This window comes from Variovorax sp. NFACC27 (assembly GCF_048301545.1).
In the GTDB taxonomy this organism is placed as follows: domain Bacteria; phylum Pseudomonadota; class Gammaproteobacteria; order Burkholderiales; family Burkholderiaceae_C; genus Variovorax; species Variovorax gossypii.
This window is the reverse complement of sequence record NZ_CP157613.1, coordinates 5889652-6004994: the sequence shown is the minus strand read 5'-3', so window position 1 is coordinate 6004994 and position 115343 is coordinate 5889652. Positions and strand designations below refer to the sequence as shown.

Genomic DNA, 115343 nt, shown 5'->3' with positions numbered 1-115343 from the left:
CGTCGCCCCAGCTCAGCACGGCGCTGTCAGGCGCCAGTTGAATCTCGATGGGGCCCTGGGGAATGAGGATCAGGGGGCCGTCGCCAGCCCGATATTCGACATTTCCTGTGACTTTCGCATTGGCTGCCATGGCTTCGTTCCTCGGGATGTTGGGGAATGCGGGGGACGGAACCCAAGCGTATAGGAATCCGGTGTCCTGCGGGTGCTTTGGCGTGCGCTTATCCGTGCAGATCGAATGGCTGTCCGCCGGGCGATGGCGCGTCATACCGGCGTCACGTGCCGCGTGGCACGCTCGCGCCTCGAATGACGAAGCCGATCCGAAGATTTCTTGCGCTGTCGATTGCCTGCCTCGCGATCCTGGCGGCGGTCGTCGGATGGCATCTGGCCTGTGGCAGTGCCACCGAGGTCCGCGTGGCCGACGCAGCTCCGTCGCTCGAAATCCGATGGCACGGCGGAGGCATCGTTCTGCAGGGAACGGTGCAGGACGTCGCCACCCAGCGCTCCCTAGCGGAAGGCGCGGCCGCGCGCCTGGGCGGCGAGAGCGACCAGGTGACCGACTGGCTCGACATCACGCCCACCGCGCCGCCGGTGGCAGACGCGGCGGCGCTCGCCAAGGTCATCCTCCTCGGACAGGAGGGCTGGCACCTGCAGCGTCGGTCGACCGAAGGCTTGCTCGCGGTGCAGTCGCCGACCGACGAGCGCAGCATGCAGGCAAAAGCGCTCCTGCAGGCTGCATTCGGTCCCGGCATCGCGATCCGCCTCGTGCAGTTGCCCTGAGCGGCGACGACGCCTCTTTGGATCTTCTCGCCCCGTCATGGGGCCTTCATGGCCTCGTCATGAGTCGTGTCCAGCATCCGCTGCGGCATTTCCAAAAACCGAGGAGAGAGGTTCCCATGCACCCATCGTTGAAGCACTTCGCCCTCGCCGGCGTGGTGGTGGCTTCGCTGACTGCCTGCGGCGGCAGCGGCAATTCGAACAATTTCATTCCTTTCGTGCCGCCACCCACGGCCGGCAATCCTCCGGCGCCTGCGCCCGCCGTTCCCGGCAGCATGGACGTGAAGCTCATCGCCTTCAACGACCTGCACGGCAACCTCGAGCCGCCGAAGCTGTCGATCACCGCGCCCGCCAAGAGCGGTGGCACGGTGCCTGTGCCTGCCGGCGGCGCGGCCTACATGGCCTCGGCCATCGCTTCGCTGAAGGCGCAGAACCCCAACAACGCCGTTGTCTCGGCCGGCGACATGATCGGCGCGTCGCCGCTGGTCTCAGCGCTCTTCCTCGACGAATCGACCATCGAAGCCGTCAACGCGATGAAGATCGACTTCAACGCGGTCGGCAACCACGAGTTCGACAAGGGCCAGACCGAGTTGCTGCGCATGAAGAACGGCGGCTGCGCGAAGAACACCGCGCTCGAGCCCTGCCGCGTGAACAAGAGCTTCCCGGGCGCCAACTTCGGCTTCCTCGCGGCCAACACCGTGAAGGGCGACGGCAACACGCTGTTTCCCGCAACCGGCATGAAGACCTTCACGAAGGACGGCGCCACGGTGAAGGTGGCCTTCATCGGCATGACGCTGAAAGGCACGCCGAACATCGTGACGCCGGCCGGCGTTGCGGGCCTCACTTTCAAGGACGAAGCCGACACGGCCAACGCGCTGATTCCGCAGCTGAAGTCGCAGGGCGCGGACGCCATCGTCGTCGTCATCCACGAAGGCGGCACCACCACCGTGGGCTACAACGACAAGAGCTGCACGGGCCTGAGCGGCGACATCCTGCCGATCCTCAACAAGCTCGACTCCGCGGTCGACGTCGTGATCTCGGGCCACACGCACCGCTCCTACGTGTGCGACTACGGCAAAACGAACCCGGCCAAGCCTTTCCTGCTGACCAGCGCGGGCCAGTACGGCACGCTGCTGACCGACATCAACCTCACCATCGACACGAAGACGCGCAAGGTGACGGCCAAGACCGCCGACAACGTGATCGTGCAGGGCGAGGCCTACACCAGCGGCGCCACCACCGTAGCGCTGACCGACCAGTACCCCGTCTTCGGCAAGAACCAGGAAGTGGCTGCGCTCATCAGCCAGTACCTCGCGATTGCGGGGCCGCTGGTGCAGCGTGTGGTGGGCTCGCTCACTACGACGGCTACGCGCGCGCAGGACCCGCAGACCAAGGAAAGCGTGCTGGGAGACCTGATCGCCGATGCGCAACTGGCCGCAACCAGTCCGGCCGGCAAGGGAGCTGCGCAGATCGCCTTCATGAACCCGGGCGGCGTGCGCGCCGACCTCGCGCCCGCCGGCGACGGCAGCGTGACCTACGGTCAGATCTTCGCCGTGCAGCCCTTCGGCAACAGCCTCGTGGTGAAGACCATGACCGGCGCGCAGATCAAGGCAGTGCTGGAGCAGCAGTTCAACAGCGGCTCCAACACCACGACTTCGCCCAAGGTGCTGCTGCCTTCCGCAAGCTTCAAATACAGCTTCAACCTTTCGGCACCCGCTGGTTCACGCATCACCAACATGTCGCTCAACGGCACCGCGATGGCCGACGGCACCAGCTACCGCGTGACGATGAATAGCTTCCTGGCCACCGGCGGCGACAACTTCACCGCCTTCAACCAGGGCACCGACGCGCTCGGCGGCGACCAGGACGTGGATGCCCTGGAGGCCTACATCAAGGCGAACAGCCCGCTGGCGCCTCCGACGCCCAACCGCATCTCAGTCTTGCCCTGAGCAAGCGGTGAACGAGGGGGCAGGCTGTGTTCAGACAGCCTGCCCCTCAGGGTGTGCCCACCTCACGGACCTTGAGCGAGACCGCGCGAGCCATAGGCAGCTGAACACGGCCTGCAGCAAGGCAATCGCGACACAGGGCAAGGCAACCCCCAGCAGGAGCCCGAAGCGCGGCTCCAGCGCATGGAAAAGGCCAAGCAAGAACAGCACTTGCACGAGGTAGTTCGCCGATGCCATGCGTCCCATGGGGGCGAGCTTGCACAGCCGTCGGCGCAAGCGCGGCTGCTGGAACACCAGCACGAATGCCGCGATGCAGAACGCGAACAGGGCCGGCGCGATCGGTGCCATGCCTTGCGGCAGCGCGATCGCGACAAGGCTGACGGCAAGTGCAGCCTGCAGCAGGCGAGCCCACAGGTGCTGGTATGCAACCGACTCCTTCAGCATGCGTTGCGAGAGCAGGCGCACGGCCCCAGTCTTCTCGCCGGGCCGGCCGACCCGCGTCGCGAAGCTCACGCCGAAGAGCAGCGCGAGGAGGGCGGCAGACGTTGCGGCGAACTCGAGCGCCGAAGCACTGAACAGATTGAGCACAGGCGCGCACAGTAGCGCGAAGCCGCGCAGTGCGTCCGGCAGTGCGAGGCGGCGGGCGCTGCCGGAGCGAGAGTGGCGCGGAAACCTTGCGAGATCGAGTGTCATGGGAGTGCGCGAAGTCGGTTCGATGCCAGATCGCGGACGGCCTTGTGCAGCCGCCCGCACCAGAGCCGCGATGCTACGAACCCGCATTGCACGAACATTGCGCCTGATTCGGTAGGACGAGCGGCCATCGGTTCATCGACGCCGTGACCTTGCGTAGGCCGATGCCTTCAACCGGATTTGCCCGGTTTTCGCGGACTTAGCATGAGCCGATCTGCCATCGCAGGCAGAGTTCTCGTTCATTGCCGATCCATGTTCTCAACAAGGAAAGGATTCCGTCATGAAAGCCATGAACTTCCGAACGCTGGCGTTCTCGTCCATCGTGGCGGCGTGCAGCCTGGCATTCGTCGGGTGCACCACCACGCGGCCGCAGGACCAGGCCAGCAGCGCGTCTTCGCGCACTTCCATCGACGCTCAGGTCGATGCATCGCTCTCCAAGCTGTACGACTCCGTGAAGGGCTCGCGTGAGCTGGTAGCCAGGTCGAGCGGCGTGCTGGTGTTCCCCGCCGTGGTGGGGGCCAGCATGGGCGTGGGCGCCGAGTACGGGCGGGGCGCCCTGCGCGTGAACGGGCGCACGCAGTCCTACTACAGCACGACCGCCGGCTCCGTGGGATTCCAGGCCGGTGCGCAGTCGAAGGCGGTGATCTATGTCTTCACCACCCAGGCGGCGCTTGACCAGTTCCGTAACAGCAAGGGCTGGACGGCCGGTGCGGATGCCACCGTGGCACTCGCAACCATCGGGGCCAACGGCAGCATCGACACGAACACCCTTCGCCAGCCCGTGGTGGGATTCGTGATGACCAACGTGGGGCTTGAGGCCGGCGTTTCGCTGTCGGGTGCGAAGATCAGCGCGATCCAGCCCTAGTCAGTTCCGGTAGAAAAGAAACCCGCCGGTCCTGAGCGGACCGGCGGCGAGTTCAATGCCCGAGCTGCGCCTGCAGCTCGGCGACTTGCCTACGCAGCGATTCGTTCTCGGCAGTGAGGTCCGCCACGCGCTGCTGCAGCGCCTGAAGCGTGTCCGCGCTGCCTTCGTCCTCTGAAGACGCTTCGGCGGATTCCGCGCGCGGCTTCTTCTTCGACTCGCGCACGCGCTTGGCTGCCTGCTTGAGTTCGTCCTTGCCCGCGTTCGCGGCCGAGACCTGCTCTTCGGCCGGCAGCGTGGCCACGGCCGCCGCGGTGTTGATCGAGATCACACCCGATTTCACGGCCGCCACCAGTTCCGGCGCAGCCTGCTTCTGGATCTTCTCGATCATCACGACCTGACTGCTGCTCAGGCGCGCAGCCTTGGCGATGGCCTCGCGACTGTTGAGCGGCGCGGGCGGCGGCAGGGACGCCGCAGCCGCATCGTCTTCCGGCGTCGCGTCGGCGGGCGGATCGACGTCGAACGGCGCGTCCGACGAGAAGGGGGCCGACTCCGCCGGTGCCATTGCGGAACGGCTGCGCTGCTGGTCGACGATGTCCTTCTTCCTCAGCGCGAGGACGCCGCGCAGATAGTCCGAAATGCTGCGCCGGCCCAGGTGCTGGTCGATCATCCAGAGGTGCACGTCCTCGATGGTCTTGAAGCGCGGGTTCTGCACGGTCTTGAACGGCAGGCCATGTTTCTGGCAGATGCCGTAGCGGTTGTGGCCGTCCACCAGCACGTCGCCCCACAGTACGAGCGCGTCGCGGCAACCCTCGGCGAGGATGCTCCGCTCCAGCGCCTCGTGTTCCTCCGGTGTCATGGGGTCGATGTAAGCCTTGAGTTCTTCGTTGACGACGATGTTCATGAGGGGGCAGGAAACGGAGCGGGGCAAAGGGGCGGGATTTTAGATGGGCCCGGCTTTCGGCTTTTTGGTGCGCTGGTGGGATGTCTCTGTTTGGTGCGTCCAAACGTCTATAGGAGTAAGGACACATTCGCAAATTTGCGCTGTCATCCTTTTGTAAATATTAATGATTCTTATTTAAATGTGTGAGCTGGACGCCCGAACTGAGCGGGCTGCAGCCACGCCAAGGCGCCCGACGTGCGCTGTTTCGAGATTCGATGCCTGGCCCAATCTGGAGTTGTTCAAAAAATGCTGTCACTCTCGTCCGAGTCTTCTCTGGGGGATGTTTTTGTCGCCAACCGGGCCCAACTCCTCCACGTGGCCCGCAGGATCGTTCGTACCGCGGACCTTGCCGATGACGTCGTGCAGGACGCCTATCTCCGGATCGCCGACGGTGCCTGTGACCGCAAGGTCGACAAGCCCATGGGCTACTGCTGTCAGGTGGTGCGCAATCTGGCGCTCGACCACTGCCGCCGCCAGTCGCTCGAAGCCACCTACCGCACCTTCGATGTGGACGTGGAGACGCTGGATGTCCCGGGCCCGCCATCGCCCGACCGCGTGATGAGGGACAGGCAGGTGGTCGGCCTGATCGAGCAGGCGCTGTCGGCCTTGTCCCCGAGGACGCGCGTGGCCTTCCAGCTCTACCGGCTCGAAGGACTCACGCAGCGCGACATCGCAGTGCAGATGGGCTGCGCGCTCGGGCTCGTGAACCGCCTGATCGCCGAAGCGGACGAAGTCATCGGCGCAATGCGCCACCTGATCAAGGATTGACTTGCGCGAGCGAGCTCCGGTGCCGGCTGGTGTAAGGTAAAACCGTACACGCATGGCACAAGAGCAAGACGACCTCATCTGGCGCACCGCATGGGACTGGGTGCGGCGCGAGCATGATCGCGAGAATTTCGGCGAGGGCTCGCGTGTCGAACTGGTGGCATGGCTGCTCGCCGACCCCGCCCACCGCAAGGCCTACCACAAGGCCGCCCGGCTCTGGCTGCTCGCCGGCCTCGTGCCGCCCACCATCGACGTCGATGCGTGGAAGAAGAGCCAGGGCCGGGCCACCTCCGAAGACTCGGAACCCGACCGCGACGCCTGATCGCCGCCGGCCGGTCTCCCTCCCGCCACCCCCGGAGCCCGGGGTGAACAGATTCGGTCCCGAATCGTCATGTTGATCAGAAGCGCAGCAATCGACCGCCTGCCGGTCCGCTTGCCCGCGAGCTTCCTCCATCAACCGCACAAGGACCACCCATGTCTACCAGCTGCTTCGATCGCGAAGACGAAACCTTCATCGTTCTGATCAACGAGGAAGACCAATATTCCATCTGGCCCCACTGGAAGGCCGTCCCCAGCGGCTGGAAGGCTGTCGATGGCGTGAAGGGCGACAAGAAGGCTGCGCTCGAGTTCGTCGAGAAGAACTGGACCGACATGCGTCCCAGGTCGCTGCGCGACTGGATGGCTGCGCAGGATCGCGCGCCTTCCGTGGAAGCTGCCGCAAGCTGATGGCCGGGCCGGCGAGGGTTTCGCTGCTGTGCCTGCCCTGTGCGGGAGCCAGCGCAACGATGTATCTGCGCTGGCGGCAACTGCTGCCGCGCTGGATCGAGGTCGTGCCCGTCGAACTGCCGGGCCGGGGCATGCGCATGGGCGAGCGCTTCGTCGAGACCTACGACGCATTGGTCGAGGGGATCTGCACGGAGCAGGCGGCCGCGATGCAGGGCAGCTTCGCGATCTTCGGTCACAGCATGGGCGCGTTGCTGGCCTACGGTGTCGTGCAGCGACTGCGCTCGCTCGGTCGGCCGTTGCCGCTGGCGCTTTTTGCGTCGGGCAGTTCGGCGCCGTCGCAGCGCGATCCGGATCGCCTCCCTGACACGCATGACGAGGACGCGCTGATCGCCGATCTGCGCAAGCAGGGCGGCACGCCCGAGGAGGTCTTCGCCAGTGCCGAGCTGATGCGCATCACCCTCGACACGTTGGGCGCGGACTACCGCGTCTGTCAGAGCTTCGAATATGTGTCGGCGGACATGCCCCTGCCCATGCCCCTGCATGTCTTCGCGGGCCGGCAGGACGACATCGACGCTGCGCGCGTCGAGGCCTGGTCGGCGCACGCCGGTGGCGCGTTCTCGCTCGACTGGTTCGATGGTGGCCACTTCTTCATCCGCCAGCACGAGGCGGCAGTCCTGGCTGCACTGGCGCGTCGCCTGGGGCTGTCCGTGGCTGGAGGGCGGCATGCATCTCATGCGGTTGCGTGACGCATTGCCAGCAGGCATCGAGGCCTGTCGCCCGGATGCCGCCCCGTGGTGCGCCAGCACGCCGGCATGAGTGAACGCTGCCGGCCCGGCGCCGGCAGCGCCCTTTCTAATTTTCTGGAGTGAGCGAGATGGCACGCACGGCGGCAACGACGCTGAATCTGGGGCATCACCCGATGTCCGCGAATTTCGTGGAACACCTGCGGGCATTGGCGCAAGGCCGGCCGGACGATGTCTGGCTCACGGTGGCGGGCGAAGCGGATGGCGCCTACTTCGAGAAGCCGATCACCTACGCCGTCTTCGAGGCGCGCGTTCGTGCGCTGGCGGCCCGCCTGCAACGGCAGTTCGCCAAGGGCGAGCGTGCCCTGGTCATGCTCGACAACGACGACCACTACGCAGTGAGCATGCTGGCGTGCTTCTATGCCGGCGTGATCGCGGTGCCGGTGTTTCCGCCCGAATCCATGAGGCCGCAGCATCTCGCGCGGCTGACGGGCATTGCAGAGGATTCGCAGGCGCGCTGCGTGCTCACCTCGGCGGCGATGCGTGCCGCGATGACCGGCGCACCTGATGCGTTCGCGCAGGCCGAGATCGTCGCCGTCAGCGAGGTGGACCTCGCCCTTGCCGATGCGTGGACGCCGTTCTCGCCCGCGGCGGACGATGCCGCGTTCCTGCAATACACCTCCGGCTCGACCTCTGCCCCCAAGGGCGTGATCGTGACCCATGGCAACCTCATCGCCAACGAGCGCGCCATCCGCGACGGCATGGGCATCGGCCCGGACGACAAGTTCGTGTCGTGGGCGCCGCTCTATCACGACATGGGCCTGATCGGCGGCCTCATGCAGCCGCTCTACAGCGGCATTCCGCTGGTGCTGACCTCGCCGCGCTACTTTCTCGAAAGCCCGGTTCGCTGGCTCGAGCTGATCTCGCGTCATCGCGCCACCCTCAGCGGTGGCCCCGACTTCGCCTACCGCCTCTGTCTCGACCGCGTGAAAGGTTCGCGCCTGGCGGGGTTGGATCTTTCAACATGGCGTGTCGCCTACACGGGCGCCGAACCCGTACGCGCCGACACCGAAACCGAATTCATCGAGCGATTCGCGCCCGCGGGCTTCGGTCCCGATGCCGTATATGCCTGCTACGGACTCGCGGAAGCGACCCTGTTCGTCACCGGCGGCCGGCGCGGTGCCGGACTGGTCGCGCGCACTTTCTCCGCCGATGCACTGGCCAGGGGCGAAGGTGCTGAAAGCGCCCAGGGCACGATGCTGGTCGGCTGCGGTGCCGCGCCGGATCGCCATGAGGTGCGCATCACCGACCCCGATTCGCTCGCTGCGCTCGAAGCGGGCCGCGTCGGTGAAATCTGGGCCGGTGGCCCGAGCATCTGCGCAGGCTACTGGGGCAAGGAGCGCGAGGCCCGCGAGACCTTCGCCATGCACGAGGGGCGACGCTGGTTGCGCACGGGCGACCTCGGCTTCATGCACGACGGCCAGCTCTACGTCACGGGCCGCATCAAGGACCTGATCATCGTGCGCGGGCACAACATCTACCCGCAGGACATCGAGCGCACGGTCGAGGCCGAGATCGATGCCGTGCGCAAGGGGCGCGTCGCCGCCTTCGCGGTGTCGGGGCCCGATGGCGAAGGCATCGGGGTGGCCGCGGAGGTTTCGCGCAGCATGCAGAAGCTCGTGCCGCCGCACGTGCTGGTCGATGCGTTGGGTGCTGCCGTCAGCGAGGTGTTCGGCGAGGCGCCTGCCGCCGTGGTGCTGCTCAATCCGGGCGCGCTGCCCAAGACGTCGAGCGGCAAGCTGCAACGCCAGGCGTGCCGCGCGGGGCTTGCGGCGCGCAGCCTCGATGCCTATGCGATCCACGAACGCGGTGTCTTCACGCATGGCGGCAGCGGGCCTTCCACCCAGCCGGAGGCGCCGGTGCTCGATGAAATCGGGCTGGCGGTCTCGGCCATCTGGAAGGACGTGCTCAGGTGGCCCGAGGATCGCGAACTCGCGCACGACGCGCATTTCTTCACCTCGGGCGGCAATTCGCTTGCAGCGGTTCAAGCTTGCGCGCGTATTGCCCGGCATTGGGGCATCGGGTTCGAACTGCGCGATCTCTTCGAGCATCCCCGGCTGACCGCCTGCGCGGCCATCGTGCGCGACCGCAAGGACAGCCCGGGCCGCATGTCGGGCGTGGCGGCCGTCGAGCCGCTGTCCGCCGAGCGCCGGCTGCAGCCCTTGCCGCTGTCGCACGCGCAAGAGCGCCAGTGGTTCCTGTGGAAGCTCGCGCCGCAGAGCACTGCGTACCACATGAGCGGCGCCCTGCGCCTGTCGGGCGTGCTGGATGCCGTCGCGATGCATGCGGCATTCGAGGACATCGCCGCGCGCCACGAGTCGCTGCGCACGGTGTTCCTGGCAGGAGCAGACGGAACGGCCGAGCAACTGATCAGCCCGTCTTGGGCGCCGATCCTGAACCTGATCGACCTGCGCCACCTCGCGACCACCGCCGAGCGCGAAGCGCGTGCAGCAGAGGAGGTGCAGCGCCTGCACGCCACGCCGTTCGATCTGACGCAGGGACCATTGCTGCGCGTTGCGTTGATCCGCCTTTCAGACACGTCGCACTTTCTGGTGGTGGTGATGCATCACATCATTTCCGACAGTGCGTCGATGCAGGTGCTGCTCGATGAGCTGGCTGCCGGTTATGCCGAAAGGCTGAAGGGCGGCACGCCTTCGCGACGCGCTGCGGCACGCATCCAGTATGTCGATCATGCGGCGTGGCAGCGCGGCTGGCTGGCCGAGGGCGAGGCCGGGCGGCAGCTGGACTGGTGGCGCTCGCAGCTCGGCGAAGAGCATCCGGTGCTGGCGCTGCCGACCGACCATCCGCGCACGGCGCGGATCGGATACCGCGCGGCACGCCATGGCGTCGAAGTGCCTGGAGAGTTGCTGGCTGGCTTGCGCCGGGCGGCGGCAGGCGAAGGGGCCACGCTGTTCATGGTGCTGCTTGCCGGTTTCCAGGTGCTGCTGCACCGATACAGCGGGCAGGAAGACATTCGCGTCGGCGCGCCGGTGGCGAATCGGCGCGGGGTCGAGGCGGAGAACATCATCGGCTTCTTCGTCAACACCCTCGTGCTGCGCAACCGTATCGGCGCCCGCATGCGCCTGTCGGATGTCGTGGCACAGGCGAAAGAGGCGGTGCTGGGCGCGCAGACGCACCAGGACCTGCCGTTCGAGCAACTGGTCGAGGCACTGCAACCGCAGCGCAGCCTGAGCCAGAGCCCGCTGTTCCAGGTGATGTTCAACCACCTGATCGAAGACTACCGGGCGCTGGCACGGCTGCCGGGACTCGAGGTGGCGCACCACGCGCTGCCAGATGGAGAGGCGCAATTCGAGCTCGTGCTGGAAGCACGCGAGACGCCCGATGACCGGTTGACGCTGAGCCTGGTCTACGCCTCGGAGCTGTTCGATCGAGAGACGGTGGAGCGGATGGCAGGGCATTACCTGTCGGTGCTGCGGGCGCTGGTCGAGCAGCCGCAGCAGGCGGTGGGGGATGTGGTGCTGGTGGGCGAAGCCGAGCGCGCACAGCTTGCGGCGTGGAGCGAGAACCCGCGCTGCCACGAGGATGCCCAACCGGTGCACCGCCAGATCGAGTCTCATGCAAGGCTCAAGCCTTCGGCATCTGCTTTGGTCTTCGGCGACGAAGCCCTGAGCTACGGCGAACTCAATGCCCGCGCGAACCGCCTGGCGCATCGCCTGATCGCCTCGGGCGTGGGCCCGGACGTGCTGGTGGGCCTCTGCGTGGAACGCTCCGTCGAGATGATGGTGGGCATCCTGGCGGTGCTCAAGGCCGGCGGCGCCTACGTGCCCCTGGACCCCGAGTACCCCGCAGACCGCCTGTCCTACATGGTGCAAGACAGCGGCATCGAGCTGCTGCTGACCCAGAGCCACCTGCGCAGCCTGATCCCGGGTGCCGACTCCCTTCAAGTGCTGGAGCTCGACACCCTCGACACCTCTGCCGAGCCCGCGTCCGATCCCCAAGTCTCTTTGCACGGCGAACACCTGGCCTACGTGATCTACACGTCCGGCTCCACGGGTCGTCCCAAGGGAGCGGCCATCCGGCATGAGGCTCTCTTCAGCTGCATGGCGTGGATGCAGGAGTTCTACACCCTCGCTGGAGCGGACACGGTGCTGCACAAGGCGCCCTTCGGCTTCGACGTGTCGGTGTGGGAGATGTTCTGGCCGCTGACCTCGGGAGCGCGGCTGGTCATCGCCAATCCGGGAGACCACCGGGACCCGGTGCGGCTGGTCGAGTTGATCCAGAGACACCAGATCACGACGCTGAACTTCGTGCCCTCGATGCTGCAGGCGTTCCTGGCGTACGAGGGGATAGAGAAGACGACGAAGCTCAAGCACATCATCTGCGGGGGAGAGGCGATGCCCGCGGCCACGCAGAGGGAGGCGCTGCAGAGGCTGAGCGGAGCGACGCTGCAGAACCTGTACGGGCCGACGGAGACGACGATCCACGTGACGCAGTGGACGTGCCGGGATGATGGAAGCAGCCAGGTTCCGATCGGACGTCCGATCAGCCAGACGCAGGCGTACGTGCTGGACGGGAGCCTGAACGAGGTGCCTGCGGGTGTGGCGGGAGAGCTGTACCTGGGGGGCATCAATCTGGCGCGGGGGTACCTGAAGCGAGCAGGGCTCACAGCCGAGAGGTTCATTGCAACCGACAACGGAAGCAGGCTGTACCGCACGGGAGACCTTGTGCGGTGGAACAACGATGGCCAGCTGGAATACCTGGGGCGGATCGACCACCAGGTGAAGGTGCGGGGGTTCCGCATCGAGCTGGGGGAGATCGAGGCGGGGCTGCAGGCCCAGCCTGAAGTGCGTGAAGCGGTCGTCGTTGCGAACGAGGGCCCGGCCGGGACCCGGCTGGTGGCCTATGTCTCGGGCAACGCGGGCCAGGTGATCGACACGGCAGCCCTGAAGCAGAAGCTGGGCGAGGCGCTGCCGGACTACATGGTTCCGAGCGTGATCGTGGAGCTGGAGGCGTTGCCGCTGAACGCGAACGGGAAGGTCGATCGCAAGGCGCTCCCCATCCCCGCCATCACCAGCGACAAACCCTACGAGGCCCCGCAAGGCCCCATCGCCGAAACCATCGCCGCCATCTGGGCCGAAGTGCTGCAGATGGAGAAGGTCGGCATTCACGACAACTTCTTCGACCTCGGCGGGCACTCGCTGCTGCTGGTCCGCGTGCACCGCCTGCTCGAAGACAGGCTGCGCACTTCCGTCGCCCTGGTCCAGCTTTTCAAGTACCCCACGGTCGGTTCGCTGGCCCAGTGGATGGAGCGCGGCGCCGCCGCACCCACGGCGTCGTCGCCCACGGCCGGCGACGACCGTGCGCTGCGCCAGCGCGCCGCCTTGCTTCAACGTCGCAAATTCGCGGAAAGAGTCAACTGATGAACACCCCCAACGAACAGGCCGGGCAGCCCGATGCGGCCGCCACCACCGGCATCGAGATCGCCATCGTCGGCATGGCGGGGCGCTTTCCGGGCGCCGACGATGTCGACGTGTTCTGGCGCAACATCCGCGACGGCGTGGAGTCCGTCGCTGGCTTCACCGACGAGCAGCTGCGCGCCCGAGGCGTTTCGCAGGAGCTGCTCGACGATCCGGCCTATGTGAAGGCGGGCGTCCAGTTCAAGGGCTTCGACCAGTTCGATGCCGGCTTCTTCGGCTACTCGCCGCGCGAGGCCGAGTACCTCGATCCGCAGCAGCGCATCTTCCTGGAGTGCGCGTGGGCCGCGCTGGAGCACGCCGGCTGCGACGCGCACAGCTGGCCGGGCAAGATCGGCGTCTACGCGGGCGAAGGCCCCAACCTGTACCTCATGCGGCACCTGCTGCCAGCGTTCGGCCTGGGCGACGGACGCGGCATTGCCGACCTGCTGGGCCTCATGAGCGGCAACTCCGGCGGATCGCTGTGCACCCGCGTGGCCTACAAGCTCAACCTGCGTGGCCCGGCCGTCACGGTGCAGACGGCGTGCTCGACCTCGCTGGCCGCGGTGCACACAGCCTGCCAGTCGCTGCTGGGCTACGACTGCGACATGGCACTTGCCGGCGGCGTGTGGCTCAACCTGCTGCAGGACAACGGATACCTCTACCAGGCCGGAGCCATCCTGTCGCCCGATGGCCATTGCCGCGCCTTCGACGAGAAGGCCGCGGGCACGGTGATCGGCAGCGGCGCGGGCATCGTGGTGCTCAAGCGACTGGACGACGCGCTGCGCGACGGCGACACCATCCACGCCGTCATCAAGGGCTCCGCCGCCAACAACGACGGTGCCGACAAGGTCGGCTTCACCGCGCCCAGCGTCAACGGGCAGGCCGAGGCCATCCGCGCGGCCCAGCTGATCGCCGGTGTGCCCGCCGAATCCGTGGGCTACATCGAGGCGCACGGCACCGGCACGGTGCTCGGCGATCCCATCGAGCTGGCCGCACTGACGCAAGCCTTCCAGGCCCATTCGGGACGCACCGGCTATTGCGCCATCGGCTCCGTCAAGACCAACGTGGGCCACCTCGACGCGGCGGCCGGCGTCACCGGCCTCATCAAGACCGTGATGGCGCTGAAGCACAAGACGCTGCCGGCGAGCCTGCATTTCGAGCGGCCCAATCCGCAGATCGACTTCGCGGCGAGCCCGTTCTACGTCAATGCAGCGACCAAGGCATGGCCCACGGGCGCCACGCCGCGTCGGGCGGGGGTCAGCTCGTTCGGCATCGGCGGTACCAATGTGCATGTGGTGCTCGAAGAGGCGCCGGCCGTGAAATCGGCCGAAACATCGTCCAGCTGGCAGGTGCTGCCGCTGTCGGCCCAGAATGCCGCCGCGCTGCAGCAAGCCGGCCGGCAACTGGGCCGCCACCTCGAAGCGTCGAGCGACCAGTCGCTTGCCGACATCGCGCACACGCTGCAGAGCGGCCGTCGCGCGCAGCCGCTGCGCGCGGCCATCGTCGCCAACGGCAATGCCATGGCCGCGCAGACGCTGCTGTCGCCCGAGGGCGGTTTCGAGCAGGTGATGCGCGCGCCGGCCACCGCGCCCGAGGTCGCCTTCCTTTTCCCCGGCGGCGGCACGCAGCACGCCAACATGGGCGCGGCGCTGTACCGCGACGACCCGGTGTTCCGCGGCGAAGTCGACCGCTGCTGTGCCCTGTTGAATGACGCGATGGGCATGGACCTGCGCCAGCTGTTGTACCCGGCGGCCGGTGCCGAAGCCGCAGCCGACCACAAGCTGTCGTGCATCGAATACACGCAGCCGGTGCTGTTCATCGTCGAGTACGCGATGGCCCGCGCCTGGATGGCACGCGGCGTACAGCCCGCCGTGATGCTGGGCCACAGCCTCGGCGAATACGTGGCGGCCTGTCTGGCCGGCGTGTTCAGCCTGGAAGACGCGCTGCGCATCGTCACCGCGCGCGGCCGCCTGATGCAGTCGATGCCCGCTGGCGCGATGACGGCCATCGCGCTGACCGAGGCCGAACTCGCACCTTTCCTCCAGGCCGGCTGCGACATCGCGGCGATCAACGGCGAGCAGCTGTGCGTGCTCGCGGGGCCGTTGCAGGCCATCGAGGCGGCCGAGACGCAGCTGTCCGCCCGCAGCCTGCTGCCGCGCCGCCTGCATGTCGCCATTGCGTCGCACTCGGCCATGACCGAGTCCATCGTGGCGGAGCTGCAGCAGGTGGTCGCCTCGGTGCCGCGCCATGCGCCGCGCATCCCGTTCATCTCCAACGTCACCGGCAAGCCCATCACGCCCGAGCAGGCGGTGGATCCGGCCTACTGGGCAAGCCATCTGCGCAGTACCGTGCGCTTCGCCGACGGGTTGGCCGTGCTGCTCGGTGTGGCCGGGCGTGTCGTGCTCGAAGTGGGCCCGGGCGAAACGCTGGCCGGGCTCGCGCGGCAGCATCCGCTGGCCGCGTCGGCTGCAGGCATCTGGGCTAGCCAGGCACATCCGCAGCAGCAGGCCCGCAACGAGCGGCAACTGGCCAGCGTCACCGGCGCGCTCTGGTGCGCCGGCGTGCAGATCGACTGGGCCGCCTGCCGCGCAGGCCAGCCGCGTCGGCAAGTGCCGCTGCCGACCTATCCGTTCCAGCGCCAGTCGTACTGGGTCGAGGCGGGCAGTTTCGAGGGCGGCGCCAAGGCCGGCGCGACAGGCGCGGCGACCGACGTTTTCTACGTGCCCACCTGGAAGCGCACCGAACCGCTGTTGCCCGTGCAGACCCCTGCGCCGGCTGGCACGTGCACGCTGGTGTTCGGCGAGACACGCAGCCTCACGGACAGCCTGATCCGTCACCTGCACCATGATGCCGATACGCACCCCGTGGTCTGGGTGGAGCAGGGGCCTGCCTTCGTGGAGATCAGCCCGCGCCACTACGCGGTGCGTCCGGGCGAGCGGTCCGACCACGAGCAGGTGCTGCGCAAGGTGCAGGCCGAGCTGGGGCCGGTCTCGAAGATTCATCACTTGTGGAGCGTTGACGACGAACTCGCGGCGCCTTCGCAGTCGGACCAGATGCTGGAGCGCGGTTTCTTCAGCCTGCTGGCCCTCGCGCAGGCGCTGGACGCCGTATCGGCCGGCAGCGAACGCAAGCTGGCGATCCAGGTCGTCGCCAACCAGATGGAAGACGTCAGCGGGCTGGAGCCCCTGTGCCCCGAGAAGGCCACGTTGTTCAGCCTGGCCAAGGTGATCGGACAGGAATATCCGCACATCGACTGCCGCGTGACCGACGTTGTGTTGCCCGTGCCCGGCAGCGACGCGGAGGCATGGCTGGTGAAGCAGCTTGCGGCCGATGTGTCGGCGCGTCATGACGAGCCGGTGGTGGCATATCGCGGGCCGCATCGCTGGGTGAAGGCCTATGAGCCGCTGGCCCTGCCGGCACCGGGCGCCGGGCCGCAGCAGCGGCTGCGCACCCACGGCGTCTACCTGATCACCGGTGGTCTCGGCGGTGTCGGGCTTTCCGTGGCGCGGCACCTTGCCAGGTCGTGGCAGGCGAAGCTGGTGCTGTTCGGACGCACCCCGCTGCCCGAGCGCAGCAGATGGGAAGCGCTGGCCGCATCGCCCGAGCAGCCGGCAGCATTGCGCCAGAAGCTGCTGCAGCTGCTGGAACTCGAAGCGCTGGGCGGCGAAGTGCTCGTGCTGTCGGCGGATGTGGCCGATGCGGCGCAGATGCAGGCAGCCGCCGCACAGGCCCGGGCGCGTTTCGACGCCATCCACGGCGTGATCCACGCGGCAGGCCATGCCAACAGCGGGATGATCGGCCAGCGCAACCGTGCCATGGTCGACGCCGTGTTCGCGCCCAAGCTGCGCGGTACGCAGGCACTGCTCGAAGCGGTGCGCGAAGACGCACTCGATTTCGTGCTCTTCTGCTCGTCCATCTCCAGCATGGCCGGCGGCCTCGGCATGAGCGACTACGCCGCGGCCAACGCGTATCTCGATGCATTGGCCGCGCAGGTGCAGCGCAGCGCCCGCCACGCCGTCTTCTCGGTCAACTGGGACGCCTGGCGCGACCTCGGCATGGCCGCGGGCATGGTGCTGCCCGAAGGCGTCGGCATGGACGGCCCCGAAGGCGCGCTGGCGCTCGAGCGCATCGTCAACGGACCAGCCTTCTCGCAGGTCGTGATCTCCACGACCGATTTGGAGCAGCGCCTCGGTGAACTCGACAGCGGCATGCTCGAGCTGATCGAGTCCGGCCCCCTGGCCCATGCGGCACGCGCCGGCCGCCGCAACCATCCACGCCCTGCACTCGACACGCCCTACGTTGCGCCCGATGGCGACCTCGAAACCGGCCTCGCGGCGGTCTGGCAGGACATGCTGGGCATCACCGCCGTCGGCATCCACGACAACCTGTTCGAACTGGGCGGCGACTCGCTGCTCGCCATCCAGATCCTGGCGCGCGTGCGCAAGGCCTACGAGATCGAACTCCACCCGGCCGCCTTCTTCAAGGCGCCAACCATCGCCGACCTGGCCCTGCTGGTCGAGACCCGCCTGATCGAAGAGATCGAGAACGGCGAAAGCAGCGAGAACAAAGACCCGGCCGATGCCGCCACCGTCTGAAACAAGCACCGTCATGCCCGAAATCCAGGATATCTCCGCACGCCGCGCCAGCCTGAGCGCCGAACAACGCGCCAGGCTGAAAGAGCGGCTGCGCGGCGCGAACGTGGCCGGCACGCGCGAAACCGAAAGCGCCATTCCCCCGCGTCCGCAGAAAGACCGGGCACCGCTGTCCTTCGCCCAGCGCCGCCAGTGGTTCCTGTGGAAGCTGGACCCGGCCCGCACGGCCTATCACCTGAGCGGCGGTCTCGTGCTCTCGGGGCATCTGGATGTCGAAGCCCTGCGCGCGAGCGTGCAGGCGCTGGTCGACCGCCACGAGTCGCTGCGCACCGTCTTCCGCGAGGAAGGCGATGGCGAGGTGGAGCAAGTCATTCTGGAGACCCTGCCGGTCGCGCTGCCGTGCATCGACCTGAGCACGCTGGAAGCCGGGGCCCGCGAGGCCGCCATCGAGCATGAAGTGCGCGGCATTCGCACCGAGCCCTTCGACCTCACGCGCGGCCCGCTGATGCGCACCGTGCTGTTGAAGACCGATGCCCAGGCGCATCGGTTGCTGGTCGTGATGCACCACATCGTGTCCGACGGCTGGTCCGTGCAGCTCACGCTGGACGAACTGGCTGCGCAATACGCAGCACGTGTGCAGGGGCGTTCGATGGCGCAGCCCGCGCTGCCTGTGCAGTACGCCGACTACGCCGTCTGGCAGAACCGGTGGCTCGAAGGCGGAGAGGGCGAGCGCCAGCTCGCGTGGTGGCGCGATCACCTGGGCACCGAGCAGCCGGTGATCTCGCTGCACACCGACCGGCCGCGCAACGCCGATGGCCGCTACGGCTCGGCGCGCGTCACGGTCGCGTTGCCGGCCGATACCGTCGCACGCCTGCGCCAGCGGGCCCAGGGGCAGGGCGCGACGCTGTTCATGGCACTGCTTGCGGGCTTCAATGCGCTGCTGTTCCGGCACACGGGGCAGGCCGATGCGCGCGTCGGCGTGCCCATTGCCAACCGCAACCGGGCGGAGACGGCGGGCGTCGTGGGCTTCTTCGTCAATACGCAGGTGCTGCGTGCGCGTATCGATGCGCGGATGACGCTGGAGGAGCTGTTCGTGCAGACGCGCGACACGGCGATCGGAGCGCAGACCCACCAGGATCTGCCGTTCGAGCAATTGGTCGGCGCGCTGCGGCCCGAGCGCAGCCTCAGCGCGAATCCGTTGTTCCAGGTGATGTTCAACCATGTGCGGCGCGACCATCGCTCGCTGGCCGAATGGCCGGGCGTGTCTGTGCAGCGGCTTGACTTCGAGGAAGAGGACGCGCAGTTCGAGCTGACGCTGCAGACGCTGGAACTCGAGGACGGCAGCGTGGAGGCGACGCTTCTCTATGCATCGGAGCTGTTCGACCGGGAGACGGTGGAGCGGATGGCAGGTCACTACCTGTCGGTGCTGCAGGCGTTGGTCGAGCAGCCGCAGCAGGCGGTGGGGGATGTGGTGCTGGTGGGCGAAGCCGAGCGCGCGCAGCTTGCGGCGTGGAGCGAGAACCCGCGCTGCCACGAGGATGCCCAACCGGTGCACCGCCAGATCGAGTCTCATGCAAGGCTCAAGCCTTCGGCATCTGCTTTGGTCTTCGGCGACGAAGCCCTGAGCTACGGCGAACTCAATGCCCGCGCGAACCGCCTGGCGCATCGCCTGATCGCCTCGGGCGTGGGCCCGGACGTGCTGGTGGGCCTCTGCGTGGAACGCTCCGTCGAGATGATGGTGGGCATCCTGGCGGTGCTCAAGGCCGGCGGCGCCTACGTGCCCCTGGACCCCGAGTACCCCGCAGACCGCCTGTCCTACATGGTGCAAGACAGCGGCATCGAGCTGCTGCTGACCCAGAGCCACCTGCGCAGCCTGATCCCGGGTGCCGACTCCCTTCAAGTGCTGGAGCTCGACACCCTCGACACCTCTGCCGAGCCCGCGTCCGATCCCCAAGTCTCTTTGCACGGCGAACACCTGGCCTACGTGATCTACACGTCCGGCTCCACGGGTCGTCCCAAGGGAGCGGCCATCCGGCATGAGGCTCTCTTCAGCTGCATGGCGTGGATGCAGGAGTTCTACACCCTCGCTGGAGCGGACACGGTGCTGCACAAGGCGCCCTTCGGCTTCGACGTGTCGGTGTGGGAGATGTTCTGGCCGCTGACCTCGGGAGCGCGGCTGGTCATCGCCAATCCGGGAGACCACCGGGACCCGGTGCGGCTGGTCGAGTTGATCCAGAGACACCAGATCACGACGCTGAACTTCGTGCCCTCGATGCTGCAGGCGTTCCTGGCGTACGAGGGGATAGAGAAGACGACGAAGCTCAAGCACATCATCTGCGGGGGAGAGGCGATGCCCGCGGCCACGCAGAGGGAGGCGCTGCAGAGGCTGAGCGGAGCGACGCTGCAGAACCTGTACGGGCCGACGGAGACGACGATCCACGTGACGCAGTGGACGTGCCGGGATGATGGAAGCAGCCAGGTTCCGATCGGACGTCCGATCAGCCAGACGCAGGCGTACGTGCTGGACGGGAGCCTGAACGAGGTGCCTGCGGGTGTGGCGGGAGAGCTGTACCTGGGGGGCATCAATCTGGCGCGGGGGTACCTGAAGCGAGCAGGGCTCACAGCCGAGAGGTTCATTGCAACCGACAACGGAAGCAGGCTGTACCGCACGGGAGACCTTGTGCGGTGGAACAACGATGGCCAGCTGGAATACCTGGGGCGGATCGACCACCAGGTGAAGGTGCGGGGGTTCCGCATCGAGCTGGGGGAGATCGAGGCGGGGCTGCAGGCCCAGCCTGAAGTGCGTGAAGCGGTCGTCGTTGCGAACGAGGGCCCGGCCGGGACCCGGCTGGTGGCCTATGTCTCGGGCAACGCGGGCCAGGTGATCGACACGACAGCCCTGAAGCAGAAGCTGGGCGAGGCGCTGCCGGACTACATGGTTCCGAGCGTGATCGTGGAGCTGGAGGCGTTGCCGCTGAACGCGAACGGGAAGGTGGATCGCAAGGCGCTGCCTGCGCCGGAGTTCACGAGCGACAGGGCGTACGAGGCGCCGCAGGGCGAGGTCGAGCAGACCCTGGCATCGATCTGGGCAGAAGTGCTGGGCGTGACCCGTGTGGGCCGCAACGACAACTTCTTCGAACTCGGCGGCGACTCCATCCTCAGCCTCAAGGTCACGGCACGAGCCGCCAGGGCCGGCGTGCAGCTGAATCCCCGGCAGGTGTTCGAGCACCAGAGCCTGTCGCGCATCGCCCAGGCCATGGGCGCCGGCCAGTCTTCACCGACGCCGACCATTCCCGTGCTGACGGCTGAACAGCGTGCCGGCACCCTGGCGCTGTCCCACGCACAGATGCGCCAGTGGTTCCTGTGGCAGCTCGATCCGTCGAGCACCGCGTATCACATCAGCGGCGCGCTGAAGCTGGAAGGCAGGCTCGACGTGGAAGCCGTGCGCGCGAGCTTCAATGCACTGGTGCTGCGTCACGAATCGCTGCGCACCGTGTTCCGCACCGACGCACAAGGCCTGGCCCGGCAACTGATCCGCGAAGCCGGGCCGGTCGACATCGCCATGGTCGACCTCGTGGCACTGCGCACCCCGCAGGAGCGTGAAACGCGCAGCAGGGAAGAAGCCCTGCGCCTGAGCCACACTCCCTTCGATCTGGCCGAAGGCCCGCTGCTGCGGGTCGGCCTGATCCGCCTGGCGCCCGAGGAGCACATGCTCGTCGTGGTGATGCACCACATCGTGTCCGACGGCTGGTCGATGCAGGTCATCGTCGACGAATTCGTGGCGCACTACAGCGCGCGCGTGCAAGGCACGGAGGCAACGCTGTCGTCGCTGCCGATCCAGTACGCGGACTACGCCGCATGGCAGCGCGATTGGCTCGAAGCCGGCGAGCGCGAGCGCCAGCTGGCTTACTGGACGCAACACCTCGGCACCGACCAGCCGCCACTGCAACTGCCCACCGATCACGCCAGAAGAGCCGATGGCCGCTACAGCGCCGTGCGGCATGGCTTCGAACTGCCGGGGGACCTCGTGCAGCGGTTGCACCGGCGCCTGCAAGGCCATGGCGCGACGCTGTTCATGGGATTGCTCGCAGGTTTCCAGGTGCTGCTCAGCCGCTACACCGGCGAACTGGACATTCGCGTGGGCGTTCCGGTCGCCAACCGGCACCGCGCCGAGACCGAGAGCGTGATCGGCTTCTTCGTCAACACGCAAGTGCTGCGCAGCGTGCTGGACAGCCGCGAGAGCCTGACGCAGGTGCTGGCGCGCGCGAAGGAGGCCGCGCTGGGCGCGCAGGCCCACCAGGACCTGCCGTTCGAGCAACTGGTGGAGGCATTGCAGCCCGAGCGTAGCCTGAGCACCAGCCCGCTGTTCCAGGTCATGTTCAACCACCAACGTGGCGATCTGAAGGCGCTGCAGGACCTGCCGGAGCTCACGCTGACCGAGTGCGACCTGGGTGCGCAGGCCGCGCAGTTCGAGTTGACGCTGGAAACCAGCGAGAGTGCCGACGGCCGTGTGCGGGCGAGCTTCAGCTATGCCGAAGAACTGTTCGCGCCGCAGACCATCGAGCGCATGGCGGGGCATTACCTGGCTTTGCTGGAGGCACTGGCGGAACGGCCGCAACAGTCGATGGGCGATGTGGCGTTGCTCGGGGTGTCTGAGCGAGAGCAGCTGAGGGTGTGGAGCGAGAACAGTCATAGCTTCGAGGGTGTGGAGCCCGTTCACCCTCTGATCGAGCGCCAGGCGATGCAGCACCCTGAAGCACCCGCACTGGTGTTCGGCGAAGAGACCCTGAGCTACGGCGAACTCAACGCGAGGGCGAACCGCCTCGCCCATCACCTGATGGCGCAGGGCGTGGGCCCCGAGGTGCTGGTGGGCATCGCGGTGGAGCGCTCCGTGGAGATGGTGGTGGGGATCCTGGGGATCGTGAAGGCGGGAGGTGCGTATGTGCCGCTGGACCCGGAGTACCCGGCGGACCGGCTGGCGTACATGGTCGAGGACAGCGGCATCGGGATGCTCTTGACCCAGAGCCACCTTCAGGCACTGCCGGGGATCGAATCGATTCAGGTGCTGGAACTCGACACGCTCGATACCTCGTCCGAGCCCGACAGCAATCCGGAAGTCGACCTTCACGGCGAACACCTGGCCTACGTGATCTACACGTCCGGCTCGACGGGCCGTCCGAAGGGCGCGGCGAACCGCCACCGCTCGCTGCACAACCGGCTGGCGTGGATGCAGCAGGCCTATGAATTGGGTGCGACGGACACAGTCTTGCAGAAGACGCCGTTCAGCTTCGACGTGTCGGTGTGGGAGTTCTTCTGGCCGCTGATGTACGGGGCGAAGCTGGTGGTGGCCAACCCCGGGGATCACCGGGACCCGGCCCGATTGGTGGAGCTGATCGGGCAGCACCAGGTCAACACGCTGCACTTCGTTCCTTCGATGCTGCAGGCGTTCCTGGCGTACGAAGGGGCGAAGACGTGCACGAGCCTGAAGCGCATCGTGTGCAGCGGAGAGGCACTGCCGGCGGAAGCCAGGGACAAGGTGTTCGCAAGGCTGCCGCAGGCGAAGCTGTACAACCTGTACGGCCCGACGGAGGCGGCGATCGACGTGACGCACTGGACGTGCCGGGACGATGGAAGCAGCCAGGTTCCGATCGGACGTCCGATCAGCCAGACGCAGGCGTACGTGCTGGACGGGAGCCTGAACGAGGTTCCGGCGGGGGTGGCGGGGGAGCTGTACCTGGGGGGCATCAATCTGGCGCGGGGGTACCTGAAGCGAGCAGGGCTCACAGCCGAGAGGTTCATTGCAACCGACAACGGAAGCAGGCTGTACCGCACGGGAGACCTGGTGCGGTGGAACAACGAGGGCCAGCTGGAATACCTGGGGCGGGTCGACCATCAGGTGAAGGTGCGGGGCTTCCGCATCGAACTGGGGGAGATCGAGGCGGGGCTGCAGGGCCAGCCTGAAGTGCGTGAAGCGGTGGTCGTCGCGAACGAGGGTCCAGCGGGAACCCGGCTGGTGGCCTACGTCTCGGGCAACGCGGGCCAGGTGATCGACACGGCAGTGCTCAAGCAGAAGCTGGGCGAGGCGCTGCCGGACTACATGGTTCCGAGCGTGATCGTGGAGTTGGAGGCGTTGCCGCTGAACGCGAACGGGAAGGTGGACCGCAAGGCGCTCCCCGCACCGGAGTTCACGAGCGACAGGGCGTACGAGGCGCCCGAGGGCGAGGTCGAAGAGGCTCTCGCATCGATCTGGGCAGAAGTCCTCGGAGTGACCCGCGTGGGCCGCAGCGACAACTTCTTCGAACTGGGCGGCCATTCCCTCCTGGCGCTGAGGCTGCTGGAGAGCGTGCGCGAGCGTGGCTGGAGCGTGCAGGTGCGTACGCTGTTCCAGCACCCGCAGCTGGGCGCCTTCGCGCAGGCGCTGCAGCAGGAGCAGGGTCGGGTGGAGGTGGTGGTGCCAGAGAACGGTATTCCTGCCGACTGCGAGGCGATCCGCCCGGAGATGCTCACGCTGATCGAGCTCGACGAAGCACAGATCAGGCGCATCGAGGCGAAGGTCTCGGGGGGAGCCCTGAACATCCAGGACATCTACCCGCTGGCGCCGCTGCAGGAGGGGATGCTGTTCCACCACCTGCTGCAGACCGAGGGAGATGCGTACATCACCTCGCACGCGCTGGGGTTCGACAGCCGTCAGAGGCTGGAGCGGTTCGTGCAAAGCTTCAACCGAGTGATCGAGCGGCACGACATCCTGCGCACGGCGGTGCTGTGGGAGGGGTTGAAGGAGCCGGTGCAGGTGGTGCAGCGGCATGCCGAGCTCGAGCTGCAGTGGCTGGATGCCGACGCATCCGATGCCCCTGCCCAGCTCAAGGCCCACGTCGACCCCGCGCACTACCGCATCGACGTGCAGCGTGCCCCGATGATCCACGCGATCGCAGCCCACGACCCCGCCCAGGGCCGCTGGCTGCTGCAGCTGCCCAGCCACCACATGGTGCTGGACCACACGACGCTGGACTTCCTGGTGCAGGAGATCGCGCTGATTCAGCAGGACAGGCAGGCTGAGCTGCCGGCTCCTGTTCCCTTCCGGAACTACGTGGCGCAGGCAAGGCTGGGGGTGAGCCAGGACGAGCACGAGGCGTTCTTCCGGCAGATGCTGGCAGACGTGGACGAGCCGACGGCGCCGTTCAACCTGCTGGACGTGCAGGGGGACGGCACGCGTGTGGAGGAAGCCAGATTGAGGCTGGAGCCGGAGCTGGCCCAACAGATCCGGAGAGAAGCACAGCGCCACGGGGTGAGCGCGGCGACGCTGTTCCACCTGGCGTGGGCGCTGGTGCTGGGCAAGGCCACGGGCAAGGACGACGTGGTGTTCGGGACGGTGCTGTTCGGTCGGATGCAGGGCGGGGAGGGGGCGCAGAGGGCGCTGGGGTTGTTCATCAACACGCTGCCGCTGAGGGTGAGGCTGGGGGCGAAGGGTGTGCTGGCGTGCGTGAAGGAGACGCACGATGCGCTCACGCAGCTGCTGCACCACGAGCACGCGAACCTGTCGCTGGCACAGCGCTGCAGTGCGCTGCCGGGGGGCACGCCGTTGTTCTCGGCACTGCTGAACTACCGCCACGGCGCAGCCGTGGCAGCAGGGGAGCCCGTGCGCCCCTGGGAGGGCATGGAAGTGCTGTCCGCGGAGGAGCGCACGAACTACCCGTTCGTGATGTCGGTGGACGACCTCGGGGACGGCTTCGCGCTGGTGGCGCAGATCGTGGAGAGCGTGGATGCGCAGCGCATCTGCAACTTCATGCACATGGCCATCGGTGGACTGGTGCAGGTGCTGGGGCAGCAGCCTGCGCGGGCGATCCGCGAGCTGGAGGTGATGTCGCAGACCGAGCGAGAACAGCTGAAGGCGTGGAGCGAGAACGGTCATCGCTTCGAGGGAGTGGAACCCGTTCACCCTCTGATCGAGCGCCAGGCGATGCAGCACCCTGAAGCACCCGCACTGGTGTTCGGCGAAGAGACCCTGAGCTACGGCGAACTCAACGCGAGGGCGAACCGCCTCGCCCATCACCTGATGGCGCAGGGCGTGGGCCCCGAGGTGCTGGTGGGCATCGCGGTGGAGCGCTCCGTGGAGATGGTGGTGGGGATCCTGGGGATCGTGAAGGCGGGAGGTGCGTATGTGCCGCTGGACCCGGAGTACCCGGCGGACCGGCTGGCGTACATGGTCGAGGACAGCGGCATCGGGATGCTCTTGACCCAGAGCCACCTTCAGGCACTGCCGGGGATCGAATCGATTCAGGTGCTGGAACTCGACACGCTCGATACCTCGTCCGAGCCCGACAGCAATCCGGAAGTCGACCTTCACGGCGAACACCTGGCCTACGTGATCTACACGTCCGGCTCGACGGGCCGTCCGAAGGGCGCGGCGAACCGCCACCGCTCGCTGCACAACCGGCTGGCGTGGATGCAGCAGGCCTATGAATTGGGTGCGACGGACACAGTCTTGCAGAAGACGCCGTTCAGCTTCGACGTGTCGGTGTGGGAGTTCTTCTGGCCGCTGATGTACGGGGCGAAGCTGGTGGTGGCCAACCCCGGGGATCACCGGGACCCGGCCCGATTGGTGGAGCTGATCGGGCAGCACCAGGTCAACACGCTGCACTTCGTTCCTTCGATGCTGCAGGCGTTCCTGGCGTACGAAGGGGCGAAGACGTGCACGAGCCTGAAGCGCATCGTGTGCAGCGGAGAGGCACTGCCGGCGGAAGCCAGGGACAAGGTGTTCGCAAGGCTGCCGCAGGCGAAGCTGTACAACCTGTACGGCCCGACGGAGGCGGCGATCGACGTGACGCACTGGACGTGCCGGGACGATGGAAGCAGCCAGGTTCCGATCGGACGTCCGATCAGCCAGACGCAGGCGTACGTGCTGGACGGGAGCCTGAACGAGGTTCCGGCGGGGGTGGCGGGGGAGCTGTACCTGGGGGGCATCAATCTGGCGCGGGGGTACCTGAAGCGAGCAGGGCTCACAGCCGAGAGGTTCATTGCAACCGACAACGGAAGCAGGCTGTACCGCACGGGAGACCTGGTGCGGTGGAACAACGAGGGCCAGCTGGAATACCTGGGGCGGGTCGACCATCAGGTGAAGGTGCGGGGCTTCCGCATCGAACTGGGGGAGATCGAGGCGGGGCTGCAGGGCCAGCCTGAAGTGCGTGAAGCGGTGGTCGTCGCGAACGAGGGTCCAGCGGGAACCCGGCTGGTGGCCTACGTCTCGGGCAACGCGGGCCAGGTGATCGACACGGCAGTGCTCAAGCAGAAGCTGGGCGAGGCGCTGCCGGACTACATGGTTCCGAGCGTGATCGTGGAGTTGGAGGCGTTGCCGCTGAACGCGAACGGGAAGGTGGACCGCAAGGCGCTCCCCGCACCGGAGTTCACGAGCGACAGGGCGTACGAGGCGCCCGAGGGCGAGGTCGAAGAGGCTCTCGCATCGATCTGGGCAGAAGTCCTCGGAGTGACCCGCGTGGGCCGCAGCGACAACTTCTTCGAACTGGGCGGCCATTCCCTCCTGGCGCTGAGGCTGCTGGAGAGCGTGCGCGAGCGTGGCTGGAGCGTGCAGGTGCGTACGCTGTTCCAGCACCCGCAGCTGGGCGCCTTCGCGCAGGCGCTGCAGCAGGAGCAGGGTCGGGTGGAGGTGGTGGTGCCAGAGAACGGTATTCCTGCCGACTGCGAGGCGATCCGCCCGGAGATGCTCACGCTGATCGAGCTCGACGAAGCACAGATCAGGCGCATCGAGGCGAAGGTCTCGGGGGGAGCCCTGAACATCCAGGACATCTACCCGCTGGCGCCGCTGCAGGAGGGGATGCTGTTCCACCACCTGCTGCAGACCGAGGGAGATGCGTACATCACCTCGCACGCGCTGGGGTTCGACAGCCGTCAGAGGCTGGAGCGGTTCGTGCAAAGCTTCAACCGAGTGATCGAGCGGCACGACATCCTGCGCACGGCGGTGCTGTGGGAGGGGCTGAAGGAGCCGGTGCAGGTGGTGCAGCGGCATGCCGAGCTCGAGCTGCAGTGGCTGGATGCCGACGCATCCGATGCCCCTGCCCAGCTCAAGGCCCACGTCGACCCCGCGCACTACCGCATCGACGTGCAGCGTGCCCCGATGATCCACGCGATCGCAGCCCACGACCCCGCCCAGGGCCGCTGGCTGCTGCAGCTGCCCAGCCACCACATGGTGCTGGACCACACGACGCTGGACTTCCTGGTGCAGGAGATCGCGCTGATTCAGCAGGACAGGCAGGCTGAGCTGCCGGCTCCTGTTCCCTTCCGGAACTACGTGGCGCAGGCAAGGCTGGGGGTGAGCCAGGACGAGCACGAGGCGTTCTTCCGGCAGATGCTGGCAGACGTGGACGAGCCGACGGCGCCGTTCAACCTGCTGGACGTGCAGGGGGACGGCACGCGTGTGGAGGAAGCCAGATTGAGGCTGGAGCCGGAGCTGGCCCAACAGATCCGGAGAGAAGCACAGCGCCACGGGGTGAGCGCGGCGACGCTGTTCCACCTGGCGTGGGCGCTGGTGCTGGGCAAGGCCACGGGCAAGGACGACGTGGTGTTCGGGACGGTGCTGTTCGGTCGGATGCAGGGCGGGGAGGGGGCGCAGAGGGCGCTGGGGTTGTTCATCAACACGCTGCCGCTGAGGGTGAGGCTGGGGGCGAAGGGTGTGCTGGCGTGCGTGAAGGAGACGCACGATGCGCTCACGCAGCTGCTGCACCACGAGCACGCGAACCTGTCGCTGGCGCAGCGCTGCAGTGCGCTGCCGGGGGGAACGCCGTTGTTCTCGGCGCTGCTGAACTACCGGTACAGCCCCGAGCCGGAGACCGGCGAAGACAAGGAGGCAGCCGTCGCCTGGGAAGGCATGGAGGTGCTGGGAGGGGAAGAGCGGACCAACTATCCCTTCGGCATGTCGGTGGATGACTTGGGCAAGGACTTCGAACTGGTGGCGCAGGTGCACGAGGCTGTCGATGCGCAGCGTGTGTGTGGGTTCATGCACTTGGCTCTGAAGGGCGTCGTCGAGGCCTTGACGACGCGTTCGGAGCAACCAGCGGTTGACATCGAAGTAATTTCCGGACGGGAACTCTCACAACTGCAGGCGTGGAGCGAGAACCCGCAGCGTCATGAAGGCGTGGAGCCTGTTTATCGCCTGATCGAGCGCTATGCGAAGCAGTACCCCGGAGCAACTGCACTGGTGTTCGGCGAAGAGACCCTGAGCTACGGCGAACTCAACGCGAGGGCGAACCGCCTCGCCCATCACCTGATGGCGCAGGGCGTGGGCCCCGAGGTGCTGGTGGGCATCGCGGTGGAGCGCTCCGTGGAGATGGTGGTGGGGATCCTGGGGATCGTGAAGGCGGGAGGTGCGTATGTGCCGCTGGACCCGGAGTACCCGGCGGACCGGCTGGCGTACATGGTCGAGGACAGCGGCATCGGGATGCTCTTGACCCAGAGCCACCTTCAGGCACTGCCGGGGATCGAATCGATCCAGGTGCTGGAACTCGACACGCTCGATACCTCGTCCGAGCCTGACGGCAATCCGCAAGTCGACCTGCACGGCGAACACCTTGCCTACGTGATCTACACGTCAGGTTCGACAGGTCGTCCCAAGGGCGCAGCGAACCGCCACCGCTCGCTGCACAACCGGCTGGCCTGGATGCAGCAGGCCTATGAACTGGGTGCGACGGACACGGTGCTGCAGAAGACCCCGTTCAGCTTCGACGTGTCGGTGTGGGAGTTCTTCTGGCCGCTGATGTACGGGGCGAAGCTGGTGGTGGCCAACCCCGGGGACCATCGGGATCCGCAGCGGCTGGTGGAGCTGATCGGTGAGCACCAGGTCAACACGCTGCACTTCGTGCCCTCGATGCTGCAGGCGTTCCTGGCGTACGAGGGGGCGAAGACGTGCACGAGCCTGAAGCGCATCGTGTGCAGCGGAGAGGCACTGCCGGCGGAAGCCCGGGACAAGGTGTTCGCAAGGCTGCCGCAGGCGAAGCTGTACAACCTGTACGGGCCGACGGAAGCGGCGATCGACGTGACGCACTGGACGTGCCGGGATGACGGCAGCAGCCAGGTTCCGATCGGACGTCCGATCAGCCAGACGCAGGCGTACGTGCTGGACGGGAGCCTGAACGAGGTTCCGGCGGGTGTGGCGGGGGAGCTGTACCTGGGCGGGGTCAACCTCGCTCGGGGGTACCTGAAGCGAGCCGCATTGACGGCCGAACGCTTCATCGCAGCGGCCAACGGAAGCAGGCTGTACCGCACGGGAGACCTTGTGCGGTGGAACAACGAGGGTCAGCTGGAGTACCTGGGTCGGATCGACCATCAGGTGAAGGTGCGGGGCTTCCGCATCGAGCTGGGGGAGATCGAGGCGGGGCTACAGGGGCAGCCGGAGGTCAGAGAAGCAGTCGTGGTGGCGAACGAAGGTCCAGCGGGTACGAGGCTGGTGGCCTACGTCTCGGGCAACGCGGGCCAGGTGATCGACACGACAGCCCTGAAGCAGAAGCTGGGCGAGGCGCTGCCGGACTACATGGTTCCGAGCGTGATCGTGGAGCTGGAGGCGTTGCCGCTGAACGCGAACGGGAAGGTGGATCGCAAGGCGCTGCCTGCGCCGGAGTTCACGAGCGACAGGGCGTACGAGGCGCCGCAGGGCGAGGTCGAGCAGACCCTTGCAGCGATCTGGGCCGAGGTCCTCGGAGTGACCCGTGTGGGCCGCAACGACAACTTCTTCGAACTCGGCGGTCACTCGTTGCTCGCCGCCCAGACAGTCGCCCGAGTCCAGAGCGCCATGCAGATGGACCTCGCGATCAGGGATGTCTTCCTGCACCCCGTACTCACGGAAATGGCGACTCTCATCGCCGACAAGAACCTGATGAAACCGGCCACCCAGGCCCTTTCGGAAATCGATTCACTGCTTGACAGCATGGAGGCTGTTTGATGGAAACCCTTGCAACCCGTCGCATCGCGGAGCGCTTCTCGCGACTGACGCCTGAACAGCGGCGCACGGTCTACCAGAAGATTCGCGCCGAGGGTCTCACGCTCGGGCAGTTCCCGATCCTGGCGCGCGACACGTCGTCGCCGGATCATTGCCATCTTTCCTACGCACAGTTGCGCCAGTGGTTCCTGTGGCAGCTCGATCCCCGAAGCACGGCGTACCACATCAGCGGTGCGCTCAGGCTCGCCGGTGCGCTGGATGTCGCGGCCGTGCGCGCGAGCTTCGATGCGCTGGTACAGCGCCACGAGTCGCTGCGCACCACGTTCCGGGCCCAGGCTGGCGGCCTTGCCGAACAGGTGATTCACGAGAGTGTCGAGTTCGACATCGCCGTCGTCGACCTTGGCGCCATTGCCGCGAGCGACGCGCGAGAAATCCGCCTGCGGGAAGAAGCGCACCGCCTGAGCGACACCCCCTTCGACCTGACCACCGGCCCGTTGCTGCGGGTCGGCCTGATCCGCCTTGCGCCCGAGGAGCACATGCTCGTCGTGGTGATGCATCACATCGTGTCCGACGGCTGGTCGATGCAGATCATCGTGGACGAGTTCGTCGCGCAATATCGCGCGCGCGTGCAGGGCGCTGCGGAAGACGCGGACCTGCAGCCGCTGCCTGTCCAGTACGCGGACTACGCCGTGTGGCAGCGCAACTGGCTCGAGGCCGGCGAGCGCGAACGCCAGCTCGGCTATTGGACATCGCACGTCGGTACCGACCAGCCTGTGCTGCAGTTGCCGGCCGATCACGCCAGGCGCGCAGACGGACGCTACAACGCCGCGCGCCACGCCTTCGAATTGCCGGAGGCACTGGTCAAGGGGCTGCAGAAGCGCGCGCAGGGCCAGGGTGCGACCCTGTTCATGACCTTGCTCGCGGGCTTCCAGGTGCTCTTGAACCGTTACACCGGCCAGTCCGACATTCGCGTGGGCGTACCGATCGCCAACCGTCACCGGGTGGAGACGGAAGGCGTCGTCGGCTTCTTCGTCAACACGCAGCTGTTGCGCAGCGTGCTGGACAGCCGCGAGAGCCTCACGCAGGTGCTGGCGCGCGCGAAGGAGGCCGCGCTGGGCGCGCAGGCCCACCAGGACCTGCCGTTCGAGCAACTGGTGGAGGCATTGCAGCCAGAACGCAGCCTGAGCACCAGCCCGCTGTTCCAGGTCATGTTCAATCACCAGCGTGGGGATTTCAAGGCACTCGACAGCCTGTCGGGTCTCACGATGACCGAGTACGACCTGGGCACGCAGGCCGCGCAGTTCGAACTGACGCTGGACACCAGCGAAGACGCCGACGGTCGCGTGCGGGCGAGCTTCAAATATGCGGCGGAGCTGTTCGAGCCGCAGACCGTCGAGCGCATGGCGGGGCATTACCTGGCTTTGCTGGAGGCATTGGCCGAGCGACCCGAGCAGACTGTGGGTGACGTGAAGCTGTTGGACGAGGCGGAACTGCTGCAGCTGCAGCAGTGGGGATCCCAACACCAGCAAGGCGAAGTCTCAGTCGGCGACCCGATCCACAGTCGGATAGAGCGCGAGGTGGCGCAGCATCCGGATGCCACTGCACTGGTCTTCGGCGATGAGTCCCTGAGCTACGGCGAACTCAACGCAAGGGCGAATCGCCTGGCCCACCGCCTGATCGCCCTGGGCGTGAAGCCCGAGAGCCGGGTGGGCATCGCGGTGGAGCGCTCGGTGGAGATGGTGGTGGGCATCCTGGCGGTGCTCAAGGCCGGCGGTGCCTACGTGCCCCTGGACCCCGAGTACCCGGCGGACCGGCTGTCCTACATGGTGCAAGACAGCGGCATCGAGCTGCTGCTGACCCAGAGCCACCTGGGCGCACTGCCGGGCGCGGAATCACTCCAGGTGCTGGTGCTCGACACGCTCGATACCGCGTCCGAGCCCGACAGCAACCCGCAGGTCGCGCTGCACGGCGAGAACCTGGCCTACGTCATCTACACATCGGGCTCCACCGGCCGCCCCAAGGGCGCGCAGCTGTGCCACCGCAACGTGACGCGACTGCTGGACGCCACGCAGCCCTGGTTCGGCTTCTCGCCGCAGGATGTCTGGACGATGTTCCACTCCTACGCCTTCGACTTCTCGGTGTGGGAGATCTTCGGAGCGCTGTGCACCGGGGGCAAGCTGGTGGTCGTGCCGTTCTGGGTGAGCCGCTCGCCGGAGGACTTCCTGCAGCTGCTGCGCGAGCAGCGCGTGAGCATCCTGAACCAGACGCCGTCGGCCTTCGGGCAGCTGGTGGCCCTGCCGCAGGCGCTGGAGGGAGGATTGGCGCTGCGCGCGGTGATCTTCGGAGGCGAGGCGCTGGACCCGCAGCGGCTGAGGCCCTGGATCGAGCGCTACGGGGACGGCGGCCCGCAGCTGATCAACATGTACGGCATCACCGAGACGACGGTGCACGTGACCTACCGGCGCATCACGCGGGCGGACCTGGGTCAGCAGCGCAGCCCGGTGGGTGTGGCGATCCCGGACCTGGGGATGCAGGTGCTGGACGGACAGCTGGGGCCTGTGCCGCAGGGGGTGGCGGGGGAGCTGTATGTCAGTGGGGAGGGGTTGGCTCGGGGGTACCTGAAGCGATCAGGGCTGACGGCCGAGAGGTTCATCGCGACAGAGAAGGGACAGCGCCTGTACCGCACGGGAGACCTGGTGCGGTGGAACAACGAGGGCCAGCTGGAATACCTGGGGCGGATCGACCATCAGGTGAAGGTGCGGGGCTTCCGCATCGAGCTGGGGGAGATCGAGGCGGGGCTACAGGGGCAGCCTGAAGTGCGTGAGGCGGTGGTCGTCGCGAACGAGGGTCCAGCGGGAACCCGGCTGGTGGCCTACGTCTCGGGCAACGCGGGCCAGGTGATCGACACGGCAGTGCTCAAGCAGAAGCTGGGCGAGGCGCTGCCGGACTACATGGTTCCGAGCGTGATCGTGGAGTTGGAGGCGTTGCCGCTGAACGCGAACGGGAAGGTGGACCGCAAGGCGCTCCCCGCACCGGAGTTCACGAGCGACAGGGCGTACGAGGCGCCCGAGGGCGAGGTCGAAGAGGCTCTCGCATCGATCTGGGCAGAAGTCCTCGGAGTGACCCGCGTGGGCCGCAGCGACAACTTCTTCGAACTGGGCGGCCATTCCCTCCTGGCGCTGAGGCTGCTGGAGAGCGTGCGCGAGCGTGGCTGGAGCGTGCAGGTGCGTACGCTGTTCCAGCACCCGCAGCTGGGCGCCTTCGCGCAGGCGCTGCAGCAGGAGCAGGGTCGGGTGGAGGTGGTGGTGCCAGAGAACGGTATTCCTGCCGACTGCGAGGCGATCCGCCCGGAGATGCTCACGCTGATCGAGCTCGACGAAGCACAGATCAGGCGCATCGAGGCGAAGGTCTCGGGGGGAGCCCTGAACATCCAGGACATCTACCCGCTGGCGCCGCTGCAGGAGGGGATGCTGTTCCACCACCTGCTGCAGACCGAGGGAGATGCGTACATCACCTCGCACGCGCTGGGGTTCGACAGCCGTCAGAGGCTGGAGCGGTTCGTGCAAAGCTTCAACCGAGTGATCGAGCGGCACGACATCCTGCGCACGGCGGTGCTGTGGGAGGGGTTGAAGGAGCCGGTGCAGGTGGTGCAGCGGCATGCCGAGCTCGAGCTGCAGTGGCTGGATGCCGACGCATCCGATGCCCCTGCCCAGCTCAAGGCCCACGTCGACCCCGCGCACTACCGCATCGACGTGCAGCGTGCCCCGATGATCCACGCGATCGCAGCCCACGACCCCGCCCAGGGCCGCTGGCTGCTGCAGCTGCCCAGCCACCACATGGTGCTGGACCACACGACGCTGGACTTCCTGGTGCAGGAGATCGCGCTGATTCAGCAGGACAGGCAGGCTGAGCTGCCGGCTCCTGTTCCCTTCCGGAACTACGTGGCGCAGGCAAGGCTGGGGGTGAGCCAGGACGAGCACGAGGCGTTCTTCCGGCAGATGCTGGCAGACGTGGACGAGCCGACGGCGCCGTTCAACCTGCTGGACGTGCAGGGGGACGGCACGCGTGTGGAGGAAGCCAGATTGAGGCTGGAGCCGGAGCTGGCCCAACAGATCCGGAGAGAAGCACAGCGCCACGGGGTGAGCGCGGCGACGCTGTTCCACCTGGCGTGGGCGCTGGTGCTGGGCAAGGCCACGGGCAAGGACGACGTGGTGTTCGGGACGGTGCTGTTCGGTCGGATGCAGGGCGGGGAGGGGGCGCAGAGGGCGCTGGGGTTGTTCATCAACACGCTGCCGCTGAGGGTGAGGCTGGGGGCGAAGGGTGTGCTGGCGTGCGTGAAGGAGACGCACGATGCGCTCACGCAGCTGCTGCACCACGAGCACGCGAACCTGTCGCTGGCACAGCGCTGCAGTGCGCTGCCGGGGGGCACGCCGTTGTTCTCGGCACTGCTGAACTACCGCCACGGCGCAGCCGTGGCAGCAGGGGAGCCCGTGCGCCCCTGGGAGGGCATGGAAGTGCTGTCCGCGGAGGAGCGCACGAACTACCCGTTCGTGATGTCGGTGGACGACCTCGGGGACGGCTTCGCGCTGGTGGCGCAGATCGTGGAGAGCGTGGATGCGCAGCGCATCTGCAACTTCATGCACATGGCCATCGGTGGACTGGTGCAGGTGCTGGGGCAGCAGCCTGCGCGGGCGATCCGCGAGCTGGAGGTGATGTCGCAGACCGAGCGAGAACAGCTGAAGGCGTGGAGCGAGAACGGTCATCGCTTCGAGGGAGTGGAACCCGTTCACCCTCTGATCGAGCGCCAGGCGATGCAGCACCCTGAAGCACCCGCACTGGTGTTCGGCGAAGAGACCCTGAGCTACGGCGAACTCAACGCGAGGGCGAACCGCCTCGCCCATCACCTGATGGCGCAGGGCGTGGGCCCCGAGGTGCTGGTGGGCATCGCGGTGGAGCGCTCCGTGGAGATGGTGGTGGGGATCCTGGGGATCGTGAAGGCGGGAGGTGCGTATGTGCCGCTGGACCCGGAGTACCCGGCGGACCGGCTGGCGTACATGGTCGAGGACAGCGGCATCGGGATGCTCTTGACCCAGAGCCACCTTCAGGCACTGCCGGGGATCGAATCGATTCAGGTGCTGGAACTCGACACGCTCGATACCTCGTCCGAGCCCGACAGCAATCCGGAAGTCGACCTTCACGGCGAACACCTGGCCTACGTGATCTACACGTCCGGCTCGACGGGCCGTCCGAAGGGCGCGGCGAACCGCCACCGCTCGCTGCACAACCGGCTGGCGTGGATGCAGCAGGCCTATGAATTGGGTGCGACGGACACAGTCTTGCAGAAGACGCCGTTCAGCTTCGACGTGTCGGTGTGGGAGTTCTTCTGGCCGCTGATGTACGGGGCGAAGCTGGTGGTGGCCAACCCCGGGGATCACCGGGACCCGGCCCGATTGGTGGAGCTGATCGGGCAGCACCAGGTCAACACGCTGCACTTCGTTCCTTCGATGCTGCAGGCGTTCCTGGCGTACGAAGGGGCGAAGACGTGCACGAGCCTGAAGCGCATCGTGTGCAGCGGAGAGGCACTGCCGGCGGAAGCCAGGGACAAGGTGTTCGCAAGGCTGCCGCAGGCGAAGCTGTACAACCTGTACGGCCCGACGGAGGCGGCGATCGACGTGACGCACTGGACGTGCCGGGACGATGGAAGCAGCCAGGTTCCGATCGGACGTCCGATCAGCCAGACGCAGGCGTACGTGCTGGACGGGAGCCTGAACGAGGTTCCGGCGGGGGTGGCGGGGGAGCTGTACCTGGGGGGCATCAATCTGGCGCGGGGGTACCTGAAGCGAGCAGGGCTCACAGCCGAGAGGTTCATTGCAACCGACAACGGAAGCAGGCTGTACCGCACGGGAGACCTGGTGCGGTGGAACAACGAGGGCCAGCTGGAATACCTGGGGCGGGTCGACCATCAGGTGAAGGTGCGGGGCTTCCGCATCGAACTGGGGGAGATCGAGGCGGGGCTGCAGGGCCAGCCTGAAGTGCGTGAAGCGGTGGTCGTCGCGAACGAGGGTCCAGCGGGAACCCGGCTGGTGGCCTACGTCTCGGGCAACGCGGGCCAGGTGATCGACACGGCAGTGCTCAAGCAGAAGCTGGGCGAGGCGCTGCCGGACTACATGGTTCCGAGCGTGATCGTGGAGTTGGAGGCGTTGCCGCTGAACGCGAACGGGAAGGTGGACCGCAAGGCGCTCCCCGCACCGGAGTTCACGAGCGACAGGGCGTACGAGGCGCCCGAGGGCGAGGTCGAAGAGGCTCTCGCATCGATCTGGGCAGAAGTCCTCGGAGTGACCCGCGTGGGCCGCAGCGACAACTTCTTCGAACTGGGCGGCCATTCCCTCCTGGCGCTGAGGCTGCTGGAGAGCGTGCGCGAGCGTGGCTGGAGCGTGCAGGTGCGTACGCTGTTCCAGCACCCGCAGCTGGGCGCCTTCGCGCAGGCGCTGCAGCAGGAGCAGGGTCGGGTGGAGGTGGTGGTGCCAGAGAACGGTATTCCTGCCGACTGCGAGGCGATCCGCCCGGAGATGCTCACGCTGATCGAGCTCGACGAAGCACAGATCAGGCGCATCGAGGCGAAGGTCTCGGGGGGAGCCCTGAACATCCAGGACATCTACCCGCTGGCGCCGCTGCAGGAGGGGATGCTGTTCCACCACCTGCTGCAGACCGAGGGAGATGCGTACATCACCTCGCACGCGCTGGGGTTCGACAGCCGTCAGAGGCTGGAGCGGTTCGTGCAAAGCTTCAACCGAGTGATCGAGCGGCACGACATCCTGCGCACGGCGGTGCTGTGGGAGGGGTTGAAGGAGCCGGTGCAGGTGGTGCAGCGGCATGCCGAGCTCGAGCTGCAGTGGCTGGATGCCGACGCATCCGATGCCCCTGCCCAGCTCAAGGCCCACGTCGACCCCGCGCACTACCGCATCGACGTGCAGCGTGCCCCGATGATCCACGCGATCGCAGCCCACGACCCCGCCCAGGGCCGCTGGCTGCTGCAGCTGCCCAGCCACCACATGGTGCTGGACCACACGACGCTGGACTTCCTGGTGCAGGAGATCGCGCTGATTCAGCAGGACAGGCAGGCTGAGCTGCCGGCTCCTGTTCCCTTCCGGAACTACGTGGCGCAGGCAAGGCTGGGGGTGAGCCAGGACGAGCACGAGGCGTTCTTCCGGCAGATGCTGGCAGACGTGGACGAGCCGACGGCGCCGTTCAACCTGCTGGACGTGCAGGGGGACGGCACGCGTGTGGAGGAAGCCAGATTGAGGCTGGAGCCGGAGCTGGCCCAACAGATCCGGAGAGAAGCACAGCGCCACGGGGTGAGCGCGGCGACGCTGTTCCACCTGGCGTGGGCGCTGGTGCTGGGCAAGGCCACGGGCAAGGACGACGTGGTGTTCGGGACGGTGCTGTTCGGTCGGATGCAGGGCGGGGAGGGGGCGCAGAGGGCGCTGGGGTTGTTCATCAACACGCTGCCGCTGAGGGTGAGGCTGGGGGCGAAGGGTGTGCTGGCGTGCGTGAAGGAGACGCACGATGCGCTCACGCAGCTGCTGCACCACGAGCACGCGAACCTGTCGCTGGCACAGCGCTGCAGTGCGCTGCCGGGGGGCACGCCGCTGTTCTCGGCACTGCTGAACTACCGGTACACGCCAGAAGAAGAGCAGACGAAGCAGCAGGCCGCACCGGATCTCGCCTGGGCCGGCATCGACACGCTCGGCGGTGCCGAGCGCAGCAACTACCCCTTCGGCATGTCGGTGGACGACCTGGGCAAGGGCTTCGAGCTGGTGGCACAGGTGCATGACAGCGTCGATGCGCAGCGCGTATGTGGCTACATGCTGGCTGCCGTCCAGGGCGTGGTGACGGCGCTGGTGCAGCGGCCGCAACAGCCTGCGTGCGAGATCGGGATCGTTTCCGCGCAGGAGATGCAGCAACTGACGGCGTGGAGCGAGAACCCGCGCTGCCACGAGGATGCCCAACCGGTGCACCGCCAGATCGAGTCTCATGCAAGGCTCAAGCCTTCGGCATCTGCTTTGGTCTTCGGCGACGAAGCCCTGAGCTACGGCGAACTCAATGCCCGCGCGAACCGCCTGGCGCATCGCCTGATCGCCTCGGGCGTGGGCCCGGACGTGCTGGTGGGCCTCTGCGTGGAACGCTCCGTCGAGATGATGGTGGGCATCCTGGCGGTGCTCAAGGCCGGCGGCGCCTACGTGCCCCTGGACCCCGAGTACCCCGCAGACCGCCTGTCCTACATGGTGCAAGACAGCGGCATCGAGCTGCTGCTGACCCAGAGCCACCTGCGCAGCCTGATCCCGGGTGCCGACTCCCTTCAAGTGCTGGAGCTCGACACCCTCGACACCTCTGCCGAGCCCGCGTCCGATCCCCAAGTCTCTTTGCACGGCGAACACCTGGCCTACGTGATCTACACGTCCGGCTCCACGGGTCGTCCCAAGGGAGCGGCCATCCGGCATGAGGCTCTCTTCAGCTGCATGGCGTGGATGCAGGAGTTCTACACCCTCGCTGGAGCGGACACGGTGCTGCACAAGGCGCCCTTCGGCTTCGACGTGTCGGTGTGGGAGATGTTCTGGCCGCTGACCTCGGGAGCGCGGCTGGTCATCGCCAATCCGGGAGACCACCGGGACCCGGTGCGGCTGGTCGAGTTGATCCAGAGACACCAGATCACGACGCTGAACTTCGTGCCCTCGATGCTGCAGGCGTTCCTGGCGTACGAGGGGATAGAGAAGACGACGAAGCTCAAGCACATCATCTGCGGGGGAGAGGCGATGCCCGCGGCCACGCAGAGGGAGGCGCTGCAGAGGCTGAGCGGAGCGACGCTGCAGAACCTGTACGGGCCGACGGAGACGACGATCCACGTGACGCAGTGGACGTGCCGGGATGATGGAAGCAGCCAGGTTCCGATCGGACGTCCGATCAGCCAGACGCAGGCGTACGTGCTGGACGGGAGCCTGAACGAGGTGCCTGCGGGTGTGGCGGGAGAGCTGTACCTGGGGGGCATCAATCTGGCGCGGGGGTACCTGAAGCGAGCAGGGCTCACAGCCGAGAGGTTCATTGCAACCGACAACGGAAGCAGGCTGTACCGCACGGGAGACCTTGTGCGGTGGAACAACGATGGCCAGCTGGAATACCTGGGGCGGATCGACCACCAGGTGAAGGTGCGGGGGTTCCGCATCGAGCTGGGGGAGATCGAGGCGGGGCTGCAGGCCCAGCCTGAAGTGCGTGAAGCGGTCGTCGTTGCGAACGAGGGCCCGGCCGGGACCCGGCTGGTGGCCTATGTCTCGGGCAACGCGGGCCAGGTGATCGACACGACAGCCCTGAAGCAGAAGCTGGGCGAGGCGCTGCCGGACTACATGGTTCCGAGCGTGATCGTGGAGCTGGAGGCGTTGCCGCTGAACGCGAACGGGAAGGTGGATCGCAAGGCGCTGCCTGCGCCGGAGTTCACGAGCGACAGGGCGTACGAGGCGCCGCAGGGCGAGGTCGAGCAGACCCTGGCATCGATCTGGGCAGAAGTGCTGGGCGTGACCCGTGTGGGCCGCAACGACAACTTCTTCGAACTCGGAGGCCATTCCCTCCTGGCGCTGAGGCTGCTGGAGAGCGTGCGCGAGCGTGGCTGGAGCGTGCAGGTGCGCACGCTGTTCCAGCACCCGCAGCTGGGCGCCTTCGCGCAGGCGCTGCAGCAGGAGCAGGGTCGGGTGGAGGTGGTGGTGCCAGAGAACGGTATTCCTGCCGACTGCGAGGCGATCCGCCCGGAGATGCTCACGCTGATCGAGCTCGACGAAGCACAGATCAGGCGCATCGAGGCGAAGGTCTCGGGGGGAGCCCTGAACATCCAGGACATCTACCCGCTGGCGCCGCTGCAGGAGGGGATGCTGTTCCACCACCTGCTGCAGACCGAGGGAGATGCGTACATCACCTCGCACGCGCTGGGGTTCGACAGCCGTCAGAGGCTGGAGCGGTTCGTGCAAAGCTTCAACCGAGTGATCGAGCGGCACGACATCCTGCGCACGGCGGTGCTGTGGGAGGGGCTGAAGGAGCCGGTGCAGGTGGTGCAGCGGCATGCGGAACTCAAGCTGCAATGGCTGGAGGCTGGAGCATCCGATGTCCCCGCCCAGCTCAAGGCCTACGTCGATCCCGCGCACTACCGCATCGACGTGCAGCGCGCCCCGATGATCCACGCGATCGCAGCGCACGACCCAGCCCAGGATCGCTGGCTGCTGCAGCTGCCCAGCCACCACATGGTGCTGGACCACACGACGCTGGACTTCCTGGTGCAGGAGATCGCGCTGATTCAGCAGGACAGGCAGGCTGAGCTGCCGGCTCCTGTTCCCTTCCGGAACTACGTGGCGCAGGCAAGGCTGGGGGTGAGCCAGGACGAGCACGAGGCGTTCTTCCGGCAGATGCTGGCAGACGTGGACGAGCCGACGGCGCCGTTCAACCTGCTGGACGTGCAGGGGGACGGCACGCGTGTGGAGGAAGCCAGATTGAGGCTGGAGCCGGAGCTGGCCCAACAGATCCGGAGAGAAGCACAGCGCCACGGGGTGAGCGCGGCGACGCTGTTCCACCTGGCGTGGGCGCTGGTGCTGGGCAAGGCCACGGGCAAGGACGACGTGGTGTTCGGGACGGTGCTGTTCGGTCGGATGCAGGGCGGGGAGGGGGCGCAGAGGGCGCTGGGGTTGTTCATCAACACGCTGCCGCTGAGGGTGAGGCTGGGGGCGAAGGGTGTGCTGGCGTGCGTGAAGGAGACGCACGATGCGCTCACGCAGCTGCTGCACCACGAGCACGCGAACCTGTCGCTGGCGCAGCGCTGCAGTGCGCTGCCGGGGGGAACGCCGTTGTTCTCGGCGCTGCTGAACTACCGGTACAGCCCTGAGCCGGAGGCGGTCGAAGGCCGGGATGCGGTGCCCATGTGGGAAGGCATGGACGATCTTGGTGGCCAGGAGCGCACCAACTATCCCTTCGGCATGTCGGTGGATGACCTAGGCAAGGACTTCGAGCTGGTGGCGCAGATTCACGAAGCAGTGAGTGCACAGCGTATCTGCGGCTTCATGCGCATGGCCATCGACGGGATCGTGGCTGCACTGGAGAAGCATCCTGCGCAGCCCATTCGCGAACTGGATGTGATCTCCGATGCCGAGCGCAGTCAGCTGGCGACATGGGGAGCCCAACACCAGCAAGGCGAAGTCTCAGTCGGCGACCCGATCCACAGCCGTATAGAGCGCGAGGTGGCGCAGCATCCGGATGCCACTGCACTGGTCTTCGGCGATGAGTCCCTGAGCTACGGCGAACTCAACGCAAGGGCGAATCGCCTGGCCCACCGCCTGATCGCCCTGGGCGTGAAGCCCGAGAGCCGGGTGGGCATCGCGGTGGAGCGCTCGGTGGAGATGGTGGTGGGCATCCTGGCGGTGCTCAAGGCCGGCGGTGCCTACGTGCCCCTGGACCCCGAGTACCCGGCGGACCGGCTGTCCTACATGGTGCAAGACAGCGGCATCGAGCTGCTGCTGACCCAGAGCCACCTGGGCGCACTGCCGGGCGCGGAATCACTCCAGGTGCTGGTGCTCGACACGCTCGATACCGCGTCCGAGCCCGACAGCAACCCGCAGGTCGCGCTGCACGGCGAGAACCTGGCCTACGTCATCTACACATCGGGCTCCACCGGCCGCCCCAAGGGCGCGCAGCTGTGCCACCGCAACGTGACGCGACTGCTGGACGCCACGCAGCCCTGGTTCGGCTTCTCGCCGCAGGATGTCTGGACGATGTTCCACTCCTACGCCTTCGACTTCTCGGTGTGGGAGATCTTCGGAGCGCTGTGCACCGGGGGCAAGCTGGTGGTCGTGCCGTTCTGGGTGAGCCGCTCGCCGGAGGACTTCCTGCAGCTGCTGCGCGAGCAGCGCGTGAGCATCCTGAACCAGACGCCGTCGGCCTTCGGGCAGCTGGTGGCCCTGCCGCAGGCGCTGGAGGGAGGATTGGCGCTGCGCGCGGTGATCTTCGGAGGCGAGGCGCTGGACCCGCAGCGGCTGAGGCCCTGGATCGAGCGCTACGGGGACGGCGGCCCGCAGCTGATCAACATGTACGGCATCACCGAGACGACGGTGCACGTGACCTACCGGCGCATCACGCGGGCGGACCTGGGTCAGCAGCGCAGCCCGGTGGGTGTGGCGATCCCGGACCTGGGGATGCAGGTGCTGGACGGACAGCTGGGGCCTGTGCCGCAGGGGGTGGCGGGGGAGCTGTATGTCAGTGGGGAGGGGTTGGCTCGGGGGTACCTGAAGCGAGCTGCCTTGACCGCGGAGCGCTTCATCGCGACAGAGAAGGGGCAGCGCCTGTACCGCACGGGAGACCTGGTGCGATGGAACAACGAGGGCCAGCTGGAATACCTGGGTCGGATCGATCATCAGGTGAAGGTGCGGGGCTTCCGCATCGAGCTGGGGGAGATCGAGGCGGGGCTGCAGGGGCAGCCGGAGGTCAGAGAAGCAGTCGTGGTGGCGAACGAAGGTCCAGCGGGCACGAGGCTCGTTGCCTATGTCTCGGGCAACGCGGGCCAGGTGATCGACACGGCAGCCCTGAAGCAGAAGCTGGGCGAGGCGCTGCCGGACTACATGGTTCCGAGCGTGATCGTGGAGCTGGAGGCGTTGCCGCTGAACGCGAACGGGAAGGTGGATCGCAAGGCGCTGCCTGCGCCGGAGTTCACGAGCGACAGGGCGTACGAGGCGCCGCAGGGCGAGGTCGAGCAGACCCTGGCATCGATCTGGGCCGAGGTCCTGGGCGTGAGCCGTGTGGGCCGCAACGACAACTTCTTCGAACTCGGAGGCGACTCCATCATCAGCCTCAAGCTCATCGCACGCATCCGCGAGAGCGTTCCTGGCGGAAGCTGGCTGTCCCTGATCGACGTGATGCAAAGCGGCTCGTTGAGGGATCTCGCGGCTCGCCTGCGCCAGAAGTTCGAGCAGGAGCACAACGCCGTCTGCTTCAACGCAACCGGCAGCGGAACACCGCTCTATTGCCTGCCGGGCCTGATGGTCAACTCGCGCGAGTTCCTGCCGCTGGCGCAGGCACTGCAGGACGACCGGCCGGTCTACGGTTTCGCTTGCCATGTCTTCACGCGAAAGCGTTGGCGCGGCTTCGATGTCCAGGCCATTGCCGCGGAGTACGCGGACTTCATTGCGGCGACTGCCTTGCAGGGGCGCTGCGCGCTGCTCGGCTGGTCGTCGGGTGGCGATCTTGCGTTCGAGGTGGTGCGCCAGCTGCAGGGTCGCGTCGAGATCGATTTCGTGGGCATGGTCGACGTCTTCGAGAACACCGCCCTGCGGGCCACGCGCACCCTCACGGACGTGCAGCGCCGGCAGGCCGAGGAGGCACTGGCTGCCTGGCTGTCACGTTCGCAGATGGCCGACCGCTGGCATGAACTGCTGGCGCGGATGGGCGGCTCCGAGCGTGCATACGTGCTGGAGGAAATGCTGTTTGCCGGCCGCGAGTTCCCCCTCGACGGGCCGGGCGAAGAATCGCTGGAATGCGAAATGTGGATCCGGCTCGACAAGCGCCTGCGGGCAGAGCAATACGCCTACGACCGCATCGACGTGCCCATGCACGTCTTCCTCGCGGATGCGTCGCTGCAGGAACGCGGCGTGCTGAGGAACTGGTCGGACAGCGCCCCGGTGCTGTCGTCCGAGATCGTGCCCGACGCCGATCATCTGAGCATCATCCGACACCCGCAGATGCTTGCCAGCCTGAGACAGCACCTGGCACGGACGGAGGTGCTGGCGTAGCGCGATGGCGTGCGGGTCACGGCCCGCACGCACGCAAGCAAACAAACAAACGGGAAGTGAAAAGAGGAAAGTGAAAAGAAAAACGGCCTTCAGAAATGAAGGCCGTTTTCTTGTCTCGAGAAGACAGGAGGAGAAGGGATCGCCGGGAGCTGACGCCCTCCCGGCCGGCGTGTCGTCGTCAGAAGCGGTATGTTGCCGTCGCGACGACCTTGCGCAGCTCGCCGTAGCGGCAGCTGCCCGAGCTGCAGTTGCTGATGTAGGTCTTGTTGGTCAGGTTGCGCACGTTCAGCGCAAGGCTCCAGCGCTGGAAGTCGTAGCCGACGAGTGCGTCGATCAGCGTGTACGACGGCACCTTGGCTGCCGCGGACTCCTGGTAGCCGTGGTTGGAGCCCATGAAGCGCGCGCCAAGGCCCACCTTGATGCCGGAATCGAAACGGTAGTCCGTCCACACCGACAGCTGGTTGCGCGACACGGCCTGCATCTGCTTGCCGATTTCGCTCGCCGTGCTGCTGGCCGTGACCACCGCCTTCGGCGTGTAGGTGTAGGCCGCGATCACGTTCATGTTCTTGACCGGCTGGAAGGCTGCTTCCAGCTCGAGGCCGCGCACCAGGATCTCGCCGGTCTGCTTCGGCTGGTAGGTCGAGTTGTAGGTGATGTAGTTCTGGCGGCGCAGGTCGAAGATCGCGGCGCTGTACTTGCTCTTGCCGTCCAGGGGCTGGTAGCGCACGCCGGCTTCGTACTGGCGTCCGGTCTCTGGCTTCAGCGGCTTGCTCGTCTCGGGGTCGATCGTCACCGTCGGCGAGAACGATTCGGAATAGCTGATGTACGGCGCCCAGCCGCTCGGATGCAGGTAGACCAGGCCCGCGCGGCTCGTGAACTTGTGGTCCGTGATGCGCGTCGTCGATCCGTCGAGGTAGTTGTTCAGGCGGGCGGTCGCGGTGTCATAGCGGCCACCCAGCGTGGCGACCCAGTTGCCCCACTTGATCTGGTCCTGCAGGTAGAAGCCGGTCTGCTCAAGGCTGGTCTTGGCGTCGAACCACGGGTCCAGGGGGACGACGTCGTTCGTGTACACCGGGTTGTAGCCGTCGATGTTCGAGACCGTGCCGGCGTTGTAGGTGCGCTGGTAGTTGCGCGAGCGCTGGTAGTCGACGCCGAACAGGAAGGTGTGCTGCCAGTCGCCGAGCTTGACCTTGGCCTGCGCCTGGTTGTCGATGGTGAAGAGCCGCGCGCTCTCCTTGCTGCCGAAGGGGAAGCGGCTCAGCGTGCGGAAGTTGGCCGGATCCGAAGGCACGTCGGGGTTGACGGTCACGAAGTTGCTCGCGTTGTAGACCTGCCGGTAGTCGACCTTGATGGAACCGTAGCGCACATTCTGGCGCAGCGTCCAGGTGTCGTTCACGCGGTGGTCGAGCATGTAGCCCACCATCCACTGGTCCTGGTTGAAGTGGTCGAAGCCGGGCTCGCCCACGTAGGTCTTCGGCGAGAACTTGCCGTTCGGGTTGGGCAGCAGCGTGCCGACTTCGGGGAAGCTGCCGTAGGAGCTGCCGTCACGGATGCGCAGGTAGTGCGACAGCAGCGTGAGCGAGGTGTCGCTCGACGGCTTCCAGGTGAGCGACGGCGCGATGTACGTGCGGTCGTTCGGCAGGCCGCTGGCGTCCAGCTTGGCGTCGCGCACCAGCCCGGTGATGCGGTACAGCACCTTGCCCTGCTCGTCGAGCGGGCCCGAGAAGTCGCCCGCGACCTGGCGGCGGGAGTTGTCGCCGAGCTGCACCTGCAGTTCGCGCAGCGGCTCCTCGGTCGGGCGCTTGCTGACCACGTTGATCATGCCGCCGGGGCCGGTCTGCCCGTACAGCACCGACGACGGGCCGCGCAGGACCTCGATGCGCTCGGTGCCGTAGTTCTCGGTCTGCCAGACGGCCCAGCCGTTGTTGTTGCGCAGCTGCAGGCCATCCAGGTAGTAGCCGGGCGTCTGCGCGTCGAAGCCGCGGATGATGGTCCAGTCGAAGCGCGAGTCCGCGCCCCACGGCGACACGTTGATGCCGGGCGTGTAGGCCAGCGCATCCTTCAGGCGCAGCGCGCCGGTCGCCTCGATGAAATCGGACGTGACGACCGAGATCGACTGGGGCGTTTCGATGATCGGCGTGTCGGTCTTCGTACCGACGGCATTGCGCTTGGCGACATAGCCCTTGAGCGGGCCCGAAGCCGTTTCGGCCTCGCCTTCAGCGAGAACGGTGACGGTGGGGAGCGTCGAGGAGGAAGAGGCCGGCAAGTCCGCGGCGCGACGGACGGCGTAGCCGCCGTTTTCAGTCCGGGTGGCGCGCAGGGCGGTGCCCGCGAGCATGGTTTCCAGTGCCTGCGCCACGGTGAGCCTGCCCGACACCGGTTGGGAGCCGACGCCGGCCACCACGTCGCCTGCGGCGAAGACCTGAACGCCGGTCTGCCGCGAGAGTTCGTTCAGCGCTGTTGCCACCGGCTGCGCCGGCACCTTGACCTCGAACACCTGCACGGTCGCCTGGCCCGGTGTCTGAGCCACGGCAACGGGGCTCAGCAAGCCGAGGGCAGTTCCGAAGGCGGCAGCAAGCGCGGCATTCAGTAGATGTTGACGAGGCAAGGGACGCATAAGTCAAGAACTCCAGGGTTTCAATTAAAAGTAAGACGTATTTACCTTCGGGCGCGGATGCCGGCCCGATTTCCGGTCTCTGGCGCTTCTATGAGTAAGACGTTCGAACTCATAAAACAGAGACACACCGTCGCAACTTTTTTTCGCCCCGGGGTCCGATGCCCGAAAAAACTCAGGTTCCGATCGCTTCGCGCTCCTGGTGCACGTGGACGGCAGGGCCGGCCGGCGTTGCGAGCAGGGCGCTGCCGATCTCTCCGGTGCGCACCGACGTGACCGACAGCAGGGTGTCGCTGAGGCCGTGCGAATCCTCGCAGGCACCCTGCAGGTAGATAGCCGGGCGGAAGTCCGGCGTGCCCTGCAGCCGGTAGTGCCGGTCGACCGAGTAGTCCCCCAGGTACGGGTCCAGCGGCGACAGCAGTGTCTTGTGATGCTCCCTTGCATAACCCGTGGCGAGCACGACTGCGTCGTACCGGACGGTGCTCTCGCGCATCGCGTTCTGGTCCCACAGCGTGAGGTGCACGCCTTGGCCGTCGGCGGCCACGCCGCGAATGTCGTGCCGACGCAGGAGGCGCAGCCGGTTTCCGCCGACCACCCGCTGCTGGTAGAACGACTTGAAGATCTGCTGGATCAGCTCGAGGTCGGCCACGGCGTAGTTGGTGTGCCAGAACTCGTCGAGCAGTGCCGCGCGCTCGTCCTCCGAGCGGCTGAAGGTGTAGTCGGTGAACTCGGCGTTGAAGATCTCGTTCACGAAGGGGCTGTCGTCCGCCGGGCGGATCGAGCGGGCACGCGTGATGAGATCGACCTGCGGCGCGCCGGGGCGGCCCTGCAGGTCCATGAAGATCTCGGCTGCACTTTGCCCCGCGCCCACCACGGCCACCCGCCGCGGGTCGCCGATCTGTGCGATGTCCTGCAGGTAGGTGCTGGAATGAAACACGCGCGAGTCGTTCCGCAGGGTGCGAAAGCTGTCGGGAATGTTGGCCATGCCGCCGATGCTGACCACCAGGTTGCGCGTCAGCCGCTCGACGAGCTTGCCCGCGTGGTTGCGCGAGCGCACGCGCAGCAGGGCCACTTCGCCGCCTTTTTCCTCGGGCAGCACCTCGAACGCCTCCTCGCCGTAGGCGCAGGCGTCGTCGAACTGCTCCGCGGCCCACGACAGGTAGTCGTTGAACTCGTGGCGACTCGGAAAGAAGCTCTTGAGGTTGACGAAGTCCGTCAGGCGGCCTTTTTCGTGCAGGTAGTTGATGAAGGTGAAGCGGCTGGTCGGGTTGCGCAGCGTCGCCAGGTCCTTCAGGAACGAGATCTGCATGTGCGCATGGTCCAGCAGCATGTGCGGGTGCCAGGCGAAGCTCAGCTGCTTTTCGATGAACAGGGCGTCGAACGGGCGGCCCGCATGGCGCTTTTCCTCGAGCGCGATGGCCAGCGCGATGTTGGACGGGCCGAACCCGATCCCGATCAGATCATGGACGTGTTGCATTGAAGATCGACTCCTGTGTTTGAAGAGGGCTCGCGTGCGCGAGTGAGGCATTCGCCCGGGACATTGCTGGACATGACGCCGGGTGCGCTCGGGTGTTCACGCGGCAACCGGGGCCGCGGTGGTCTCGGCCAGCAGTGCCAGGCCCTGGTGCAGCGCGGGAAACAGGCTGTTGTTGAAGTTGTTCCAGCGCAGCTCCAGGATCGTTTCTCCGGGCTCGATCTTCGTGTCGAGCACGTCGAAGATGACCTCGCCGGAGTCGATGCCGTTGTCGACGTAGTGGAACGACGCGCCGGTCATGGTGACCGGCGCGACATCGATTTTCTCGAGGGTGTTCCAGTCGACCACCCGCTTGCCCTGCGCGCCGTACAGCGCGTCGAGCGTGGCATGGGCGCCGCGGCGCTCATAGGGCGACTCGATGCGCGTGATGCCGGGATGGATGTTCGCGATCCGCCGGTGAAACGGCGCGCCCGGGCGCACCAGTTCGTCGAGGATCACCAGCAGCCCGTCGAGCACGACGACGTCGGCCTCGAGTTCCACCAGCTTGTCGTACAGGCGGCGCTCGAAGTCGCTCTTTCCCTTGGCGCGGTCGGGGGCGTCGAGAGGTAGTTGCCGGTAGGTCGACGCGATCGGGTGCAGCATGTCGTTCAGCCGCTTGCCTTGCGTGCGCAGGTCCGCGGGGAAGATCCATTTCTTGCCCGGCTCGCAGGCGAAGCCGTAGTCCTGCAGCGACTTGCGGTCGCGCGGCGAAGTCTGGTCGTCGTCGTAGATGATCCCCTCGAGCGAATAGGCGTCGCCCAGCGGCGTGCCGTCCAGCGCCTCGGCGAGGTATTCGAGCGGCGACTTCATGTAGCGCCGCTCGCCCTTGTAGTCGATGAACTGGCCGGCCTGATCGGCCGCGGCATTTCTCAGGGACAGGATGTAGACGAGTTTGGCTTTGGACATGGGCGTTCGGTGTTGGTCTGGTCTGAAGTGGTGGCTGATGTGCCGCCGCCTGAGAAAGACGAGGCAGCCGTGAATCTGTTCATGTGCGAGGGCGCGCGCGCCGCTCAGGCGTCCCGTTCTTCCGCTTCGGCCCGGTCCCTGCGATACGCAGGTGCGAGCGGGCAGGGGCCGCAGTGCGTCTCGCCGGGCAGCAGGTGGTTCAGGCAGCAGTGCCGGTACAGCGTCAGGGTTTCGCAGCGACCGGCCTCGAGCCTGCGCACCTCCCGCCGGGGCGCGTACAGGGGATGGACGTGCGCCTGCGGCCATGTCGCGTCGCGCAGCAGCCGGTCCCGGTCCTGCCTGATCGGCGCCGCGCCGCCGGTAAGGGCCAGTGCTTCGTTCAGGATGGTTTCGATGTGCCGCGCCGTGTTGCTCCAGAGAATCTTCGGCGCGAGCTTCGTCAGGCGGCCGATGGCCGCGAACAAGGGCTCCAGGTGCTGCCAGAACATCGGCGCATAGCGCTGCGCAGTGCTGGCGCCCGGCATCGGCCGGCCCAGGTCGCGAATGTGGAAGCTGAGCGGATCGCCGGCTTCGTCGAAGCTCACCCAGACCTGTTCCGGCGCGGCCGGAAAGGCATGTTGCAGCACGCTGGCGGCAGCCACCATCGGCGGCAGCCACATGCCCAGGTACTCCAGGCTCCATGCGGAGGCAACTGCCCGCAGATCGCGGGCATCGGTGCCGAGATGCCGGGCCTGGCGATGCAGCAGGTCGGTCAGCAGGGCGGGGTCGCGCAGCAGATCGGCCACCCCGATGGCATTGGCGGGCGGCTGCGGCGCGCACTGGAGGGCCTCTCCATGCCTCGCGTGCTCTCCCTGGAACAGGGGCTCCAGCAGCGCAATCATGGCCCGTTCCGGGACCCGGAAGGCAAATGGAATTCGGCGTGCATGCAGCTAGGACGGACAGAGGGCTCCGGTGTTCACGCCGCGGCCGCATGAACATTTCGGAGCGTCGCCCGTTGAATGGGGGAGCGGCTCCGAGCTGCCGGCGACCTTGGCCATCCGCCCGGTCGTCTTTCATTCGTTACCCGTCCGGTCGCTGGGAGGTCCACGCTGCCGGGTCGTTGTCGCCCGAGGGGCGGAAAGACTTTCGCATGACATCTTCGAATGGCGATGCCGCCGAAATCAGGCGCCTGCTGAAGCCTTTTCTCCCATGGATGGCGTTGTCGTCGATCACCGGCATCGCCGCCGGCGTGGCCACCGTGCTGCTGCTGGCCACGATCAACAAGGTGCTGAACACGTCCGGCGGCCTCGCCGGCGGGCTGCTGCTGACTTTCGTCGCGCTGTGCGCGGTGTCGCTGATCGGTCGCGTGGTCTCGGACGTCTCGACCAATCTCGTCGGGCAGCGACTGGTCTCGCAGATCCGCAAGAGCCTGGCCCAGAAGATCCTGTCGGCGCCGATCGACGCGCTGGAGCGCTATCGCACGCACCGGCTGATGCCCGTGCTGTCGCAGGACGTGGACATGATCAGCGACGTGGCCTTCGCTTTCTCCGCGACGCTGATCTCGCTGGCCATTGCCCTGGGATGCCTGACCTATCTGGCGGTGCTGTCCTTTCCGTTGTTCTGCGTGCTGACGGTGGCGCTGGTGATCGGCATCTCCATACAGGTGGTGGCGCAAACCCGCGGCGTGGCCGGTTTCTGGAAGGCGCGCGACTACGAAGAGCAACTGCACAAGGCCTACCGCGGCATCAGCGAGGGTGCGAAGGAGCTGCGCATGCATCGCTCGCGCCGCGCGCTGGTGTTCGGCGGGCAGATCGAACGCATCGTCGACAGCATCCGCACCGTCAACAGCCGGGCGATCAACACCTACGTGATCGCCACGGCCTTCGGCTCGGCGCTGTTCTTCCTGCTGATCGCGCTGATCCTGGGCTGGGCGGCCTTCCGCAACACCGATCCCGTGGTGCTGAGCGGCTTCGTGCTCGTGCTGCTGTTCCTCAAGGGGCCGATGGACCAGATCGCAGGCGCGCTGCCGGGCGTGGGCCGCGCCAAGGTCGCGTTCCAGCGCATCGCCGACCTGTCGACGCGCTTCGCCAGCCCCGAGCCGCACCTGCACCTGGACCGCGCGCCCAGCGAAGTGCGCCTGGGCAATGCCATCGAGTTGCGCGGCGTGCGCTATGCCTTCGACGCAGCGGAGGGCAGCGACGCGTTCGTGCTGGGGCCCGTCGACCTGCGGTTGAACAAGGGCGAGCTGGTCTTCGTGGTCGGTGACAACGGCTCCGGCAAGACCACCATGATCAAGCTGCTGCTGGGCCTCTACGCGCCGCAAGGCGGGGAGATACTCGTCGACGGCAAGGCCGTCACGCCCGAGGCCCGGGACGACTACCGGCAGCTCTTCACCACCGTGTTCTCCGATTTCTATCTGTTCGAGGACCTGGTGGCGGACGGCTCCGGCGGCGCGTCCCCCGCGGGCCTGCCCGAGGCCGCGTTGCCGTACCTCGAGCGTCTGGAGATCGCGCACAAGGTCTCCGTGAAGGATGGTTCCTTCACCACCACCGATCTTTCCACCGGCCAGCGCAAGCGCCTGGCGCTGGTGCATGCGTACCTCGAAGGGCGGCCGGTGCTGGTGTTCGACGAATGGGCGGCCGACCAGGACCCGACCTTCCGTCACCTGTTCTACACCGAGCTGCTGCCCGAACTGCGTGCCAAGGGGCACCTGCTGGTCGTGATCTCGCACGACGACCGCTACTTCCACCTGGCCGACCGCGTGATCACCATGCGCGCGGGGCGCATCGCGGAAGACCGCGCCCGGCCCCGACTCGAAAGCCTCGCCGCGTGAACGACCAGCCGCAAGCACATAAAGCCCTGCAGCAGCAACCGCGTCCCGCCTTCCTGGCTCAGCTGCGGGCGGCCAACCTGCGGCCGTCCGTGGTGCGCGTCTGCGTGCTCCAGACCCTCGCGGATGCCGGGGAGGAGTGGCAGCGAGGCGAAGAAGTTTTCCGCCGCATGCTGCTGCGCGGCACCTCGGTGAGCCTGACGACGGTCTACCGCATCCTCAAGGAGTTCGAGCAGAGCGGCCTGATCATGCGCGAATGGGTGCGAAGCCGCGGCGGTGCCCTGGCGGTGTTCCGCTACAAGATGCCGGACGCCGAGCCCTGCGGCGTGCGCATGCGCTGCGGCGGCTGCGGAGCCGTCGCAGAGGTTCATGACCGCGATCTGCGCGAGGTGCTCATGCGCGTGGCGCTGAGCCGGGGGTTGCCGTCGGCCGGTGCGTTCGACGTGCAGATCCACGGCCCCTGTTCGACGTGTCGGAACCAGGGCGCGACGCCACAGGGTTCGTATGAGCCGCAGTCCGAAGAGCCGGGCAGCCATGGCGCCGGAATGCTGCCGCTGGCCGGCTTTCATTCCCGGCCGCGCACACAGCGCCTTTCAGCCTAGCGGGGTGGCGGGTTGAACAGTGGTGTCAGCAGCGGTGCCGCGAAGGGCGCCGGTCGTCGCTATGCGGTGGCTCTGTCGCTCGTGTCGCTGGCGGCCGTGGCGGGCGCCGGCATGCTCTGGGGGCGCGGCTCCGCCGCCGAGGTCGAGTCGGTGCCAGTGGCGCGCACCACCATCGAATCGAGCGTCACCGCGCTCGGCGTGCTGCAGCCGCGGCACTATGTGGACGTGGGCGCGCAGGTCTCGGGCCAGATCCTCAAGCTGCGGGTGCAGCCCGGCGACATCGTCGCCAAGGGGCAGCTGCTGGTCGAGATCGATCCGAGCGTGCAGCAGGCCACGGTCGATGCTGGCCGGGCGTCGCTCGCGGGCCAGCGGGCGCAGCTGGCCGACCAGCAGGCGCAGCACCGCCTCGCGCAGCAGCAACACGCGCGGCAACGCCAGATGGCGGCCGACGGCGCGACGCGCGAAGAAGACGTGCAGGGCGCCGAGGCCACGCTGGCTTCCGCCGCCGCGCGCGTACGCAATCTCGAAGCCCAGATCGCGCAGACCCAGGCCACGCTGAAGGCCGACGAGGCTAGGCTCGGCTACACCCGCATCTACGCGCCGATGGCCGGCACCATCGTGTCCGTCGAAGCGCGCGAAGGCCAGACGCTGAATGCCACCTACCAGACGCCGAATGTGCTGCGCATCGCCGACCTGTCGTCGATGACCGTATGGTCCGAGGTGTCGGAGGCGGACGTGCGCCGCATCAAGGCGGGCATGCCGGTCTACTTCACCACGCTCGGCGAAAGCCGGCGCCAGTGGCAAGGCAAGGTGCGCCAGCTGCTGCCCGCGCCGCCGGTGCCGGAGAACAAGTCCGGCAACAGCGACAGCGGAGCGCGCCAGTCGGCCGCGGCCAGCAAGGTGGTGGTCTATACCGCGCTCTTCGATGTCGACAACGCCGACGGCGAGCTCATGCCGCAGATGACCGCGAAAGTGTCGTTCGTCGAGTACGCCGAGAAGGACGTGCTCGCTGTGCCGCTGGCTGCACTCGTGCCCGTGGCCGGCAGCGCCGACCGCTTCACCGCCCGTGTGTTGCGCGCCGACGGCAAGGTGGAGCGGCGCGAGCTGCGCATCGGTGTGCGCAACCGCCTGGCGGCGCAGGTGCTGGAAGGGGCGCAGGCCGGCGAGCGCATCGTGGTGGGCAAGGCGGCGAAGGAATGACACCACCTCAGAAGCCCGCACGCGGGGAGACCCCCAGGCCCCTGATCGAGTTGCAGGACATCCGCAAGTCGTACGGTGGCCGCGAAGGGGAGGGCGGCGCGGAAGGCGGCAGCCCCGCCGTGACGGTGCTGCACGGCATCTCCCTGCAGCTGCACGCGGGCGAGTTCGTCGCCATCGTCGGTGCCTCGGGGTCCGGCAAGTCCACGCTCATGCACATCCTCGGCTGCCTCGACCGGGCCAGCGCGGGGCGCTACCTGTTCGACGGGCGCGACGTGTCCACCTTCGACGGCGATGCGCTCGCGTGGCTGCGCCGCGAGGCTTTCGGCTTCGTGTTCCAGGGCTACCACCTGGTGCCCAGCGAATCGGTGCTGGAGAACACGGAGATTCCCGCGCTCTATGCCGGAATGCCGGAAGCCGAACGACATACGCGAGCCGTTGCCCTGCTCGAACGGCTGGGCATGGGCGCGCGGCTGCACCACCGCCCGCACCAGCTCTCGGGCGGCCAGCAGCAGCGCGTGGCCATCGCGCGTGCGCTGATGAACGGCGGGCGGATCATCCTTGCGGACGAGCCCACCGGCGCCCTGGACAGCAAGAGCGGCGCTGAAGTGATGGCGCTGCTGCACGAGCTGGCGGACGCGGGCCACACCGTCATCCTCATCACCCACGACCGCTCGGTGGCGGCGCAGGCGCGGCGCATCATCGAGATCCGCGACGGACGCATCGTCGAGGACTCGGGCGGCATGGAGCCATCGGCCGTTGCGGTCGACATCGAGATGCCCGACCCGCAGGCGTCGCGCGGCGGAGCCTCCATGGCGGCCGACATGCGCGAGGCCACGCGCACGGCGTGGCGCGTGATGTGGAGCAACCGCTTTCGCACCGGGCTCACGCTGCTGGGTATCGTCATCGGCGTGGCGTCGGTCATCGTGATGCTCGCGGTCGGGGGCGGCTCGCAGAAGAAGGTGATGGCGCAGTTCGAGACCTTCGGCACGCGGACCATGTTCGTCTCGGCCCAGGTCGCGAGCACCCGCAATCCCGGCGCACCGCTGACGCTGGCCGACGCGGACGCCATCCGCATGCTGCCCAACGTCGAGGGCGTGGCGCCCTACATCGAAGACAAGGTGGTGGTGCGGCGCGGCAACATCGACCACCTGACCGAAGGCGGCGGCGCCACGATCGATTTCTCTCCGGTGCTCGGATGGGGCGTGGCCGAAGGCGTGATGTTCGATGCGGACGACGAGCTGCGCGTCGCCAAGGTCGCCGTGATCGGCCAGACGGTGCGCAAGCTGCTCTTCGCGGACGGGCAAAGCCCCGTCGGCCAGGACATCCTGGTGGACAAGGTGCCGTTCCAGATCGTCGGGGTGCTGGCCGCCAAGGGCGCCAACGACGGCGAGGACCAGGACGACCGTGTGGTGGTGCCGCTGTCCGCGGCGACGACGCGGATCTACGGCCACCCGCATCCGACGTGGATCGCCGTGCAGGTGCGCGACATCGAGCGGGCGCAGGAGACGGCTGAGGCCATCGAGGCGCAGCTGGCGCGCCAGCAGGCCGGCCGCGAAGTACGCATCTGGAACCGCGTCGAGGCGCTGCGCGTGCAGACCGAGACGGCGCGCGCGATGACGCTGATGCTGGGGCTGATCGCCATCGTGTCGCTGATCGTCGGTGGCATCGGCGTGATGAACGTGATGCTCATGACGGTGCGCGAGCGCACGCGCGAGATCGGCATCCGCATGGCGACGGGCGCGCGCCAGCGCGACATCCTCCGGCAGTTCATGACCGAGGCGGTGCTGGTGACTTCTGTGGGCGGCACCGTGGGCGTCGTCGCAGGGCTGGGCATCGTCGTGGGGCTGATGCTGGCCGGCGTGCCGGTGCTGTTCTCGCTGGCGGCGAGCGTGGGGGCATTCGGCTGCGCGGTGCTGACGGGCGTGATCTTCGGGTTCATGCCGGCGCGCAATGCCGCGCGGCTCGACCCTGTGGTGGCGCTGGCGGGAGAGTGACCGTGCCCAGGACGCGCTCCGTTTACGTTGCCTGTTGGACGGCCCTGCTGTGCGCGGCGTTGTCGTCCGGCTGTGCGCTGCACGGCGACCGTGCCGAGCGCGCGGTGGAGCTTCCCTCCGTGTGGCGCCACGCGCAGGTCGACGACACCACGGGCCCGATCGATGCGCAGTGGTGGCGCAGCTTCGGCAGCACGGAGCTCGACGCGGTGATTGCGCGCGCCCGGTCGCAAAGCAACGATCTGGCCGCGGCTGTCGCGCGGGTGCGGCAGGCCGATGCGCGGACGCGCATCGCCGGCGCGGCACTGCAGCCCCAAGTCACGGCCAGTCTCGGCATCAGCCGCGAGGGGCGCCTGGGCGGTGCTGCCACGGTCGCCGGCAGTACCTATGCCGCTGGTTTTGCCGCCACCTATGAACTCGACCTGTGGGGCCGAAGCGCCGCGTTGCGCGACGAGGCGCTGCAAGGCTCGCGTGCCAGCACCTTCGACCGCGACACGGTGCGGCTCACGGTGACGGCAGACGTCGCCGGCACCTGGCTGCTGGCGCTGGCCCTGCGTGAGCGCACCGAGATCGCCGCGCGCAATCTCGACAACGCGCGCCGCGTGCTGGCGCTGGTGGAGGCGCGCAGTCGCGCCGGCGCCGTGTCGCCGCTGGACCTCGCACAGCAGCGTGGACTGGTGGCCGCACAGCAACGTGCACACGCAGCATTGCGTCAGCAGGCCAGCGACGCGAAAACCGCACTGGCGCTGTTGCTGGGCACCACGGCACCAGCGTTCGAACTGCAAGGGCCGCAGCTCGATGCGCTTCAGGTTCCCGTCATCGTCGTGGGCGCGCCTTCTGCCTTGCTGGTGCGGCGCCCGGACATCGCGCGCGCGGAAGCCCGGTTGGCCGCCGCCGACGCCAACGTGCTGGCGGCACGCGCCGCGCTGCTGCCGACCGTTTCCCTGAGCGCGACGGTGGGCACCGGAGAAAGCCGTTTCGGCAGGCTCTTCGACAACCCGATCTACAGCCTGGCTGCCGGTCTGGCCGCGCCGGTCTTCGATGGAGGGCGCCTGGCCGGCAATCGGCAACTGGCCGAGGCGAAGCGCGAAGAACTGCTGGCCGACTACCGGGCCGTGATCGTCGGTGCGTTCGCGGATGCGGAGACCGCGCTGAATGGTGTATCGGCGATCGATGCGCAGGCCGCGGCGCAAGCAGCCGAGTTGGCCGAGGCGCGCCGTGCGGCAGAATTGTCCGAAGCCCGCTATCGCGCGGGCGCCGAGACCCTGCTCGCGCTGCTCGATGCGCAGCGCACCCTCTACGTCGCGCAGGATCTTGCGGTGCAGCTGCGCATGGCGCGTCTGCAGGCTCGGGTCTCGCTCTACCGTGCAATGGGCGGTGGATGGCAGGAGCCCCGGTGCACGGGTGTCGCGCCCGCCGCCGATGAAGGACATACCGAATGCGTTTGATGCTCGTGGCCCTGCATCGCTGGGCCGGCCTCCTGATGGCCGCATTTCTGTTCGTCGCCGGCCTGACTGGCGCCGTTATTTCGTGGGACCACGAAATCGACGAATGGCTCAATCCGCATCTCACGGATGCCCGCACGACCGGGCCTGCCTTGCCGTCGCTGGAGCTGGCCCGGCAGATCGAGGCGCGGCATCCGCAGGTGCAGGTGTCGGCGCTGCCGATGGCTGCCGAGCCGGGGCATTCGCTGGCCTTCGGCGTGCAGGCGCGCGTCGATCCCGCCACCGGCCAGCTGTTCAAGCCCGGCTTCAACCAGGTCTTCATCGATCCGGCTTCCGGCGAAGAACTCGGGCGGCGCGAATGGGGTGCGGTCTGGCCGATCAGCAAGGAGAACTTCGTCTCCTTTCTCTACGTGCTGCACTACAGCCTGCACCTGCCCAAGTTCTGGGGCATCGACCGCTGGGGCGTATGGCTGATGGGCGCGATCGCGCTCGTCTGGACCATCGACTGCTTCACCGGCTTCTACCTGACGCTGCCGATGCGCCGGCCGAAGAAGCCCGCGGCGGGCGAGGCGCGCGCAGCCGACGGAGCCAAGGCCTGGTGGCAACGCTGGAAGCCCGCGTGGAAGGTCCGCTGGGGTGGTGGTTCATACAAGCTGAATTTCGACCTGCACCGCGCCGGCAGCCTGTGGACCTGGGCGCTGTTGTTCATCGTGGCTTTCACCGCCTTCTCGCTGAACCTGTACCGCGAGGTGTTCTTTCCTGCGATGTCGCTGGTGTCCGACGTGACGCCCACGCCCTTCGAGCAACGCCAGCCCGCGCCCGAGGAAAAACCGGTGATCCCCCGGCTCGGCTATGCAGACGTGCTCGGCAAGGTAACGCAGGAGGCGCAGCGTCTCGGTTGGCAGGAGCCCGTGGGGGAGCTCTTCTATGCCGAGCTCTTCGGCATCTACGGCGCGCAGTTCTATGCGCCGGAAGACGAGCATGGGTCAGGCGGCGTCGGGCATCGGATCCTGTATGTCGATGGCGTTGACGGGCGCTTCGTCGGCATCCGTGAGCCCTGGAAGGGCACGGCCGCCGACATATTCGTGCAGGCACAGTTCCCGGTGCACTCGGGCCGCATCCTCGGGCTGCCGGGGCGCATCCTGATTTCCGTGATGGGCCTGGTGGTGGCCATGCTGAGCGTGACCGGCGTCGTGATCTGGCTGCGCAAGCGCAAGGCGTACCTGAAATCCCGGGAGCAGCAACAGCAACAGCAGGTCACAGGGCCTCTCGTGCTGCCACCCGCGACGAGTGCGGAAACGCCCGGCTGAACATTCCGGTCTTCGAAACGTCATTTTCAAGAGACGCCTTTGCGCGCCGGCATTCCCGGGCCCGCATCGGCCTCGACGGTCGTCATCCCGAATCAACAACACAGCGCCTGGAGTAGCCGTGGCCCCGCAAAACCATCCGGAGGCGCAGTGCGCCGAGGAAACCGCATGGCGTCTCTACATGGACCTCAGAGAGAACCCATGCCGCACGGGCGCGTTGAAGCTGACGCACTGGCTGCGGGAAGACCAGGCGCATCCGCGCGCATTCGACCGTGCCCTGCGCCTCTGGGCGCTCGCGGGTGCCGCGCTGGTCGTCAGTCGCCGCAGGAATTTTCATCCGCCCACGGGCGGGCTCGAATGACGCGCGAGGGGCCGGTCATGCGCACCCTCGTGCCCGACGAATGCATCCGCACCGCGGCGTCGCTCTTTGCCTGCGTGCATGCGTCGCCGACCTTGCAGAACACCGAGCAGCTGGCCCAGTGGTTGGGAAAGGACCCGCGCCATCTGCGTGCGCTCGACATCGCGCTTGCGGAGTGGGGCCTGGCGCAGTCCGGTCACCCCGTCGGGAACGTGCCCGGCGCCTGAGAAGCAGGCACGCGGCGAAGGACCGATCGACTCAGCGCACTCGCAGGGCCACGCTGCCATCCGGCCGCGGTTCGGTGGCAAGGGGCAGGATCGTCGGCAGCACGGCAACGAGGCCGTCGGAATCGTTGGTGCGAAAGCGGCCCGACAGTCGCATCGCGTCGATGCGCGAGTTCGTGCTGACGATGGGCTGTGCGCGATAGCTGTTGACCGCGGCCAGGGCGTCGCCGAGCGGCGTGTTCTCGAAGACCAGCCAGCCGCTGCGCCAGGCGGACAGGGCGGCCGTGTCCGTCTGCCGCACGGCGGCTGCGTGGCCGTCCTGGATTTCCAGCAGCTCGCCCATGCGCAGGTCGATCACTTCCGCTTCCGTGCCGGCGGAGCCGTCCCGCGGCGATACGCGCACGCGCACATGGCCATGCTCGACGCCTACGGTGAGTGGGCCGCCGCGGTCGCGCACCGTGAATGCGGTGCCGACCACTTCGATGCTGGCACCGCGCGTGCGGACATGAAAGGGGCGGCCCGTGTCGCGCGCGACCTCGAAGCGCACTTCGCCGTGCGCCATGTCGACGGTGCGGCGCTGTCGATAGAGCGTCACGTCGATCGCGCTCTGCGGCGCCAGGTCGAGTTGGCTGCCGGGCGCATCGCCGCGGCCGTCGGTCAGCGTCACCTTCAGCATCTGCGCGGTCCGGGTTTCGTAGGCTGCGCGAAACACGGGTTGCTGCCAGTACCACTGCACGCCCCGGCCCGCGACCAGGCCGGTGCCCAGGAAGGCTGCGACCGAAAGCAGCATCTTGCGGCGCTGCTGGCGGTGCGTCGACGCCGTGGCGGCGGCTGCCGCATTGGCCATCAGAGCGGCTTCGGGTTCGTCGAAGTGCGCGCGCAGGTCGCTCGCCATGCCGCCGAGCGCATCCCAGCGCTCGTGCGCCTCCTGCACGGCCGCCGCGTGTTCCGCCGATTTGCTGCGCCACTGGTCGAGCAACGCGCGGGCGCGGCCCGCGGCCTCGCCGGGGGCGATCTCGCCTTCGACGATCAGCGCGAGCGCGCGCTCGATCAGCCGTTCGCGCGGAGGAGCGCCGACCGCCATGCTGCCGCCGTTCACGAGAAGTCTTCTGCCAGTGCCGCGTCGAAGCCCGGCCGGCTCAGCACGACCTGGGGTTCGATCAGCTCCGAGCGCAGTTCGGCGAATGCGCGCGAGCAGTCGATGGTGGCGCGCAGCAGATGCTTGGCCACGGCCATCTCGGTGATGTTCAGCCGCTGCGCTATTTCACTGCGCGTGTGGCCGTAGGCGCGAAACAGCAGGAAGACTTCGCGTCGGCGCGGCGGCAGTTGTTCCATGGTTTCGACCACCCGTGCCAGAACCCGTTGCTGGGCCACGACGTATTCGCTGGACTGTGCCGTCTGCTGCGTGCCGATGCCCGCGTGCGTGCCGGCCCACTCCTGGGCGACCTTGCGCCGGCGGGCGTCGTCGACGCACAGGTTGCGCGCCACGCGAAACAACAGGGCACGAGGCGATTCGATGGCGTTGGCATTGGCGTCCTGCAGGTCGGGCAGGGCATCGCCGCGATTGCCGCCGCGCGCCTTCAGGGCTGCCGTGTAGACCCGCTCGAAGCTCGATTGCGCGATGTCGGCCGCGTAGTGCGGATCTCTCAGGTCGCGAGTGAGCTGCCGGCGCAAGTCCGCATAGTGAGCTACAAGTTCCTGGACGAGGTCGCGCATCCGGCCGCCTTCTCGCAAGCATCGACGATGGATCCCGGGGCTGCTTGCCCGAACGCATCGACAAGACTGCCCCGACTTCCGCATGGGAAGAGGCGGGCGGGCCGTGCAGGTGCTTGGCTTTGAAGATCCCGGGGTGAGTGAATAAGAACTATTCTTATTGGAGTGTATCACCGAATTGTTAGCACAAGACATGACTGCGGCGCGTCACGGATCGCCCGGCCGCTCGGCGCCGGGAAAGAGCGGGCCTGGGCGAACGCGGTCCGCAGGTCAGCCTAGACCCGGATCACGCGCCCCGGATTCAGGATATTCTTCGGATCGAGCCCGCGCTTGATCGCCCGCATCATCTCCAGCGCCACCGGCGACTTGTGCTTCTCGAGCTTGTCGACCTTGAGCGAACCCACGCCGTGCTCGGCCGAGAACGAGCCGCCGAACTTCTCGACCGCGTCGTACACCAGCGTGTTGATGCGCTCTTCCTCGTTCTTCAGGAAGGCCTTGGTATCGACGTTCTCCGGCGCCTGCACGTTGTAGTGCAGGTTGCCGTCGCCCAGGTGGCCGAAGTTGACCAGCCGCACGCCGGCGATCTCGCGTGCGAGCAGCGCGTCGGTCTCCTGCACGAAGGCCGGGATGCGCGAGACGGGGATCGAGATGTCGTGCTTGATGTTCAGGCCTTCCTCGGCCTGCGCGAGCGGAATGCTCTCGCGGATGTGCCACAGCTGGTGCGCCTGCGTGAGGTTCTCGGCCACCACGGCATCGGTCACGCAGCCGTCCTCGAAGGCGGTTTCGAGCAGCGCCTCGAAGCGCGCGCGGGCATGGTCTTCGGACTCGCTGTCGGAGTTCTCGAGTAGCACGCAGTAGGGCACGGCATCGTCGTCGATGAAGGGCACGCGCAGCTGGGGCATGTGCTTGTCGACCAGGCTCAGCGCGAACTTGCCCATCACCTCGAAGCCGGTGAGCCCCGGGCCCAGGTGCTTGTGGGCGAGACCAAGCAGCGTCACCGCGTGGTCGAGCGAAGGCACCGCGGCCCAGGCCGTGAGCTGCGCGGCGGGCAGCGGATAGAGCTTCATGGTCGCCGCGGTGATGATGCCCAGCGTGCCCTCGCTGCCGACGAACAGGTCGCGCAGGTCGTAGCCGGTGTTGTCCTTGCGCAGGCCGCTGGTGCCTTCCCAGATCTCGCCCTGCGGCGTGACCACTTCCAGGCCCAGGCACAGCTCGCGCGTGTTGCCGTAGCGCACGACCTGCGTGCCGCCCGCGTTGGTGGCCAGGTTGCCGCCGATGGTGCAGCTGCCCTCGGCCGCAAGGCTCAGCGGGAACAGGTAGCCCTGCTTCTCGGCGGTTTCCTGCAGGGTCTGCAGGATGCAGCCGGCTTCGACCGTCATCGTGAGGTTGGCGGCGTCGATCGTGCGGATCGCGTTCAGGCGCTGCAGGCTCAGAACCACCTGCGTGCCGCTGTCGTCGGGAATGGAGCCGACCGCGAGGCCGGTGTTGCCGCCCTGCGGAATCACGGCCGTGCCGGCCGCGGCGCAGGCCTTGACCACGTCGGCCACCTGCTGCGTGTTGGCCGGCCGCACCACGGCCAGCGACTTGCCGCGCGAGCGCTTGCGCCAGTCCTGCTCGTAGGCGGTGAGGTCGCCCTCGTTGAGCACATGCGACGCGCCGACGATGGCGCGCAGTTGTTCGATCAGGGAAGCGGAAGAAGCAGAAGCAGCGGTTGTGTTCATTGGGCGGAAGCCTCCAGTTGGCGGGCAGCGTTCTTGGCGTGGCGCAGGCGCAGCCGCACATGCCATGCGCAGGCGGCGAAGAGCACGAGGCACAGCAGCACCTCGATCAGCGCGAGCACCTGGCCAACGCCGTTGGTGTCGCTCCAGGCGCGCACCACGCCCTCGGTGAAATAGAGCCAGATCATCAGGCTGACCCAGCGGTAGGTGTACATGCGGTTCTTCCAGAGCCCCGCGAGCGGAATGACGAGCGGCAGCACCTTCAGCGCCATCAGCGAGCCGCCCGGACGCAGCGGCGCGAGCCAGAGTTCCCAGGCAAGGCCCAGCACGATGAGGCCGAGCAGGCTGCCCACGGCGGCCCAGCGGGTGGCGCGAACGGAAGATGGAGGAAGCGGGGTGTCGGACACGGTGGGCGGCGGGCGCTGCGAAAAGGGCGGATGGCATGATACCGGCCATGAATCGACGGCAGCTCTGGAGGGATCTTTCGCGCTTTCCGTGGCGCAACACCGCGGCGGTGCTGGGCGAGCGTTTCCGCGAGGATCGGCTCGGCCTCACGGCCAGCAGCCTGACCTTCACCACCACCATCGCGATGGTGCCCTTCTTCACGGTGGCGCTGGCCCTCTTCACCGTGTTCCCGATGTTCGCGAAGATGCAGGGCCGCCTGCAGCGCTGGCTCATCGAGAGCCTGATTCCCGACAACATCGCGCGTCAGGTGCTGGGCTACCTGAACCAGTTCGCGAGCAAGGCCAGCGGGCTGGGCATCGCGGGCCTGATCGTGCTGCTGATCACCGCCATCGCGCTGATCCTGACCATCGACAAGACGCTCAACAACATCTGGCGCGTGCGCTCGCCGCGGCCGTTCGCGCAGCGGGTGCTGATCTACTGGGCCGCGATCACGCTGGGGCCGATCATCCTCGCGGTGAGCCTCTCGACCACTTCCTACGTGGTCTCGGCCACCAGCGACGTGGTGGGGCGCGGCATGGTGAAGCTGTTCTTCGATACCTTCGAGTTCGCGCTGCTGGCAGTCGGCATGGCGTCGCTGTACCACTACGTGCCCAACACCAACGTGCGCTGGTCGCACGCCTGGGCCGGAGGCATCTTCGTGGCGGCGGCCATCGAGATCGCCAAGCGCGTGCTGGGCTACTACCTGAGCCTGGTGCCGACCTACTCCGTGCTGTATGGCGCGTTCGCCACGGTGCCTATTCTTCTGGTGTGGATCTACGTGGCCTGGGTGATCGTGCTGCTGGGCGCGGTCATCGCGGCCTACCTGCCGAGCCTGCTGACGGGCGTCGCTCGGCGCGGCGGCACAGCCGGCTGGCCGCTGCAATTGGCGATGGAAACGCTGCAGCACCTGGCCCGCGCACAGGCCACGCCGGCCAAGGGCATGGGCGCGACCGAACTGGTGACGCGCATGCGCGTCGATGCGCTGCAGCTCGCGCCGGTGCTCGAGACGCTGGTGGCGCTCGACTGGATCGCACCGCTGGCGGAGGAGCCCGCCAACGAGGACCCGCGTTACGTGCTGCTCGCAGACCCGTCGACGCCCATCGAGCCCTTGCTGAAAGAGTTGCTGATGCCGCAGGCCGAGCCGCTTGAGGACCTGTGGCAGAAGGGGCCGCTGCGCTCGCTGAGGCTTGGCGACGTGCTCCTGATCTAGATCTTTACCCTGCCGAGCCAGATGTCGCGATACATGGCCCAGTCGCCCATGAAGGAATAGAGCGGCCGCTTGAACGAGGCCGGCTTGTTCTTCTCGAAGCCGAAGTGCCCGACCCAGGCGAAACCGTAGCCCGCCACCAGCCCGGCCAGCAGCCACAGCGGGTTGAGCGTGACCACCAGCGCCACCAGGCACAGCAGCGAGATCGTCGAGCCCGCGAAGTGCAGCCGCCTGCAGGTGATGTTGGCGTGCTCGGTCAGGTAGAAGGGATAGAACTCCGCAAAGCTCTTGAATTGGCGCGGATCGACGGCAGATCCCGAGGCAGTCGTGGTGTTCATCGAGGGTCTCCTGTATCCCCCGGATCTCGTGGAATGGGGGCTTTGTCCATAATAGCCACGACCTTCCGGCCGCACCATCCGGCCTTCCGATCACACCACTGACGCATCAGCCTTGAGCGCCCTACCCAGCACCCCCGAATCCGTCGATCCGGCCGGCAGCGATGCGCCGTGGGTCGTCTGCCTCTGCGCCGAATGGTGCGGCACCTGTCGTGACTACCGGCCGCTGCTCGAAGAAGTGGCTCGCGCGAACCCGCAGTTCCGCTTCGCCTGGGTCGACATCGAGGACCACGCCGACATCGCCGATGCCTTCGATGTCGAGACCTTCCCAACCCTGCTGGTCGCGGGCGCGGACGGCACGCGCTTCCTGGGCCCGCTGCTGCCGCATGCCGAGACGCTCTCGCGAATGCTCTCCGCGCTGCAGCCGCCGAAGCCCTCGAGCCTCGACGTCGACCTGCTGCTGGCCGTGCTGAACAAGAAGCCCACCGTCTTCACGGTCTGACCGGAGCCTCTCCCATGAAAGTCCTGATCTTCGGCGCCACCGGCATGGTGGGGCAGGGCGTGCTGCGCGAGTGTCTGCTGGCACCCGACGTGGAAAGTGTCGTCGCGGTCGGCCGAAACCCCACGGGGCAGCAGGACCCGAAGCTGCGCGACCTGGTCCACAAGGACATGTACGACTACGGCGCCATCGAATCGCAGCTGCAGGGCTTCGGCGCCTGCTTCTTCTGCCTCGGCGTGTCGTCAGTGGGCATGAAGGAGCCCGAGTACAAGCGCATCACCTACGACCTGACGCTGGCCGCCGCCACCGTGCTCGCCCGGCTCAACCCGGGCATGACCTTCACCTACGTGACGGGTGCCGGCACCGACAGCAGCGAGCGCGGCAGCAGCATGTGGGCGCGCGTGAAGGGCGCGACCGAGAACGCGCTGCTGCGCCTGCCGTTCAAGGCCGCCTACATGTTCCGCCCCGGCATGATCCAGCCGCTGCACGGCATCCGCTCGAAGACGCCGCTGTACGACGCGGCGATCGTCGTGCTCAGGCCCGTGCTCGGGCTGGCCTTCCGCCTCTGGCCGAACCGGGTGACGACCACCGAGAAGGTGGGCCGTGCGATGTTGGCGGTGGCGCGCAACGGTGCGCCGAAGCCGATCCTCGACCCAGTGGACATCAACGCCCTGGGCTGATCTCTTTCTTCATTGCGCCGGAAGCCTGCGCGCGCCCCAGCTTGCGCCGGCCCGCGCTGGCGATCGCCGCGACCAGGTGCCGCACGAAGTCCTGCGCCAGCGGCGGCAGGGTGCGGCCCTCGAGCGCCAGCACCTGCAGCTGGCGCTGCTGCAGCGGCGCTTCCGCGAAAGGCCGTGCCACCACCGTGCCCGCGTCGATCAGGTGCATCACCGTGAGCAGGCCCGACAGCATCACGTCAGGCGTGCGCAGCAGTGGCAGCAGCACCGACGAGAAGTTGCTCACGAAGAGCGCGTGGTACTGCAGCCCCTGCAGGCTGCAGGCCTGGTCGAAGAGCTGGCGCGCGGTCACGCCCTTGTCGCCCACGGCCAGCGGGTAGCGCACCGCGTCTGCCACCGACACCACGCGCTGGCGCGCCAGCGGATGGTCGGGCCGCAGCACCGCGTACACCGGTGCTGTGGCCGAGTGCTCGATCTTCAGGCCGGACTCGGGCGCGACCACGTACTTGAGCGCGATGTCGGTCTCGCCGCGCGCCAGCAGTGCGCTCACGCTGTCGGGCGAGCCCACGTGCAGCTCGAGCTGGCAGCCCGGGTTGGCCGACTCGAAGCTGCGCATCACCAGCGGCATGAAGTGCCCCGCGAAGCCTTCGGTGCAGGCCATGCGGATTCGCCGCGCGCCCTGCCCGCCGAGGTCGCGCACCTGCTCGATCACCTGCTCGATGTCGAGCTGCGCATTGCGCAGGTGCGCGGCCAGCCGCTCGCCGGCGGCCGTGAGCGCCATGCCGCGCGCGTGCCGCTCGAAGAGGGGCGTGCCCAGGCTGTCTTCCAGTTTGGCGATCTGCCGGCTCACCGCCGACGAGGCTACGAACAGCCGGGCGGCAGCCTGGTTGACCGAGCCGCTGCGCGCCACTTCGAGGAAGTGCCGCATCGGGATGCTGAGGAGCGGAAGCGTCATGACAGGGAGCGAAGCGTCTGGAGTATTGCCTTCAAGGCAATGGTAGCTTGCCAAAACGATGCTGGAAGCATCGGCCCGCAGGCCTTGTACTTGCTCTCCCGACGGACAGAAAGACAAGGAACCCCTTCATGCAACGCACGGACAGCCTCGCCGCTGCAGCCGCCTACTTCGATGGAGGCGGCTTCTTCGCCGACCTCCGGCGCCGAGTCGCCTTCCGCACCGAGAGCGACACCGGCGCCGCAACGCCCGCGCTGGAGGCCTACCTGCGTGAGGAAATGATCCCGCCGCTCGCGGCGCTCGGCTTCGCCTGCGAGGTGATCGCCAACCCGGTGCCCGGCGGCGGCCCCTTCCTCATCGCGCGCCGCATCGAAGACCCGTCCCTGCCCACTGTGATGACCTACGGCCACGGCGACGTGGTCAGCGGGCAGGACGCGCAGTGGCAGGAAGGCCTCGCCCCGTGGGCGCTGACCGTGCGCGGCGAGCGCTGGTACGGGCGCGGCGCGGCCGACAACAAGGGCCAGCACAGCATCAACATCGGCGGCCTCGCTGCGGCGCTGGAGGCGCGCGGTGGGCGGCTTGGCTACAACGTGACATGGCTCGTCGAAATGGGCGAGGAGGCTGCCTCGCCCGGCCTGCACGCGGTGTGTGCGCAGCAGCGCGGCAAGCTGCGCGCCGACCTGTTCATCGCCAGCGACGGCCCGCGCGTGAGCGCGGCGCGGCCCACGCTGTTCCTCGGCTCGCGGGGCGCGGTCAACTTCAGCCTGCGGCTGCGCGCCCGGCCGCGCGGCTATCACTCGGGCAACTGGGGCGGCGTGCTTGTCAACCCGGGCACGGTCGTCAGCCATGCGGTGGCCTCGCTGGTGGATGCGCGCGGGCGCATCCTCGTCGAGGCGCTGCGCCCGCCGCCGGTCACGCAGGCCGTGCGCGACGCGCTGGCCGGCATCGCCATCGGCGGCGGCGCGGACGATCCCGAGGTCGACGAGGGCTGGGGCGAGCCCGGCCTGAGTGCGGCCGAGCGGCTGGTGGCCTGGAACACCATCGAGGTACTGGCGCTCGGCGCGGGCTCGCCGCAGCGGCCCGTCAACGCGATTCCCTCGGAGGCCGTGGCGCACTGCCAATTGCGCTTCGTGGTCGGCACGCCGTGGCAGGACCTGGAGAAGATCGTGCGCGAGCATCTCGACGCGCATGGTTTCGAGCAGGTCGAGGTGCAGGTCACGCTGACCGGTGCCGCGACGCGGCTCGACGTCGAGAACCCCTGGGTGGGCTGGGCGCGCCGGTCCATCGAGCAGAGCAGCGGCCAGCGCCTGGACCTGCTGCCAAACCTCGCCGGCTCGCTGCCCAACGACGTCTTCGCCGACCTGCTGGGGCTGCCCACGCTGTGGGTGCCGCATTCGTACCCCGCCTGCGCGCAGCACGCGCCCAACGAGCACCTGCTCGCGCCGTTGGCGCGCGAGGGCCTGCAGATCATGGCCGGCCTCTACTGGGACCTGGGCGAGCCGGGCCTCGCACCGTGGGCCGCCGGTCGGCTGCCGCAATCCGTTTCCTCCCTTTCCTGACACGCACCATGAGCCTCGCCATTTCCCGCCGCCGATTCGGCCTGCTGCTTTCCGCCTCCGCCGTGCTGGGCACCCATGCGCCCGCTTTCGCCCAGGGGGCGTGGCCCGACCGCCCGATCAGGCTGGTCGTGCCGTTCCCGCCGGGCGGCGGTACCGACCTCGTGGCGCGCGCGATGGGGCAGACGCTGTCGGAGCACCTGGGCCAGCCCATCGTGATCGACAACAAGCCCGGTGCCTCCACCATCATCGGCACCGACGCGGTCGCCAAGGCCGCGCCGGACGGCTACACGCTGCTGCTGTCGGGCTCCACCAGCTTCAGCGTGAACCCGGCCCTGCGCGCGAAGCTGCCCTACGACACGGTGCGCGACCTCGCGCCCATCGCCATCGTGGCGCGCACGCCGCTGGTGCTGGTGGTGGGCAAGGGCACGCCGTGGCAGTCGCTGCCCGAGCTCATCGCGGCGGCCAGGGCGAAGCCGAAGAGCATCCGCTACGCCACATTCGGCTCGGGTTCGGGGCCGCACCTGGCGGGCGAGCTGTTCGCGCTGGCCGCGGGCATCCAGCTGCAGGACATTCCGTACAAGGGCAGCAGCCAGGGAGCGATGGCGGTGATCGGCGGCGAGATCGAGGTCGGCATCGACACCGTGGCTTCCGTGGCGCCGCACGTGCGATCGGGCAAGCTGCGCGCGCTCGGCATCGTGGGCGCGACGCGTTCCAGCATGCTGCCCGAGGTGCGCACGCTGGCCGAGCAGGGCCTGCCCGACGCCACCTTCGATGCCTGGTACGGCTTCGCCGCGCCGGCACGCACGCCGGCTCCGGTGATCGATAAGCTCGCCCGCACGGTGGTGGCGACCATGGGCAACCCGGCGCTGCAGGCGCAGCTTCGCACGCAGGGCATGGAGCCGGTGGCCATCGGCGCGGCGGCGTTCCGCGCGCAGATGGAAGGCGAGATCTCGCGCTACCGCGCGCTCGCCCACCGGGCGGGCATCGCGGCGGAGTAGGCGCTCAGGCGGCCGTCACGAAGTCGCGCAGCGCGAACAGCACCGCGTCGGGCGCCTCGCTCATCAGCGCGTGACCGGCGTGCACCGTCACCACCTTGGCGTTGCGCGCCTTGCCGACGAGCGCCTTGGTGGCGCGCGGCGGCGTCATCTGGTCGGCGTCGCCCAGCAGGAAGAGCACCGGGCACTGCACCTTCTCCATCGCGGCTTCGCCGTTGGCGTAGTCGTTGCAGGCCTTGAAGCCGATGTGGAACACGTTCGCCTCGCGGTTGCTCGCGAGCACGCGGCGCATCAGCGCGCGCGAGCTGCCGTAGAGCCAGGTGCCGGGGCCGAGCGAGGAGGGCGGCGGCGCCAGCAGCGAGTGCGAGAAGGTGTTGACCATCGCGATGGCGCGTTGCGGGTCGCTCACCGAGCTCTCGAGCAGCGCGGGCGACACCGCCATCGGATAGGCCGTGCCGACCATCGCGAGGTGCGTGATGCGGTCGGGGGCGCGCGAAGCCGTTTCGAGCGCGATCAGCGAGCCGAAGCTGTGGCCGACCAGCGCGGCCTTGCGCACGCCGGCCGCGTCGAGCAGCGCGATGACGAATTGCGCCGCCTCTTCCACGCTGGCCGGCGGCGGGCCCTCGCTCTTGCAATGGCCGGGCAGGTCGACCGCGAGCACGTTCCAGCCGTGGTTGGCGAACCAGCGGCTCTGCAGGATCCACACGCTGTGGTCGTTGAGCACGCCGTGGACGAAGACGACCGTGGGCTTCGCCGCATCGAAGGGCTTGCCGCCGGTGTAGCAGTAGGTGGCGTGGCCGTTGACGGTGTAGTTCATGTCAGGCACCCGCCTTTTCCGCGGCCTTCAGGGCGCGCTTGAGGTCGTCGATCAGGTCGGCCGGGTCTTCGAGGCCGATCGACAGGCGGATCGTGCCCTGCGAGATGCCCGCGCCCGCCAGCGCCTCGTCGGTCATGCGGAAGTGCGTGGTGCTCGCGGGGTGGATCACCAGGCTGCGGCAGTCGCCCACGTTGGCCAGGTGGCTGAAGATCTTCAGCGTCTCGATGAAGGCCTTGCCCTGCGCGCGGCTGCCCTTGATGTCGAAGCTGAACACCGCGCCGGCGCCGCGCGCGCCATGGCGCAGCAGCTTCTGCGCGAGCGCATGGCTCGGGTGCGATTCGATCAGCGGGTGTCCCACGCGAGACACGAAGGGGTGGCTCGCGAGGAACTCGACCACCTTCTGCGTGCTGTCGATGTGGCGCTCCATGCGCAGCGGCAGCGTCTCGATGCCCTGCAATATGAGCCATGCCGTGTGCGGGCTCATCGAGGCGCCGAAGTCGCGCAGGCCCTCGCGGCGGGCGCGCAGGAGGAAGGCACCCACCGTGCTTTCCTCGCTGAAGACCATGTTGTGGAAGCCGTCGTAGGCCTGGGTCAGCTCGGCGAACTTGCCGGATTTCTCCCAGTCGAAGCTGCCGCCGTCGACCACCACGCCGCCGATGACGGTGCCGTGGCCCGACAGGAACTTGGTGGCCGAGTGGTAGACCAGGTCGGCGCCCCAGTCGAAGGGCTTGATCAGGTAGGGCGAGGTGAGCGTGGAGTCGACCAGCAGAGGCACGCCGGCCTCGTGGGCGATGTCGGCCACGGCCGGGATGTCGAGCACGTCGAGCCCGGGGTTGCCCACGGTCTCGCCGAAGAAGAGCTTGGTCTCGGGGCGTACCGCGGCGCGCCAGCCGTCGAGGTCGCCGGGCTTCACGAAGGTGGTCTCGATGCCGAAGCGGCGCATCGTGTAGTGCAGCAGGTTCTGCGAGCCGCCGTACAGGGCCGTGCTGGCCACGATGTGCGAGCCCGCGCCCATCAGCGTGGCCACCGACAGGTGCAGCGCCGCCTGCCCGCTGGCGGTGGCGATGGCGCCGATGCCGCCTTCGAGCGCCGACACGCGCTGCTCCAGCACCGCGTTGGTCGGGTTGCTGATGCGCGAGTACACGTGGCCAGCGCGCTCCAGGTTGAAGAGGGCGGCGGCGTGGTCGCTCGACTCGAAGACGAAGGAGGTGGTCAGGTGGATCGGCACCGCCCGCGCGCCGGTGGCGGGGTCGGGCGCGGCGCCGGCGTGCAGCGCGAGGGTGTCGAAACCGGGGTCGGAATATCCGGGCATGAGGGCCTTTCTCGTGTCTGAGCTGTTGTCTCCTGGCAAAGCCCCGTTACGTCTGCAATTCAGCACGCGCGACAGGGGCGCTCAGGTCGGCGTCGATTGTGGGCTATATTCAAAAACGTAACCCCCGCCCAGATAGCCGGGATCGAGTTCGAGAGGAGCACACGATGAAAGTCAGCGACATCCTTCGCGTCAAGGGCAATACGCTCTTCACCATCACGCCAGACGACCTGCTGGCAGAAGCCGCCAAGACGATGGCGGAAAAGGACATCGGTTCGCTGGTGGTCATGGAACACGGCGACCTCGTCGGCATGCTCACCTTCCGCGAAGTGATCGTCACCATCGTCGCCAACGGCGGCCAGGTCGGCACCACGCAGGTCCGCAAGGCCATGGACGACGCCCCCGTCACCTGCACGCTGGAAACCGACCTCGACGAGATCCGCCGCATCATGCTGGAGCGCCACGCGCGCTACATGCCCGTGATGGACAAGCGCATGCTGATGGGCGTGATCAGCTTCTACGACGTGGCCAAGGCCGTTGTGGACAGCCAGAACTTCGAGAACAAGATGCTCAAGGCCTACATCCGCGACTGGCCGGAAGAAGACGAAAAGGCCGGCTGACCTGCCGGCCTCCCTTTGCGCGGCGGGCCCCGATCAGGGCAGCCGCGCGATCTGCGCCTGCAATAGCGCGTAGAAGCCCTCGGTATCGGCCTCGCTGATCCACAGCGTATTGGGCGTGCGGCGGTTGTAGCCGCGAAAGTCGACCACCGTCGCGCCGGTCGTGAACTCGCCCTTCGTCTCCACATCCACGCTCACCTTCGCGCCCTTGAATAGCTCGGGCTTCAGCAGGTACGCGATCACGCACGGGTCGTAGATCGGCCCGACCGCCACGCCCCGGCGGCGCAGGCCGTAGGCCATCATCGAGTCGAAGATGTCCGCCACCACCTTGCCGGCGCTGTTGCGCATGGCGCGGAAGGGCCCGATGCGCTCGGGCGTCAGCAGCACGCGCCGCGCCGCGTCGTGCGACATGGCCGTCACCGGCACGCCGCTGCGGAACACGATCGACGCGGCTTCGGGGTCCGCATACACGTTGAAGGTGGCTGCCGGCGTGATGTTGCCGCCCACGCCCCAGGAGCCGTCCATCACCACGATCTCGGCAATGGCCGGCTTGATGTCGGGCGCCGAGTTGAGCGCGGCCGCGAAGTTGGTGAGCGGCCCCAGGCCCACGAGCGTGATGCTCTTCGGCTGGGCGGCGCGCAGCGTCTCGATGATGTACTGCACCGCGTGCTTCGGCTCCAGCGGGCCGCGTGGCTCGTGCAGCGTCGGGCCTTCCATGCCGGTCTTGCCGTGCACGTCGTCGGCGAAGATGGGTTCGCGCACCAGCGGGCGCGGATAGCCGGCGTAGACCGGAATCTCGGGCCGGTTGGCCCAGTCGCGCACGATGCGCGCGTTCTTCTCGGTCACCGTGAGCGGCAGGTTGCCCACGCTCACGGTCAGCGCCTTGATGTCGAGCCGGTCGGTGGCGGCCATGGCCATCAGCAGGGCGATGGCGTCGTCCTGGCCGGGGTCGGTGTCGATGATGACCTGGCGCTTGCCCACTACGGGAGGCAGCCGGGTGGCGGGCGTGCCGGCGAGCGCCTGTGCCAGTTCGGCAGGGGTGGGGCTGGGATTGGGGCTCGGGCTCTGTGCGAAGGCCATGCCCGCGAGGCCGGCGGCGGATGCGCCCAGCAGGGCACGGCGGGACAGCATGGGCAGGGTCTTCTTCACAGGCTCACTCCTTGATGTTGGCGGTCTGCACGATCTTCTGGTTGCGCGCGTACTCGGCCTGCACGAACTTCGCGAAGGACTCGGGCGTGCCGCTGCCCGGCAGCGCGCCTTGCTCCACGAGCTTGCTGCGCACGCCTTCTTCCTGCAGCACGGCATTGAGCTCCTGGTTGATCTGCGCGACCACGGCCGGCGGCGTCTTCGCGGGCGCGAAGATGCCGGTCCAGCTCACCATGTCGAAGCCCTTGAGGCCGGGCATCTCGTCGAAGGTGGGCACGTTGGGCAGCGCGGCCAGCCGCTTGGTGCCGGTGATGCCCAGCGCCTTCAGCCGCTTGCCGTTCACGTGCGGGATGGCGCTGGTGCTCACCAACATCGCCAGGTCGACCTGCTCGCCGATCACGTCGGTGGCGATCTGCGCGCCGCCGCGGTAGGGCACGTGCGTGACGAAGATGCCGCTGCGCTCCTTCAGCAGCTCCATGGCCAGCTGCAGCACGGTGCCCACGCCGGAGGTCGCATAGTTGTACTTGCCGGGCTTGGCCTTGGCCAGCTTCACGAAGTCGGAGAAGGTCTGGGCCTCGAGGCCGGGCCGTGCCACCAGCACCATCGGCGCGGTGTTGAGCATGCCCACCGGTGCCAGGTCCTTCAGCGGATCGAAGCGGAAGGCGGAAGGGTTCACCAGCTTGCCGATGGCGATGGCGCTGTCGGGGCCCGCCACCAGCGTGTAGCCATCGGGCGCCGCATTCACGGCCTTGGCCACGCCGATGGCACCGCCCGCGCCGGCCACGTTCTCGACCACCACCGACTGCTTGAGCCGCTCGCCGAGGCGCTGGGCCACGAGGCGCGCGTTCACGTCCACGCTGCCGCCGGCGGTGAAGGGAACGATCAGCGTGATGGGCTTGGCGGCGGGCCATGCCGCCTGCGCGAGGGCGGCGGTGGGCAGGGCGGCGCAAAGCGCGGCAGCGAGGAGCAGGCGGCGGGGCGTGTTCATGGCGTGGGTCATTCGTGGTTGGTGGGGGCGGGTTCGGTGTCGAGCCGTGCGCGCAGCGCGTCGAACTCGGCGCTCCATTGCGTGCGCCATTCGAGGCGCTGGGCATCGTCGATCCAGGCGCCGTCGAGGCCGTTGAGCATGAAGCCGCGCAGGTCGTCCAGGCCGAAGCCGAAGTCGCGCACCATCATCAGCCAGGCCCGCGTGGGCGTGACCTTGTGCAGCGTCGGGTCGTCGGTGTTGGGGTGGATGCGCAGGCCCAGGCCGGGCATGCGGCGGATGGGGTGGTCCAGGGCCCAGCGCTCGGGCGGCAGGGTGCGCAGGTAGTAGGAGTTGGTGGGCACCACGGTGAAGATCACGCCGCGCTCGGCGCATTGCCGGGCGTAGTCGGGCTGGTCGACCACCGTGTAGCCGTGGTCGATGCGGTCGACCTTCAGCTCGTCGAGCGCGGTGCGCACGTTGGTCCAGGGCATGCCGAACTCGCCGGCGTGCGCGGTGGTCTTCAGGCCGGCCTTCTTCGCCTCGGCATAGGCCCGGGCGAACATCTCGGGCGGACGGTCGACCTCGCGGTAGTCGATGCCGATGCCGATCACCTCGTCGCAACGGTGGGCCTTGACCCATTCGACCATCTCCACAGCCGCCTCGGGGCTGGCCTCGCGGTCGATGGCGGCGATGAGGCGGCCGTCGATGCCGAATTCCTGCTTCGCGTCGTGTATGGCGCGCACGATGGCGCCCTGCGCGAGTGGGTAGGCAATGCCCGATTCATGCACCGTGCCGGTCGGGTTCCAGAAGAACTCCGCGTGGCGCACGTTGTGCGAGGCCGCGTCCTGCAGGTACTCGAGCGTGAGCTGGTAAATGTCGCCGGCGCTGCGTACCAGCTGGGCGTCGAGCGCGCGCAGCACCCGCAGCACGCCGACCGGCTTCTCGCCGCGCGTGTAGAAGCCCTCGATCTCGTCGTCGGCCAGCGGAGAGCCGGCACGGCGATTGAGTTGCTTGAAGGTCTCGTGGCGCACCGTGCCGAACAGGTGGCAGTGCAGCTCGGCCTTGGGCATCGCATGCAGCATCGCCTCCAGCGTGAGGGGCGCGTGGGTGGGGCTGATCATGGCGGCAGTCTAGTAACGGCTCGCCCATAAGGAAAATTTTGAATTTCTATAATTTGATTCACTGAATCAATAACCAAGGATTCGCCATGGCCGCCTTGCCCCTGCGCGCGCTCACGCTGCGCCAGCTGCAGTTCTTCTCGGTGTTGGTGGAAGAGGGCCAGTTCGGCAGGGCCGCGCGACGGCTGGCCATCACGCAGCCGGCCCTGAGCAACGCCATCAAGCAGATGGAGAAGCTGCTCGGCGCCGAGCTGCTCACCCGCTCCACCCACCGGCTCGAGCTCACGCCCGTCGGCGCCGAGGTGCTCGCGCGCACCGACTTCCTGGTCAACACCTTCGAGGTGGCGCTGCGCGACATCGAGAGCACCGTGCAGCGCGGCCGGGCCTACGTGCGCATCGGCGTGATCCCCTCGGCCAGCGCGCGGGTGGCGGCCGCCGCCAGCGAATTCCTGCAAGGCGGCCATCGCGAGGTGGAGCTGTCCTGGCGCGATGCCCCGTCGAACGCCCTGTTGGCCGAACTGCGCAGCGGCCAGATCGACATGGCGGTGGCCGCCATCACCGAGCCGCCGGGCGGGCTGACCTGCATCGACCTGTTCCGCGACCCGCTGGTGCTCGTGGTGCGGCGCGACCACCCGCTGGCGGCGGCCGGTGACGCCACCTGGGAGGCCATCGGCAAGGAGCGGCTGGTGCTCTTCGAAAGCGGCAGCATGCCGGCACTGGGCAATCCGGCGCGCGCGCAGTTCGCCCAGGGGCCGCAGCCGTATCGCGTGAGCTACTCCGAGACGCTCTATGCGCTGGTGCGCGGCGGGCAGGCTCTGGGCCTCATGCCACGTCTCTACACCTCGTCGCTGCGCGATCCCGAACTGGCCGTCGTGTCGCTGCTGAAGCCACGCGTCGAGCGCCGCGTGGTGCTGGCCTACCTGCCGGGGCCCATGCGCAACGTGGTGGCCCAGGAGCTCATCGCCTTCCTGCGCGAGCGGCTGCCGCAGGCCGGCGAGGCGACGGTGCGGCGCGTGAGCGGCAAGGGCGCGCGGACGCGGCGCTGAGGCCCTAGCCCATCTGCGTCTCGCAGCGGAAGCGCTCCAGCGTCCAGCCTTCGCCGAGCAGGAACATGCGCGTGTGCAGCGCGTCGAGCGTGGCGTCAGCGACCTCGCGGCCCATATAGTTCAGCTGCTTGCATCGCAGGTCGGCGAAGCCGGCCTCGTAGCGGCGCGACAGGCGCTGCCAGAGCGCATGCGCGCCCGGAGACTGCCGCGCGCCGCTCATGAGACAGATGCCCCGATCCAGCGCCCAGCGATAGACGGCGGAGGCCAGCCCGCGCCGCTGCCAGGCCGGGTGGTATTGCGAATGCGGTGCGCGGATGTGGCGGTCGGCCCTGCGGCTCAGCTCGATCAGCCGGTTGAACACGGTGTAGCCCACGAGCATGTCGTGGCGCGTGTCCTCGATGTAGACGTAGAGCTCGCCGTCGGCCTTGCGAAAACGTGCGCGCAGGTCGGGGGTGCCGAGCCCGAGGCCCGGCATTTCCTGCAGGCGGTCGTGCATGGCGCGCATGCGTTCGTGCACGGGCGCGAGCGTGTCCTCGGGACTGGCCTTGCCCGGATCGACGTCGATGCGCAGTTCGGCCGGCCTGAAGCGCCAGCACGGCAGCAGGGGAAGAAACGGAAATGGCAGCGCCAGCGACGTCATGCCGTGCCCCTTTGCACCAGTGCCGCGGAGTGCCGCGCCTGCACGCCATGCGGCACCACGAGCACGTCGCTCGTGGACCATCGCAGCACGCGCAGCGCCACGCTGCCCAGCAGGAAGTCCGTCAGCGCCGCGTGCCTGCGCTTGCCGACCACCAGCAGGTCGGCTCCGGTGTACTGCTGCTGGACGGCTGCCTGCCGCGCCGGGTCGCCGCGACCGATCGACGACACCACGCGGTTGCGGCGCGCGTTCGATGCGTCCGAGAGCCACAGCATGCGCTCGCGTGCATGGCGGGCGCAGGCGTGGCGGTAGGCGTCTATCACCTGCGCCGACACGTCCGCGTAGCGCAGCTTGCCTTCGTGCATGGGCGTGAAGGCATGGAACAGCTCGATGTCGGCCTGGCCGTCGAAATCGCAGGCCTGGTCGACCAGGGCGCGCGATTCCTCGACGAGGTCGATGGCGACGAGGATGCGCGCGTAGCCGCCGGCCCGTGCGTGCAGCCGCGTCACCAGCACGGGCCGTTGCGCCGCCCGCAGCAGCCGTTCGGCTGGCTGGCCCCGGAAGAAGGCGGCGAGCGAGCGGTCGGGCTCGTCGCCTATCACCACGAGGTCGCACCAGCGTGCCTCGCGCGCGGCGTCTTCGATCAGCCCGTGCGTGTCGTCGATCTTCTTGACCAGGATGCCGAAACGCTCGGCCACCTCGAGGCACACGGCGCCCAGGCCGCCTGCCGCATCGGCATCCGCAGGGCCCGCGAACGCCGCGGGCGCGTACATGATCTTCAGCAGCGCGCCGTGCGCCGCCGCGGTGGAGGCCGCGCGCATGACGGTGCGCAGGCCGTGCGCCGACAGGTCCGTCACCGCCAGGATCGATTGGATGTTGCTCATCGTCAGTGCTCTTTCCGCATGGCAAAGCCGGCCGCCGGCTTTGGCGAAGCGGCTGGCGACGGGCAGGGGATTCAGCTGGGGAAGGCGCGGCGCGCCCGTGCGGGCGCGCTACCGCGCGGGGCTTGGGCCCGGCGGTCGATGAAAGGTGCTGAAGAAGGGGAGAGGAGGCTGACCGCCGGGCTCAGAGATCTGCGAGGGTCTGGTGCGACCCTGCGGCCGTCCGCGCAGTGAAGACTGCGCGCGGCGTGCTGCGGATGACGGGCTGGCGTTGCATGGCGGCCGAGTGTAGGAAGCCCCGCGCGCAAGGGCAAACAATGGCCTCACGGCCTTTGCCAGATTGGAAGGCGCCCCTCAGCCGTTCAGCTCGGCTGCGGCATGAATGGTTTCGCGCACGCGCGGATAGATCTGCGCGTTCCATTTGCTGCCGCTGAACACACCGTAGTGCCCCACGCCGGCCTGCAGGTGGTGCGCCTTCATGTAGGGCCGGATGCCCGTGCAGAGGTCCTGCGCCGCCACTGTCTGGCCCACGGAGCAGATGTCGTCGCGCTCGCCTTCCACCGTGAGCAGCGCGGTGCGGCGGATGGCGGCGGGGTTCACGGTGCGCTCGCCCACGGTGAGCCTGCCCAGCGGCAGGTCGTAGGTCTGGAACACGCGCTCCACCGTCTCCAGGTAGAACTCGGCCGGCAGGTCGTTCACGGCCAGGTACTCGTCGTAGAAGGTGCCGATGGTGCGGGCCTTCTCGATGTCGCCCTCGACCAGATGGCTATACATGTCCTCGAACTGCTTCTTGTGCCGTTCGGGGTTCATGCTCATGAAGGCCGAGAGCTGCAGGAAGCCCGGGTACACGCGCCGCATCATGCCGGCGTGCGGCCAGGGCACGTGGCTGATGAGGTTGCGCCGGAACCAGTCGATGGGGCGGTCGGTGGCGAGCTTGTTGACGGCGGTCGGGTTGATGCGGCAGTCGACCGGGCCCGCCATCAGCGTCAGGCTGCGCGGCGTGGCGGGGTTGTCGTCCTCGGCCATCAGCGCGGTGGCGGCCAGCGCGGCCACGCAGGGCTGGCACACCGCCACCATGTGCACGCCCGGGCCCACGGCCTCCAGGAAGCGGATGAGCTGCAGCGTGTAGTCGTCCAGGCCGAAGCCGCCATGCCACAGGGGCACGTCGCGCGCGTTGTGCCAGTCGGTCAGGTACACATCGTGGTCGCGCAGCAGGGTGCGCACCGTTTCGCGCAGCAGCGTGGAGAAATGGCCCGACAACGGTGCGGCCAGCAGCACGGGCGGATGCACCGCATCGGTGTTCTTGCGGAAATGCAGCAGGGTGCCGAAGGGCGAGACGAGGGTCTTCTCCTCGTGCACGGCCACCTCCGAGCCGTCGGACACCACGCTGTGGATGCCGTAGTCGGGCCGGGTGTGGGTCAGCCGCATGCGCGAGAACACCTCGAACTGGGCCGCCATGCGCCGCATCATGGTGCGCTCGGTACCTTCCTTCCAGAGCGCCTTGGCCAGGTACTGCGCCGCGAGCCGCGCCGGGGAGAGCAGGTCGGCTTGGTTCTGGTAGGCCCGGTACAGCATGAACCCGGCGCAGGCAAGTTGTGGGCCAGCCGCATGGCATGGGGCTTGCACGCGGCAAGGGCAAAGGCGCAACGCCCAAGGAGAGCTCCGAGATGGCCAAACCCGTTCTCACCATCAGCAGCAAGAACTACGGCGCGTGGGCGCTGCGCGGCTGGCTGATGTGCAGGCTGGCGGGGCTGGACTTCAGCGAGAAGGTGATTCCGCCCGACGATCCGGCCATGAAGGCCGAGATGCTGCTGCTGTCGTCCTCGATGCTGGTGCCCTCGCTGCAGCACGGCAGCGTGAAGGTGTGGGACACCCTGGCCATCGGCGAGTACCTCAACGAGATCAAGCCCAAGGCAGGCCTGCTGCCCGACGACATCGCCGCCCGGGCCCATTGCCGTGCCATCTGCGGCGAGATGCATTCGGGTTTCGCCTCGATGCGCGGCGCGCTGCCGATGAACATCAAGGCCCATTTCAAGAACTTCAAGGTTTGGTCGCGCGCGCAGGCGGATATCGACCGCATCGTCGCCATCTGGCGCGAATGCCTGAAGGCCTACGGCGGCCCCTTCCTGTTCGGCAAGCAGCCGAGCATGGCCGACGCGATGTACGCCCCGGTGGTCACGCGCTTCCTGAGCTACGACGTGGCGCTCGATGCCGTGTGCGCCGCCTACTGCAAGCGCGTGATGGAGCTGCCGGCCATGAAGGAATGGGTGGCGGCCGCCAAGCAGGAGCCGGACGAGATCGACGAGCTCGACGCGGAGTTCTGAGTCAGGCAGATGCAGGTGGCGATTCGAAGCCGGCCTGCGCCAGCTTGCGCTCGATGTTCTGCGCCGCCTGCTGCAGGTCGCCCAGGTGGGCCGACACGATCTCGCGTTCGTTCTTCACCGCCGGCAGCCAGGCGCAGCTGAGGCAGCCCACCACACGTTCGCCCTGGCGCAGCGGCACCGAGATCGCGCCGAAGCGGTCGGGCGAATCCATGCTGGTCGAGGTCGGGTCGCGCGTCACGTAGCCGAGGTCGCGCGCATGGGCCACCATCCGGCGGATGTTCTCGGGGCGCCGCGCGCTGCGGTCGAAGTCGTTGGGCGAGCGCGCCAGCGCGGCGAGGATCTCGCGGCGCTCGTCTTCCGGGCAGAACGAGAGATAGCAGCGCCCCAGCGAGGACAGCAGCATCGGCGGACGAAAGCCCAGAGCGCGGTAGTTGACGGCCAGTCCGTTGCGCGGCCTGTCGGTGTCGAGGATGAGCATGGCCGTGCCGTCGCGCACGCCCAGGTCGATGGGCCATGGCACCACGCGCTGCAGCGTGGCGCGCGCGGGCGCAGCCAATGCCGACAGCCGCGTGCGCCACGCCGCCGCCGGCCCCGACTGCCCGGTGGCCGAGGTGGGCACGTAGCGCCGGTCGTGCTCGCTGCGCTCTGCCCAGCCCGCCTGCTGCAGCGTCTTGAGGATGCGCAGCAGCGTCGCCTTCGACAGGCCGGTCTGCCGGTGCAGCTCCTGCAGCGTGACGGCCGAGGAGCGCTGGATGGCCAGCATCACGTCGAGCCCGCGGCGCAATGCGTCGATGGATTTCACGCTCTGCGCGCCCGTGGTGTCCGACATGCCGGTCTCCGGAAAAAGGTTCACTGCGTGAAACTATATCTTCTGGCTTCGCAGCCCCGTTCCTACAGTGCGGACGACACCAACGTCGTCCCACCGAGAAGGAAAAGAGCATGTTGTTTCACCCGCGAAACGCGGCCCGTGCCGCTGCAGCAGCCGTTCTTTCGCTATGCGCCGTCACCGCGGCCATGGCGCAGTCCTGGCCATCGAAGCCGATCACCATCGTCGTGGCCTATCCGGCCGGCGGCGACACTGACGCCATCGCGCGCACCTATGCCGAGAAGCTGTCGCAGCGCACCGGCCAGCCGGTGCTGATCGACAACCGGCCCGGCGCGAGCGGGATGATCGGCAACGTCTGGGTCGCGAAGGCGCCGGCCGACGGCTACACGCTGCTCTTCACGCCCAGCACCTTTCCCATCGCGCAGCACGTGCTGAAGGCCGGCCCCGGCGTGGCGCACGACGTGGTGAAGGACTTCACCCCCATCGTCAAGACCGGCAACATCCCGCTGCTGCTGGTGACCGCGCCGGTGACGGGCATCCGCAGCGTCGCGCAGCTCGTGGCCGGAGCCAAGGCCGGCAAGGCGCTGAGCTACGGCACGCCGGGCGCGGGTTCGCCGATGCACATCGCGGGCGAGCTCTTCAACAAGGACGCCGGCATCGCAGCCACGCACGCGCCGTACCGAGGCGTGGCGCCGGTGGTCAACGACGTGCTGGGCGGCCATGTCGGCGTGGGCTGGATCACGCCGGGCGCGGTAGCGAGCCACATCGCCGCCGGCAAGCTGGTGCCGCTCGGCGTCGCGGAGCGCCAGCGCACGAAGCTGATGCCCGACGTGCCCACCTTCATCGAGCTGGGTTTCAAGGACGTGGACGTGAGCGCATGGATGGGCCTGCTCGGCCCGAAGGCGATGCCGCCCGATGTGGTGCAGGCGCTCAACAGGCATTTCAACGAGATCCTGAAGATGCCCGACGTGCAGGCAAAGATGGCCGCGCTCGGCATCGAACCCGTGGGCGGCGCGCCCTCGGTACTGGCGCAGCAGATCGCGGACGACGACCAGCGCTTCGGCAGGCTGGTGCGCGAGTTCGGCATCCGCGCCGATTGAAGAACACAAGCGACAAGGAACAAGGAGACTCCGCATGTTGAGCGAAGAAAAGAACCGCCTGCTGACCGAAGTGGGCCCAGGCAAGCCGATGGGCGACTACCTGCGTCGCTACTGGCACCCTATCGCGGGCGCGAGCGAGTTCGACGACAAGGCTGTGAAGCCGCTGCGCATCCTGGGCGAGGACCTGGTGCTCTACAAGGACCTGAGCGGCAACTACGGCCTGGTCGACCGCCGCTGCCCGCATCGCAACGCCGACATGTCCTACGGCTACGTCGAGCAGTGCGGCCTGCGCTGCAGCTACCACGGCTGGCAGTACGACCAGAGCGGCCAGTGCGTGCACCAGCCTTTCGAGGAAACGCTGGACCCCGGCGCACGCATGCGCAGGAACACGAAGATCAAGGCCTACCCGGTGCAGGAGAAGGCAGGCCTGCTGTGGGCCTACATGGGCCCGCAGCCCGCGCCGCTCCTGCCCGACTGGGAGCTCTTCAACTGCGCGAACGGCTTCGCGCAGGCGGTGTTCGCCGAGATCCCGTGCAACTGGTTCCAGTGCCAGGAGAACTCCATCGACCCTGTGCACTTCGAGTGGACCCACAACAACTGGACCACGCGCCTGCAGGGCGACGAAGGGCCCTACGTGCCCACGCACCTGAAGCTGGCCTTCGAGGAATTCGAGCACGGCTTCGTCTACAAGCGCCTGCGCGGCGGCGAGCGCGAGGACAACGTGATGTGGACCACCGGCCGCGTCACCCTGTGGCCCAACGGCTTCTTCCTGGGCCATCACTTCGAATGGCGCGTGCCCATCGACGACCACAACACGCTGAGCGTGCTGTGGGTGCTGAGCCGCGTGCCGAACGAACAGGAGCCCTACGTGCAGGAGCGCATTCCCTCGTGGTACGGGCCGATCAAGGACCCGGTGACGGGCCGCTGGATCACCAGCCACGTCGCCAACCAGGACTTCGTGGTGTGGGTGGGGCAGGGCGCCATCACCGACCGCACGCGCGAGAAGCTGGGCCAGAGCGACAAGGGCATCGTGATGATGCGCCGTCGCTTCTTCGAGGAACTGGAGGCGATGCAGGCCGACCCGGCGCACGAGCCGAAGGGGCTGATCCGCGACCCTGAGAAGAACCGCGACGTGTTCCTGCCCTCGGCGTGTCGCGACGAAATGATCAACGGCCTGCCGCGCAAGGAGCTGGCGGCGCATCCGCTGCTGGGGCCGTATCTGAAGGACTTCTTCGGACAGGCCGGGCAGCCGGAGGATGTGCGCGCGGCTTACGAAAAGGCCATCGGCCAGAAGGTGGAAGGCGCCACCTTCTTCAAGGTGCACGGCGCCGGCCAGGAGGAGGAAACGGTCTAGCGGCGGAACATCCGCAGGTCGAGTTCGCTTTCCTCGCCCAGCCACATGGCGTGTGTCGTGTGGTCGGCGAGGTCGTCGCCGGTCACGCCGTGCACGAATACGTCGAGCCCGTCGCGGTTGGCTTCGAGCCAGCCGATGACCTGGTCGAACTCGGCGGCGTCGAAGGCGAGCTGGCAGCTCCAGTGCGGATGCGGGCCCACCAGCCGCTCGTGCACCCGGCCGACCACCACCATCAGTTCGTGGCCCGCGCGTTCGCAGAGGGCGCGGGCCTGCGCGAGCGTGTCGGGCCCGAAATAGACGTGGGCGTGGTACTGGGCGTAGAGGTTTTCTGGTCGGCGCGGCATGGTGCGCTCATTGTGATCCTGTTCGCGGCCCGAGGTGGAAGCGGCCGCTGTAGCGGAACACGTCGCCGAACAGGCGGTGGCGCAGCAGCATCTTCATGGTGAAACGGTCGGCATCGGCCGGGTCGGGGCGCTCCTCCACGTAGGCCGTGCCCATGAAGAGGCCCAGCGGCAGCGGAATGCGCAGCCCCACAATGCGCCAGACATAGCCCCGGTCGCGGAACACCACCGCGCCTTCTTCCGCACTCACCGCCAGGCGCATGCCGATGCCGAAGCGCACGTATTCGATCACCTCGCCGGCCTGGTTTTCCGCAAGCTCCATGTGCGAGCGGAAATGGAAGGGCGGCCTGCCCGGGAAATGGAAGATGCGGTCCCAGTAGAGCGTGGCGTTGTCGGGGCGGCAGCGGTAGTGCACTTCGATCGGAACCTCCTTGCCCTGGTGCGGCACGAGCGCGCCGAACAGCCGGCCGAAGGGCATCAGCAGCGCGGCCCAAGGGGCGTGCCAGACCTCGCTCATGGTGCCGCGCACGCAGACGTGGTCGTCGGAGAACGGCCGCATCGTGTAGTGGCGGCGGATGACGTCGCCCAGCCTTTCCCATGCGGGGCCGAGCGCCTGCTGGAAGACGGGCTGCATCGTCATCGGGCCGCCGCGGTTGCCGTGGCTTCGGCGCGTGCCTTGTAGAAGCGCAGGATGTTCTGCGAGGCGTCCGCCAGCATGAGATGCATGACACGGTCGGCATACCAGTTGAAGCTGGTGCTCATGCGCCACGAAACGGCCACGCGCAGCTCGGTGCCGCCGTCGCGCGGCGTCAGCGTGTAGGTGGCGTCGCGCAGGTCGAAGTACTGGCCGCCGATCATCACGTGGTCGTCGAGCGCGCCGGCAGGGAAGGAGTCGGGCGAGAAGCGGAAGCGCCACTTCAGCAGGCGGTTGGGCTGCCACTCGGTGATGACTTCCTCGAAGTGCACGTTCTTCTGCCATTGCACCTTGCGCACACGGCCTTCCGGCGTGTCGACCGTGACGCCCGACACCGGCATCGGCACGCCGATGCGGTAGGCCCAGGCGTCGCCGACTTCGGCGGGACGGATGTCGTACGCGGCGTTGAGTTCGTGCCACACGCGCTCGGCTGGCGCCGCGATGAAGAGCGTGCGCGAGGTGTCGGAGTAGCGGTCGGGGTTGGGCAGCTGCGGCTCGATGGCACCCAGCACCAGCGGCAGCATCGCGAAGCTGTAGACGGCCTGCTTCGGCCAGTTGGTGATGCGGCACACGATGCCCATCGCGAGCCCGCCGACGCTGCCCATGGTGGCGAACAGCGGCACGATGACGATGGCGCAGATAAGCCCTTCGATGAACACCAGCAGCGTGCCGCCGACGAAGAGCGAAGTCGCCACCCACGGCGCCCAGATGTAGTAGCCCCAGCTGCGCCGTTCGATGCGCTCGGCCATGTAGACCGTGACCGCGCCGCACGCCGCGGGCACGAAATAGACGAAGGAGCCGAGCATGGCCGAGTAGGGATTGCCGGGGGCGCTGCTGAAGACGATGCGCAGCACGAGCGCAATCGCGGCGCCGGACGCCATCGGCCAGAACCAGCCGAAGGGCATGCCGCGAACGGGCTTGGGTGGTTCGATGGGGGCGAGTTCGGAAAGCCTGCCTTCTTGGGAGTCGTTTTGCATGCGGGAACCTCTTCTTCTCCTCGTTGTGTCGTTTTCGGGGCCTGCCTGTTCAGTCGCAACGGCGTGTCGCGGTGACCATGCAGTAGTCGAAGTCGCGCCAGAACATGCCCAGCGCCAGAGCGCAGTAGCTGGCCACGATGTGCTTGCGCCGCCACGGGCTGAGCCTGCCGCGCGCCTTCCAGAGTTCGGCCAGCGTGAAGCGGGTTGCGAGCACGGGGATGTGCAGCGCGCTGGGCGCGACGCGCCAGCGCAGCGACTTCACTTCCGCGTCTTCGAAGCCATGTGCCTGCAGCGCCGCGACGAAATCGTCGCGCACGGCCAGCGTGGGCACGGCCCAGCTGTCGGCCCACAGGCGGTGCAGCCAGCCTGCGAGGCGGCCGGGCTGGCGCCGCAGCAGGAAGCCGTCGACCACCGCCAGCCGCGCGCCGGACTTCAGCAGCCGGGCGGCTTCGCGGACGAAGTCGGCCTTGTCGGTGCCGCCGGCATAGCAGGCGCTTTCCACGGCCCACGCGCCATCGGCCTGCGCGGCGGGCAGGCCGGTGCGGGTGTAGTCGGCTTCGATGTGCGCCATGCGGTCGGCCACGCCGGCGGCGGCGTCGAGCTTCGCGGCGATGCGGTTCTGCACGGCGACGTTGGTCACGGTGACGGCGTAGAGCGATGCGTCGTCGCCGACCAGCGTGCGCGCGGTGGCACCGGCGCCGCAGCCCATGTCGATCACGCAGCGGCGCGTGTCGTTGCCCTGGGGCGCATCGCCGAGGCGCAGCGCGCGGCCGACCACGCGGTTCATCTCCACCAGCATGCCTTCGCGCCGCAGCGGGTTCAGGCCCGCGCGCCAGAAGCCGAAGTGCATGTTGTAGCTGGGGCTCCAGGCGCTGTAGTCGGTCGCGACCTCGGTGAAGTAGTCCTGCGTGTCCCCCGGCGTGATGGGGAGGCCGGCATGGTCGGTGCGCGGGCGGGCCGGTGTTTCGCCCGGCATGCGGAAGTCGGGCTGGAAGACGGTGGGCATGGCTCTGTTCCCTCGTGTGGTTGTTCGTCGGGTTTCTTTTCAGGTCAGATGCGGCAGTTGTCGTCGCATGAAGGCGCGACGCGCCCGGCGAGCCTCGTGGCCAGCCAGCGTGGAATGCGGTAGCGGTTGCGCGCCAGCAGCGCATAGGCGCGGTCGGCCAGCGGAGCGACGACCGGCAGGTCGAGCAGGAAGCTGCCGCTGGAAAGCCCCACCGCCGAGCGGCAGATGCGGATGGCTGGCACGCCGACGTGCACGCGGCCTTCGGCGTCCGACACGTGGATGGCCGCCATCAGCGCCTCGCGCGGCGCCGGGCCGCCGTTGAACGCGGCCGGGGAGCAGTCGACCATCTGAAGCCGGCCAGCCTTGTCGCGCGCCTTGAGGCTGCCCATCTCGGCCGAGCAGATCGCGCAGCTTGCGTCGAAATAGACGGTGAGAGGGTAGGCGGGGGTGCTGGTGTTGCTCATGATGTTCTTTGTTCTCGATATTTCTGTTGAAACAGAAATTATTGGGCAAAAAAAGAGATCGGCTCAGATCATGGGAAGGCTGGCGTGGTGCGCATCGGGGTCGTCGCCCTTGCCGCCCGTGCCCGGCTGGGCCGAATCGCCGCGCACGAAGCGCTGCACGCTCGCGCCCAGCGTCATCACCTTGTCGAGCGTGCCGGGCGAAAGCCGCAGCATTTCGTCGGCCCAGGTGGCGAGCTTTTCCATGAGCTCCATGGTGGAGCGGATGCGGTCCTGCGCATCGGCCGGCTCCTTCTGGAATTCGGGGCTGGAGACCAGCTCGCGCAGCACGCGCACGGTGGGATCGAACTCGCGCTCCTTGCGCTCGCGCACCACGGTGCGGAACAGCTCCCACACGTCGACGCTGGTCTCGAAGTAGTCGCGCCGGTCGCCCAGCGTGTGGGTGATGCGCACGAGGTTCCAGGCCTGCAGCTCCTTCAGGCTGTTGCTGATGTTGGAGCGGGCCACGCCGAGTGTGTCGCACAGCTCTTCGGCGTTCATGGGCTTGCCGTATGCGAAGAGCAGGGCGTGGATCTGCGAGACGGTGCGGTTCACGCCCCACAGCGAGCCCATTTCGCCCCAGTGCAGGACGAACTTGCGTTGGATGTCGGTGAGTTCCATGGCGCCGAGTTTAGGATTTACGAAATTTCTGTCAATAGAGAAATTAAAAAACTGGCGACGATGGTGAATCGGTGGAATACTGTATGAATAAACAGTAAATCGAGTTGCGAAGGAGTCGCCGCCATGCCAGCCGCCCGCATCCCCATCCATGCCATCAAGGGCCGCGGCGCGGCCACGCACATCGCGCACCGTTTCTCGAAGGACGAGCGCAATGCCTTCGACGACGGCTGGGGCACGCTCGAAGAAGGCGCGGCCGAGGCGGAAGAACTGCAGCCCCTCGCCACCGAAGTGCGCTTCGAGGACGTGAAGTCGGTGCTCAACGAGAACGAGTCGCCCGACATCTCCTTCGACCGCTCGCTCAATCCGTACCGCGGCTGCGAGCACGGCTGCATCTACTGCTTCGCGCGGCCCACGCACAGCTATCTCAACCTGTCGCCGGGGCTCGACTTCGAGACCAAGCTGATCGCCAAGCGCAACATCGCCGAGGTGCTGCGCACCGAGCTCGGGCGCAGGAGCTACCGGCCGAGCTACATCGCCATCGGCACCGCCACCGACTGCTACCAGCCCATCGAGCGCGAACTGCGCCTCACGCGCTCGGTCATCGAGCTGCTGCGGGAAGCGCGGCATCCGTTCGCGCTGGTCACCAAGTCGAGCGCCATCGAGCGCGACCTGGACGTGATCGCGCCCATGGCGGCCGAGCACCTCGCGGCCGTGTACGTGACCGTGACCACGCTCGACGGCGATCTCGCCCGCAAGCTGGAGCCGCGCGCGGCCGCGCCGCATCGTCGGCTGCGCACCATCCGCACGCTCACCGAAGCCGGCGTGCCGGTCGGCGTGAGCGTGGCGCCGCAGATTCCCTTCGTGACCGAAGACATGGAGCAGGTGCTCGAGGCCGCGTGGGAGGCCGGCGCGCGCAGCGCCTTCTACACGGTGGTGCGGCTGCCGTGGGAGGTGGCGCCGCTCTTCAAGGAATGGCTCGCGCTGCACTACCCGCAGCGCGCCGACCGCATCATGGCGCGCATCCACGAGATGCGCGGCGGCAAGGACTACGACGCCGACTTCGCCACGCGCATGAAGGGCTCCGGCCTGTGGGCAGACCTGATCCACCAGCGCTTCCAGAAGGCGACCAGCCGACTGGGCTACAACCGCGAGCGCATTCCGCTCGATGTGTCGGCGTTCCGTCCGCCGGGCGCGGCGGGGCAGGGCAGCCTGTTCTGACGGGCCGCGGGCCGGCGAGCCTTCTTCCTCTTCTTCTTCTTTTCTTCTTTCTAGACGTAGCTCAGCGGCAGGGCCGTGGTCTGTTTCAGTTCCTGCATGGCGAAGCTCGAGCTGACGTCGTGCAGGTTCGTTCCCGTGATGAGGCGCTTGTAGACCGCGTCGTAGGCCGCGATGTCGGGCACCACCACGCGCAGCAGGTAGTCGACGTCGCCGCTCATCCGATAGAACTCGACCACTTCCGGAATGGCATGCACCGTGGCCGTGAAGCGGTCGAACCACTCCTGCGAGTGCGTGCTGGTGCGCACCGACACGAACACCGTCACCGCCACGTTGACCTTGCGCGGATCGAGCAGGGCCACCGAACGCGTGATGACTCCGGCCTCCTTCAGGCGCTGGATGCGCCGCCAGCACGGCGTGGCGGAGAGGCCGACCTGCTCGGCGATCTGGGCCACCTGCAGCTCGGCGTCTCGCTGCAGGAGATCAAGAATCCTGATGTCTATGGAATCCAGTTTCACGAACTATTCAAAAAAGAGCATTGGATTCCAATCTTATAGATATCAACAGCGCAAAAGGCAAGCCGCTTCCCGGGCCCGGCCGGCAGACTCCTTCAGGAGCGCGGCACCCCGCCCCGCAACCCCTTTCGCTGGAATCACCTCAATGGACATCTACCTCGACGCCAACGCCACCACGCCCGTGCTGCCCCGCGCGCGGGCCGCGGCACTCGCAGCCATGGCCGACGACTTCGGCAATCCAAGCAGCGTCCACAGCACCGGGCTGAAGGCGCGCGCGCTGATGGATTCGGTGCGCGCCCGCGCGCGCCGCCTGCTCGGCGCCCCCACGGGCGACCTGCTCTTCTTGAGCGGCGCCACCGAAGGCATCCAGACGGCGGTGCTGTCGGCGCTGAGCTCCCTGCGCGGCCGCACGGACGTCGACTGCATCCTGTACGGCGCGACCGAGCACAAGGCGGTGCCGGAGGCGATCAGGCACTGGAACAGGCTGCTGGGCCTGGACCTGCGCGTGCTGCCCATTCCGGTCGGCCGCGACGGCCGCCACGACCTGCAATGGCTGCGCGCGCATGCCGGGCGGGCCGGCCTGGTCTGCACCATGGCCGCCAACAACGAGACCGGCGTCATCAGCGACCTCGACGGCATCGAGCAGGCATTGGCCGGCAGCCCGGCCCTGTGGATGGTGGACAGCGTGCAGGCGCTGGGCAAGCTCGAACTGCGGCTCGCGGCCCACCGCATCGACTACGCGCCGTTCTCGGGCCACAAGCTCTACGCCCCCAAGGGCATCGGCATGCTCTACGTGCGCGAAGGCGCGCCGTTCACGCCGCTGATGGCGGGCGGCGGCCAGGAAGGCGCGCTGCGCTCCGGAACCGAGAACATGTCCGGCATTGCCGCGCTCGGCACCGTGCTGGAGGCGCTCGAGGACGGCCAGACCTTCATGGGCAGGCGCACGCTGGAGGCGTACCGCGAACGCATCGCCGCCGCGCTGAAGAGCGCGTTCCCCGGCGTGGTGTTCAACGCACCCTTCGAGCTGAGCCTGCCGACGACCCTCAATTTCTCGGTGCCCGGCCTTGATTCCAAGCTGCTGCAGGACCTGTTCGACGCAGCCGACGTGCGGGTGAGCGGGGGCTCGGCCTGCGGCGCGGCCAAGGCGCTGCCGAGCCATGTGCTGGAGGCGATGGGGCTGCCCGCCTGGCAGGCGGCATCGGCCGTGCGCCTGTCGTTCGGCCCGGCCAGCGACCCGGCCTTCATCGACGAAGCCTGCGCGCGCATCGGCTCCTGCGGCGCTTCGCTGCGCGCCAGTTGCCTAAGTACCTCGGAAGAAGCGCCGCGCCCGGGCAACGCGCTCGACGGCCTGACCCGGTTCGTGGTGGGCGGTGCGTGCTGCTACCTCGTGGCCGACGCCGACAGCCGGCGTTGCGTCGTCATCGACCCGCTGCCCGAGCTGACCGGGCGCATCTCGCAGCTGCTTCGCTGCCAGGAATACACGCTGGTCGCCGCGCTCGACACGCACAGCCACGGCGATCACGTCTCCTCGGGCGGTGAGCTGCGCGCGGTGCTTCCCGCGCGGCTCCTGGCGCAGGGCGGGTTCGATGCGCTCGGCTGGCCGCTGGGCATCGATGCGATCTGCCTCGGGGCGCAGATGCTGACCCGGCTCGCGACCCCCGGGCACACCGCCGACTCCACCGCCTACCTGTTGCACGATGCGCAGATGAACATCCGCCTGGCTTTCGTGGGCGACACCGTGATGCCCGGCGCATTGGGCCGGAGCGACTTCGCGCAGAGCGCGCCGCTGGCATTCGGCTCCTCGCTGAAGAAGCTGCAGCAGGCAGCGGGCCCGCGCACGCTGCTGCTTCCGGCGCACGACTACGACGACCGCTTCGCGAGCACCCTGGCCCGCGAATGCGCCGCCCAGCCGCTGCTCGCGCAGGTGCTCGCCGACGGCATCGACGCGCAACACTTCGCGGCGGCGAAGGCCGAACTCGAAGAAGGCCTCGCGCTGACCGAGTACCAGACCCTGGCATGCGGCGCACGCGTCGACACCGGCTGCGCCGGCACGGGCCACGAGATGAGCGCCGCCGAGGCGCGGCGGCTGCTGCGCGAAAACCCGGGCCTGCTGCTGGTGGACGTGCGCGAGCCCTACGAGCAGCGCCTGAGCGAATCGCTTCCCTTCGGCGCCGACGCGCATTGCGAGGCCGTTCCGCTGTCGGGGCTGCTCAATGCGTTGCCCGCGTGGCTGGCGCTGCCGGCCGCGACCCCGGTGCTGTTCTACTGTCGAAGCGGCAATCGCAGCGCGCAGGCCGCCAAGGCGCTTCGTCGCCTCGGCCATGCGCAGGCATGGAGCCTTTCGGGCGGCCTCGCGCTGTGGCCTGCACGCGTTGCCGAAGAGTCGGGCGCCGCAGTGCATTGAACGCCTTCGACAAACCATCTGCCCAGATCCACATGGAGACCATGAATTCCACGCGCCGCACCCTGCTGATGGGTTGCACCCTCGGAGCACTCGCATTCGCAGGCGCCAGCCATGCCCAGGGCAAGAGCAGCTCGCCGGAAGGGCGCTTCAAGAAGATCGATGGCTTCGTCTTCGACAAGCTCCCCTTGAGCGACGCGATCAGGATCGTGCACGGCAGCGGCAAGCGCAGGCTGACCGTCTTCTCCGATCCGAACTGCGGCCACTGCAAGCGCATCGACAAGGACCTCAAGGCCATCGGCAATGTGACGGTCTACATGTTCCTGTACCCCGTGCTCGGCGACGATTCGCTTGCCAAGGCGCGCGGCGTCTGGTGCAGCAGAGACAGGCAGAAGACCTGGTCCGACTGGATCGAGAGCGGCACCCCGCCCGCCGGCGCGGCGCAGGGCTGCGACACCGCCGGCCTGCAACGCGGCATCGAGCTCGGCCGCCGCTACAAGGTCGAAGGCACGCCGACGCTGATCTTCGACGACGGCACCCGTGTGCCGGGCGCGATTCCGCCCGCCTGGATCGAGACGCTGCTGGCCGCTCCCGCCAGGTGAGCTGAGGCCGCCGGCCTTCGTCAGCCCGCCTGCCGCAGCGATGCGCGCGCGCAGGCCAGGAAAGGTTCGATCAGCGGGCTTTCCCAGTCGCTGCGCCAGCAGGCCGCGACGTCCATCTTCGCGTTGGCGTTGCGCAGGGGCCTGAACACCACGCCCGGCGGTCGGCCGATGCGCGCGCACGCGGGAAGGATCGCCACGCCCCTGCCCGCGAGCACGAGCGCCAGCGCCGACACCATGGTCTCGACCCGCTGCGCGACCGGCATGCTGACGTCGTGCCGCCGCAGCAGCGACGCGACGACCGATTTGTCCACGTCGCCTTCCGGCACCGGCAGGCCGATGAGAGGTACGCCCTCGAGCCGGTCCAGCGGAACGCTGGCCATGCGGGCAAGGGCCGAGTCCGTGCGCACGGCCAGCATCAGCGGCTGGGTGCCGATGCGCTCCACCGCGATGCCCGGCTGCGCGATCGGCGGAATGCAGATCGCCACCGACACCTCCGACTCGATCAGCGCCGGGACGTTGTTGACGGCGTTCAGCTCCACGTACTGGATCTCCACGTCCGGCAACTTCGCGCGAAGCGCGTTCTCCAGGCGGGGCAGCACCAGGTAGGAGAGGGCGATCATGGTCCCGACCGTGAGCCTGCCCCTGCTGCCCGAGCCGATGGCGCGGGCGGCGTCGAATCCCTCGTTGGCGAGCAGCAGCGCCTCCTTGGCGCGCCTGAAGAGAGCGTTGCCCGCGTCGGTGATCTCCATGCCCCGCGCCGTCCTGCGAAACAGCGGCGTGCCCACCGACTCCTCCAGGTTCCTGATATGGACCGACAGCGGCGGCTGCGCCATGTTGAGCCGGCGCGCCGCCTTGCCCACGCTGCGTTCCTCGGCGACCGCCACGAAGTAGCGGAGCGTTCTGAAGTCCGGTGTAGCCATACGCTGCCCATATGCCTTTTCGAGAAAACAGTATTGGACTCGCGAATGCGGCGAATCAATCATTTGCGCATGCAAAAGTTTTCTCCGTCCCGCCACTCGTTCCCCGCGCTGCCGAAGTCCGAAATCTGCGAGATGTCCGCCGCAACGCTGCGCACCCTCGTCGCGCAGCGCAAGCTCTCGCCGGTGGAGATCGTCGGCGAGGTGCTGCGCAGGGCCGACGCGGTGCAGCCGCTGCTGAACTGCTTCGTCACCCTCTGCCATGAGCAGGCGATGGAGCAGGCCAGGAGCGCGGAAGCGGCGCTCATGAAGGGCGAGGCGTCGGGGTTGCTGCACGGCCTGCCGTTCACGGTGAAGGACATCGTCGACACGCAGGGCGTGCGGACGACCTACGGCTCCATGCTGCATCGCGACCATGTTCCCGAACGCGATGCGGTGGCCGTCGCTCGCATGCGGCGGGCGGGCGCCATCCTCATCGGCAAGACGACCTCGTCGGAATTCGGCGCCAAGTGCCTGACCGACGCGCCGCTCTTCGGCAGCACGCGCAACGCATGGGACTCGACGCGCACCAGCGGCGGCTCCAGCGGCGGCGCCGCGGCGTCCATCGCGGCGGGTGTGGCGCCGCTGGCCATCGCCACCGACGGCGGCGGCTCCACCCGCATTCCCGCCGCCTGCAACGGCGTGGTCGGCCTGAAGCAGAGCCTGGGCGTGGTTCCCCACAGCCAGGTGCAGGACGCCTTCGGCAACTACACCTACGTGACGCCCACCACGCGCGACGTGGCCGACACGGCGCTCATGCTGCAGGCGATGACCGGTGCCCACGGCAGCGATCCGTGGTCGCTCGGCATGCCCGCCCAGCCGTACTTCGACGCGCTTCGGCCCGGCGGAGATCTGCGCGGCAAGCGGGTCCTGTACTGCGCGACGCCGAAGGGGCGGCCGGTTTCCGCCGACGTCGTCGCCGCCTTCGAGGCCGCGCTCGAAACGCTGCACTCGATGGGCGCTGAGCTCGAGCAGATGTCGGGCGAGGGCTACGACGTCGAGCCCGTGTGGCGGGTCATCAACCACACCAGCTGGCGCGGACGCTTCGCGCCGCTGGCGGCCGCGCATGCCGACCAGCTGAGCCCGTCGCTGCTGAAGCAGCTCGCGCTCGCGGAGCATGTCGACGGCGTCGCCTTCCAGCAGGCCATGTTCGCGAGGACCGCGCTCTTCCGCACGGTGCAGGCCCAGCTCGAGACGCACGACTTCATCTTCACGCCGACGCTCTCGCGCACGGCCCTGCCTATCGACCAGGACCTGTTCGGCAGCATCGAGATCGACGAAGAGTCCTTCGCCGAGCTGCGGCCTAACTGGTTCCCGTGGACGATGCCCTTCAACCTCACGGGCCATCCCGCCATCAGCCTGCCGTGCGGCGCGGGCAGCGACGGGCTTCCCATCGGCATGCAGCTCGTCGGCCGTTTCCGCGAAGACCAGCAGCTGCTGCAGGCCGCCGCCGCCTTCGAGGCCGCGCACCGGCCGGCCAACGCGCTGCCCGTGCTGCCCTTCTGAGTCCGTTTTTCCAACTCCGCAGGTACTCCACCATGGCCTCGTTCCTCAAGACACTTCTTCTCGGCGCGTCGATCGCCCTGATCGGCGCGGCCGCGCATGCCGACAACAACATGCCCATCCGTCTGATCATCGGATTCCCGCCGGGCGGTGCTCTCGACAGCCTCGCGCGCTCGCTGGCGGAGGAGCTGCGCACCACGCTGAAGGAGCCCGTGCTGGTGGAGAACCGGCCCGGCGCCTCGACCCGCATCTCCATCGAGACGGTCAAGGCGGCGAAGCCCGACGGCCGGACGATCCTGGTCGGCGGCACGCCGCCCTTCGTGCTCTTTCCGATGACCTATGCGCGGTTGAACTACGACGTCGACAAGGACTTCATTCCCGTCGCGCACCTGGCGAACGTGCCCAGCGTCGTCTCGGCCGGCGCCAACCAGCCGTTCAGGACGATCCCCGAGTACGTCGCGTGGGTCCGGAAGAATCCTTCCGCGGGCAGCGTGGGCATGACCAATCTCGGCGGCGGGCTGCATTTCAGCGTGCTGCAGCTATCCAAGGCCATCGGCGTGCCGCTCGCGCCGGTCAGCTACAGGGGCGGCGCGCCGCTGGCGACCGACATCATCGGCTCGCACGTGCCGCTTGGCGCCGACGCGCTGGCCAGCCAGCTCGAACTGCACCGCTCGGGCAAGCTGCGGATACTGGGTGTCGCGGGCACCAAACGCCTGAGCTGGCTGCCCGACGTGCCGACGATCAAGGAGTCGGGCTACGACGCCTTCGACCGCGCCAATGCCGCCTACGCCGCTTTCGTGCCGGCCGGCACGCCGAAGGACGTGGTCGCGAAGCTGGAGTCGGCATTCCTCGCCGCGATGCGCAGCCCGCAGGTGCGCGCGCAGGTCGATCGCATGGGCCTGGAGCCCACGGGGCTGCCCGGCGCGGACGTGAAGCGGATCATGGCCGAGGACCGCGCCTACTGGCGCCCCATCGTCGAGGCCTCGGGGTTCAAGAGCGAGGACTGAGCGGGCGATGACCGACGACGCGGACAGGGCGGGCTGGGCGGTGCTCGTCGCCGCCAGCGCGGGGGCGCTGCTGTGCTTTCTCAATCTCAGCGCGCTCAATGTCGCGCTGCCCGCGGTGGCGCGCAGCCTGCACGCCTCGCCCGCGCAGGCGAGCTGGATCCTGCTGTCCTACATGCTGGTCAGCACCGTCTGCATCCTCAGCTTCGGGCGGTTGGCCGATCTCTGGGGACGGCGCAGGCTTTTTCTCTCGGGGCTTTCGCTCTTCATCGTCGCCTGCGCGGCCTGCGCGTTCGCTCCCACCGCGGAGCTGATGCTGGCGGCGCGCGTGTGCCAGGCCGTGGGCGCGGCGGGCGTCATGGCCAATTCGAGCGCGCTGGTGGGCGACGCATTCGGTCGTCGCAGGATGGGGCTCGCGCTGGGCATCCTCGCGATGGTCGCGGCGCTGGCCCAGGTGGGGGGGCCGCTGGCCGGCGGCTTCGTCGTGTCGTGGTGGGGCTGGCGCGTTCTCTTCATGCTCAACGTGCCGCTGGGGCTTTGCGTGCTTGCATGGTCGTGGAAGGTCCTGCCCGCGAGCGCGGCGCCGGGAGCAGGGGCCGAGCGCTTCGACATCGCGGGCGCGGTGCTTTCCTTCGCCGGCATCGGCGGCGTGACCTACGCGCTCTCGATGGCGGGAACGCATGGATGGACGAGCACGCCGGTGTCGGCGTTCATGCTCGCGGGGCTCTGTGCCGTGGCGCTGTTCGTGAAGCTGCAGCTGCGATCGGCGAGCCCGCTGGTCGACCCGTCGCTGTTCGCCGATCCGGCGCGCCGCACCGCGTATGCGGGCATCCTGCTGCTGTCGATGACGCAGGCCGCTCCGCTGGTGCTGGTGGCCTTGTACCTGCAGGCCTGCGCGGGCCTGGAGCCTTCGCAGGCTGGCCTGCGGGTCGCGCCGGTCGCATTCGGCATGCTGATGGCCGCGCCGGTGGCGGGCATGTTGATCCGGCGCTTCAGCCCCGAATCCGTCTGCGTGTGCGGAATGCTGCTCGCGGGATGCGCGCTCGCGGCGCTGGCCGCGCTGCTGCGGCCGGAGATCGGCGCGGCACAGCTGTCCGCCTGCCTCTGGGTGCTCGGGCTCGGCATCGGCAGCTTCGTGACGCCGAACAACGCGTCGATCCTGCAGAACGTGCAGCCCCGGCGGCGGGGCATCGCCAACGGCGTGCGCTCGACGCTGCAGAACACCGGGATCATGGTGGGAACCGCGCTGGCGCTGAGCGTGGCGCTCGCGCGGCTTGCGCCGGGATCGCAGCGCATGGTTCTCGGAAGCGCCGGAGCGGGGCTTTCCGACCCCGACGTGGCGGTCTTCACCCGGGGCGCCAGTACCGCGCTGGCCCTGCTGGCGTTGCTGTGCCTTGCCGGCTCGGCCATGATCGCCAACAGCCGCCGGCAGGCCGTGCGGCTGCAGTCGCAGGAGTGAGGCGCTCGGCGCCGTGCACAATCTGGCGCTAGTCGATCACCGTCCCGCACGCATGCGGGAGCTTTCCTGCCCCAGGCGGCACATGCGAATCCACGAACTGAAACAGCGGCTGCGAAAAGCCGGAGCCGGCCCCAGCCACGAGCAGCGCATCCTGCGGCTGTGGTCCCACGCGCTGCCCAGGAACAGCGGCAGGCGGCTGCCCGCGAGCTTCTTTCCCGCCTCGCTGATGGAGGAACTTCCGTCCATCGAGGCCGAGCTGGCCGGGCTCGCGCGCGTCGTCGCGGCGCATCCCGGCGCCGACGGCTCCGAGCGGCTGCTGGTGGCCCTCGCCGACGGCCAGACCGTGGAGAGCGTGCTGCTGCCGCGAGACGGTTTGTGCGTCTCCTCGCAGGTGGGCTGCGCCGTCGGCTGCCAGTTCTGCATGACGGGTCGCGACGGCCTGCTGCGGCAGGTGGGAAGCGCCGAGATCATTGCGCAGGTCGCGCTCGCGCGCATGCGCAGGCCGGTGCGCAAGGTGGTGTTCATGGGCATGGGCGAGCCGGCCCACAACATGGACAACGTGCTGGAGGCGATCGAGCTGCTGGGCACTGTCGGCAATGTCGGCCACAAGAACCTGGTGTTCTCCACCGTGGGCGATCCGCGCGTGTTCGAGCGGCTCATGCAGGAACGCGTGAGGCCCGCGCTGGCGCTCTCGCTGCACACCACCAAGGCAGAGCTGCGCCGGAAGCTGCTTCCGCGCGCGCCCGGCATGACGCCCGAAGAGCTGGTCGAGGCGGGCGAACGTTATGCGCGCGCCAGCGGCTACCCCATCCAGTACCAGTGGACGCTGCTGGAGGGCGTGAACGACGGGCAGGACGAGATCGATGGCATCGTGCGGCTGCTCTCGGGCAAGTGGGGCGTGCTGAACATGATTCCCTTCAACGCAGTGGACGGCGTGGACTTCAGCCGCCCGTCGCTGGAGCGCTGCGAGCAGATGGCCCGCACGCTGCATGAGCGCGGCATCCTGACGAAGCTGCGTCACTCGGCAGGGCAGGACGTCGACGGCGGATGCGGCCAGCTGAGGGCGCGTGCCGCCGAGGCGGGGGTACTGATCCGCAGGATCGAAGTGGTGCGCTGAGAAAAAGAAGCGGCCTTTCGGGCCGCCTGCCTCATGCGAAGGAGGCCATCCAGTCGCGGACCTGCGCGGGCGCCTCGACCATCACGTTGTGGCCGTGCGGGCCGAGGTCCAGCGCATCGGGATCGAGCGAGCGGGTCTGCTCCAGCGTCACCATCGCGTCGTTGCCTCCGCGTCCGAGATGCACGGGGCAGCGCGCCAGCGTCATCAGTTCGGACAGCGGCGGCTTGCCGACCGCATTGGCGCGAGGGTCCATCGCCAGGCGCCAGCCGTCGCCGTCGCGCGCGACGCCTCGCGCGGCCACCGATGCCGCTGTGCCGGCGACTGCAGCGAGGCCCGAAACCTTCAGGTAGCGCTCCTGCGCTTCCGCTTCCGTCGGGAACAGCTTCGCGGGCTGGAGCGCCAGCGTCTCCATGCGGCGAAGCTCCTCGTCGCTCCACGCGATCTTGATGCCGGCCGCGAACACGCGGTGCGGCATCACGCCGAACCAGCCGGTGGCGAGCGCGAGACCGATCACGCCGCCGAGCGAATGCCCGAGCACCATGAGTCTTCCCCCGGGCTGGATGTGCGGCAGCACCGCACGTGCCACGCTCGCTGCGTGCTGGCCGATGACATAGGAGTCCTGTGCGGCGGAGCGGCCGTGGCCGGGTAGGTCGGGCGCGAGCCAGCGGCCTTGCCATCGGGTGCCGGCACCGGCGCGCATGTCCGCGCACAGGGGGGACCACACCGCGCCGGTCGCGCCCATGCCGTGCAGCATGAGAAGCAGGTCGGGGCCTTCGCCGCCTTGTTCCATGTAGATGTCCACCGCCTTGTCTCCGTCGGGTCTTCGATGGCTCGGGAGGATACCCGGCGGTGCCGCCGGCATCCGCGCATGCATGACTTTGTGCACTAGTTGCGTCCGACCCGCCTCCCGCACAGTCCCCCCGCGCCAGAGAGAAGCCGAGGCAGAACGCCACGGCATCGGGGCGCCTTATCTGAACTGAACGGGACGAATGGAGGATGGAATCATGAATGCGAAACACCTGCTGACTGCGATCGCGGTCGCGACATTGGCCGCGTGTGGAGGAGGTGGCGGCGGAGGCGGTGGCGATGGAGGCGGCATCGGGTTCATTCCTCCACCCCCGCCGCCTCCCCCGCCACCGCCGCCTCCTCCTCCGCCCCCACCGCCGCCTCCGCCGGAGAACTCCTCCGCCGCGTGCTTCAACGAAGCCGACCTGCGCGAAGGCACCACGGTGGAGCTCGAGCAGGACATCGTCAACGGCAACGACACCGTGAAGCTGCGCACGGTCACGATCACCCGCGGGCGCGAGTCCTTCAGGGACGTGAACCCCGTGCGCCGGCTGCGCACCCAGTACTACGGCACCGGCGGAGCCGCGACCGACAGGCAGTACCTGGACTACATCGACGGCAAGATCGTGAGGTACGGCGTGCGCAATGGCGGCGAGGACGCGGGATCGCAGGACTATGCGTACAACGACCCGCCGGTGGTCACGCCCACGATGTCGCCCGGCCAGACGGTCGACATGAACTACACGGTCAAGAGCGTGGAGGGGCCGAACGGCGAGGTCCGCGGCGAGCAGGTCGTCACGGGCACCGACACCTACGTCGGGCGGGAAGCTCTCGAAACGCCCATGGGCGCGATCAACGCCTGCAAGTTCTCGGGGATCGTCCGCTTCCGGCAGGTCGACGGATCGGACCGCACCGAGTACCAGGACAACTGGATCGCGGCCGAAGGGCCCTATCGCGGACAGCTGCTCAGGTTCGCCGCGCGTACCGGCGATACGACCACGACCTTCGTCACGACGAAGATCACCTACACGCCGCGCTGAGCGCAGCGAGGGTCCGCGCAGCAGCTGCCCGTTGCATGGGCAGCTGCTGCGCGATGTGTGCGGCGCGCGTCAGCTGGCGTCCACCAGCTCCCAGTGGTTCGCCAGGTGCATGAGATGGGCGCGGGTGTACTCCGGCTTGCTCAGTGCGCCGTACGCGAAGTGCGGTGCGAGTGTCGCGGTGTGTCGCTCGAAGCGGTTCAGCGCGGTCATCAGGTGGTCCACCGCGGCGTTCAGCGGCTGGCCCGAAGCGATGGCCGGTGCGCCGGGGATGGGCTCTTCGAGCCCATGGCTCATGCGGCCGCGCGCGGAGAACACCGCGAATGCCACGGTGCCCAGCGAGGCGCGAAACCAGGCGGGCTTCGGCTGCGGAAAGCCGTCGAGCGAGTATTCGACGCTCTGCGCGGCGTGGTGCAGCACCTGGGGCAGGTCCCAGCCCGAGCGGGTGTGCAGCGGTGTCTCGCGCAGGCGCTCGAGCGTGCGCATCGCGTGGGCAAGGTCGGAGAAATCGGCCATGGCAATCGGTTGGTCGGAGTTGGTGACGACGTATCCGGCCCCGGCGGCGACAGTGCCCGCCAGCAGCGCGCCGCCGGCCAGCAGGATGCGTCTGCGGTGCAGGGCGGGGCGCGCTTCGTCGAGGTGGTCGGTGTTCATGTGGTGCCGGATGCTAGGCATCGGGCTGCATCGAGACTGTCAAATTTGCGACGGACTTCGATGACGCCGTGATACAGGCACCGCCGGCATTCAACGCCACCTGTGGCGCGTGCCGCCCGAGCGGCGGTCGGCCTTTTCCTGCACGATGCCCATCGCGCTCAGCTCCCTGCCGCGCAGCTCGAGCCGGCGCAGGCATTCGAGAAAGATGTCGAGGTGCTCCTCGTCGATGCCCTCCAGCAGGTCCATGTTGAGGCGGGCGATCCGGGGGAAGAGCGCATCGCACAGCTCGCGCCCGGTGGCGCTCAGCCGCACGTGCACTTCGCGGCCGTCGTCGGCGTCGCGCCGCCGCTCCACCAGCTTCTTCTCGGAAAGGCTGCGCAGGCCGCGCGAGGTGCGTACGCGGTCTAGCTGCAGGCGCTCGGCGAATGCGGAGGAGGTGATCTCGCCGATCTGCGCGAGCATGCCGATCATTCCCCACTCGCGGTGCGTGATGCCGAAGCCGCCTTCGACGAGGCGGGTTGCCATGCCGCTGCCGGCGCGCACGGCGCGGGACAGCCGGTACAGGAGCAGGTCGTCCAGGGAGCGTGGCGCGCGCAATGCGGCCGCATCGGGAAAGGCTTGCATGGGAATCCGGGCGAATAGAGGAAAGAGGTCCGACCCACCTCGGCAGTGGGTAATGGATTAGATTAATTACTGGTTACTATCTATAACCAGTCGCAGCGATGGATATTGCCGCAACGGCGAGGCGGTTTGCGGATTGTTTATCCGGTTTCCCGTTAATTCCATCAAGTCAGCCGCTGCTCAGTTTGAATTCGAATTTCCTCTGGAAATAAGGCTGTTTTGTCTCCTTCTTCTGAATGGAGTGATTGCAAATCGGTGATCGATCGATAGCAATCGAGGAATTGATGAGGCGGCAAATGCATTGCAGCCAATCATTCAATCAAGGAAGGATTCCGTGCTCGATCTCAACGAAGTCGCCATGTTCGTGCAAGTGGCGCGCCTGGGCAGCTTTGCCGAGGCGGCGAGGCATCTGCGCATGCCCTCGGCCACCGTGAGCCGGCGCATCCAGCAACTCGAGACGCGCCTGGGCACCCGGCTGATGCAGCGCTCGACCCGCAAGCTCACGCTGACCAGCGCGGGCCAGGCCTTCCACGAGCGCTGCGGGCCGGCGGTCGAAGAGCTGATCGAGGCCGGGCAGTCGCACGTCGCGGGCAGCCAGGAGCCGAGCGGCGCGATACGGGTGGCAGCCTCGGCGAGCTTCTTCGAGTACTTCGACATGGCGTGGGTGTCGGCCTTCCTCGCCGCGCATCCGCTGGTGCAGCTCGATTTCGTGCTCAGCGACCTTCCGGCCGACCTCATCGCCGACCGCATCGACGTCGCGTTCCGCATCGGCCCGCTGGAAGACTCGAGCTACGTGGCGCGCAGGATCTTCGCGAGCTACGGCGGGCTTCTCGCCAGCCCGGCCTACCTGGCGGCGCACGGAGCGCCCGCGGACCTGGGCGAGCTGGCCGAGCACGAATGCGTGACGCAGCCGCCGGAAACCGGCAATTTCGCCATCTGGCGCCTGCAGGGGCCCGACGGGGCGGAAGAAGAAGTGCGCGTGCGCGGCCGCTTCACCAGCAACGTGCAGGTGGCGCTGCGCGAGGCGGCATGCGCCGGACTGGGCATCGTCGCGCTGCCGACGATCCTGACCGCGTCGGAGGTGGCCGCGGGCCGGCTGGTGCCGGTGCTGCCCGGGTACATGCGGGCGGGGCGCGGGCTGAGTGTGGTCTATCCCAGCCGCCAGCAGCGGCCGCTGGCCGTCTCGGCCTTCGTCGACATGGCGGTGGAAAAGCTCAGCCTGCGGGAGTGGACGCCGTCGTCGGGCGCTTCGATGCCGTGAGCGCAGGGCGCGGCAATTTTTTATCCAATTGACCAAAAAATTGGCCTAATTCACGGCCTTCCGGTGTGAGCCATATTGGGGCAATTGGCATTGTTTTGGTGCGCATTGCCAAGCCTCGCTGCGCCGATTACATCGAAAGTTGAGCAGCTGAATCTCATTTTGTGCGCTAGTAGAAAGCCACAAAGATCGTAAACAATTGTCACATGATGTCTCTGGGCAGACACATGTATCGGCAATTCAATTCCGTCTCGCAAGAGCGTCGACTGGATTGCCCCGAATTGGACGAGTTTTTCAGCGCTGGCCAATTCATTCATTTTCATCGTTTCCCGCACTCTCGGGAATGGATGGATTTTCTTGGCCACAGGAAAGGGGAGCAGATGCGGACACGGTCCATGAGCGCGGCGAAGCAACCTGGAGGCGAACGGCGGATGCGCCGCGCCGCCGGCTTCACGCTGATCGAGGTCATGGTCACGGTGGCCATCGTGGCCATCCTCGCGGCGGTCGCGCTGCCCAGCTATCGCGACTACGTGCTGCGGGGCCAGCTCGTCGACGGCACCAACGGCCTGGCGGCCCTGCGCGCGGACATGGAGCGCTTCTACCAGGACAACCGGAGCTACCTCAAGACCGGCACGTTCGTGCCTCCCTGCAGCAAGACCAACGTCGCCGGCTACTTCACGTTGTCGTGCACGACGAGCCCCGCGGCGACATCGACGACCTACACGCTGCAGGCCGTGGGCAGCGGCCCGACCGCCGGCTTCACCTTCATGGTCGACCAGCTCGGCGTGCAGTCCACGACGATCACCGGCGTATCGGGATGGACCGGCTGCGACAAGGCCTGGGTAACGCGGCGAGGCCAGGCGTGCCCGACATGAAAGACCGCCGCGCGCACCATGCACCGTCGGGCTTCACCCTCATCGAGCTGATGGTGACGATCGTGCTGCTGAGCGTCCTGGCGATGCTGGCCATGCCTTCGTTCACCACCTGGATCAACAACAACAAGGTCCGCACCGTGAGCGATTCGCTGCAGAACGGGCTGCGCTTCGCGCAGTCCGAGGCGCTGCGCCGCAGCCGGCCCATGGTGTTCTCGCTGACCAACAGCCCGGCGCCGCAGACCAGCCTGACGGCCGTCGTCAACGGCAGCGGGTGGTCGATCAACGTTGCCAAGTCGAGCCTGGACGCGAAGAGCGCGTTCGTGCAGGCAGGCGTGCTCTCCGACGTCGCGTCCGGCGTGCAGATCAGCGGCCCCGCGGCCGTCTGCTTCAACGCCATGGGGCGGGTGGTCGCGAACGCCGACACCGACGTGAACGGTGCCACCTGCGACACCGATCACCCTTTGCAGACCTACGACATCTCCCTGGCTCCGGGCGCCGACCGCCCCTTGCGCGTGCTTCTGACCCTCGGCGGCCAGATCCGCATGTGCGACCCGGCCCGCAAGCTCAGCGAATCCCCCGACGGCTGTCCATGAAACGAAGGCTCCCTCTTTCCGCTTCTTCCGGTGCCCCTCGGCAGTCGGGCTTCGCCCTGCTCGAAGTGCTGGTTTCCATCCTGATCTTCTCGTTCGGCGTGCTCGGCCTCGTCGGCCTGCAGGCCCGCGCCATCTCGCTGTCGACCGATGCGGAAGACCGCAATCGCGCCGCCTTGCTGGCCAACGACATCGCCAGCGCGATGTGGCTGGGCAAATCGGTCTCTGCAGTGGACACCAGCGCAGGCTCGGCTTGGCAGAAGCGCGCCAGCGCGCAGGACCAGGGCGGACTTCCGAATGGCGGCATCACGGTGACTCCGGTTGGCACCAACGGGGCCGACATCGTCATCACTTGGAAGGCGCCTTCACACCTCAATGAATCGGGCAGTTCCTTCACCACGCGGGTGACGCTGCCATGAGGGGCGCCCTCTCCACGGCGCTGCCGCTGCGGCAGCGCGGCCTCTCGCTGATCGAACTGCTCGTGGCCATGGTCATCGGGCTGATCGTGACGCTGGCCGTCACCAGCGTCATCACGGTCGGGGAAGGAAAGAGGCGCACCACCACTTCCACCAACGACATGGACCAGACCGGTGCCTACGCCGCCTACCTGCTCGACCGCGCGGTGCGCAGCGCCGGTTCGAGCCTGACCCAGTCCACGCAGCCGACCGACCGGGGCGTGTTCGGCTGCAGGCTCAACGTGGCGTCGCTGCTGCCGGCCAGCGCGTTCCCTGCGCCTTTCGCGAAGAACTTCAAGGCCGCGAGCGACCTGCGCGTCGCACCCGTGCTCATCGCCAAGAGCCAGTCCGACGCCGGCTCCGACGTGCTGGTGGTCATGGGCGGCGACGCGGTGGCCGGCGGCGTGCCGCGCGGCCTGACCGACCCCGGCAGCGCCAACACGCTCTCGATGGACAACACCGTCGGCATCTCCACCGACGACCTCGTGCTGGTGAGCCAGAACGGCACCGCCGACTGCCTGCTCGAGCAGGTGACGGGCACGTCGACCAAGGTGCTGACCGTTGGCGGCACCTACTACACGGCCGGCAAGACCACCTCGCTGCAGACGCTGGCCGCCAGCACCTCGACCTACGTCACGCCGCTGGGCAACCCGGCGAACGGCAACGTCCAGTTCCAGCTCTTCGGCGTGGGCGACAACAGCACGCTCTACGGCTACGACCTGCTGCAGGGCGGGGGAACCACCACCGCGCAGGCGCTGGCCGACGGCGTGATCCAGATGCGCGCCCTCTATGGCCTGGACACCAACGGCGACGGCATCCTCGACGCCTGGGCCGACCCGGGCGCGACGGGCTACGACATCGCCACCGTCATGACGACGACCGCCACGCTGCGTCAGATCGTGGCGGTCCGCGTCGCGCTCGTCATGCGCAGCGCGAGCAAGGAAAGGGACCCGGTGTCATCTGCTTCGCTCACCCTGTTCGGCGATGCCGTGGACGCCGCGAAGAAATCGCTCGCGCAGACCGTCAGCCTGAACGGCACGGACGATCAGAACTACCGCTATCGCGTCGTTGACTTCACCGTCCCGCTGCGAAACATGCTCCTGCTGCCATGAAGACGAAGTTGCCCATGCTCCCGGGGGCGGCGAAGCGCGAGCGCGGCGTCGTCCTGCTGTTCTGCCTCATCGTGCTCGTGATCCTGCTGGCGGGCGGTGTCGCGGTGGTGCGCTCCATGCATTCCTCGCTGGCCTCCGCTGGCAACCTGGCCTTCAGGCGCGATCTCGTGAACCAGGGCGAGCGGGCGGTCTCGGCGGTGCTCGCCAAGTTCGCCGCCACGGGCACGCTGGCCACCGCGACGGACGACGTGCCGGCCGAGAACTTCAAGGCGAGCAGGCTCGACACCAACGCGCAGGGCATGCCCACCGTGCTCTTCGACGACACGGCCTTCGCCACCGTGGGCAAGACCTCCAACGACATCGTGGACACCACCGCGCAGGTGAGCATCCGCTACGTGATCGACCGCCTCTGCACTGCAAGCGGCACGGCCACCAGCACAGGCTGCGTGCAGTCGTCCGCCGCGCCGAGCGGCGGTACCGCGGGCCCAGTGCCGCCTCCGCCTCCACCGACGGCCACCGTCTACCGGCTGAGCATGCGGGTCAGCGGCCCGCGCGACACGCAGGTGTTCCTGCAATCGACCTTCACCAAGCCGGACTGAGAAAGCACCGCATCGCCATGAAACGCGTTCTTCGTCGCTCGCCGCTTCCCGTCTCGACAGCCGTCCTCGGACTGCTGTTGCTGCATTGCATGACCGCCGCGGCCGCCACCAAGCTGGCCGACCAGCCGGTGTTCGCCACTTCCGACGTGCCGGGAAACCTGGCGCTGGCGCTGTCGGTCGAGTACCCCACCGCGATCAGCGTGGCCAACCTCGGCGACTACGCCGATGCCACCGAGTACCTCGGCTACTTCGATCCGAAGAAGTGCTACACGTACCAGTACGTCGCGCCGGCCGTGTCGACCAACCCCGCGTCCGACAGCTACTTCCAGCCCGCGGGCGCGTCGACCGGCGCCAACAAGCACGGTTGCTCGGGCCAGTGGAGCGGCAACTTCATGAACTGGGCGACGATGCAGACCATCGACCCGTTCCGCTGGGCGCTGTCGGGCGGCTACCGCAGCGTCGACACCACCACGCAGACCATCCTCGAGAAGGCCTGGGGCTCCGCGCAGGGCAACCTGACCAACTTCCCGTTGCGGGGAACGGACCAGGGCACGGGGCACAAGCTGCCCGCGACGCTGGTCTCGTCCGTCACGCCGTTCGACAACTGGAGCCAGTTCAATTCGAGCATCTGGTCGCGCGGCAACACCATGGTGTTCACCGGCTCCGGCGACTCCACCAGCACAGGCACCGACCTGAGCGACCTGGATTCCGCCAACAAGAAAAACGGCGCGAAATCGGTCTACCAGGTCTACGTGCGCGTGAAGGTCTGCGACTCGTCCGCGGCGGCAGGCGGCGTGGAGGCCAACTGCGTGAAGTACGGAACCAACTACAAGCCCGAGGGCCTGCTGCAGCAGAACGCCAACAAGATCCGCTACGGCGCCTTTTCCTACCTGAACGCCGGCGGCAACACGCAGCAGGGCGGCGTGATGCGCGCGCCGATGGGCTTCATCGGGCCGACCTATCCGCAGCCGCTCTCCACCTCGGTCACCACCAACACCCGGGGCGAATGGGATGCCACCACCGGCATCATGAATACCAACCCCGACACCGCTTCCGCCACCGCGAGCGGCGTCTCGCAGAGCGGGGTGATGAACTACCTCAACAAGTTCGGGCAGGCCGCCAAGACCTACATGACGTACGACAACGTCAGCGAGCTCTACTACGCGACGGTGCGCTACTTCGAGAACCTCGGCAACGTGCCCGAGTGGACCAATTCAGTGGCCACGGGCGTGTCGGGCAGGGACGCGAAGCTCGACGGCTTTCCCGCGGTGATCGACTGGAGCGGCAAGGACCCCATCGCCTACTCGTGCCAGAAGAACTTCATCCTGGGCATCGGCGACGACCACACCCACTACGACTACAACGTGGGCGGCAGCTCGATCACAAAGAGCGGTCGGGCCGCGCCCTCGGCCGTCACGGCGGACACGTTCAACAAGGCCGACACCTGGACGAAGAACCTGCAGACGCTCGAAGGCTTCTCGACCACCACGCCGTGGTGGCGCACCGGCGGCACGGATTCGACCTACTACATCGCGGGCCTGGCCTACGGCGTGCACGTCAACGACATCCGGCCCGACCTCATCGGCGTCCAGAACATCTCCACCTACTGGATGGACGTCATGGAATACCAGCGGGCGGAGGACCTGAACCCGTACTACCTGGCGGCCAAGTACGGCGGGTTCAGCGTTCCTTCGAGCTACGACCCGGCCAACACCAAGACGCCGCTCACGCAGAGCTGGTGGAACTCGTCGGGCGACAGCATCAACATGAACGGCACCTCCCGCCTGCGGCCCGACAACTACTTCCTGGCCGGCAACGCGGGGCAGATGGTCAGCGGGCTGAAGGCCGCGTTCATCGACATCGCGAATGCCATCCAGGCCTTCACCACGTCGTTCTCGCTTTCCAGCGCGCAGGTCTCCTCGGCCGGCAGTGCCTCCTACGCCTCGCAGTACGACTCCAAGGGCTGGACCGGCGTGCTCACGGCCAGCACCATCAGCTTCGCCAGCGACGGCACGCCGTCCACCGCTACCGCATGGACGAGCAGCACTACGCTCGAAGCGCAGCTGGCCAGCGGCGGCTGGGACACCGCGCGCCGCGTCGCCACCTGGAACGGCAGCAAGGGCGTCGCGTTCCGCGCCGGCAGCCTGAGCTCGACCCAGCTGGCCGCGCTGGCGCCTTCCTACGCCAAGAGCAACACCGCCACCGACTACCTCAACTACCTGCGCGGCGACCGCACGAACGAAAGCACCTCGACAGCCACCGGCAGCACCAAGGCGCTGCGCAGCCGCAACCTGCTGCTGGGCGACATCGTCGACGCCAAGGTGACGCCCGTCGGACCGCCCGGCTCGACCTATGCCGAAAACAGCAACCCCGGCTATGCAGCCTTCAAGACGAAGTGGAACGCGCGTCCCACCATGGTCTACGTCGGCGCCAACGACGGCATGCTGCACGCCTTCAACGGCGCGCTCACCGGAAGCACGGCCGGCACCGAACAGTTCGCCTACGTGCCGAGCGCCCTGTTCCAGGGGCCGAACGGCACACCGCAGGTCGATGGCCTGGCGCAGCTCGGCAATCCGAGCTATGCCCACCACTACTACGTGGACGCGACGCCGCTGGCCTTCGACATCGACTTCGGCAGCGCCGGCGGCACGTTCACCACCAAGAGCGACGGCACCGGCGCCGACTGGCACACGCTGCTGGTCGGCGGCCTCGGCAAGGGCGGCAAGGGCTACTACGCCATCGACGTGACCGACCCCGCCAGCATGAGCGCCGAGGCCGCCGTCGCGGGCCAGGTGAAGTGGGAGTTCACCGACACCACCATGGGCTACAGCTACGGCGCCCCCATCGTCGTGAAGACGAAGAAGTACGGCTGGGTCGTGATGCTGACCTCGGGCTACGGCAACAGCGACGGCAAGGGCTACCTGTATCTCGTCAATCCGAAGACCGGCGCGCTGATCGAGAAGATCGCCACGCCCACTTCGTCCAACGGGCTGACGCAGGCCTCGGCCTACGTCGCGGACTTCGGCGACAACACGACCGACTCGGTGTACGCGGGCGATCTGGACGGCCAGCTCTGGCGCTTCGACCTCACGGCCGAAAAGGGCAGCACCGCCTCCTATCCGGCGCCCACGCTGCTGGCCACGCTGACCGACGCCTCCACCAACGCGCAGCCCGTCACCACCGCGCCGCTGATCGAGATCCACCCCGTCTCGCGCAAGCGCTTCGTGCTGCTGGGCACCGGCAGGCTGCTCGACTCGTCCGACGTGAGCTCGACCGCCGCGCAGACCTTCTACGCCATCCTCGACGGCACGGCAGGGGCCTTCAGCGCCGTGAGCACGCCAGTCACGCGAAGCCAGCTCACGCAGGTGACCGACGTGACGGCGGGCATCACGCTGTCGAACACGTCCAAGGGCTGGTATTTCGACCTGGGCACCACTGGCGGCGTCGGCTGGCGCATGGTGATCAACCCGGTCGCGTTCAACGGCATCGTGGGCTTCTCCAGCCTGCTGACCACGGGCGACGCTTGCAGCCCCTCGGGGCAGAGCCGGGTCTATGCCGTCAACTACGGCACGGGCAGGTCGGTGCTGCTGCCGTCGAGCACCGGGTTCGTGGCCGTCTCCAGCTCGGTCATCGACCTGCGCTTCGTCAGCGTGGACGGCACCACCCGCATCGTCGCCGGCACCACGAAAGGCGAGACCAAGAAGGTCGATGCCGACCTGGCGAGCGGCATCTCGCTGCGCCTGCTGAACTGGCGCGAAGTGCCGGCGATGAACTGACATGAGCATGGCGCAAGGGAGCTCGTCTTGCTGAGGCTCGGTGTCTACAAATTGCCGATCGCCGAGGTCATCCTGGTCCGGACGATCGTGAGGCTCTCGGCGAACGATGCCGGCTTTGCCTGGCAGCTGGTCGACGTGCCGCCGTACGACGCGCTGCTGGTCGACGGGCCGGCCGTGGAGCACGAGTACTCCAGGGTGGTCGGCATGGCCGCCGCCGTGCTCCGGCTCACGCGCATGAATGCGGGCGGCGTGCAGCCCGGCACCATGGAGCGGCCCATACGCGCCGACAGGCTGCAGCAGTGGCTCAGGAGCATCGAGCACGCGCTGCGCGAGGCCCAGCCCGGCGGCCTCACGCTGCACGAGCAGACGGCGCTGGAGATGGAGGTTTCCGACGCCGAGCGATTCATGCTGCGTCACTGGCCACCGGCCATGCTGCTGCGAAACGACCTCGACAACATCCGCATGGCGAGCCTGCTGGCGCGGCGCGCATTGAACGCCAGCGAGCTGGCCGACATCAGCCAGCTCCCGTTCGACCAGTGCGTCGCGTTCCTGCACGCGCTGAAGAAGGCCGGCGTGCTGGAGCTGCACGTGGAGCCGCCCATGCTGCCGCCGGTGCCGCGGAGCGAAGCCAATGCGCGCGGCGACTTCGCGCGCAGTCTCATCAACGGCATCCGGCGCCGGCTGGGCCTGTGAGCGCCATGCGGGAGCACAAGATCCTCATCACCGGCAGCGTCGGCGCGGGCAAGACCACCGCCATCGGGTGCGTGAGCGAAACGGCGCCGGTCATGACCGACGTGCCCAACTCCGACGCGTCCATCGACAAGCAGTGCACCACCGTGGGCCTGGACTTCGGCCAGCTCACGCTGGACAACGGGGATCGCGTGCGCCTGTTCGGAACGCCAGGGCAGGCGCGGTTCGACTTCCTCTGGAAGATCCTCGCCAGGAACGCGCTCGGGCTGATCGTCCTCACGGACAACTCGCGGCCCGACCCGCTGGCCGACCTGTCGCTCTACATGCGGGGCTTTGCCGAGTCGCTGCTGACGCTGCCTTGCGTCGTCGGGGTGGGGCGGCTGCAGGCCCATCCGGTGCCGACCCTCGACGACTACGCGGAAAGACTCGCGGCCACGGGCCGGGTGATTCCGATTCTCGAGGTGGACGTGCGCAACAGGGCCGACGTGGTCCTTCTGATCGACACGCTGCTGCTGCAGCTCGAAGCCGATATGCGGGGGGATAGAGGGTGAGTTCCATGCATGGCCTGTCCAGGACGGCCCTGGCACACGCGCAACGCGAAGTGCAGAGGCTGGTCGACGAACTGACCGGCGTGACGGCCGCCGTGGTTGCCACCGTCGACGGCTTCGACGTGGCCTCCGCGACCACCGGCGACACGGATCCGGCGCGCGTGGCCGCCATGGGCAGCTCCATCGCGGCGATCGGCGGCGTCGTCGGCGAAGAGGCCTCGCTCGGGCGCCGCGAGAGCGTGATGGTGCTGACGGATTCGGGCTTCGCGGTGTTCCAGAGCGTGCACCGCCGCGACATCCAGCTCGTCATCAACGTGCTTGCCCGTGCCAGCGCCGTCCCGGCGATGGTGGCCTGGCGGGCGGCCCAGCTTGCCAGGACCCTCGCGGAGGCCTGAGGGCAGAGATCTTCCCGCGCGTGTTTGCGTGGCGCGCGGGCTCGTTCCGGTACGCAGCAACCTTTCAATGAATCCACTACAGGAGAAAAACTTGGCTTCCATCAAGCAGACGCTCGACGACATCCTCACCATCGACGGCGCCATGTGCGCGGCCGTTGTCGACTCGGGCAGCGGCATGATCCTCGGCACGTCGGGCTCGGGCGTGGACATGGAGGTGGCCGCCGCGGGCAACACGGAAGTCGTGCGCGCCAAGCTCAAGACCATGCGCGCGCTGGGCCTGAACGACGTCATCGAGGACGTGCTCATCACCCTCGGCAGGCAGTACCACATCATCCGCCCCTCGGCGTCGAAGGACGGCGTCTTCCTCTACGTCGTGCTCGACAAGCAGCGCGCCAACCTCGCCCTGGCGCGCCGCAAGACGCAGGACGTGGACAAGGAGATGGATTTCTGAGGGCGGCGGAAAGACCCGCGGAAACACCGACGGAAAGATCAGCGGAAGGAAAAGAATCCCCGTGCTCGACCTGAACGAAGTCGCGATGTTCGTGCACGTCGCGCGCCTCGGCAGCTTCGCGGAAGCCGCGCGGCAGTTGCGCGTGCCGTCCGCGACCGTGAGCCGGCGCATCCGGCAACTCGAGGCGCACCTGGGCACCAGGCTGCTGCAGCGCTCCACGCGCAAGCTGGCGCTGACCAGCGCGGGCGAATCCTTCCAAGAAAGATGCGGTCCGGCCGTCGAGGCGCTGATACGCGCCGGGCGGCTGCAGGTCGCGGGCGGCCAGGAGCCGAGCGGCCTGGTAAGGGTGGCGGCGCCGGCCAGCTTCTTCGAGTTCTTCGAAATGGATTGGGTGGCCGACTTCCTGGCCGCGCATCCCCGGGTGCGGCTCGACTTCGTTCTCGACGACGTCGTGGCCGACCTCATTGCCGATCGCATCGACGTCGCCTTTCGCGGAGGGCCGCTGCGCGATTCCAGCTACGTGGCCCGCAGGATCTTCGCGAGCTACGGCGGCCTTCTCGCCAGCCCCGCCTACCTGGCGGAACGCGGCGCGCCGGCCAGCCTGCAGGAGCTCCTCGAGCACGACTGCGTGACGCAGCCGCCGGACACCGGCAACCTGTCCACCTGGCGCCTGCAGGGCCCCGACGGCGTGGAGCAGGACGTGCGGGTGAGGGGGCGCTTCATCAGCAACGTGCAGAGCGCGCTCCTGAAGGCCGCCTGCGCCGGCCTCGGCATCGCCGCGCTGCCGTCGATCCTCACGGCATCCGACGTGGCCGCCGGCAGGCTGGTGCCGGTGCTGCCGCAGTACATGCGGGCGGGCCGCGGCCTGAGCGTCATCTACGCGAGCCGCCAGCACGTTCCGCACGCGGTGTCGACCTTCGTCGAGATGGCGATGGAAAAGCTCGGCAAGCAGGACTGGGCGCCTTCGTTCGGCGGCGCGGCCGCCTGAGTGCGAGCGTTCTCGGCGGCCTGCTGGCGCATGTCGCAGGCCGATTGGCGTCTTTTGCCGGTCCATTGACGCGGGCGACTGCCTACACTTTCGGAAGTTTCAATCGAAGCGTGGGCAGCCCACGCCCCGCTCGCGAACCAGGAGTGACGGCCCGGATGGCAATCGCACAAGACTTCTCCCTGAACACCGGGTGGCGGGCGTTGCTGAACGACCTGAACCTGCGGCCGGAACTCGTGCTGCGCCGTGCGGGCCTGCCCGAGGATCTCTTCTTCCGCAAGGAAAAGAGCCTTTCCACGCAGGAGTATTTCCGCTTCTGGACGGCTCTCGAGGCGGAGGCCGGGGACCCGGTCTTCGCGCTGCGCATCGTCGAGACGGTGTCGGCCGAATCCTTCGATCCGCCCGTCTTCGCAGCGCTGTGCAGTGCCAACCTCATGCAGGCGGTGCAGCGCCTAGCGAAATACAAGCAGCTGGTGGCGCCGATGTCCCTGGAGGTCGAGGTCGCGAAGAACGGCGACCTGACGCTGTCGCCGCGATGGCTGCTGGCTCGGACCGACGTGCCCCAGTCGCTGCAGATCGCGGAGCTCGCGTTCTTCGCCCGGCTGGCGCGGCTCGCGACGCGCGAGGCGGTCGACGCGAAGCGCGTGGCATTGCCGGTGCTCCCGGCTTCGGCGCACGGCAGGCGGTACGAGGAGTATTTCGGTGCGCCGGTGAAGCGCGGCCAGCATGCGTCGGTCACTTTCGCCGCGACCGACGCGCTGCGGCCGTTCCTCACGCTCAACGAGGGCATGTGGCGCGTCTTCGAGCCCGACCTGCGCAGGAGGCTCAGCGAACTCGACGCGACGGCGACCACGGCGGAGCGCGTGAAGGCGCTGCTGCTCGAACTGCTGCCGAGCAATGCGGCGACCGTCGACGTGGTCGCGGATCGACTGGCGGTGAGCAAGCGGACGCTGCAGCGCCGCCTGGAAGACGAGGGAGAGAACTTCCGGATGCTGGTCAGCAGCACGCGCGAGCAGCTGGCGCGCCACTACCTGACCAACACCTCCATGTCGGGCGGAGAGATCGCCTTTCTGCTCGGGTTCGAGGATCCGAATTCCTTCTACCGGGCCTTCCAGGAACGGACGGGGCAGACGGCGGATGCCGCGCGCCATGCCATGCGTTTGAACTGAGGGCGAGCAGGGGCGAGACACATCGCCTGGATGCCGTCGACGCCGTCGATACCGCTGGCGCCGTCGGCATTCGCAATGGCGCGTTCTGCCGGTGGCCATGTTCGGCCTGCCTCCTAAGGTTGGATCTCTTCCAACCGAACGAGGTAAATCCGAAATGAACATGAAAAGCAGTGTGCTGATCGCGACAACGGTCATCGGCCTTCTGGCCAGTCACGCATCCCTTGCGCAGGAGGGCTGGTCGCTTGCGAAGGAAGCGGACGGCATCAAGGTCTACGTGCGCGAGGTGCCCGGCTCTTCCCTGCGCGAGTTCCGTGGCGAGGTCGAGTTGAAGACCGGTGCCGACAGCGTCGTGCAGACCCTGAAGGACGCCACCGCCTTCCGCAAGTGGATGCCCGACGTGGTGGTGTCCAATCTCCTGAAATCCTCGGGCACCGAGCAATACCACTACCTGGAGAACAAGGCTCCCTGGCCCGTGTCTCCGCGCGACGGCGTCTACCGCTTCACTTACTCGCGCTCCGGGAGTGCGGCGGCGGAGGTCACCACCGTCAAGGTCGAGGCCGTTCCGGACTACGTGCCGCAGCGCGAAGGAAAGGTGCGCGTACCCAGGGCCGATGGCCAGTGGAAGTTGGCGCCGACCGCGGGCGGTGTCAGCGTGTCGTACCAGATTCATGCATCTCCCGGAGGCGCCATTCCGCAGTGGCTGGCCGATCGGGCGGCGGTCGATACGCCGTTCGAGACGCTGAAGGCATTGAGAGGCTATCTGCAGGCGTCCAACTGAAACCGGGCGTCGACGGCTCGAGCCCGGCAGAGGCATCGCTGTCGCGTCTTGCGAGTCCGGTGGCGCCGATCGCTAGATCGCCGGCACCGGGCCGTTCGTACAGTCGATTCCATCGCAGGCGTGCCGCACACGGCACGTCGAACACAAGCTCCAGCAAAGGACGAATCGACA

At 67.9% G+C, this 115343-nt stretch carries 85 protein-coding genes (2 of these 85 only partly in view); 52 read left to right on the top strand and 33 right to left on the bottom strand.

Annotated elements, in window-relative coordinates; all coding sequences use genetic code 11:
- Window positions 1-130, bottom strand: the 5' portion of a protein-coding gene (locus ABL840_RS28120) for a hypothetical protein (protein ID WP_093200377.1). The gene continues 80 nt to the left of window position 1, outside the view; only the first 130 of its 210 coding nucleotides appear in the window; the start codon lies at window positions 128-130; its stop codon lies beyond the left edge, outside the window.
- 173 nt (window positions 131-303) lie between these two features.
- Between ABL840_RS28120 and ABL840_RS28115 the strand changes: the two genes are divergently transcribed.
- Together ABL840_RS28115 and ABL840_RS28110 are read left to right on the top strand one after the other, a co-directional pair.
- A complete protein-coding gene (locus ABL840_RS28115) occupies window positions 304-777 on the top strand; it encodes a hypothetical protein (RefSeq protein WP_093200380.1) in 474 nt (157 codons plus the stop codon).
- Between the two features lie 116 nt (window positions 778-893).
- The gene (locus tag ABL840_RS28110) at window positions 894-2723 is read left to right on the top strand and encodes a bifunctional metallophosphatase/5'-nucleotidase (RefSeq protein ID WP_093305235.1); all 1830 of its coding nucleotides are present in this window, start codon (window positions 894-896) and stop codon (window positions 2721-2723) included.
- Between the two features lie 30 nt (window positions 2724-2753).
- Here the strand turns inward: ABL840_RS28110 and ABL840_RS28105 are convergent, their stop codons facing one another.
- Entirely contained in the window at window positions 2754-3413 is a 660-nt protein-coding gene (locus ABL840_RS28105) for a DUF418 domain-containing protein (RefSeq protein WP_176947562.1), read from the bottom strand.
- A 277-nt stretch (window positions 3414-3690) separates the two neighbouring features.
- Here ABL840_RS28105 and ABL840_RS28100 point away from each other — a divergent pair, with 277 nt between their 5' ends.
- Window positions 3691-4275 carry a YSC84-related protein gene (locus ABL840_RS28100; RefSeq protein WP_093200389.1) on the top strand — a complete coding sequence of 195 codons (585 nt, stop codon included), beginning with the start codon at window positions 3691-3693 and terminating at the stop codon, window positions 4273-4275.
- 52 nt (window positions 4276-4327) lie between these two features.
- Here ABL840_RS28100 and ABL840_RS28095 read toward each other — a convergent pair whose 3' ends face one another.
- Window positions 4328-5176 (bottom strand): plasmid replication/partition related protein, encoded by an 849-nt coding sequence (locus ABL840_RS28095; RefSeq protein WP_093305231.1) that lies wholly within the window; start codon window positions 5174-5176, stop codon window positions 4328-4330.
- Window positions 5177-5461: 285 nt separating this feature from the next.
- On the opposite strand from ABL840_RS28095, the gene ABL840_RS28090 reads away from it, so the two are divergent.
- From ABL840_RS28090 to ABL840_RS28055, 8 genes are all read left to right on the top strand, one after another.
- Window positions 5462-5983: a sigma-70 family RNA polymerase sigma factor gene (locus tag ABL840_RS28090; protein ID WP_093305229.1), complete on the top strand. Its 522-nt coding sequence runs from the start codon at window positions 5462-5464 to the stop codon at window positions 5981-5983.
- A gap of 52 nt (window positions 5984-6035) precedes the next feature.
- Entirely contained in the window at window positions 6036-6302 is a 267-nt protein-coding gene (locus ABL840_RS28085; RefSeq protein WP_093305227.1) for a DUF4880 domain-containing protein, read from the top strand.
- 152 nt (window positions 6303-6454) lie between these two features.
- On the top strand, window positions 6455-6706 hold the full coding sequence (locus ABL840_RS28080) for an MbtH family protein (RefSeq protein ID WP_093305225.1): 252 nt from the start codon (window positions 6455-6457) through the stop codon (window positions 6704-6706).
- The gene (locus tag ABL840_RS28075) at window positions 6706-7452 is read left to right on the top strand and encodes a thioesterase II family protein (protein ID WP_093305223.1); all 747 of its coding nucleotides are present in this window, start codon (window positions 6706-6708) and stop codon (window positions 7450-7452) included. Before ABL840_RS28080 ends, ABL840_RS28075 begins: the two co-directional genes overlap by 1 nt.
- 173 nt (window positions 7453-7625) lie before the next feature.
- Window positions 7626-12890 carry an amino acid adenylation domain-containing protein gene (locus tag ABL840_RS28070; protein ID WP_418116034.1) on the top strand — a complete coding sequence of 1755 codons (5265 nt, stop codon included), beginning with the start codon at window positions 7626-7628 and terminating at the stop codon, window positions 12888-12890.
- On the top strand, window positions 12890-17521 hold the full coding sequence (locus ABL840_RS28065; RefSeq protein WP_093308079.1) for a type I polyketide synthase: 4632 nt from the start codon (window positions 12890-12892) through the stop codon (window positions 17519-17521). Before ABL840_RS28070 ends, ABL840_RS28065 begins: the two co-directional genes overlap by 1 nt.
- A 13-nt stretch (window positions 17522-17534) precedes the next feature.
- Window positions 17535-30464 carry a non-ribosomal peptide synthase/polyketide synthase gene (locus ABL840_RS28060; RefSeq protein ID WP_418116033.1) on the top strand — a complete coding sequence of 4310 codons (12930 nt, stop codon included), beginning with the start codon at window positions 17535-17537 and terminating at the stop codon, window positions 30462-30464.
- Window positions 30464-44272, top strand: coding sequence for an amino acid adenylation domain-containing protein (locus ABL840_RS28055; protein ID WP_418116032.1), 13809 nt, complete (start codon window positions 30464-30466; stop codon window positions 44270-44272). Before ABL840_RS28060 ends, ABL840_RS28055 begins: the two co-directional genes overlap by 1 nt.
- Before the next feature lie 178 nt (window positions 44273-44450).
- Here the strand turns inward: ABL840_RS28055 and ABL840_RS28050 are convergent, their stop codons facing one another.
- From ABL840_RS28050 to fhuF, 4 genes are all read right to left on the bottom strand, one after another.
- Window positions 44451-46802: a TonB-dependent siderophore receptor gene (locus ABL840_RS28050; protein ID WP_093304124.1), complete on the bottom strand. Its 2352-nt coding sequence runs from the start codon at window positions 46800-46802 to the stop codon at window positions 44451-44453.
- A gap of 259 nt (window positions 46803-47061) precedes the next feature.
- A complete protein-coding gene (locus ABL840_RS28045) occupies window positions 47062-48363 on the bottom strand; it encodes a lysine N(6)-hydroxylase/L-ornithine N(5)-oxygenase family protein (RefSeq protein WP_093303329.1) in 1302 nt (433 codons plus the stop codon).
- Window positions 48364-48459: 96 nt separating this feature from the next.
- Window positions 48460-49305 (bottom strand): N(5)-hydroxyornithine transformylase PvdF, encoded by an 846-nt coding sequence (locus tag ABL840_RS28040; protein WP_093303331.1) that lies wholly within the window; start codon window positions 49303-49305, stop codon window positions 48460-48462.
- A gap of 104 nt (window positions 49306-49409) precedes the next feature.
- Window positions 49410-50186 (bottom strand): siderophore-iron reductase FhuF, encoded by a 777-nt coding sequence (gene fhuF, locus ABL840_RS28035; protein ID WP_093303334.1) that lies wholly within the window; start codon window positions 50184-50186, stop codon window positions 49410-49412.
- 248 nt (window positions 50187-50434) lie between these two features.
- Between fhuF and ABL840_RS28030 the strand changes: the two genes are divergently transcribed.
- From ABL840_RS28030 to ABL840_RS27995, 8 genes are all read left to right on the top strand, one after another.
- Window positions 50435-52117, top strand: coding sequence for a cyclic peptide export ABC transporter (locus ABL840_RS28030; protein WP_093303336.1), 1683 nt, complete (start codon window positions 50435-50437; stop codon window positions 52115-52117).
- Window positions 52114-52716: a Fur family transcriptional regulator gene (locus tag ABL840_RS28025; RefSeq protein WP_093303340.1), complete on the top strand. Its 603-nt coding sequence runs from the start codon at window positions 52114-52116 to the stop codon at window positions 52714-52716. Before ABL840_RS28030 ends, ABL840_RS28025 begins: the two co-directional genes overlap by 4 nt.
- Window positions 52717-52827: 111 nt before the next feature.
- Complete coding sequence (locus tag ABL840_RS28020; RefSeq protein ID WP_418116379.1) at window positions 52828-53916, top strand: efflux RND transporter periplasmic adaptor subunit; 1089 nt, start codon at window positions 52828-52830, stop codon at window positions 53914-53916.
- Window positions 53913-55910 carry an ABC transporter permease gene (locus tag ABL840_RS28015; protein ID WP_093303345.1) on the top strand — a complete coding sequence of 666 codons (1998 nt, stop codon included), beginning with the start codon at window positions 53913-53915 and terminating at the stop codon, window positions 55908-55910. Before ABL840_RS28020 ends, ABL840_RS28015 begins: the two co-directional genes overlap by 4 nt.
- Before the next feature lie 2 nt (window positions 55911-55912).
- Window positions 55913-57355: an efflux transporter outer membrane subunit gene (locus ABL840_RS28010; RefSeq protein WP_093304125.1), complete on the top strand. Its 1443-nt coding sequence runs from the start codon at window positions 55913-55915 to the stop codon at window positions 57353-57355.
- Window positions 57346-58662 carry a PepSY-associated TM helix domain-containing protein gene (locus ABL840_RS28005; RefSeq protein ID WP_093303347.1) on the top strand — a complete coding sequence of 439 codons (1317 nt, stop codon included), beginning with the start codon at window positions 57346-57348 and terminating at the stop codon, window positions 58660-58662. The genes ABL840_RS28010 and ABL840_RS28005 overlap by 10 nt, the downstream gene beginning before the upstream one ends.
- Window positions 58663-58780: 118 nt before the next feature.
- Complete coding sequence (locus tag ABL840_RS28000) at window positions 58781-59020, top strand: hypothetical protein (protein WP_093303349.1); 240 nt, start codon at window positions 58781-58783, stop codon at window positions 59018-59020.
- A 17-nt stretch (window positions 59021-59037) separates the two neighbouring features.
- Window positions 59038-59244 carry a hypothetical protein gene (locus tag ABL840_RS27995; RefSeq protein ID WP_143042943.1) on the top strand — a complete coding sequence of 69 codons (207 nt, stop codon included), beginning with the start codon at window positions 59038-59040 and terminating at the stop codon, window positions 59242-59244.
- Between the two features lie 31 nt (window positions 59245-59275).
- On the opposite strand, the gene ABL840_RS27990 is transcribed toward ABL840_RS27995, so the two are convergent.
- The 4 genes from ABL840_RS27990 to ABL840_RS27975 all read right to left on the bottom strand — a co-directional run bounded on the left by ABL840_RS27990 (window position 59276) and on the right by ABL840_RS27975 (window position 63079).
- A complete protein-coding gene (locus ABL840_RS27990) occupies window positions 59276-60340 on the bottom strand; it encodes a FecR family protein (protein WP_418116031.1) in 1065 nt (354 codons plus the stop codon).
- The gene (locus tag ABL840_RS27985) at window positions 60337-60957 is read right to left on the bottom strand and encodes an RNA polymerase sigma factor (protein WP_093303353.1); all 621 of its coding nucleotides are present in this window, start codon (window positions 60955-60957) and stop codon (window positions 60337-60339) included. Before ABL840_RS27985 ends, ABL840_RS27990 begins: the two co-directional genes overlap by 4 nt.
- A gap of 272 nt (window positions 60958-61229) precedes the next feature.
- Complete coding sequence (locus ABL840_RS27980) at window positions 61230-62675, bottom strand: FAD-binding oxidoreductase (protein ID WP_093303355.1); 1446 nt, start codon at window positions 62673-62675, stop codon at window positions 61230-61232.
- The gene (locus ABL840_RS27975) at window positions 62672-63079 is read right to left on the bottom strand and encodes a DUF2069 domain-containing protein (RefSeq protein ID WP_093303357.1); all 408 of its coding nucleotides are present in this window, start codon (window positions 63077-63079) and stop codon (window positions 62672-62674) included. Before ABL840_RS27975 ends, ABL840_RS27980 begins: the two co-directional genes overlap by 4 nt.
- Before the next feature lie 35 nt (window positions 63080-63114).
- Here ABL840_RS27975 and ABL840_RS27970 point away from each other — a divergent pair, with 35 nt between their 5' ends.
- Window positions 63115-64326 (top strand): YihY family inner membrane protein, encoded by a 1212-nt coding sequence (locus tag ABL840_RS27970; protein WP_093303360.1) that lies wholly within the window; start codon window positions 63115-63117, stop codon window positions 64324-64326.
- On the opposite strand, the gene ABL840_RS27965 is transcribed toward ABL840_RS27970, so the two are convergent.
- Complete coding sequence (locus ABL840_RS27965) at window positions 64323-64661, bottom strand: Mpo1-like protein (protein WP_093209565.1); 339 nt, start codon at window positions 64659-64661, stop codon at window positions 64323-64325. The two genes, ABL840_RS27970 and ABL840_RS27965, sit on opposite strands and share 4 nt — an antisense overlap.
- Before the next feature lie 112 nt (window positions 64662-64773).
- Here ABL840_RS27965 and ABL840_RS27960 point away from each other — a divergent pair, with 112 nt between their 5' ends.
- Together ABL840_RS27960 and ABL840_RS27955 are read left to right on the top strand one after the other, a co-directional pair.
- Entirely contained in the window at window positions 64774-65160 is a 387-nt protein-coding gene (locus ABL840_RS27960; protein ID WP_093209566.1) for a thioredoxin family protein, read from the top strand.
- Between the two features lie 14 nt (window positions 65161-65174).
- A complete protein-coding gene (locus tag ABL840_RS27955; protein ID WP_093303363.1) occupies window positions 65175-65837 on the top strand; it encodes an NmrA family NAD(P)-binding protein in 663 nt (220 codons plus the stop codon).
- On the opposite strand, the gene ABL840_RS27950 is transcribed toward ABL840_RS27955, so the two are convergent.
- Window positions 65821-66789 (bottom strand): LysR family transcriptional regulator, encoded by a 969-nt coding sequence (locus ABL840_RS27950; RefSeq protein WP_093303365.1) that lies wholly within the window; start codon window positions 66787-66789, stop codon window positions 65821-65823. The genes ABL840_RS27955 and ABL840_RS27950 overlap by 17 nt on opposite strands.
- 128 nt (window positions 66790-66917) lie before the next feature.
- Here ABL840_RS27950 and ABL840_RS27945 point away from each other — a divergent pair, with 128 nt between their 5' ends.
- Both ABL840_RS27945 and ABL840_RS27940 read left to right on the top strand, forming a co-directional pair.
- Window positions 66918-68345, top strand: a complete 1428-nt coding sequence (locus tag ABL840_RS27945; protein WP_093303368.1) for a M20 family metallopeptidase — start codon at window positions 66918-66920, stop codon at window positions 68343-68345.
- An 8-nt stretch (window positions 68346-68353) separates the two neighbouring features.
- Window positions 68354-69343, top strand: a complete 990-nt coding sequence (locus ABL840_RS27940) for a Bug family tripartite tricarboxylate transporter substrate binding protein (RefSeq protein WP_093303370.1) — start codon at window positions 68354-68356, stop codon at window positions 69341-69343.
- Between the two features lie 4 nt (window positions 69344-69347).
- Here ABL840_RS27940 and ABL840_RS27935 read toward each other — a convergent pair whose 3' ends face one another.
- Both ABL840_RS27935 and ABL840_RS27930 read right to left on the bottom strand, forming a co-directional pair.
- The gene (locus tag ABL840_RS27935) at window positions 69348-70157 is read right to left on the bottom strand and encodes an alpha/beta fold hydrolase (RefSeq protein ID WP_093303372.1); all 810 of its coding nucleotides are present in this window, start codon (window positions 70155-70157) and stop codon (window positions 69348-69350) included.
- Between the two features lies 1 nt (window position 70158).
- Window positions 70159-71469 carry an O-acetylhomoserine aminocarboxypropyltransferase gene (locus tag ABL840_RS27930; protein WP_093209576.1) on the bottom strand — a complete coding sequence of 437 codons (1311 nt, stop codon included), beginning with the start codon at window positions 71467-71469 and terminating at the stop codon, window positions 70159-70161.
- Window positions 71470-71633: 164 nt separating this feature from the next.
- Between ABL840_RS27930 and ABL840_RS27925 the strand changes: the two genes are divergently transcribed.
- A complete protein-coding gene (locus ABL840_RS27925; protein WP_093209578.1) occupies window positions 71634-72086 on the top strand; it encodes a CBS domain-containing protein in 453 nt (150 codons plus the stop codon).
- A gap of 33 nt (window positions 72087-72119) precedes the next feature.
- Here the strand turns inward: ABL840_RS27925 and ABL840_RS27920 are convergent, their stop codons facing one another.
- From ABL840_RS27920 to ABL840_RS27910, 3 genes are read right to left on the bottom strand one after another with little or no spacing between them, the layout of a single operon-like run.
- Entirely contained in the window at window positions 72120-73214 is a 1095-nt protein-coding gene (locus ABL840_RS27920) for a nucleoside hydrolase (RefSeq protein WP_093304130.1), read from the bottom strand.
- 22 nt (window positions 73215-73236) lie between these two features.
- On the bottom strand, window positions 73237-74217 hold the full coding sequence (locus tag ABL840_RS27915; protein ID WP_176947514.1) for a tripartite tricarboxylate transporter substrate binding protein: 981 nt from the start codon (window positions 74215-74217) through the stop codon (window positions 73237-73239).
- An 8-nt stretch (window positions 74218-74225) separates the two neighbouring features.
- Complete coding sequence (locus ABL840_RS27910; RefSeq protein WP_093303378.1) at window positions 74226-75317, bottom strand: adenosine deaminase family protein; 1092 nt, start codon at window positions 75315-75317, stop codon at window positions 74226-74228.
- An 86-nt stretch (window positions 75318-75403) separates the two neighbouring features.
- On the opposite strand from ABL840_RS27910, the gene ABL840_RS27905 reads away from it, so the two are divergent.
- Window positions 75404-76360 (top strand): LysR family transcriptional regulator, encoded by a 957-nt coding sequence (locus tag ABL840_RS27905; RefSeq protein WP_093303380.1) that lies wholly within the window; start codon window positions 75404-75406, stop codon window positions 76358-76360.
- Window positions 76361-76364: 4 nt separating this feature from the next.
- Here ABL840_RS27905 and ABL840_RS27900 read toward each other — a convergent pair whose 3' ends face one another.
- From ABL840_RS27900 to ABL840_RS27890, 3 genes are all read right to left on the bottom strand, one after another.
- Entirely contained in the window at window positions 76365-77000 is a 636-nt protein-coding gene (locus ABL840_RS27900) for an N-acetyltransferase (RefSeq protein WP_093303383.1), read from the bottom strand.
- Entirely contained in the window at window positions 76997-77881 is an 885-nt protein-coding gene (locus ABL840_RS27895) for a universal stress protein (RefSeq protein WP_093303385.1), read from the bottom strand. Before ABL840_RS27895 ends, ABL840_RS27900 begins: the two co-directional genes overlap by 4 nt.
- A gap of 351 nt (window positions 77882-78232) precedes the next feature.
- Entirely contained in the window at window positions 78233-79453 is a 1221-nt protein-coding gene (locus ABL840_RS27890) for a polyhydroxyalkanoate depolymerase (RefSeq protein WP_093303388.1), read from the bottom strand.
- A 92-nt stretch (window positions 79454-79545) separates the two neighbouring features.
- Here ABL840_RS27890 and ABL840_RS27885 point away from each other — a divergent pair, with 92 nt between their 5' ends.
- The gene (locus ABL840_RS27885; protein ID WP_093304133.1) at window positions 79546-80202 is read left to right on the top strand and encodes a glutathione S-transferase; all 657 of its coding nucleotides are present in this window, start codon (window positions 79546-79548) and stop codon (window positions 80200-80202) included.
- A gap of 1 nt (window position 80203) precedes the next feature.
- Here ABL840_RS27885 and ABL840_RS27880 read toward each other — a convergent pair whose 3' ends face one another.
- Window positions 80204-81031: a helix-turn-helix domain-containing protein gene (locus tag ABL840_RS27880; protein ID WP_093304135.1), complete on the bottom strand. Its 828-nt coding sequence runs from the start codon at window positions 81029-81031 to the stop codon at window positions 80204-80206.
- Window positions 81032-81141: 110 nt separating this feature from the next.
- Between ABL840_RS27880 and ABL840_RS27875 the strand changes: the two genes are divergently transcribed.
- Window positions 81142-82128: a Bug family tripartite tricarboxylate transporter substrate binding protein gene (locus ABL840_RS27875; protein WP_093303390.1), complete on the top strand. Its 987-nt coding sequence runs from the start codon at window positions 81142-81144 to the stop codon at window positions 82126-82128.
- A gap of 34 nt (window positions 82129-82162) precedes the next feature.
- Complete coding sequence (locus tag ABL840_RS27870) at window positions 82163-83482, top strand: aromatic ring-hydroxylating dioxygenase subunit alpha (protein WP_093303393.1); 1320 nt, start codon at window positions 82163-82165, stop codon at window positions 83480-83482.
- Here ABL840_RS27870 and ABL840_RS27865 read toward each other — a convergent pair.
- The 6 genes from ABL840_RS27865 to ABL840_RS27840 all read right to left on the bottom strand — a co-directional run bounded on the left by ABL840_RS27865 (window position 83479) and on the right by ABL840_RS27840 (window position 87621).
- Window positions 83479-83826, bottom strand: a complete 348-nt coding sequence (locus ABL840_RS27865) for a DOPA 4,5-dioxygenase family protein (protein WP_093303395.1) — start codon at window positions 83824-83826, stop codon at window positions 83479-83481. The two genes, ABL840_RS27870 and ABL840_RS27865, sit on opposite strands and share 4 nt — an antisense overlap.
- A gap of 7 nt (window positions 83827-83833) precedes the next feature.
- A complete protein-coding gene (locus tag ABL840_RS27860) occupies window positions 83834-84463 on the bottom strand; it encodes a DUF4166 domain-containing protein (protein ID WP_093303398.1) in 630 nt (209 codons plus the stop codon).
- A complete protein-coding gene (locus ABL840_RS27855; RefSeq protein ID WP_093303400.1) occupies window positions 84460-85494 on the bottom strand; it encodes a polyketide cyclase in 1035 nt (344 codons plus the stop codon). The genes ABL840_RS27860 and ABL840_RS27855 overlap by 4 nt, the downstream gene beginning before the upstream one ends.
- A gap of 49 nt (window positions 85495-85543) precedes the next feature.
- Window positions 85544-86500 carry an SAM-dependent methyltransferase gene (locus ABL840_RS27850; RefSeq protein ID WP_093303402.1) on the bottom strand — a complete coding sequence of 319 codons (957 nt, stop codon included), beginning with the start codon at window positions 86498-86500 and terminating at the stop codon, window positions 85544-85546.
- A gap of 44 nt (window positions 86501-86544) precedes the next feature.
- Window positions 86545-86964, bottom strand: a complete 420-nt coding sequence (locus ABL840_RS27845) for a thiol-disulfide oxidoreductase DCC family protein (protein ID WP_093303405.1) — start codon at window positions 86962-86964, stop codon at window positions 86545-86547.
- Between the two features lie 63 nt (window positions 86965-87027).
- Window positions 87028-87621 (bottom strand): GbsR/MarR family transcriptional regulator, encoded by a 594-nt coding sequence (locus ABL840_RS27840; protein ID WP_093303408.1) that lies wholly within the window; start codon window positions 87619-87621, stop codon window positions 87028-87030.
- Between the two features lie 123 nt (window positions 87622-87744).
- On the opposite strand from ABL840_RS27840, the gene ABL840_RS27835 reads away from it, so the two are divergent.
- Window positions 87745-88839 (top strand): PA0069 family radical SAM protein, encoded by a 1095-nt coding sequence (locus ABL840_RS27835; protein ID WP_093303410.1) that lies wholly within the window; start codon window positions 87745-87747, stop codon window positions 88837-88839.
- Window positions 88840-88889: 50 nt separating this feature from the next.
- Here ABL840_RS27835 and ABL840_RS27830 read toward each other — a convergent pair whose 3' ends face one another.
- Entirely contained in the window at window positions 88890-89348 is a 459-nt protein-coding gene (locus tag ABL840_RS27830) for an Lrp/AsnC family transcriptional regulator (RefSeq protein WP_093209687.1), read from the bottom strand.
- Window positions 89349-89496: 148 nt separating this feature from the next.
- On the opposite strand from ABL840_RS27830, the gene ABL840_RS27825 reads away from it, so the two are divergent.
- Window positions 89497-91755, top strand: coding sequence for an aminotransferase class V-fold PLP-dependent enzyme (locus tag ABL840_RS27825; RefSeq protein WP_093303413.1), 2259 nt, complete (start codon window positions 89497-89499; stop codon window positions 91753-91755).
- 41 nt (window positions 91756-91796) lie between these two features.
- Complete coding sequence (locus ABL840_RS27820; RefSeq protein ID WP_418116030.1) at window positions 91797-92354, top strand: DsbC family protein; 558 nt, start codon at window positions 91797-91799, stop codon at window positions 92352-92354.
- Window positions 92355-92374: 20 nt separating this feature from the next.
- On the opposite strand, the gene ABL840_RS27815 is transcribed toward ABL840_RS27820, so the two are convergent.
- Window positions 92375-93274, bottom strand: a complete 900-nt coding sequence (locus tag ABL840_RS27815; protein ID WP_093209608.1) for a LysR family transcriptional regulator — start codon at window positions 93272-93274, stop codon at window positions 92375-92377.
- A 69-nt stretch (window positions 93275-93343) separates the two neighbouring features.
- On the opposite strand from ABL840_RS27815, the gene ABL840_RS27810 reads away from it, so the two are divergent.
- The 4 genes from ABL840_RS27810 (at window position 93344) to ABL840_RS27795 (ending at window position 98393) form a co-directional block, all read left to right on the top strand.
- Window positions 93344-94816 carry an amidase family protein gene (locus ABL840_RS27810; protein WP_176947515.1) on the top strand — a complete coding sequence of 491 codons (1473 nt, stop codon included), beginning with the start codon at window positions 93344-93346 and terminating at the stop codon, window positions 94814-94816.
- Window positions 94817-94848: 32 nt separating this feature from the next.
- On the top strand, window positions 94849-95820 hold the full coding sequence (locus tag ABL840_RS27805) for a Bug family tripartite tricarboxylate transporter substrate binding protein (RefSeq protein WP_093303421.1): 972 nt from the start codon (window positions 94849-94851) through the stop codon (window positions 95818-95820).
- A gap of 7 nt (window positions 95821-95827) precedes the next feature.
- Window positions 95828-97276: an MFS transporter gene (locus ABL840_RS27800; protein ID WP_093303423.1), complete on the top strand. Its 1449-nt coding sequence runs from the start codon at window positions 95828-95830 to the stop codon at window positions 97274-97276.
- An 82-nt stretch (window positions 97277-97358) separates the two neighbouring features.
- Window positions 97359-98393, top strand: a complete 1035-nt coding sequence (locus ABL840_RS27795; protein WP_093303426.1) for an RNA methyltransferase — start codon at window positions 97359-97361, stop codon at window positions 98391-98393.
- Between the two features lie 31 nt (window positions 98394-98424).
- Here the strand turns inward: ABL840_RS27795 and ABL840_RS27790 are convergent, their stop codons facing one another.
- Window positions 98425-99195, bottom strand: coding sequence for an alpha/beta fold hydrolase (locus tag ABL840_RS27790; RefSeq protein WP_418116029.1), 771 nt, complete (start codon window positions 99193-99195; stop codon window positions 98425-98427).
- A gap of 202 nt (window positions 99196-99397) precedes the next feature.
- Between ABL840_RS27790 and ABL840_RS27785 the strand changes: the two genes are divergently transcribed.
- Window positions 99398-100219: a hypothetical protein gene (locus ABL840_RS27785; protein WP_093445747.1), complete on the top strand. Its 822-nt coding sequence runs from the start codon at window positions 99398-99400 to the stop codon at window positions 100217-100219.
- A 69-nt stretch (window positions 100220-100288) separates the two neighbouring features.
- On the opposite strand, the gene ABL840_RS27780 is transcribed toward ABL840_RS27785, so the two are convergent.
- Window positions 100289-100870 carry a DUF1569 domain-containing protein gene (locus ABL840_RS27780; RefSeq protein ID WP_176947516.1) on the bottom strand — a complete coding sequence of 194 codons (582 nt, stop codon included), beginning with the start codon at window positions 100868-100870 and terminating at the stop codon, window positions 100289-100291.
- A 90-nt stretch (window positions 100871-100960) separates the two neighbouring features.
- A complete protein-coding gene (locus tag ABL840_RS27775; protein ID WP_093209619.1) occupies window positions 100961-101494 on the bottom strand; it encodes a MarR family winged helix-turn-helix transcriptional regulator in 534 nt (177 codons plus the stop codon).
- A gap of 331 nt (window positions 101495-101825) precedes the next feature.
- On the opposite strand from ABL840_RS27775, the gene ABL840_RS27770 reads away from it, so the two are divergent.
- The 15 genes from ABL840_RS27770 to ABL840_RS27700 form a co-directional block, all read left to right on the top strand.
- The gene (locus ABL840_RS27770; RefSeq protein ID WP_093303432.1) at window positions 101826-102752 is read left to right on the top strand and encodes a LysR family transcriptional regulator; all 927 of its coding nucleotides are present in this window, start codon (window positions 101826-101828) and stop codon (window positions 102750-102752) included.
- A gap of 428 nt (window positions 102753-103180) precedes the next feature.
- Entirely contained in the window at window positions 103181-103624 is a 444-nt protein-coding gene (locus tag ABL840_RS27765; protein WP_256230582.1) for a type IV pilin protein, read from the top strand.
- The gene (locus ABL840_RS27760) at window positions 103621-104217 is read left to right on the top strand and encodes a GspH/FimT family pseudopilin (protein ID WP_093303434.1); all 597 of its coding nucleotides are present in this window, start codon (window positions 103621-103623) and stop codon (window positions 104215-104217) included. Before ABL840_RS27765 ends, ABL840_RS27760 begins: the two co-directional genes overlap by 4 nt.
- On the top strand, window positions 104214-104633 hold the full coding sequence (gene pilV, locus ABL840_RS27755) for a type IV pilus modification protein PilV (protein WP_093303436.1): 420 nt from the start codon (window positions 104214-104216) through the stop codon (window positions 104631-104633). Before ABL840_RS27760 ends, pilV begins: the two co-directional genes overlap by 4 nt.
- Window positions 104630-105781 (top strand): PilW family protein, encoded by a 1152-nt coding sequence (locus ABL840_RS27750; protein ID WP_093304140.1) that lies wholly within the window; start codon window positions 104630-104632, stop codon window positions 105779-105781. Before pilV ends, ABL840_RS27750 begins: the two co-directional genes overlap by 4 nt.
- The gene (locus tag ABL840_RS27745) at window positions 105778-106380 is read left to right on the top strand and encodes a pilus assembly PilX family protein (RefSeq protein ID WP_093303438.1); all 603 of its coding nucleotides are present in this window, start codon (window positions 105778-105780) and stop codon (window positions 106378-106380) included. Before ABL840_RS27750 ends, ABL840_RS27745 begins: the two co-directional genes overlap by 4 nt.
- A gap of 17 nt (window positions 106381-106397) precedes the next feature.
- A complete protein-coding gene (locus ABL840_RS27740; RefSeq protein WP_093303441.1) occupies window positions 106398-110156 on the top strand; it encodes a pilus assembly protein in 3759 nt (1252 codons plus the stop codon).
- 27 nt (window positions 110157-110183) lie between these two features.
- Window positions 110184-110849, top strand: a complete 666-nt coding sequence (locus ABL840_RS27735; protein WP_093303443.1) for a hypothetical protein — start codon at window positions 110184-110186, stop codon at window positions 110847-110849.
- 5 nt (window positions 110850-110854) lie between these two features.
- Complete coding sequence (locus ABL840_RS27730; RefSeq protein WP_093303445.1) at window positions 110855-111397, top strand: GTP-binding protein; 543 nt, start codon at window positions 110855-110857, stop codon at window positions 111395-111397.
- A gap of 5 nt (window positions 111398-111402) precedes the next feature.
- The gene (locus tag ABL840_RS27725; protein ID WP_256230566.1) at window positions 111403-111789 is read left to right on the top strand and encodes a roadblock/LC7 domain-containing protein; all 387 of its coding nucleotides are present in this window, start codon (window positions 111403-111405) and stop codon (window positions 111787-111789) included.
- Between the two features lie 91 nt (window positions 111790-111880).
- On the top strand, window positions 111881-112240 hold the full coding sequence (locus ABL840_RS27720) for a hypothetical protein (protein ID WP_093209634.1): 360 nt from the start codon (window positions 111881-111883) through the stop codon (window positions 112238-112240).
- A 61-nt stretch (window positions 112241-112301) separates the two neighbouring features.
- On the top strand, window positions 112302-113228 hold the full coding sequence (locus tag ABL840_RS27715) for a LysR family transcriptional regulator (protein ID WP_093303448.1): 927 nt from the start codon (window positions 112302-112304) through the stop codon (window positions 113226-113228).
- A gap of 155 nt (window positions 113229-113383) precedes the next feature.
- Entirely contained in the window at window positions 113384-114394 is a 1011-nt protein-coding gene (locus tag ABL840_RS27710) for an AraC family transcriptional regulator (RefSeq protein WP_093303450.1), read from the top strand.
- 154 nt (window positions 114395-114548) lie between these two features.
- Window positions 114549-115172 carry an START domain-containing protein gene (locus ABL840_RS27705; RefSeq protein ID WP_093303453.1) on the top strand — a complete coding sequence of 208 codons (624 nt, stop codon included), beginning with the start codon at window positions 114549-114551 and terminating at the stop codon, window positions 115170-115172.
- A 170-nt stretch (window positions 115173-115342) separates the two neighbouring features.
- Window position 115343 carries a 1-nt sliver of an oxidoreductase gene (locus ABL840_RS27700; RefSeq protein ID WP_093209641.1) on the top strand. 854 nt of this gene lie beyond the right edge of the window, so only 1 of the gene's 855 nt is visible here; its start codon straddles the right edge of the window (only 1 of its three bases is visible, at window position 115343); its stop codon lies beyond the right edge, outside the window.

Coding starts and splice junctions, on each gene's coding strand:
- ABL840_RS28115 (WP_093200380.1), top strand. CDS start 304: ATGACGAAGCCGATCCGAAGATTTCTTGCGCTGTCGATTGCCTGCCTC.
- ABL840_RS28110 (WP_093305235.1), top strand. CDS start 894: ATGCACCCATCGTTGAAGCACTTCGCCCTCGCCGGCGTGGTGGTGGCT.
- ABL840_RS28105 (WP_176947562.1), bottom strand. CDS start 3,413: ATGACACTCGATCTCGCAAGGTTTCCGCGCCACTCTCGCTCCGGCAGC.
- ABL840_RS28100 (WP_093200389.1), top strand. CDS start 3,691: ATGAAAGCCATGAACTTCCGAACGCTGGCGTTCTCGTCCATCGTGGCG.
- ABL840_RS28095 (WP_093305231.1), bottom strand. CDS start 5,176: ATGAACATCGTCGTCAACGAAGAACTCAAGGCTTACATCGACCCCATG.
- ABL840_RS28090 (WP_093305229.1), top strand. CDS start 5,462: ATGCTGTCACTCTCGTCCGAGTCTTCTCTGGGGGATGTTTTTGTCGCC.
- ABL840_RS28085 (WP_093305227.1), top strand. CDS start 6,036: ATGGCACAAGAGCAAGACGACCTCATCTGGCGCACCGCATGGGACTGG.
- ABL840_RS28080 (WP_093305225.1), top strand. CDS start 6,455: ATGTCTACCAGCTGCTTCGATCGCGAAGACGAAACCTTCATCGTTCTG.
- ABL840_RS28075 (WP_093305223.1), top strand. CDS start 6,706: ATGGCCGGGCCGGCGAGGGTTTCGCTGCTGTGCCTGCCCTGTGCGGGA.
- ABL840_RS28070 (WP_418116034.1), top strand. CDS start 7,626: ATGTCCGCGAATTTCGTGGAACACCTGCGGGCATTGGCGCAAGGCCGG.
- ABL840_RS28065 (WP_093308079.1), top strand. CDS start 12,890: ATGAACACCCCCAACGAACAGGCCGGGCAGCCCGATGCGGCCGCCACC.
- ABL840_RS28060 (WP_418116033.1), top strand. CDS start 17,535: ATGCCCGAAATCCAGGATATCTCCGCACGCCGCGCCAGCCTGAGCGCC.
- ABL840_RS28055 (WP_418116032.1), top strand. CDS start 30,464: ATGGAAACCCTTGCAACCCGTCGCATCGCGGAGCGCTTCTCGCGACTG.
- ABL840_RS28045 (WP_093303329.1), bottom strand. CDS start 48,363: ATGCAACACGTCCATGATCTGATCGGGATCGGGTTCGGCCCGTCCAAC.
- ABL840_RS28040 (WP_093303331.1), bottom strand. CDS start 49,305: ATGTCCAAAGCCAAACTCGTCTACATCCTGTCCCTGAGAAATGCCGCG.
- fhuF (WP_093303334.1), bottom strand. CDS start 50,186: ATGATTGCGCTGCTGGAGCCCCTGTTCCAGGGAGAGCACGCGAGGCAT.
- ABL840_RS28030 (WP_093303336.1), top strand. CDS start 50,435: ATGACATCTTCGAATGGCGATGCCGCCGAAATCAGGCGCCTGCTGAAG.
- ABL840_RS28020 (WP_418116379.1), top strand. CDS start 52,828: ATGCTCTGGGGGCGCGGCTCCGCCGCCGAGGTCGAGTCGGTGCCAGTG.
- ABL840_RS28015 (WP_093303345.1), top strand. CDS start 53,913: ATGACACCACCTCAGAAGCCCGCACGCGGGGAGACCCCCAGGCCCCTG.
- ABL840_RS28005 (WP_093303347.1), top strand. CDS start 57,346: ATGCGTTTGATGCTCGTGGCCCTGCATCGCTGGGCCGGCCTCCTGATG.
- ABL840_RS27995 (WP_143042943.1), top strand. CDS start 59,038: ATGCGCACCCTCGTGCCCGACGAATGCATCCGCACCGCGGCGTCGCTC.
- ABL840_RS27985 (WP_093303353.1), bottom strand. CDS start 60,957: ATGCGCGACCTCGTCCAGGAACTTGTAGCTCACTATGCGGACTTGCGC.
- ABL840_RS27980 (WP_093303355.1), bottom strand. CDS start 62,675: ATGAACACAACCGCTGCTTCTGCTTCTTCCGCTTCCCTGATCGAACAA.
- ABL840_RS27970 (WP_093303360.1), top strand. CDS start 63,115: ATGATACCGGCCATGAATCGACGGCAGCTCTGGAGGGATCTTTCGCGC.
- ABL840_RS27965 (WP_093209565.1), bottom strand. CDS start 64,661: ATGAACACCACGACTGCCTCGGGATCTGCCGTCGATCCGCGCCAATTC.
- ABL840_RS27955 (WP_093303363.1), top strand. CDS start 65,175: ATGAAAGTCCTGATCTTCGGCGCCACCGGCATGGTGGGGCAGGGCGTG.
- ABL840_RS27950 (WP_093303365.1), bottom strand. CDS start 66,789: ATGACGCTTCCGCTCCTCAGCATCCCGATGCGGCACTTCCTCGAAGTG.
- ABL840_RS27945 (WP_093303368.1), top strand. CDS start 66,918: ATGCAACGCACGGACAGCCTCGCCGCTGCAGCCGCCTACTTCGATGGA.
- ABL840_RS27940 (WP_093303370.1), top strand. CDS start 68,354: ATGAGCCTCGCCATTTCCCGCCGCCGATTCGGCCTGCTGCTTTCCGCC.
- ABL840_RS27935 (WP_093303372.1), bottom strand. CDS start 70,157: ATGAACTACACCGTCAACGGCCACGCCACCTACTGCTACACCGGCGGC.
- ABL840_RS27930 (WP_093209576.1), bottom strand. CDS start 71,469: ATGCCCGGATATTCCGACCCCGGTTTCGACACCCTCGCGCTGCACGCC.
- ABL840_RS27925 (WP_093209578.1), top strand. CDS start 71,634: ATGAAAGTCAGCGACATCCTTCGCGTCAAGGGCAATACGCTCTTCACC.
- ABL840_RS27920 (WP_093304130.1), bottom strand. CDS start 73,214: ATGCTGTCCCGCCGTGCCCTGCTGGGCGCATCCGCCGCCGGCCTCGCG.
- ABL840_RS27915 (WP_176947514.1), bottom strand. CDS start 74,217: ATGAACACGCCCCGCCGCCTGCTCCTCGCTGCCGCGCTTTGCGCCGCC.
- ABL840_RS27910 (WP_093303378.1), bottom strand. CDS start 75,317: ATGATCAGCCCCACCCACGCGCCCCTCACGCTGGAGGCGATGCTGCAT.
- ABL840_RS27905 (WP_093303380.1), top strand. CDS start 75,404: ATGGCCGCCTTGCCCCTGCGCGCGCTCACGCTGCGCCAGCTGCAGTTC.
- ABL840_RS27900 (WP_093303383.1), bottom strand. CDS start 77,000: ATGACGTCGCTGGCGCTGCCATTTCCGTTTCTTCCCCTGCTGCCGTGC.
- ABL840_RS27895 (WP_093303385.1), bottom strand. CDS start 77,881: ATGAGCAACATCCAATCGATCCTGGCGGTGACGGACCTGTCGGCGCAC.
- ABL840_RS27890 (WP_093303388.1), bottom strand. CDS start 79,453: ATGCTGTACCGGGCCTACCAGAACCAAGCCGACCTGCTCTCCCCGGCG.
- ABL840_RS27885 (WP_093304133.1), top strand. CDS start 79,546: ATGGCCAAACCCGTTCTCACCATCAGCAGCAAGAACTACGGCGCGTGG.
- ABL840_RS27880 (WP_093304135.1), bottom strand. CDS start 81,031: ATGTCGGACACCACGGGCGCGCAGAGCGTGAAATCCATCGACGCATTG.
- ABL840_RS27875 (WP_093303390.1), top strand. CDS start 81,142: ATGTTGTTTCACCCGCGAAACGCGGCCCGTGCCGCTGCAGCAGCCGTT.
- ABL840_RS27870 (WP_093303393.1), top strand. CDS start 82,163: ATGTTGAGCGAAGAAAAGAACCGCCTGCTGACCGAAGTGGGCCCAGGC.
- ABL840_RS27865 (WP_093303395.1), bottom strand. CDS start 83,826: ATGCCGCGCCGACCAGAAAACCTCTACGCCCAGTACCACGCCCACGTC.
- ABL840_RS27860 (WP_093303398.1), bottom strand. CDS start 84,463: ATGACGATGCAGCCCGTCTTCCAGCAGGCGCTCGGCCCCGCATGGGAA.
- ABL840_RS27855 (WP_093303400.1), bottom strand. CDS start 85,494: ATGCAAAACGACTCCCAAGAAGGCAGGCTTTCCGAACTCGCCCCCATC.
- ABL840_RS27850 (WP_093303402.1), bottom strand. CDS start 86,500: ATGCCCACCGTCTTCCAGCCCGACTTCCGCATGCCGGGCGAAACACCG.
- ABL840_RS27845 (WP_093303405.1), bottom strand. CDS start 86,964: ATGAGCAACACCAGCACCCCCGCCTACCCTCTCACCGTCTATTTCGAC.
- ABL840_RS27840 (WP_093303408.1), bottom strand. CDS start 87,621: ATGGAACTCACCGACATCCAACGCAAGTTCGTCCTGCACTGGGGCGAA.
- ABL840_RS27835 (WP_093303410.1), top strand. CDS start 87,745: ATGCCAGCCGCCCGCATCCCCATCCATGCCATCAAGGGCCGCGGCGCG.
- ABL840_RS27825 (WP_093303413.1), top strand. CDS start 89,497: ATGGACATCTACCTCGACGCCAACGCCACCACGCCCGTGCTGCCCCGC.
- ABL840_RS27820 (WP_418116030.1), top strand. CDS start 91,797: ATGAATTCCACGCGCCGCACCCTGCTGATGGGTTGCACCCTCGGAGCA.
- ABL840_RS27815 (WP_093209608.1), bottom strand. CDS start 93,274: ATGGCTACACCGGACTTCAGAACGCTCCGCTACTTCGTGGCGGTCGCC.
- ABL840_RS27810 (WP_176947515.1), top strand. CDS start 93,344: ATGCAAAAGTTTTCTCCGTCCCGCCACTCGTTCCCCGCGCTGCCGAAG.
- ABL840_RS27805 (WP_093303421.1), top strand. CDS start 94,849: ATGGCCTCGTTCCTCAAGACACTTCTTCTCGGCGCGTCGATCGCCCTG.
- ABL840_RS27800 (WP_093303423.1), top strand. CDS start 95,828: ATGACCGACGACGCGGACAGGGCGGGCTGGGCGGTGCTCGTCGCCGCC.
- ABL840_RS27795 (WP_093303426.1), top strand. CDS start 97,359: ATGCGAATCCACGAACTGAAACAGCGGCTGCGAAAAGCCGGAGCCGGC.
- ABL840_RS27785 (WP_093445747.1), top strand. CDS start 99,398: ATGAATGCGAAACACCTGCTGACTGCGATCGCGGTCGCGACATTGGCC.
- ABL840_RS27780 (WP_176947516.1), bottom strand. CDS start 100,870: ATGAACACCGACCACCTCGACGAAGCGCGCCCCGCCCTGCACCGCAGA.
- ABL840_RS27775 (WP_093209619.1), bottom strand. CDS start 101,494: ATGCAAGCCTTTCCCGATGCGGCCGCATTGCGCGCGCCACGCTCCCTG.
- ABL840_RS27765 (WP_256230582.1), top strand. CDS start 103,181: ATGCGCCGCGCCGCCGGCTTCACGCTGATCGAGGTCATGGTCACGGTG.
- ABL840_RS27760 (WP_093303434.1), top strand. CDS start 103,621: ATGAAAGACCGCCGCGCGCACCATGCACCGTCGGGCTTCACCCTCATC.
- pilV (WP_093303436.1), top strand. CDS start 104,214: ATGAAACGAAGGCTCCCTCTTTCCGCTTCTTCCGGTGCCCCTCGGCAG.
- ABL840_RS27750 (WP_093304140.1), top strand. CDS start 104,630: ATGAGGGGCGCCCTCTCCACGGCGCTGCCGCTGCGGCAGCGCGGCCTC.
- ABL840_RS27745 (WP_093303438.1), top strand. CDS start 105,778: ATGAAGACGAAGTTGCCCATGCTCCCGGGGGCGGCGAAGCGCGAGCGC.
- ABL840_RS27740 (WP_093303441.1), top strand. CDS start 106,398: ATGAAACGCGTTCTTCGTCGCTCGCCGCTTCCCGTCTCGACAGCCGTC.
- ABL840_RS27730 (WP_093303445.1), top strand. CDS start 110,855: ATGCGGGAGCACAAGATCCTCATCACCGGCAGCGTCGGCGCGGGCAAG.
- ABL840_RS27725 (WP_256230566.1), top strand. CDS start 111,403: ATGCATGGCCTGTCCAGGACGGCCCTGGCACACGCGCAACGCGAAGTG.
- ABL840_RS27710 (WP_093303450.1), top strand. CDS start 113,384: ATGGCAATCGCACAAGACTTCTCCCTGAACACCGGGTGGCGGGCGTTG.
- ABL840_RS27705 (WP_093303453.1), top strand. CDS start 114,549: ATGAACATGAAAAGCAGTGTGCTGATCGCGACAACGGTCATCGGCCTT.